The organism is Acinetobacter sp. YH12100 (assembly GCF_013419135.1).
Taxonomy (GTDB): Bacteria; Pseudomonadota; Gammaproteobacteria; order Pseudomonadales; family Moraxellaceae; genus Acinetobacter; species Acinetobacter pseudolwoffii.
Map to the genome: position 1 here is coordinate 111,832 of NZ_VPAQ01000001.1, position 115,343 is coordinate 227,174.

Annotated in this window: 104 protein-coding genes, 11 tRNA genes and 1 pseudogene (2 of these 116 only partly in view); 59 read left to right on the forward strand and 57 right to left on the reverse strand. The window is 43.2% G+C overall.

Translation table 11 applies throughout. The annotated features are described in order from the left end of the window. Both FTU40_RS00675 and crp read right to left on the reverse strand, forming a co-directional pair. Positions 1–557, reverse strand: partial view of an NADP(H)-dependent aldo-keto reductase gene (locus tag FTU40_RS00675; RefSeq protein ID WP_100355096.1) — the 5' portion only. It extends 493 nt beyond the left edge of the window; 557 of the gene's 1,050 nt are visible here — the first part of the coding sequence; the start codon lies at positions 555–557; the stop codon falls past the left edge of the window. 189 nt (positions 558–746) lie between these two features. Then, a complete protein-coding gene (gene crp, locus FTU40_RS00680; protein WP_005171629.1) occupies positions 747–1,454 on the reverse strand; it encodes a cAMP-activated global transcriptional regulator CRP in 708 nt (235 codons plus the stop codon). Positions 1,455–1,601: 147 nt separating this feature from the next. Between crp and FTU40_RS00685 the strand changes: the two genes are divergently transcribed. Next, positions 1,602–2,024, forward strand: a complete 423-nt coding sequence (locus FTU40_RS00685; RefSeq protein ID WP_005171632.1) for an OsmC family protein — start codon at positions 1,602–1,604, stop codon at positions 2,022–2,024. A gap of 88 nt (positions 2,025–2,112) precedes the next feature. On the opposite strand, the gene FTU40_RS00690 is transcribed toward FTU40_RS00685, so the two are convergent. From FTU40_RS00690 to efp, 8 genes are all read right to left on the reverse strand, one after another. Next, complete coding sequence (locus tag FTU40_RS00690) at positions 2,113–3,150, reverse strand: metallophosphoesterase (protein WP_180039396.1); 1,038 nt, start codon at positions 3,148–3,150, stop codon at positions 2,113–2,115. Between the two features lie 328 nt (positions 3,151–3,478). Continuing rightward, a tRNA-Val gene (locus FTU40_RS00695) sits at positions 3,479–3,555 on the reverse strand. A gap of 47 nt (positions 3,556–3,602) precedes the next feature. Then, entirely contained in the window at positions 3,603–5,594 is a 1,992-nt protein-coding gene (locus tag FTU40_RS00700; RefSeq protein WP_180039398.1) for a DUF3488 and transglutaminase-like domain-containing protein, read from the reverse strand. Positions 5,595–5,607: 13 nt separating this feature from the next. Then, a complete protein-coding gene (locus FTU40_RS00705) occupies positions 5,608–6,513 on the reverse strand; it encodes a DUF58 domain-containing protein (protein WP_005171639.1) in 906 nt (301 codons plus the stop codon). A gap of 12 nt (positions 6,514–6,525) precedes the next feature. Further along, complete coding sequence (locus FTU40_RS00710; RefSeq protein WP_005096506.1) at positions 6,526–7,488, reverse strand: MoxR family ATPase; 963 nt, start codon at positions 7,486–7,488, stop codon at positions 6,526–6,528. Between the two features lie 431 nt (positions 7,489–7,919). Continuing rightward, entirely contained in the window at positions 7,920–8,222 is a 303-nt protein-coding gene (locus FTU40_RS00715) for a YbdD/YjiX family protein (RefSeq protein ID WP_005096505.1), read from the reverse strand. A gap of 10 nt (positions 8,223–8,232) precedes the next feature. Then, positions 8,233–10,332: a carbon starvation CstA family protein gene (locus FTU40_RS00720; protein WP_180039400.1), complete on the reverse strand. Its 2,100-nt coding sequence runs from the start codon at positions 10,330–10,332 to the stop codon at positions 8,233–8,235. 171 nt (positions 10,333–10,503) lie between these two features. After that, entirely contained in the window at positions 10,504–11,073 is a 570-nt protein-coding gene (gene efp, locus FTU40_RS00725; RefSeq protein WP_005096501.1) for an elongation factor P, read from the reverse strand. A 382-nt stretch (positions 11,074–11,455) separates the two neighbouring features. Between efp and epmB the strand changes: the two genes are divergently transcribed. Genes epmB through FTU40_RS00740 form a run of 3 tightly spaced genes read left to right on the forward strand, consistent with a single transcriptional unit; the run spans position 11,456 to position 16,380 of the window. Next, positions 11,456–12,478 (forward strand): EF-P beta-lysylation protein EpmB, encoded by a 1,023-nt coding sequence (gene epmB / locus FTU40_RS00730; RefSeq protein ID WP_180039402.1) that lies wholly within the window; start codon positions 11,456–11,458, stop codon positions 12,476–12,478. 9 nt (positions 12,479–12,487) lie between these two features. After that, positions 12,488–14,233: a GTPase gene (locus FTU40_RS00735; protein ID WP_180039404.1), complete on the forward strand. Its 1,746-nt coding sequence runs from the start codon at positions 12,488–12,490 to the stop codon at positions 14,231–14,233. Next, the gene (locus FTU40_RS00740) at positions 14,215–16,380 is read left to right on the forward strand and encodes an EAL domain-containing protein (protein WP_180039406.1); all 2,166 of its coding nucleotides are present in this window, start codon (positions 14,215–14,217) and stop codon (positions 16,378–16,380) included. The genes FTU40_RS00735 and FTU40_RS00740 overlap by 19 nt, the downstream gene beginning before the upstream one ends. 84 nt (positions 16,381–16,464) lie before the next feature. On the opposite strand, the gene rpmE is transcribed toward FTU40_RS00740, so the two are convergent. The 4 genes from rpmE to FTU40_RS00760 all read right to left on the reverse strand — a co-directional run bounded on the left by rpmE (position 16,465) and on the right by FTU40_RS00760 (position 20,579). Continuing rightward, a complete protein-coding gene (gene rpmE / locus FTU40_RS00745) occupies positions 16,465–16,689 on the reverse strand; it encodes a 50S ribosomal protein L31 (protein ID WP_005096496.1) in 225 nt (74 codons plus the stop codon). 195 nt (positions 16,690–16,884) lie between these two features. Further along, on the reverse strand, positions 16,885–17,865 hold the full coding sequence (locus FTU40_RS00750) for a bile acid:sodium symporter family protein (protein WP_005171651.1): 981 nt from the start codon (positions 17,863–17,865) through the stop codon (positions 16,885–16,887). A 145-nt stretch (positions 17,866–18,010) separates the two neighbouring features. Further along, the gene (gene gloA / locus FTU40_RS00755) at positions 18,011–18,412 is read right to left on the reverse strand and encodes a lactoylglutathione lyase (RefSeq protein ID WP_005096493.1); all 402 of its coding nucleotides are present in this window, start codon (positions 18,410–18,412) and stop codon (positions 18,011–18,013) included. A 1-nt stretch (position 18,413) separates the two neighbouring features. Next, entirely contained in the window at positions 18,414–20,579 is a 2,166-nt protein-coding gene (locus FTU40_RS00760; protein WP_180039408.1) for an MFS transporter, read from the reverse strand. A 197-nt stretch (positions 20,580–20,776) separates the two neighbouring features. Here FTU40_RS00760 and FTU40_RS00765 point away from each other — a divergent pair, with 197 nt between their 5' ends. Further along, positions 20,777–23,404 (forward strand): ATP-binding protein, encoded by a 2,628-nt coding sequence (locus tag FTU40_RS00765; RefSeq protein WP_180039410.1) that lies wholly within the window; start codon positions 20,777–20,779, stop codon positions 23,402–23,404. A gap of 89 nt (positions 23,405–23,493) precedes the next feature. Here the strand turns inward: FTU40_RS00765 and grxD are convergent, their stop codons facing one another. Next, positions 23,494–23,835, reverse strand: a complete 342-nt coding sequence (gene grxD, locus FTU40_RS00770; protein ID WP_004279738.1) for a Grx4 family monothiol glutaredoxin — start codon at positions 23,833–23,835, stop codon at positions 23,494–23,496. A gap of 160 nt (positions 23,836–23,995) precedes the next feature. Between grxD and FTU40_RS00775 the strand changes: the two genes are divergently transcribed. Next, the gene (locus FTU40_RS00775; RefSeq protein ID WP_180039412.1) at positions 23,996–25,207 is read left to right on the forward strand and encodes an aspartate aminotransferase family protein; all 1,212 of its coding nucleotides are present in this window, start codon (positions 23,996–23,998) and stop codon (positions 25,205–25,207) included. 57 nt (positions 25,208–25,264) lie between these two features. On the opposite strand, the gene FTU40_RS00780 is transcribed toward FTU40_RS00775, so the two are convergent. The 3 genes from FTU40_RS00780 to surE form a co-directional block, all read right to left on the reverse strand. Continuing rightward, positions 25,265–26,194: a LysR family transcriptional regulator gene (locus FTU40_RS00780; protein WP_005096486.1), complete on the reverse strand. Its 930-nt coding sequence runs from the start codon at positions 26,192–26,194 to the stop codon at positions 25,265–25,267. 91 nt (positions 26,195–26,285) lie between these two features. Next, the gene (locus tag FTU40_RS00785) at positions 26,286–27,116 is read right to left on the reverse strand and encodes a peptidoglycan DD-metalloendopeptidase family protein (RefSeq protein WP_180039414.1); all 831 of its coding nucleotides are present in this window, start codon (positions 27,114–27,116) and stop codon (positions 26,286–26,288) included. Positions 27,117–27,211: 95 nt separating this feature from the next. Then, positions 27,212–28,000, reverse strand: coding sequence for a 5'/3'-nucleotidase SurE (surE, locus tag FTU40_RS00790; protein WP_180039416.1), 789 nt, complete (start codon positions 27,998–28,000; stop codon positions 27,212–27,214). A gap of 111 nt (positions 28,001–28,111) precedes the next feature. On the opposite strand from surE, the gene FTU40_RS00795 reads away from it, so the two are divergent. The 12 genes from FTU40_RS00795 (at position 28,112) to FTU40_RS00850 (ending at position 37,617) form a co-directional block, all read left to right on the forward strand. Further along, complete coding sequence (locus FTU40_RS00795) at positions 28,112–28,483, forward strand: MCR_0457 family protein (RefSeq protein WP_005096482.1); 372 nt, start codon at positions 28,112–28,114, stop codon at positions 28,481–28,483. 162 nt (positions 28,484–28,645) lie between these two features. After that, positions 28,646–29,026: an MCR_0457 family protein gene (locus FTU40_RS00800; RefSeq protein WP_005096480.1), complete on the forward strand. Its 381-nt coding sequence runs from the start codon at positions 28,646–28,648 to the stop codon at positions 29,024–29,026. 128 nt (positions 29,027–29,154) lie between these two features. Then, complete coding sequence (gene dacC / locus FTU40_RS00805; protein WP_005096478.1) at positions 29,155–30,303, forward strand: D-alanyl-D-alanine carboxypeptidase PBP5/6; 1,149 nt, start codon at positions 29,155–29,157, stop codon at positions 30,301–30,303. 111 nt (positions 30,304–30,414) lie between these two features. After that, on the forward strand, positions 30,415–30,945 hold the full coding sequence (locus tag FTU40_RS00810) for a gamma carbonic anhydrase family protein (RefSeq protein ID WP_159515933.1): 531 nt from the start codon (positions 30,415–30,417) through the stop codon (positions 30,943–30,945). A 261-nt stretch (positions 30,946–31,206) separates the two neighbouring features. Beyond that, positions 31,207–31,767, forward strand: coding sequence for a PAAR domain-containing protein (locus FTU40_RS00815; RefSeq protein ID WP_180039418.1), 561 nt, complete (start codon positions 31,207–31,209; stop codon positions 31,765–31,767). A gap of 2 nt (positions 31,768–31,769) precedes the next feature. Next, on the forward strand, positions 31,770–32,471 hold the full coding sequence (locus FTU40_RS00820) for a hypothetical protein (protein WP_180000816.1): 702 nt from the start codon (positions 31,770–31,772) through the stop codon (positions 32,469–32,471). A gap of 103 nt (positions 32,472–32,574) precedes the next feature. Then, entirely contained in the window at positions 32,575–32,916 is a 342-nt protein-coding gene (locus FTU40_RS00825) for a hypothetical protein (RefSeq protein WP_257223504.1), read from the forward strand. Between the two features lie 167 nt (positions 32,917–33,083). Next, a complete protein-coding gene (locus FTU40_RS00830; protein ID WP_100328733.1) occupies positions 33,084–33,569 on the forward strand; it encodes an NUDIX hydrolase in 486 nt (161 codons plus the stop codon). Positions 33,570–33,573: 4 nt separating this feature from the next. Continuing rightward, complete coding sequence (mnmA, locus tag FTU40_RS00835) at positions 33,574–34,713, forward strand: tRNA 2-thiouridine(34) synthase MnmA (RefSeq protein WP_100328734.1); 1,140 nt, start codon at positions 33,574–33,576, stop codon at positions 34,711–34,713. A gap of 7 nt (positions 34,714–34,720) precedes the next feature. Beyond that, on the forward strand, positions 34,721–35,452 hold the full coding sequence (hflD, locus tag FTU40_RS00840) for a high frequency lysogenization protein HflD (protein WP_100328735.1): 732 nt from the start codon (positions 34,721–34,723) through the stop codon (positions 35,450–35,452). Positions 35,453–35,506: 54 nt separating this feature from the next. After that, positions 35,507–36,895: an adenylosuccinate lyase gene (gene purB / locus FTU40_RS00845; protein ID WP_005096467.1), complete on the forward strand. Its 1,389-nt coding sequence runs from the start codon at positions 35,507–35,509 to the stop codon at positions 36,893–36,895. An 89-nt stretch (positions 36,896–36,984) separates the two neighbouring features. Further along, positions 36,985–37,617: a DUF2238 domain-containing protein gene (locus tag FTU40_RS00850; RefSeq protein ID WP_180039420.1), complete on the forward strand. Its 633-nt coding sequence runs from the start codon at positions 36,985–36,987 to the stop codon at positions 37,615–37,617. Positions 37,618–37,687: 70 nt separating this feature from the next. Here the strand turns inward: FTU40_RS00850 and FTU40_RS00855 are convergent, their stop codons facing one another. The 11 genes and pseudogenes from FTU40_RS00855 to FTU40_RS00905 all read right to left on the reverse strand — a co-directional run bounded on the left by FTU40_RS00855 (position 37,688) and on the right by FTU40_RS00905 (position 49,523). Continuing rightward, on the reverse strand, positions 37,688–37,924 hold the full coding sequence (locus FTU40_RS00855; protein ID WP_005171688.1) for a hypothetical protein: 237 nt from the start codon (positions 37,922–37,924) through the stop codon (positions 37,688–37,690). Positions 37,925–37,951: 27 nt separating this feature from the next. Then, positions 37,952–38,413 (reverse strand): hypothetical protein, encoded by a 462-nt coding sequence (locus FTU40_RS00860; protein ID WP_074382997.1) that lies wholly within the window; start codon positions 38,411–38,413, stop codon positions 37,952–37,954. A gap of 109 nt (positions 38,414–38,522) precedes the next feature. Next, on the reverse strand, positions 38,523–39,485 hold the full coding sequence (gene sohB / locus FTU40_RS00865) for a protease SohB (protein ID WP_100328738.1): 963 nt from the start codon (positions 39,483–39,485) through the stop codon (positions 38,523–38,525). A 71-nt stretch (positions 39,486–39,556) separates the two neighbouring features. After that, complete coding sequence (locus tag FTU40_RS00870) at positions 39,557–40,210, reverse strand: hypothetical protein (protein ID WP_257223505.1); 654 nt, start codon at positions 40,208–40,210, stop codon at positions 39,557–39,559. 83 nt (positions 40,211–40,293) lie between these two features. Beyond that, positions 40,294–41,234 (reverse strand): annotated as a pseudogene (locus FTU40_RS00875) (IS5 family transposase). A gap of 115 nt (positions 41,235–41,349) precedes the next feature. After that, entirely contained in the window at positions 41,350–42,264 is a 915-nt protein-coding gene (gene pstB, locus FTU40_RS00880; protein WP_218951617.1) for a phosphate ABC transporter ATP-binding protein PstB, read from the reverse strand. A 13-nt stretch (positions 42,265–42,277) separates the two neighbouring features. Then, positions 42,278–43,669 carry a phosphate ABC transporter permease PstA gene (pstA, locus tag FTU40_RS00885; protein ID WP_005096458.1) on the reverse strand — a complete coding sequence of 464 codons (1,392 nt, stop codon included), beginning with the start codon at positions 43,667–43,669 and terminating at the stop codon, positions 42,278–42,280. Next, positions 43,669–45,048 carry a phosphate ABC transporter permease subunit PstC gene (gene pstC, locus FTU40_RS00890; RefSeq protein ID WP_005096457.1) on the reverse strand — a complete coding sequence of 460 codons (1,380 nt, stop codon included), beginning with the start codon at positions 45,046–45,048 and terminating at the stop codon, positions 43,669–43,671. The genes pstA and pstC overlap by 1 nt, the downstream gene beginning before the upstream one ends. Before the next feature lie 104 nt (positions 45,049–45,152). Beyond that, on the reverse strand, positions 45,153–46,184 hold the full coding sequence (locus tag FTU40_RS00895; protein WP_005171700.1) for a substrate-binding domain-containing protein: 1,032 nt from the start codon (positions 46,182–46,184) through the stop codon (positions 45,153–45,155). A gap of 429 nt (positions 46,185–46,613) precedes the next feature. Further along, positions 46,614–48,146 carry an aspartate aminotransferase family protein gene (locus FTU40_RS00900; protein WP_005096455.1) on the reverse strand — a complete coding sequence of 511 codons (1,533 nt, stop codon included), beginning with the start codon at positions 48,144–48,146 and terminating at the stop codon, positions 46,614–46,616. 3 nt (positions 48,147–48,149) lie between these two features. Next, positions 48,150–49,523 (reverse strand): diaminobutyrate--2-oxoglutarate transaminase, encoded by a 1,374-nt coding sequence (locus FTU40_RS00905; protein ID WP_005096454.1) that lies wholly within the window; start codon positions 49,521–49,523, stop codon positions 48,150–48,152. Between the two features lie 476 nt (positions 49,524–49,999). Here FTU40_RS00905 and FTU40_RS00910 point away from each other — a divergent pair, with 476 nt between their 5' ends. Then, the gene (locus tag FTU40_RS00910; RefSeq protein WP_180039422.1) at positions 50,000–50,704 is read left to right on the forward strand and encodes an SIMPL domain-containing protein; all 705 of its coding nucleotides are present in this window, start codon (positions 50,000–50,002) and stop codon (positions 50,702–50,704) included. 164 nt (positions 50,705–50,868) lie between these two features. Continuing rightward, a complete protein-coding gene (locus FTU40_RS00915; protein WP_005096450.1) occupies positions 50,869–51,465 on the forward strand; it encodes a phosphatase PAP2 family protein in 597 nt (198 codons plus the stop codon). Between the two features lie 74 nt (positions 51,466–51,539). Here the strand turns inward: FTU40_RS00915 and proB are convergent, their stop codons facing one another. Both proB and cgtA read right to left on the reverse strand, forming a co-directional pair. Continuing rightward, positions 51,540–52,673 carry a glutamate 5-kinase gene (proB, locus tag FTU40_RS00920; RefSeq protein ID WP_005096449.1) on the reverse strand — a complete coding sequence of 378 codons (1,134 nt, stop codon included), beginning with the start codon at positions 52,671–52,673 and terminating at the stop codon, positions 51,540–51,542. 27 nt (positions 52,674–52,700) lie between these two features. Next, positions 52,701–53,918, reverse strand: a complete 1,218-nt coding sequence (cgtA, locus tag FTU40_RS00925; protein WP_005096448.1) for an Obg family GTPase CgtA — start codon at positions 53,916–53,918, stop codon at positions 52,701–52,703. 265 nt (positions 53,919–54,183) lie between these two features. On the opposite strand from cgtA, the gene FTU40_RS00930 reads away from it, so the two are divergent. Further along, a complete protein-coding gene (locus tag FTU40_RS00930) occupies positions 54,184–55,377 on the forward strand; it encodes an MFS transporter (RefSeq protein WP_074383014.1) in 1,194 nt (397 codons plus the stop codon). Positions 55,378–55,402: 25 nt separating this feature from the next. On the opposite strand, the gene FTU40_RS15175 is transcribed toward FTU40_RS00930, so the two are convergent. The 6 genes from FTU40_RS15175 to uvrB form a co-directional block, all read right to left on the reverse strand. Further along, a complete protein-coding gene (locus FTU40_RS15175) occupies positions 55,403–55,996 on the reverse strand; it encodes a hypothetical protein (protein ID WP_005096445.1) in 594 nt (197 codons plus the stop codon). 29 nt (positions 55,997–56,025) lie between these two features. Next, a complete protein-coding gene (locus tag FTU40_RS00940) occupies positions 56,026–56,400 on the reverse strand; it encodes a helix-turn-helix domain-containing protein (RefSeq protein WP_180039424.1) in 375 nt (124 codons plus the stop codon). Positions 56,401–56,587: 187 nt separating this feature from the next. After that, entirely contained in the window at positions 56,588–58,045 is a 1,458-nt protein-coding gene (locus FTU40_RS00945; protein WP_005096443.1) for a glyceraldehyde-3-phosphate dehydrogenase, read from the reverse strand. A 251-nt stretch (positions 58,046–58,296) separates the two neighbouring features. After that, on the reverse strand, positions 58,297–59,229 hold the full coding sequence (rarD, locus tag FTU40_RS00950) for an EamA family transporter RarD (RefSeq protein WP_074383018.1): 933 nt from the start codon (positions 59,227–59,229) through the stop codon (positions 58,297–58,299). A 163-nt stretch (positions 59,230–59,392) separates the two neighbouring features. Continuing rightward, positions 59,393–59,980, reverse strand: a complete 588-nt coding sequence (locus FTU40_RS00955) for a lipocalin family protein (protein ID WP_180039426.1) — start codon at positions 59,978–59,980, stop codon at positions 59,393–59,395. A gap of 146 nt (positions 59,981–60,126) precedes the next feature. After that, entirely contained in the window at positions 60,127–62,148 is a 2,022-nt protein-coding gene (uvrB, locus tag FTU40_RS00960) for an excinuclease ABC subunit UvrB (protein ID WP_005096439.1), read from the reverse strand. Between the two features lie 233 nt (positions 62,149–62,381). Between uvrB and FTU40_RS00965 the strand changes: the two genes are divergently transcribed. Next, a complete protein-coding gene (locus FTU40_RS00965; RefSeq protein WP_074383019.1) occupies positions 62,382–63,170 on the forward strand; it encodes a hypothetical protein in 789 nt (262 codons plus the stop codon). 301 nt (positions 63,171–63,471) lie between these two features. On the opposite strand, the gene FTU40_RS00970 is transcribed toward FTU40_RS00965, so the two are convergent. Continuing rightward, positions 63,472–63,651 carry a hypothetical protein gene (locus FTU40_RS00970; protein WP_004646507.1) on the reverse strand — a complete coding sequence of 60 codons (180 nt, stop codon included), beginning with the start codon at positions 63,649–63,651 and terminating at the stop codon, positions 63,472–63,474. Positions 63,652–64,102: 451 nt separating this feature from the next. Between FTU40_RS00970 and FTU40_RS00975 the strand changes: the two genes are divergently transcribed. From FTU40_RS00975 to FTU40_RS00985, 4 genes are all read left to right on the forward strand, one after another. After that, positions 64,103–65,173 carry an OmpW family protein gene (locus tag FTU40_RS00975; RefSeq protein ID WP_074383021.1) on the forward strand — a complete coding sequence of 357 codons (1,071 nt, stop codon included), beginning with the start codon at positions 64,103–64,105 and terminating at the stop codon, positions 65,171–65,173. 154 nt (positions 65,174–65,327) lie between these two features. Continuing rightward, complete coding sequence (locus FTU40_RS00980) at positions 65,328–66,542, forward strand: MFS transporter (RefSeq protein WP_180000824.1); 1,215 nt, start codon at positions 65,328–65,330, stop codon at positions 66,540–66,542. Continuing rightward, complete coding sequence (locus FTU40_RS15180) at positions 66,535–66,669, forward strand: hypothetical protein (RefSeq protein WP_005096435.1); 135 nt, start codon at positions 66,535–66,537, stop codon at positions 66,667–66,669. The genes FTU40_RS00980 and FTU40_RS15180 overlap by 8 nt, the downstream gene beginning before the upstream one ends. A 555-nt stretch (positions 66,670–67,224) precedes the next feature. Continuing rightward, on the forward strand, positions 67,225–67,554 hold the full coding sequence (locus FTU40_RS00985) for a four-helix bundle copper-binding protein (RefSeq protein ID WP_100355231.1): 330 nt from the start codon (positions 67,225–67,227) through the stop codon (positions 67,552–67,554). A 138-nt stretch (positions 67,555–67,692) separates the two neighbouring features. Here the strand turns inward: FTU40_RS00985 and sthA are convergent, their stop codons facing one another. Then, the gene (gene sthA / locus FTU40_RS00990; RefSeq protein ID WP_100355232.1) at positions 67,693–69,108 is read right to left on the reverse strand and encodes a Si-specific NAD(P)(+) transhydrogenase; all 1,416 of its coding nucleotides are present in this window, start codon (positions 69,106–69,108) and stop codon (positions 67,693–67,695) included. A gap of 213 nt (positions 69,109–69,321) precedes the next feature. On the opposite strand from sthA, the gene lipA reads away from it, so the two are divergent. From lipA to FTU40_RS01005, 3 genes are all read left to right on the forward strand, one after another. Next, positions 69,322–70,335 (forward strand): lipoyl synthase, encoded by a 1,014-nt coding sequence (gene lipA / locus FTU40_RS00995; protein WP_180039428.1) that lies wholly within the window; start codon positions 69,322–69,324, stop codon positions 70,333–70,335. 353 nt (positions 70,336–70,688) lie between these two features. Beyond that, positions 70,689–73,193, forward strand: coding sequence for an acyl-CoA dehydrogenase (locus tag FTU40_RS01000; RefSeq protein ID WP_180039430.1), 2,505 nt, complete (start codon positions 70,689–70,691; stop codon positions 73,191–73,193). Between the two features lie 169 nt (positions 73,194–73,362). After that, positions 73,363–73,752 carry a carboxymuconolactone decarboxylase family protein gene (locus tag FTU40_RS01005; RefSeq protein WP_100357211.1) on the forward strand — a complete coding sequence of 130 codons (390 nt, stop codon included), beginning with the start codon at positions 73,363–73,365 and terminating at the stop codon, positions 73,750–73,752. Positions 73,753–74,093: 341 nt separating this feature from the next. Here FTU40_RS01005 and FTU40_RS01010 read toward each other — a convergent pair whose 3' ends face one another. Then, entirely contained in the window at positions 74,094–74,351 is a 258-nt protein-coding gene (locus tag FTU40_RS01010; RefSeq protein ID WP_005096427.1) for a hypothetical protein, read from the reverse strand. Between the two features lie 137 nt (positions 74,352–74,488). Beyond that, a complete protein-coding gene (locus FTU40_RS01015; protein WP_180039432.1) occupies positions 74,489–75,670 on the reverse strand; it encodes a trypsin-like peptidase domain-containing protein in 1,182 nt (393 codons plus the stop codon). 170 nt (positions 75,671–75,840) lie between these two features. Between FTU40_RS01015 and FTU40_RS01020 the strand changes: the two genes are divergently transcribed. The 7 genes from FTU40_RS01020 to FTU40_RS01050 all read left to right on the forward strand — a co-directional run bounded on the left by FTU40_RS01020 (position 75,841) and on the right by FTU40_RS01050 (position 78,639). Beyond that, positions 75,841–76,599 (forward strand): Nif3-like dinuclear metal center hexameric protein, encoded by a 759-nt coding sequence (locus FTU40_RS01020; RefSeq protein WP_180039434.1) that lies wholly within the window; start codon positions 75,841–75,843, stop codon positions 76,597–76,599. Between the two features lie 153 nt (positions 76,600–76,752). Then, positions 76,753–77,379 (forward strand): superoxide dismutase, encoded by a 627-nt coding sequence (locus FTU40_RS01025; protein ID WP_180039436.1) that lies wholly within the window; start codon positions 76,753–76,755, stop codon positions 77,377–77,379. Between the two features lie 147 nt (positions 77,380–77,526). Next, positions 77,527–77,602, forward strand: a tRNA-Asn gene (locus tag FTU40_RS01030). A 5-nt stretch (positions 77,603–77,607) separates the two neighbouring features. Further along, positions 77,608–77,683: transfer RNA gene (locus tag FTU40_RS01035), tRNA-Asn, on the forward strand. A gap of 292 nt (positions 77,684–77,975) precedes the next feature. Beyond that, a tRNA-Asn gene (locus tag FTU40_RS01040) sits at positions 77,976–78,051 on the forward strand. Between the two features lie 6 nt (positions 78,052–78,057). After that, a tRNA-Asn gene (locus FTU40_RS01045) sits at positions 78,058–78,133 on the forward strand. A 62-nt stretch (positions 78,134–78,195) separates the two neighbouring features. Continuing rightward, a complete protein-coding gene (locus tag FTU40_RS01050) occupies positions 78,196–78,639 on the forward strand; it encodes a DUF2726 domain-containing protein (RefSeq protein WP_034608591.1) in 444 nt (147 codons plus the stop codon). Position 78,640: 1 nt separating this feature from the next. On the opposite strand, the gene FTU40_RS01055 is transcribed toward FTU40_RS01050, so the two are convergent. The 6 genes from FTU40_RS01055 to glnA form a co-directional block, all read right to left on the reverse strand. Further along, positions 78,641–78,898, reverse strand: a complete 258-nt coding sequence (locus FTU40_RS01055) for a hypothetical protein (RefSeq protein ID WP_005096421.1) — start codon at positions 78,896–78,898, stop codon at positions 78,641–78,643. A 135-nt stretch (positions 78,899–79,033) separates the two neighbouring features. Continuing rightward, positions 79,034–80,248: an alpha/beta fold hydrolase gene (locus tag FTU40_RS01060; RefSeq protein ID WP_180039438.1), complete on the reverse strand. Its 1,215-nt coding sequence runs from the start codon at positions 80,246–80,248 to the stop codon at positions 79,034–79,036. 135 nt (positions 80,249–80,383) lie between these two features. After that, positions 80,384–81,262 carry a 4-hydroxybenzoate octaprenyltransferase gene (gene ubiA / locus FTU40_RS01065; RefSeq protein WP_005096418.1) on the reverse strand — a complete coding sequence of 293 codons (879 nt, stop codon included), beginning with the start codon at positions 81,260–81,262 and terminating at the stop codon, positions 80,384–80,386. Between the two features lie 6 nt (positions 81,263–81,268). Continuing rightward, a complete protein-coding gene (locus FTU40_RS01070) occupies positions 81,269–81,736 on the reverse strand; it encodes a chorismate lyase (RefSeq protein ID WP_159515955.1) in 468 nt (155 codons plus the stop codon). Between the two features lie 35 nt (positions 81,737–81,771). Next, on the reverse strand, positions 81,772–82,050 hold the full coding sequence (locus tag FTU40_RS01075) for a hypothetical protein (protein WP_074383029.1): 279 nt from the start codon (positions 82,048–82,050) through the stop codon (positions 81,772–81,774). A 95-nt stretch (positions 82,051–82,145) separates the two neighbouring features. Next, positions 82,146–83,561, reverse strand: coding sequence for a type I glutamate--ammonia ligase (gene glnA, locus FTU40_RS01080; protein WP_180000831.1), 1,416 nt, complete (start codon positions 83,559–83,561; stop codon positions 82,146–82,148). Positions 83,562–84,370: 809 nt separating this feature from the next. On the opposite strand from glnA, the gene FTU40_RS01085 reads away from it, so the two are divergent. The 7 genes from FTU40_RS01085 (at position 84,371) to FTU40_RS01115 (ending at position 89,772) form a co-directional block, all read left to right on the forward strand. Next, a complete protein-coding gene (locus tag FTU40_RS01085) occupies positions 84,371–84,955 on the forward strand; it encodes an aminodeoxychorismate/anthranilate synthase component II (RefSeq protein ID WP_005096412.1) in 585 nt (194 codons plus the stop codon). Between the two features lie 9 nt (positions 84,956–84,964). Beyond that, positions 84,965–86,011: an anthranilate phosphoribosyltransferase gene (gene trpD / locus FTU40_RS01090; protein ID WP_180039440.1), complete on the forward strand. Its 1,047-nt coding sequence runs from the start codon at positions 84,965–84,967 to the stop codon at positions 86,009–86,011. Between the two features lie 20 nt (positions 86,012–86,031). Continuing rightward, complete coding sequence (gene trpC / locus FTU40_RS01095) at positions 86,032–86,838, forward strand: indole-3-glycerol phosphate synthase TrpC (RefSeq protein ID WP_180039442.1); 807 nt, start codon at positions 86,032–86,034, stop codon at positions 86,836–86,838. Positions 86,839–87,035: 197 nt separating this feature from the next. Continuing rightward, positions 87,036–87,719, forward strand: coding sequence for a Smr/MutS family protein (locus tag FTU40_RS01100; RefSeq protein ID WP_180039444.1), 684 nt, complete (start codon positions 87,036–87,038; stop codon positions 87,717–87,719). 93 nt (positions 87,720–87,812) lie between these two features. After that, on the forward strand, positions 87,813–88,361 hold the full coding sequence (folE, locus tag FTU40_RS01105) for a GTP cyclohydrolase I FolE (RefSeq protein ID WP_005096407.1): 549 nt from the start codon (positions 87,813–87,815) through the stop codon (positions 88,359–88,361). 283 nt (positions 88,362–88,644) lie between these two features. After that, positions 88,645–89,082 (forward strand): hypothetical protein, encoded by a 438-nt coding sequence (locus FTU40_RS01110; protein WP_005096405.1) that lies wholly within the window; start codon positions 88,645–88,647, stop codon positions 89,080–89,082. Between the two features lie 129 nt (positions 89,083–89,211). Then, on the forward strand, positions 89,212–89,772 hold the full coding sequence (locus FTU40_RS01115) for a DUF4385 domain-containing protein (RefSeq protein ID WP_005096404.1): 561 nt from the start codon (positions 89,212–89,214) through the stop codon (positions 89,770–89,772). A gap of 19 nt (positions 89,773–89,791) precedes the next feature. On the opposite strand, the gene FTU40_RS01120 is transcribed toward FTU40_RS01115, so the two are convergent. The 5 genes from FTU40_RS01120 to hemE all read right to left on the reverse strand — a co-directional run bounded on the left by FTU40_RS01120 (position 89,792) and on the right by hemE (position 95,807). Further along, a complete protein-coding gene (locus tag FTU40_RS01120) occupies positions 89,792–91,180 on the reverse strand; it encodes a diguanylate cyclase (protein ID WP_074383032.1) in 1,389 nt (462 codons plus the stop codon). Between the two features lie 163 nt (positions 91,181–91,343). Then, the gene (locus FTU40_RS01125; RefSeq protein ID WP_180039446.1) at positions 91,344–93,230 is read right to left on the reverse strand and encodes a DUF4105 domain-containing protein; all 1,887 of its coding nucleotides are present in this window, start codon (positions 93,228–93,230) and stop codon (positions 91,344–91,346) included. A 78-nt stretch (positions 93,231–93,308) separates the two neighbouring features. Next, the gene (locus FTU40_RS01130) at positions 93,309–93,779 is read right to left on the reverse strand and encodes a DUF3015 family protein (RefSeq protein ID WP_100355239.1); all 471 of its coding nucleotides are present in this window, start codon (positions 93,777–93,779) and stop codon (positions 93,309–93,311) included. A 146-nt stretch (positions 93,780–93,925) separates the two neighbouring features. Beyond that, on the reverse strand, positions 93,926–94,726 hold the full coding sequence (locus FTU40_RS01135) for a DUF817 family protein (RefSeq protein ID WP_005096399.1): 801 nt from the start codon (positions 94,724–94,726) through the stop codon (positions 93,926–93,928). A gap of 10 nt (positions 94,727–94,736) precedes the next feature. Beyond that, positions 94,737–95,807 (reverse strand): uroporphyrinogen decarboxylase, encoded by a 1,071-nt coding sequence (gene hemE / locus FTU40_RS01140; RefSeq protein WP_005096398.1) that lies wholly within the window; start codon positions 95,805–95,807, stop codon positions 94,737–94,739. A gap of 206 nt (positions 95,808–96,013) precedes the next feature. On the opposite strand from hemE, the gene FTU40_RS01145 reads away from it, so the two are divergent. The 3 genes from FTU40_RS01145 (at position 96,014) to FTU40_RS01155 (ending at position 99,410) form a co-directional block, all read left to right on the forward strand. After that, positions 96,014–97,261: a L,D-transpeptidase family protein gene (locus FTU40_RS01145; protein ID WP_180039448.1), complete on the forward strand. Its 1,248-nt coding sequence runs from the start codon at positions 96,014–96,016 to the stop codon at positions 97,259–97,261. Positions 97,262–97,438: 177 nt separating this feature from the next. After that, positions 97,439–98,137, forward strand: coding sequence for a pirin-like bicupin family protein (locus tag FTU40_RS01150; RefSeq protein ID WP_100328769.1), 699 nt, complete (start codon positions 97,439–97,441; stop codon positions 98,135–98,137). A gap of 301 nt (positions 98,138–98,438) precedes the next feature. Then, a complete protein-coding gene (locus FTU40_RS01155; protein WP_005096395.1) occupies positions 98,439–99,410 on the forward strand; it encodes a class I SAM-dependent methyltransferase in 972 nt (323 codons plus the stop codon). Between the two features lie 131 nt (positions 99,411–99,541). Here the strand turns inward: FTU40_RS01155 and FTU40_RS01160 are convergent. The 3 genes from FTU40_RS01160 to FTU40_RS01170 form a co-directional block, all read right to left on the reverse strand. Further along, a tRNA-Ser gene (locus tag FTU40_RS01160) sits at positions 99,542–99,631 on the reverse strand. An 87-nt stretch (positions 99,632–99,718) separates the two neighbouring features. Then, positions 99,719–101,755, reverse strand: coding sequence for an NADPH-dependent 2,4-dienoyl-CoA reductase (locus tag FTU40_RS01165; RefSeq protein ID WP_180039450.1), 2,037 nt, complete (start codon positions 101,753–101,755; stop codon positions 99,719–99,721). 140 nt (positions 101,756–101,895) lie between these two features. After that, positions 101,896–102,249: a hypothetical protein gene (locus tag FTU40_RS01170; RefSeq protein WP_074383039.1), complete on the reverse strand. Its 354-nt coding sequence runs from the start codon at positions 102,247–102,249 to the stop codon at positions 101,896–101,898. Between the two features lie 247 nt (positions 102,250–102,496). Here FTU40_RS01170 and argG point away from each other — a divergent pair, with 247 nt between their 5' ends. Continuing rightward, on the forward strand, positions 102,497–103,837 hold the full coding sequence (gene argG, locus FTU40_RS01175; protein ID WP_100328771.1) for an argininosuccinate synthase: 1,341 nt from the start codon (positions 102,497–102,499) through the stop codon (positions 103,835–103,837). A gap of 65 nt (positions 103,838–103,902) precedes the next feature. Here the strand turns inward: argG and FTU40_RS01180 are convergent, their stop codons facing one another. After that, positions 103,903–105,183, reverse strand: a complete 1,281-nt coding sequence (locus FTU40_RS01180) for a diguanylate cyclase (protein ID WP_180039453.1) — start codon at positions 105,181–105,183, stop codon at positions 103,903–103,905. A gap of 151 nt (positions 105,184–105,334) precedes the next feature. Here FTU40_RS01180 and pyrC point away from each other — a divergent pair, with 151 nt between their 5' ends. From pyrC to FTU40_RS01240, 12 genes are all read left to right on the forward strand, one after another. Next, positions 105,335–106,369 (forward strand): dihydroorotase, encoded by a 1,035-nt coding sequence (gene pyrC, locus FTU40_RS01185; RefSeq protein ID WP_100534379.1) that lies wholly within the window; start codon positions 105,335–105,337, stop codon positions 106,367–106,369. Next, positions 106,354–107,013 carry a ribonuclease T gene (rnt, locus tag FTU40_RS01190; RefSeq protein ID WP_034608604.1) on the forward strand — a complete coding sequence of 220 codons (660 nt, stop codon included), beginning with the start codon at positions 106,354–106,356 and terminating at the stop codon, positions 107,011–107,013. The genes pyrC and rnt overlap by 16 nt, the downstream gene beginning before the upstream one ends. A 20-nt stretch (positions 107,014–107,033) precedes the next feature. Further along, positions 107,034–107,109: transfer RNA gene (locus FTU40_RS01195), tRNA-Glu, on the forward strand. Between the two features lie 163 nt (positions 107,110–107,272). After that, positions 107,273–109,819 carry a TonB-dependent siderophore receptor gene (locus FTU40_RS01200; protein ID WP_180039455.1) on the forward strand — a complete coding sequence of 849 codons (2,547 nt, stop codon included), beginning with the start codon at positions 107,273–107,275 and terminating at the stop codon, positions 109,817–109,819. An 80-nt stretch (positions 109,820–109,899) separates the two neighbouring features. Continuing rightward, the gene (locus FTU40_RS01205) at positions 109,900–110,049 is read left to right on the forward strand and encodes a hypothetical protein (protein WP_005096385.1); all 150 of its coding nucleotides are present in this window, start codon (positions 109,900–109,902) and stop codon (positions 110,047–110,049) included. A gap of 209 nt (positions 110,050–110,258) precedes the next feature. Continuing rightward, a tRNA-Glu gene (locus tag FTU40_RS01210) sits at positions 110,259–110,334 on the forward strand. Between the two features lie 112 nt (positions 110,335–110,446). Then, positions 110,447–111,859, forward strand: a complete 1,413-nt coding sequence (locus tag FTU40_RS01215; RefSeq protein WP_100357224.1) for an amino acid permease — start codon at positions 110,447–110,449, stop codon at positions 111,857–111,859. An 81-nt stretch (positions 111,860–111,940) separates the two neighbouring features. Beyond that, the gene (locus FTU40_RS01220; protein WP_180039457.1) at positions 111,941–112,804 is read left to right on the forward strand and encodes an alpha/beta fold hydrolase; all 864 of its coding nucleotides are present in this window, start codon (positions 111,941–111,943) and stop codon (positions 112,802–112,804) included. Positions 112,805–112,977: 173 nt separating this feature from the next. Then, positions 112,978–113,053 (forward strand) — tRNA-Glu (locus tag FTU40_RS01225). 23 nt (positions 113,054–113,076) lie between these two features. Then, positions 113,077–113,152, forward strand: a tRNA-Glu gene (locus tag FTU40_RS01230). Positions 113,153–113,198: 46 nt separating this feature from the next. After that, positions 113,199–113,274: transfer RNA gene (locus tag FTU40_RS01235), tRNA-Glu, on the forward strand. A gap of 293 nt (positions 113,275–113,567) precedes the next feature. Then, positions 113,568–114,989 (forward strand): iron-containing redox enzyme family protein, encoded by a 1,422-nt coding sequence (locus FTU40_RS01240; protein ID WP_180039459.1) that lies wholly within the window; start codon positions 113,568–113,570, stop codon positions 114,987–114,989. 63 nt (positions 114,990–115,052) lie between these two features. Here the strand turns inward: FTU40_RS01240 and FTU40_RS01245 are convergent, their stop codons facing one another. After that, positions 115,053–115,343: the end of an NADH:flavin oxidoreductase/NADH oxidase family protein gene (locus tag FTU40_RS01245; RefSeq protein WP_180039461.1), read on the reverse strand. It continues 954 nt past the right edge of the window; only the last 291 of its 1,245 coding nucleotides appear in the window; its start codon lies beyond the right edge, outside the window; the stop codon is at positions 115,053–115,055.

Below are 115,343 nucleotides of genomic sequence, written 5' to 3' on the forward strand. Positions count from 1 at the left end.
GGGGTTTCATTGGACAGGCCGATATAACGAATGCGGCCTTTTTGAATCTCTTGATGTAAAGCGGTTAAGGTTTCTTCCAGATCTGTTACTGCACGATCTTCTGCCGCTTCTGCATTACCATAGCCCAGCTTGCCAAAGAAATTGGTTGGACGTTGCGGCCAGTGCAGCTGATATAAATCGATATAATCGGTTTGCAGACGTGCCAAGGACTGGTCAATCGCTGATGCAATTTCATCTGCAACGAAACGGGTTCTGCCATCCCGGATATGACTGCCGCCTTGTGAAGGACCGGCAATTTTTGAGGCCAGAAAAAGTTGGTCACGGCCACCGCGAGAGGCAATCCAGTTACCAATCATACGCTCGGTTGCACCCTGGGTTTCAGGTTTCGGCGGAACCGGATACATTTCCGCAGTATCCCAGAAATACATTCCCTGATCCAAAGCATAATCCAGTTGCTGAAAAGCCTCTTCCTGTGTGTTTTGCTCACCAAATGTCATGGTGCCCAAACAAATTTCCGGCAAAAGAATGCCTGTATCTGCCAATGGTCTGAACTGCATAAAAAATATCCTTAAAATTTATCGGTCGTTTATTGCGATCACATGCGCTATAGCCTATGGGAATGATAAGGGAACTTAAATTATCTTTTCTAAAAAGCTTGTGCCAAATTGTTATGTTCGAATGGATTTGTGCTTTTAAAGTAGAGATAAAAAAAGCAAATCAGAAGATTTGCTTTTTTTATTTTTGACTTATTCGTCTTCGAGCTCACCGGCACTGACCGTTTCTGGCTCCTCCAGAGAAACATCGAAAATCAGAATGGCTTTACCATCGGTTTCAATCATGCCCTGTTCTTCAAGTGTCTTCAGTACACGGCCGACCATTTCGCGGGAACAACCGACAATACGGCCAATTTCCTGACGGGTAATACGAATCTGACGGCCATTTGGTAAAATCATCGCCTCAGGCTGAGAAGACAAGTCGATCAGGCAACGTGCAATACGGCCTGAAACATCAATGAATGCCAGATCAGTCACTTTACGTGTGGTATTTTTCAGACGGCGTACCAGCTGAGCAAATACTGCATAGCTCAGATCAGGATATTGCTTGCTGATTTCATGAAAATTTTCATAGGTGATTTCAGCAATTTCACACACATCACGTGTACGAACTTCTGCAGTACGTTGTGGATTTACCTCAAATAAACCCATTTCCCCAAAAAAGTCACCTGGATTTAAATATGCCACGACAATCTCACGATCATCATCTTCACGAAGAATGATGGATACAGACCCCTTCAAAATCAAATACAAAGATTTAGATTCTGATCCTGCATCAATGATCGTAGTACGTTTTGGATAACGATTAATATATGCACGTTTTAACAGTGCTTTCACGGATTCTGGTAATTGCCCCGGAGAAAGCGCATCTGTGCTTAATTGTGAAAAGTTTGAAGTCATGCTTACGGTTCCGAATATGGATAATGTATAGATCGCACAAGACCTAATGTGAACTTGTCACACAGTGGGATTGAAATTCCGTATCAACCCAATTTATGTTAGTGTACAGTTACTTGACAAATTTATAGCTTTTTTTAGGTAGTTGCAATGCAAACAAGCGTTCATTGGTTAGAGAATGTTGCTTTTGAAGCAAAAACTCAAAGTGGTCACACCATCATTATGGATGGTTCAGCGGAATATGGCGGTGAAAACCGTGGTCCCCGTCCAATGGAACTGCTTTTAACCGGTCTGGGTGGCTGTGCATCTTTTGATATTGTGACCATTTTGAAGAAAGCCCGTCAGGATATTAGCGATGTACGTTGTGAGTTAAAGGCTGAACGTGCGGATACAATTCCGGCAGTTTTCACGAAAATTCACTTACATTTTGTCGTGACAGGCAAAGCCATTAAAGAGAAACAGGTGGCAAAAGCCGTAGAACTTTCTGCAGAAAAGTATTGCTCTGCCAGCAAAATGCTTTCGGATGGCGGCGTTGAAATTACCCATGATTATGAAATTATCGAAGCAGAATAAACTTGCAATCTTCTAAAAATAGCAGCCTGAATGGCTGCTTTTTTATCCCAACAAATTGCCGGGAAAAATTTCTGAAGACTCTATCTGATTAAGTCCCTTGAACCAGGTAATGGGTGCCATCTTCAAAGATCAGAATATTGTCTGGAAATCTTAAAGCGCCAAGTCGATGTCTGAACGCGACGCCCTGCTGACGATCGAGATAGCGTTTGCCCACTGAATAGTCTACACAAAATACATTTTGTTGCTGTCCATACCATTGCAATGCATCGATCGATTTAAATAGTCCGGCCTTTTCTTCAGTAGTTTTAAAGTTTCGCCAATAATGCCCAGTAATCACTGGAATTTGATCGGTATAGTTGTCCCACCATGGCAAACGATCGATCATGCGCCATCGGCCACCGGCGTAAATGGGTTGCACCGCGATCTGTTCTGCACCTGAAGTGATGACCCGAATTGGATTATGCATCTGCTCACGCAGCTCTTTTTCTGCGAGGTGTTGCAATAAAGGTAAAGTTGCAGCTGGGTCTTTGAACTGGTGTTGGTATTGTTGCTGTTCATTCTGTATTAATTCATTAATACCTAAGGCTTGCAAATCCAGCGCTGTATGCTCAACGAATTTAGCATAGGCTTCTCTGAGCGAATTGAAATGAGAATCACGTAATCGATCAATGGATTGCTGATGCCAGCAGGCATGTACCACACGCAGCTGCTCAGACTCGAGCGCCACCGGCAAGCGATTTAAAAAATCCAGAATCCACTTATGGTCTGTGGCTGAAGCCTGTATGGAATCAAAAGGTTTCAGATCATCCTGATGCGGTGAACCAAAAAACCAGCCATTGCCTTCCCGAAAAGTATCGGTCAACAGGTTCAATTCATGATTGCCAATGACACATTGTGCATAGCCTTCATCTACTAGCTGTTTGACCCGCTTGATCACCGCGACACTATCCTGCCCCCGATCACACAGATCACCAACAAAAATCAGTTTACGCTGTTCAGGATGACGACCGTGCCGGTCATAACCCAATACATGAATCAGTTGTTCCAGTGCTGCAATCTCGCCATGAATATCCCCAACGATATCCACGGGGCCAGTGAAAGCCTGTTGTATAAATGAATATTTCACTTATGCATCCTGAGTTAAAATGAAGCCAGATGAACATCCTTGGAGTATGCTTTAAATTTTTTTAGATCGGAATACAGAACACTAGATACTTTAAATAGTTCAGTTAAAATATGTCAGGTTTAAATAAAGATTTTTTATAAAATATATTTTATCTTGATTTTAAAATGACCTAAAAAATACCAGACATAATCCTTATATGCTTTAAGAGTTTAGTCCTGCTATTTTTTGTATTTTTGAGTGCAGGCTGGACTTTATGAAACAATTAAATTTATTACATTAAAATTAAGTCATAAAAAAGCCCATTCTTTGAATGGGCTTTTTTGAATCTTGGTAGGTATATCCAGACTCGAACTGGAGACCTCTACGATGTCAACGTAGCGCTCTAACCAACTGAGCTATACACCTAGAATGTATGGCATATTATAAATTTTTCTGACTGAAGACAAGTCTTTTCATTTGATTTTCAAACTGTCAGCACAAGTTTTAAGCAAATCCTTGAATTTTTTCAATTCTTGATCAGTAAGTTCTGCTCCTGAATAAAGATACTTTTCAAAAATCCGGATTGCCTCTATAAATGCAGACTGATTTTCGACCTTAACCTGTTGGGATAAACGCTGCATCCAGTGATGAAAAGTTTCAGCAGGCTGTTTTTTGAGATCGTCAGCTAAAGATTGATTCAACTGTTGGATATCACGATCAAATGGGGATTGAGCCTGTCGGGCTTTTAGATAAATTCTTAATATATAAGCTAGAATCAGTAATGCAATACTGCCGAGCAAAACCACAATACTCGAATAAACCGAACTCAGACCTAATTTTGATAGCCAGTTCTGTTGCGATTCTGCATTATAACCCACCACCTTGCTTTGCCACTGGTAGCTGGCATAATCGCTCCAGACCCGCATCTTGGTCATCCACTGATTATTCTGCGATGTCCAGGTCGAATTATTTGACCAGACTCTTTCATCTTGAGACAGCAGGTTTTGCATTCCGCCATCTATACGTTGCGGCGCAATCATGGCGGTCGGATCAAAGCGCTGCCATTTCTGATCTAACCAGACTTCTGTCCAGGCATGAGCATCCAGTTGCCGGACTTCCCAACTCTTACGATCCGGTGCCAGTTCCCCACCCTGATAACCAGTCACCACACGTGCAGGAATCCCGACATAACGCATCAGCATGACAAAACTCGATGCATAATGCTCACAAAACCCTTGCCGGGAGTTAAATAGAAATTCATCAATCCGGTTTTGTCCCAACTGGCCCGGTTTCAGGGTATAAACAAAGTTATTCTGCTGATACCAGTTGAGAACGTTCTGCACATAACGGCGTGGATCTTCAGCACTTTGCATATATAGGCGTTGTGCCAGCTGCTGCGCTTGAGGATCCAATCTGCGCTGTACCTGGGTATTGATTCGCGCAAGATATTGACCTACAGCCTGAGGATCATATTGTGTCCCAATCCACTGCAGCGGAATCGGTTCAACGCGTTGCGTGAGTCGTCGCGGTACAATACTCCAGTCCTGACGGTTATAATAACGGCGCTCTACAGGTATCGATTTTTCCAGCCCCATGATCCAGAACACCGAAGGATCCGCAGCCAGATATTGATAGTTCCATCCAACCGGCACTGGCGAGCTATCCATGGGCTGTCGCATTAAAGGTTGCTGATTGACGAAGCTGCTGGTCCAGCGTTGACCATCATATTCATCCAGTACCAAGGCGCGCCAATACAGCTCTGAACGCGGTGGGAGTTTGCTGACATCACCGATAATCCGGAAAGCCAATGCACTAGACTGCGATAATTCAGCAATATCACCAGGCGACATGCTGTCGCTAATACCGGTCACGCCTTTATTTTCTGGGATGGGAATATGCCAAAGTGGTGGCAAACGCGGGAAGAAAATAAACAGCAGCAGGAAAAATGGAATGGCGTACAGGATAAACTTCGCTACATGCTTGGCATCCTGTTGTAAGGCGGCACGCTGGGTGGTCGGCTCCTGCTCAAACTCGCTGGTCTGAATCCGGTACAGGCCAATCAGACAGCTGATTAAACACAGCACAATCACGATCGCCATGCCAAATGACTGACTGTATAAAAATGAACTGGCAGCGACAAACAGGGCAAAATTAAACAAAATAATTAAGTCACGCCTGTTTTTACTTTCCAGTGATTTGGCAAATAAAAATGTCGATAAAACTGCCACTCCAGCTTCAACACCAATAAAGCTCTGATAACTTAAATAAATACTGCCCAGTGCCAAAACTGTGAGCAAGAAGGTGCCAATTTTAGGAAATGGCTGCTGACGTTTCAGATAAATCCAGATACACAGAATACTGATGGCAAAAATAATGCTGAGTAAAACCGGAATAAATGCCATTTGGGCGATGAGAATCAGGCTCAAGGTCAGTACAATCGAAGTATGGATTTTTGCATTGATCATTGCTTTATCTGCCTTAGGCCTGTGCCAATAACTGTTTGGCTTTACGCAGTTGCGCTTCACCTGCACCCTGTGGCAATTCGGCTTGGGGCAAATGCAGTGCATAAGCACATTGTTGTTGCTCGCATTGCTCGATCAGTCCCATCATAAATTCAAGTTTTTCTTCATGTGATTGCGTCGGCATATGTTCATAATGAATCTCGATACTGTGTTCATCCTGATACTGCTCAAAAACCTTGACATATAAGCCCTGTCCTCGGGCAAACTGCTTCCAGGATACCGACTGCAAGGAATCGCCAGTCTGGTAATTTCGCAGTTCGCGAAATTCATCCATATCTGGTTCAAAGCGGTTCAGATGGTATCTATTTTCTGCGCTAAAAACTTCTGCTTTGGGCGCAACCCAGGCAGTATGCTGATGATAAAGATAAGTCCAGGCCCGAACCAATCCAAAAGGATAAACCGAATATATTTGAATGACGGGATAATCAAATTTACCGCGTTGCTCTGCATAAAATGGCAGGATAAACTGCTGCTTCTGTGCATTCAGATAAACTTTGTGTAGCTGATTTCCAGCTTTAATATACAAATAATGTGGTCGAACTTGCTGCTGCTGAAAATACATTTGCAGATTCAGACTGTGTCCGACCTGCCCCACTTCATCCGCGATTAATTCAATCTTCAAGCCATGCAGCTGCTTAAACGTCAGATAAAAACTGATACACAGCACAGCACTGATTAAAAAGCAGAAACCTAAAATCAGATTGTTGGCATAATTCACCCCTGCCACAAAGGTGATCAAGATCAACACCAGATACAGATAGCCCTGCTGATAAATAAATACCAAGACGTCTTTCTGCGAGAGCTGTTTCTGCTGTGAAAATTGAAAGCGTTTGGCCAGCCATTCTTGCCAGGTTTTATCCAAGAGAGGACTCCTTTAGCTGACCGCAACCTGTTGCATGACATTCAAAGTTTCAGCTTCACTCAAACCCAGACGATGTGAAGTCACCGCCACAAATACGGCCTGTACGTCATCCGCTGTGACAAAGGCACGTTGCTGAATCAGCGCATGCGCTTGTGCTGCACGCTTGAGTGCCAATAAACCACGGGTGGACAGGCCATGACGGTTCTTGCGGGTTTCTTCCGCCAGATCCAGCAGATATTCCTGAATCGCTTCACTCATAAAGACCTGATGCGCCAGACTTTGCAGATCCAGAATTTCATCTTCAGTAAAAATATGCGCCAGACTGGCAATCAGGGCAAAACGGGATTCCTGCTGTAATAACAGCTTCTCGGCATGACGCGATGGATAACCCAAAGACAAACGCATCAGAAAACGATCCAGCTGCGATTCCGGCAAGGCATAAGTGCCGCTTTGAAACAGTGGGTTCTGTGTGGCAATCACCCAGAATGGTTTTGGCAAGGCATAGCGTACGCCATCAATGGTGGCATAGCCCTCTTCCATGGCTTCAAGTAAGGCACTCTGGGTTTTGGGGCTACAACGGTTAATTTCATCTGCCAGTAAAATCTGGGTGAAAATCGGGCCTTGTTTAAACTCGAACTGATGTTCTTTCTGGTTAAACATATTAATACCGATGACATCGCTGGCCAGCATATCGTTGGTAAATTGAATCCGCTGGAACTTCAACCCTGCCAGATGTGCCAGACTACTCGCCAATGTGGTTTTCCCCAGACCCGGTAAATCCTCAAATAGAACATGACCACCTGCAATCAGACAGCACAGCGCCAACTTGGTCTGGGCCTGCTTGTCCAGTACGATGGCATTGACCTCTTCAAAAAAATGCTGGATCTTGGGCGCATAACTTGCAATCTTTTGTTCAAGCACAGTATTGAGATGTGCAGTATCGTTATTTTCCTTTTGTTTCATGCCCCAGATCACACTAATTTTCCTAATAAAACACGGTCTAGGATTAACATACACTGAAATTTTAATTTCCCCAAAAGATCAATTCTCTATCTGTGTAACTGAATGAGAATACCCGCGACAAAATGGCAAAAATTCAAATAAAAATAGGTGGGTTTTATCAAGTACGGAGAAAATGGCAACATAGAAAACAGGCAAAAAAACCGGTTCAAGAAGAAATCATTTTTTCTTCGAGTGCGAGTATTAATACCTCGTATACATTTTATTTATGATAGTTAAAACACCATACTTAAAAGGTATGCAGATTTATTTTTATCCTGGATTTGAATCAAGAATATTCTGAAACAACTGAGTGAATGAAATGAGAGGTCATTCGCTCGGCCATTTTTAAGACCGATATTTAGGCATAAAAAAGCGCCCCGAAAGGCGCTTGTTTTACTCAATGATTAACACGGACACTTTTTCATCCCGCCGCCTGCCGATGGATAACGCGAATCCACACAGTGACGATAAAATGTTTTCGGGTCCATCGCTTCCAGGTCTGGATGATGCTTGCGCATATGCTCCACATAGGTCTGGTAATCTGGCACCCCAACCATCAGGCGGAAACTTTGCTGCAAGCGTTGCCACAAGGTCGCAATACGTGACCAGTTTTTCGGATTCAGAATCAAATCCTTTTGTGACATCACGGTCATTTTGATGATTTTATAAATCATGGTTTTTCCGCTTTTGGCAAATTTCAGATTCATAAGACTCTCCTTAATGACCTTTCGCTGGCTGAATGTCTTCAGGATCGCGATAGATGGCTTCCGCTTCATGCACAGAAGGATTCGGATCTGCTAAAGCACGACGAATCACGCGAATCGCGGCGAACAGCATCACAAAAGCAACGATCATAAAAAAGGCACAAAGTGCGGCATTAATCTGATTCGACATGGCCACAGTCTGCATTTCTGCAATACTTTTAGCCGGCGCCAGGATTTCATTATTGGCGATGGCCGTATTGAAACGATCAGCTTGTGCCAGGAAACCAATCTTCGGATTTTCGTGGAAAATCTTCTGCCAGCCGGCAGTCATGGAAGTAATGAACAGGAAAACGGTCGGGATAATGGTGACCCAGACATATTTCTGTTTTTTCATTTTGAACAGAATGACTGTACCGAGAATGAGCGCCATCGCAGCCAGAATCTGGTTACCAATACCAAATAGCGGCCATAAGCTGTTAATGCCGCCGAGTGGATCGACCACGCCCTGATAGACGAAGAAGCCCCAACCTGCGACTGCAACCGCAGTACCCAGCAAGTTACCAAAGAAATTATGCGAGTTTTTCACCGCAGGAATCACGATGCCGACTGTATCCTGCACCATAAAGCGACAGGCACGCGTACCGGCATCTACCGCTGTCAGAATGAATAGAGCTTCAAACAGAATCGCAAAGTGATACCAGAACGCCATCATTTCACGGCTATTAAAAATTTCCGTGATGATATGCGCCATACCAATCGCAAAAGTCGGTGCACCACCTGTACGTGACAGAATCGAGTTTTCACCGACTTCTTGAGCCAATAAAGTCAAGGCTTCAGGGGTTACCACAAAACCAAGGGTACGCACTGCTTCTGCCGCACTTTCTGCGGTAGTCCCGAGTAAGGCGGCTGGCGAGTTAATCGCAAAATAAATTCCCGGATCCAGAACTGCGGCACAGATCAAAGCCATGATCGCCACAAAAGATTCCATCAACATACCGCCATAACCGATCACACGGATATCGCGTTCGTTATTGACCAGTTTCGGTGTCGTTCCCGAAGAGACCAAGGCGTGGAAACCGGAAATCGCACCACAGGCAATGGTAATAAACAGGAATGGGAACATGGAGCCTGCAAATACTGGGCCAGTACCATCAATAAACTTGGTCACCGCTGGCAGTTTCATTTCAGGCATGGCAAACAGAATACCAATCGCCAGACCGGCAATTACACCAATTTTCAAGAAAGTGGATAGATAATCACGTGGCGCAAGCAACAGCCACACCGGCAATACTGATGCAATAAATCCATAGATAATCAATGCCCAGGTCAGCTCAGTTCCCGATAGTGTGAAGAACGGCCCCCAGTACGGATGTTGCGCGATGTTTTCACCGTAGATGATCCCGAGCATCATCAATACAAAACCAATAATCGACACTTCTGCAATTTTACCCGGACGGATAAAACGCATATACACGCCCATAAAGATCGCAATCGGAATCGTGGCAGCAATACTGAACACGCCCCACGGACTATTGGTCAAGGCTTTAACCACCACCAGTGCCAACACCGCCAGGATGATGATCATCACGCCTAAAGCACCCAGCATGACGATAATACCGGCAAAGGTGCCGAGTTCCTGCTTGGCCATTTCACCGAGTGAACGACCGTCACGACGGGTCGAAATAAACAGCACCAGAAAATCCTGTACCGCACCGGCCAGTACTACACCGACCAAGAGCCAGATGGTTCCGGGCAAATAACCCATTTGTGCGGCCAGGATCGGACCGACCAGCGGGCCTGCACCGGCAATTGCAGCAAAGTGATGGCCAAACAAAACACTTTTATTGGTTGGCACATAGTCCAGACCATCGGCCAGACGATGCGCAGGGGTTAAACGGCGTTCATTCAGCTCAAATACTTTGGTGGCAATAAACAGGCTATAGAAACGGTAAGCAATGCTATAGACACAGGCAGCTGCCAGTACCAGCCAGACTGCATTGACATGCTCACCCCGACTCAGGGCCAGCATTCCAAAGGAGACTGCACCCACTATGGCTACCAAAAGCCAAATTATTTTCGAAGTCAGCGTGGACTTCTTTTGTAAAGTTTCCATTCAATCCCTCATATTGTGATGCATACAAATCAGCGCGGTTGTTGTTGTTCGAAGTACTGCTGTTTTCCCTTGCGACTTTACGCCTGTTCTTTTCACTTTCCTCTAAGACTTTGGCATAAAAAAAGGGATGATTTAAATCATCCCTCTCGATAATAGTCTATTTTCAAACCATTATGCACGTTCTAAATAATCACCAGTACGGGTGTCTACACGAACGCTTTCTTCTTGCTGTACGAATAATGGAACACGTACCACAGCACCTGTTTCAAGTTTCGCCGGCTTACCGCCACCGCCAGAAGTATCACCACGAACACCTGGATCAGTTTCAACGATTTTAAGTACTACGAAGTTCGGTGGAGTCACGTTTAAAGGCACGCCATTGAACAACATGATGGTACATTTTTCATTTGAATCGTCTTTTAACCATTTTGCAGCCTCGCTCATCGCTGTTTTATCAGCTGCGATCTGTTCAAAGGTAACAGGATCCATGAAGTTCCACATTTCGCCATCGTTGTACAAGTATTCCATTTCTACTTCAACGATATCAGCCGCTTCTAGGTTCTCGCCTGATTTGAAAGTTTTTTCCAGAACTTTACCTGATTTAAGGTTACGTAATTTTACGCGGTTAAAAGCTTGGCCTTTACCTGGTTTTACGTATTCGTTTTCCATGATTGAACATGGGTTGCCATCAAGCATAACCTTAAGGCCTGACTTGAAATCATTCGTAGAATAATAGGCCATGACTGGCGCACTCCAAACTTACTAACTTTAATCTATTGATGCTATGGGCTGTTGCAATGTCATTTAGCAAGTCTGACACGAACATTGAGTTGCCACATGCACATTCATTTGATGTTGCGTATTCTAAATGAGCAATACACTTTGCCGCAATGAAAAAATCCGCTTTCACCCGCTCAGGCTGTTTAAGTTACAATCAGACATGAAAATCCTTTGTTTATTCATGTCTTGCTCAACGTTAAAATAGCATCAGGCGAGCACGAAGATCAGCATAGCTTAATCACTCTTTATTTTACAGCGCAGTGGATTATTGCGCTTGCGCACAAACTGTTAAACTGCGCCCATCAGGCTTTGTCCTCTCACTTATTATTGTTAATCTTCCAGCATGACAAACTATTTATATCAAGAACAAAACTGGCAATCACAGCTCAGCGACCTGATCACTGATCCACGCGAACTGCTTGAAGTACTGCAACTTGCACCAGAGCAACTGCTCTCAGGTGCCATTTTAGCTTCTGAACAGTTTAAGTTGCGTGTCCCACGCGATTTTGTGGGCAAAATGCAGATCGGAAACCCTTTAGACCCCCTGCTTTTACAAGTGCTGCCCCATCATCTGGAACTGGAAGAACATCCAGAATTTGTTACCGATCCCTTGGGCGAAGAACAGGCCAATCAGCAGCCCGGCGTATTACATAAATATAAATCGCGTTTCTTGCTGACGCTGACCGGTGCCTGTGCCGTGCATTGTCGTTACTGTTTCCGCCGGCATTTTCCTTATCAGGACAACCTGCCTAAAAATGAAGACTGGATCAATATCAAGCAATATCTGCAAAGCCAGCCCGATATTAATGAAGTAATTCTGAGCGGTGGTGATCCACTGACCTTATCGAACCGGAAATTAAAAACCTGGATTGAACGACTAGAATCAGTACCACATCTCAAATTCTTAAGAATACATTCACGAGTTCCTATTGTGATCCCCAACCGAGTCGACGAAGAGCTACTTAGCATGTTAAAAAACAGTAGGCTACGTATTATTCTGGTGGTACACTCAAACCATGCATCGGAGCTGGATGACTTCACTTGCAAGCGTTTAAACCAACTGGTTCAACAACAGATTACTGTGCTGAATCAGGCAGTTTTATTAAAAGGTGTGAATGATTCTGCTCAGGTTTTGACAGATTTAAGCTATCGCTTGTTTGATGCCGGGGTGATGCCGTATTATTTACATGTACTTGATAAAGTAAAAGGTGCACATCATTTTGATTTACCACCTGATGACATTTATGAGATTTATACTGAAGTTTTAGCGAACCTTCCGGGGTATTTGGTTCCTAAACTGGTTCGAGAAATAGCGGGCGAGAACAATAAGACACCGCTTTTTGGGGTTTCAACATTTTTGAGTTAAATAATAAAGATGAGCAAGCATACGTCCGACATTTTTCAGACACCGACGGAACTCACACGGGATCAGCTGAGCTTTTGCCCGACGACTGCCAAAGCTTTGCAAGAGTGGGTTTCCGGTATTTCAATTTTGCAACTGGGAAATTCATCCAAATCCCTGTTTAATGCCTTATTAGAAATTTCTGAGCTGAAATGCACAGAAACCCTGCGCTTTGACCTGATTCAGGTCTTGCATCCGACCCTTGAAAATGTTCTGACCAGTCTGGAAAAGCATTTTGTCAATCAGGGGCTGATTACTTCGGATCGTAACGATCAAATCATTGAACTGGCCATGCTGCTGCGTAGCCATTTTGCCAAAATTTATATTGATATCGTCAAACGCTGTAATCATCAACTGACCCATCAAAAATTTTCCCTGTTTTCTCTGGGTAAAAAGAAAAGCATTCAAACCGCGCGTATGGTGTCGATTTATTATGCTTTGCAACAGCTCAGCCTGCTGTTATATCAACAGCATATGTTATACAGCACACCGGATATGGGGCAATGGTTGGCTGCACATCAACTGCTTGAATGTGCAATCGAAAATAATTTCTACCAAAGCAATATCAATCAGGTTTTAGGCACCCAGCACGAGATCCAGAATATTGCACATGCTTATGCTCAACTGATTTTACTGGATATTTTTAATACCCATCAGATTCGCCCTGCAGAAATTCAGGGGCTGTACCTATGCAGTTTTGACTGGGCCAAACTGGTGCAGATTCTACCGAAAGAAACCACACTGTCCCGCTATGTGGTGGATGCCAGCAAAGATCACCCCCCGATCTTTAATTCGCATCAGGGTGAAAATTTTCAGCCAAGCTTCTATATTTCCACCCAGAATCTGATGGAACATTTGACCCATACTCAAAGCAAAAATGCCCAGTATCTGTCGCGTAATGAAAAACTGTTCCTGACCCCTGCACTACATTTTCATATCTATAATCTGCTCTCGAATAATATCGAACGCCGTCACGAACGTTATGAATATTCAGCCCAGATCAATATCTGCTTTGGCTTGACGGTGGCACATTTTTATCTATCCAAAGGTAAAAACTTTAACGAGACCCTGGAACTTGAGGCCAATTATAACTTCCAGAGTGAAAGCAGTTTTGTCAGCTCAATGGAAAATGCCATTCCAAGTGGTTTTAGCAGCATCAAGGCCCTCGATCGCGAAACCAAACAGATTCATAGCGCTGAAGTTCTGGATATTAGTGTCAATGGTTACCGGATTAAATGGTCAGGCATTACCCCTGCCAATCTGAAAACCGGTGAATTTATTCTGGTTCAGGAAAAATCACAGCGTCAGTGGCGTGGTGGTGTGATTCGCTGGATCAAGCAATCGACCGACAAGAGTCTGGAAATTGGGCTGGAAGTTCTGGCTCAGGAATTATTCCCTTGCGCGGCTTATAGCCGTACCGAACGCCATCATGTCAATTATCAGCCTGCACTGCTGGTAAAAATGACGCAACTGGATCAGGTCACGACCAGTGTGATTGTCTCTGGTTCACAGATGTTTAGGGAAAAACAAACCATTCATTTACGCCTCGGTCAGAAAGAATTAAAAATCTATCTGACCAAAGCACAACTGATTACGCAGAGTTTTATCCGTTTTGATTATGAATTATTGAATGATCAAGAAGAAGAAATGATAGAAAACTTTATCGGTCAGCACATGAATGAAAGCAGAAATCATGATTTATGGGAAGCATTGAAGTGAGAAATCCATTATTGTCTAAAAAGTTAAAACGTACCGAAACACGTTTACTGATTATTGATGATAATCAAATTAGATATAACCAAATCCGTGATCTTCTGACCAGCAATGACTATCAGGTTGATGCTGTCCTGCTTGATGATTTGCAATCTTTTGAAAAACAGTTAAATTTTAACTGGGATCTGATTATCTTTGGCCGTGCTTATGATCTGAAATATGAACAGGCCTTAAGTCTGGTGCGTCTTTCCCAGCAGTCTCATCTGCCGATGATTTTGCTTAAACCGGATGACTATCAGGCTGAACACTATGCCCAGTATATTCATAAAGGAATTTATGACATTCTCAATTTTGACTACCTGGAACGCTTTTATGTGGGACTGGTTCGGGCATTGTCATTTAGCCGTGTATCGCAGACCCAGCAACATTTGCTCAATGAACTGGAAGCAGCACAAAGTCAGACACAATCCTTAGTCGAAGATAGTAATCGTGCCATCGCAACCATTCAAGAAGGGATTCATATTCAGGCCAATGCAGACTATCTGAAACTGTTTGGCTTACAAAGTGAAGACGAGATTATTGGCCTGCCGCTGCTAGATCTATTACAACCTTCTGATCTAAACGACTTTAAAACACGTTTCAAAAAGATTTCTCAAGGCCAGGTCGATTTAGGCCGGGTTGAAATCCACTCTCTTAATCCGCGTGTCGCCGCATCTAACCCATTAAAACTGGAATTCTTGCCATCCAGCGCTGAAGAAGATGCACTACAAATTACTATTGATACTCAGGCTCAAGCAGGCAATACCGAGAAGCCGGCCGGAAAACCGAGTACTTTCCAGCTCCTTAAACGTGAAATAACCAAACAGTCCGCACCTGTAAATGCCATAGTAACTTTCTCTTTAAGTTCCTATGAACCAGAAGTTCTACAGTCTGAGTGGACGACGTTTAGTGGATATTTCAAAGCTGTTAAAGAATTCCTCAAAGAACAAACCCATGTTCCATTATTCAAGCTGGAATATGACGTCCTTGTCGGTCTGTTCCAGGCAGATTCCAAAGCAATTCTTGAATCCAAACTGATCGGATTAAATGCACTCAGCAAGCCACAATTAGTGACAGTGGGACAAAATTCGTTCCCGCTCAATTTACGCATGGGTTATGTGGTTCTGGAACAGGGTTTAAATGATGAAGCGCACTGCAATGAACTGATTGCACGAGCCTTCTCTACGTCTTTACCTCAAGCAGAAGTAGCACCTGAATTTGTACTGGATATTCCTGCTTCACTGAGCAACCAGCCATCTCTAGAAATGCCGCAGATCGATTTTAGTGTGGCTGAAACACCAATCGAAAGCCCAACAGTTGCGGCGATCAGTCCAGCAGTCAGCTCTATTCCTGCGGCGACACCTCATATCCTGAAAGCTTTGAGTGAATGTCTGGATCGTGGTGAAATCCATTTAAAATATCAGCAGTTGTATGATAAAGAAGATACCCGCCTTTATACTTATGAAGTGACCAGCGGCTTCATTTATGAGAATAAATGGCAGGATATTTCTACACTCCTTGAACTGCATGAAGATGATGAGCTGTCGATTAAACTGGATCGCTGGATTCTGGTTGAAGCCAGTAAACAGTTGCACAACTTTATTACCCAGTATCCGGATGCGACCTTAATCGTGAATTTGAACCGTGCGGTACTCTTTAAAGACCGTAGCTTCCCGGAATTTATTTCCAAGCTGATTACGATTATTCGCAGCAAAGTCCGACATCCGCTGATCCTGCAATTCTCTGAAGAAGATATTCTGCTGAATCAACAGGATGCGCAGAAATATCTACGTGTTCTGCATGAACATGGCGCGCTGATTGCGCTGCGTGATTTTGGTCAATCGATGTATGGTCCGAATTTGCTGCGTGAGCTGGAAATAGATGGTGTCAGCTTGCATTCCAGCTTGACCCAGATGCTGAATAACGAGACTGGAGTCGAGCAGCTGCAGGAAAAAATCACCAGCTATAATGATATCAAACCGCTGAATATTCTGGTCCGCGAATTAAATGATATGACCCTGTTCGCCAATGCCTGGAATGTTGATGCCCGCTTTATTCAAGGGGATTATTTCCAGAAAAAACTCGATCACCTGATTGATGTACAAGAGCATTAAATAGTTATATGCCTGCCATGCGGTTATTTTCCAAATGGCAGGCACAAAAAAACGGGCTTGAGGCCCGTTTTTTCATTTTGGGTATTAACGTTTAACAGAACGTGACATACCAGCAAAACGTTGTTTGAACTTGTCGATACGACCGCCAGTGTCAACGTTCTTTTGCTTACCAGTGTAGAATGGGTGGCAAGCTGAACATACGTCTAGGTAAAGTGTTTCTTTACCAGCAGCTGAACGAGTTTCGATTACGTTACCACATGAACAAGTCGCAACTAAAGTTTCATATTTTGGGTGAATATCGGCGCGCATGGTCGATTACTCCATTAGATTCAAGAAGGTTTAGCTGTCATCGCTATTGATCACTCTCAAATGAGGAAGCAGGAACAAAGTTCATGCAGATCAACACCACAACAGACCATTCTTTTGGCCCACCGAGACGGATACCGTCAGAGCTAAGCACAACAAGTGGGCATTATTATACGTGAAAAAAATTCAATATGCGAATTATTCTTCTGCTTCTGACTCAGCCTCTTTGGCCCACACATTGGCAATAATCCCGCAAACCATCAATTGAATCTGATGAAAAATCATGATCGGCAAAACAATCATGCCCAGTGGCTGGCCAATAAATAGAATTTGTGCCATCGGCACGCCACTGGCCAGGGTTTTTTTAGAACCGCAGAAAAATACCGTCTTCTGGTCAGCGCGACTAAAACCCAGCCAGCGTGGGATATACAGCGACAACAGCATCACCAGGGTCAAAAGCACCGAACAGGCTAGCAATAACAGCAATAATGTACTGAGACTGACTTCATTCCAAAGTCCCGCTACTACGGCGCTACTAAAAGCACCATAGACCACCAGTAAAATTGAGCCTTGATCGAAGACCTTGACGATTTTTGGCATTTTCATCATTTTTGGATAAATCCAGGGACGTAAAATTTGCCCCAAGATAAAAGGTACCAATAACAACAGCGTAATCTGGATAATCGAAGCGGTTGGGTCAAACCCGTGCTCAGATTGACCTAAAATGAAAAATGCGACCAATACCGGGGTGATAAACATGCCGATAATATTGGAAAAAGATGCACTACAGACAGCACCGGCCACATTCCCATGTGCGACGGAAGTAAAAGCAATCGAAGACTGAACGGTAGATGGCAGGAAGCACATAAATAGGAAGCCCCAGTACAGCTCCTGCCCGAGCATTGGCAATAAAATCGGCTTGGCCAGCAAACCTAGAATAGGAAACAAGGCAAAAGTCAGTGCAAAGACCAAAGTATGTAATTTCCAGTGCATGATCCCCTCCACCACCGCTTCGCGGGACAGCTTGGCACCGTGCAGGAAAAATAGAATGGCAATCGCGCCTGTCGTGATCCAGCCAAAAACTTCAGCGGCCTGTCCGGAGACAGGCACTACACTGGCCAACAGCACCATGACAAATAGCAATATCGTAAAGCGGTCCAATGCCAACAATTTAAGCATCTGCTGTTCTTCCCTTAAAGTTTTATTGTTCGATAAAAAAATGCCCGGCTATCTTAACAGATGCCGGGTCCATGCTATGCACTCAGGTTGATGTAATATTTTCATCTATACGTGAATACATTTCATCTATCACGCTACATCCCACTTAGTTATTACGTGCATCCTGATCTTGCTGGATCAGCTCGATTTTATAGCCATCTGGATCTTCTACAAATGCAATGACAGTCACACCGCCTTTCATTGGACCAGCTTCACGCACGACATTACCACCACGTGCCTTGATCTCTTCACATGCCTTATAAGCATCATCGACTGCAATCGCGATATGACCATAGGCATTGCCCAGCTCATAGCTGTCTGTATCCCAGTTATGCGTCAATTCAAGTACGGTGTGATTTTCTTCATCGCCATAACCGACAAAAGCCAGGGTAAAACGGCCCTCTTCGTAATCACGTTTACGAAGCAAAGTCATGCCAAGTACTTCAGTATAGAACTTGAGCGATTGTTCTAAATTGCCTACACGTAACATGGTATGCAGCATGCGCATATTAATCATCCTTCTGTACAGATTGTTGTTGGTGTTCACCGAGCAGTTTTGCGACCCAAACCACCAGAATCAGGATCGGAATCCCAATTAACGTGGTCATGAGGAAGAATTTCGGATAACCAATATTGGTCACTATAGTACCCGAATATCCGCCTAAAATCTTGGGAGTCAGGGTCATGAGTGAGCTAAAAATCGCATATTGAACCGCGGTAAATGACACACTGGTCAGGCTCGACAAGAATGCAATAAACGCAGCACCCGCAAGTCCGGCAGCCAGATTATCGACAATAATGGCAAAATAAAGCCACTTGTCGCTATAAGGTTTGATGACCTTACCACTGACTTCAATCATGTCTGAACTACTGCCATCTATCACCGCCAAAGGCTGAATATCAACATCCAGATTCTGGCCAGGGATGAGCTGATCATTGACCTGATAAACATGTGTGGTTTGCTGAAGCGCCTGGCCATCTTGCATCAAGACTGCACTGACAATATGTGCGGGTGAGTGAATCAGTTGCTGCGCAGGAATCGCGGCAGTAAATACGCCTTCACTTTCTAATTTTGCCTCAAGATTCTGATCATTGATTTGTAAAACAATCTTTTGATTCGGTTGCAGCGCTGCACCGACATATTGACCACGTACCACAATGGTCTTGTCCTGTTCAGCGACATTGAGGGTATTGTCACTGGTGATCGGCAGAATCTGTAACTGGGTGCTGCCCTGTTGTGCAGTCAAATACGGCATGCTGACCTGTACAGGCTGAGTAGCATGATCTGAATTTAGATAGCTGGCTGTCACTTGCAGTTGCTTACTCTGCGCTAAAACATCACTGGGTACATTCAGCTTCCAGTAACCGACTTCATCGGTATCGGCCTGATAAACCTGATTAGCGACCCTAACTTCGACAGCTGCCAGTTTTTCACCAGATTTGACCAGTCCAATAAAAATCAGGTTGGTGGAACAGGCCAGCACGGCACCGACAAACATCAGTTTCATGATGTTCATTTTCTGGGCCAGTAAACCACCGAGAAAACCACCAATTAAAGAGAAAATCACCCCATAGACTTTGACCGCTTCGGCAATCTGCTCTTTACTGAAATTCAGGTCCTGATAGAAGACGTTGGAAATGACCCCGGCAATGATATCGGAAACCCGATAAAAACCGATCAATAACAACAGCACCAATGCCAGTTTTAAGCCATAGCGCCTAAAGAAGTCTGCAACCGGATTAACCCAGGTTTCATAGGCCATCTGCTTGTTGACTGCACCCATTTTCACCAAGCTTGCACCAATGGCAAAGGCAATCGCACCAGAACCAATAAAGCGTAAGGCTTCAAAGCAGAACAAGGCAAAAGTATCTTGAATGGTGAACTGTTCGGTAATACTGACGACCAGATTGCCGGAATAGATATAGCTCAGTACAAAGCTGATCACTGCGACAAAAAACACTGCGACTAAACGGAAATAATCACTGCGCAGATAATGTTTAGGCACACGGTCAACCTGCGGTTCCCGAATGCAGAGCGTGGTGACAATTCCGACCAGCATTACCGCGGCCATGGCCAGATAGGTCCATTTCCAGGCATCGTAAATATAATTGCCTTTGGCTGTGCCCAAATAAGCGGCCAGAAACAAGGCGCCAGCACCCGCCACGATCATCCCGATCCGGTAACCGGCATTATAGGTCGCGGCCAAGACGGTCTGCATCTGGGTTTCCGCCAGTTCAATCCGGTAGGCATCAATCACAATATCCTGCGTTGCAGCAGAAAAGCCTAACAGGACTGCACCCAGCGCCATTTGCTGTAAATGAGTTACGCCCAAAGCCGGATCAGAAAAAGCCATAATGGAAATGGCGCAGACAATCAGAATCTGTGCAATCAGCAACCAGGCTCGACGGCGTCCCAGAGCCTTGGTCAGAAAAGGCACTGGCAGTTCATCAATGAGCGGCGCCCAGACGAATTTAAACGAGTAGCCCAATGCTGCCCAGCTAAAAAAAGTGACTGCACTTTTGCTGATTCCGGCCTCACCTAACCATAAAGACAGACTGGAAAAAATCAGAAGAATCGGGACACCGGCCGAAAATCCCAAGAACAGCATGATCAAGGCACGTCGATCTAAAAATGCTGTAAATGCGGATTTCCAACCCGTCGTTTGTGTTGTCATTGCTTTATTATTTTCCGCGGAAAAACCAATTGCTGCTATTCAATCCTGTAATAGCGCATCTTTCAACAAGATTTATATATTTATCACATTTCCGGTTTTTTATTTTCTGGCAAAAGCCACATGTTCGCTTGAATTTTCCAAGCAAATCTGTATACCTTAACGCTTATCAACGTAATATTTCGTTTTGGATTTCAACAGTGACCCAGAGACTCGATCAAATTAATTCTTCTATCGCCAGCAACAATACGACAACACCAGAAAATATCCGCTCAGATTTACTTATCTCGGCATTTGAACAAAGCGAAATTCACAACACCCTTGAGCATACCCGCTTAAAATCCACCCAACTGACGCACATTCCAAACCTAGAAAAAATTCCGGCGTCGACCAAACGGATCAAGCCCCTGAATAATTTCTTGGGGCAAGACCGCGCACGGGCTTCCGTAGAGGCCGGGATTGCCTTACCTTATTCAGGCTATAATATTTTTGCCGTGGGTACGGCTGGCCTGGGCAAGCGCACCATGGTGAAGCGCCTGCTGCAACAGCATGCCAAAACCATGGAAACACCCAATGATTGGGTTTATGTCAACAACTTTCAAAACCAGCGCCAACCAATAGCTTTGGAGCTGCCTGCCGGTCAGGGTCCAAAATTTCAGGCCATGTTAAACCAAAGCTGGCAAACCATTCTGAAACAGCTTGAACGCCGTTTTACCGCGGAAACCTATCACAACCGCATTGAAATGATTCGCCAGGAAACTGGCGATGAACAGCAACAGGCGCTGATCGAACTCACCAAAGAAGGTGCAGAACTCGATCTGAAACTGATCTCGCGACACGATGAACACTGCTTTGTTCCCGTACATCTGATTGATGACAAATTACAGGAAATGACTCAGGAAGATCTGAATGCGCTGAGCAATCAGGATCGGGCCGAATTGGCAACCAATATGCGCTATATGGACAAAAAACTGGAGCGTCTGGGTTTGCATCTGGGTGATCTGGAAGATGATGCACGCGACCGTGTTCAGATTCTGAATCGTGATATTGCCAAACAGGTGGTGGTGCCACGTGTAGAACAGATTCTCTCCAAGTTCAAACATGTGCAAGGCTTGGAACATTATCTAAAATATTATGCCGAAGATATTATCAATAATGTCGAAATCGTGCTGGAACAGGAAGAGGATGATTTCACCCCGGCACTATTCAGCCGCGTACCGGCACGTTATCAGGCCAACGTGATTATTACCCACAAGCCGAATAGCGGTGCGCCAGTCATCTTTGAAGATTTTCCAACACATTACAATTTACTCGGCCATGTGGAACAGCTAACCCAAAATGGCACGATCACCACGGACTTCACCCTGATTCGTCCGGGAACGTTGCATAAAGCCAATGGCGGCTTTCTGATGCTGGAAGCGGAACAATTACTGGAACAGCCTTATGCATGGCAAGGTTTGAAGCGTGCGCTTAAATCCGGGCATTTAAAACTGTCTTCACTTGAGCATATGATCACGCTAACCGGCAGTATTTCAATTGAACCGGCATCGATTCCATTGAACATTAAAGTGATCTTGCTGGCCGAGCCTGAAATTTATTATGAAATTCTAGAGCTTGAACCGGAGCTGGGCAGCATCTTTAAAATCCGTGCTGATTTTACCGATACATTACAACGTAATGACGACAACGAGCAGGCCTATATGCAGCTGATTGCCGACTATGTGCAATCGGATAAATTATTGCCTTTTGACCGTTCTGCTTTGGCTGCACTGCTCACAGATTCCAGCCGTCAGGCCGAAGACCAAAGTTCATTATCATTACATGCCCTGACGCTGGGTGACCTGATTCGTGAAGCGCATCATCATGCCTTTCAGGCCGGTGACAAGATGGTCTCGGAAAAGCATATCAATACTGCACTCGATCATCGTAAATATCGCTTAGGCTATTTACGTGAGTTGTACTGGCAGGATCTGACCCGTGGTACACAGCTGATCGAAACCCGTGGCCATCGTCTGGGACAGATTAATGCTTTGTCGGTAATTCATTATGCCGATGTCGAATTTGGCCTTCCTTCACGCCTGACTGCTTCGGTGTATCAAGGGGGTGGTGACATTCTCGACATTGAGCGCAGTGTGGAACTCGGTGGCTCCTTGCATGCCAAAGGCGTGTTATTGATGTCGTCTTTCCTGAAAGCACATTTTGGTCGTGAACAGACCCTGCACTTCTCTGCTGCGCTGGCCTTTGAACAAAGCTATGGTCAGGTCGATGGTGACAGTGCCACAGTCGCAGAACTGTCTGCCCTGCTCTCTGCGATTAGCCAGTTACCGATTGATCAATCCTGGGCCATTACCGGCTCTATGAACCAGTTGGGACAAGTACAGCCAGTGGGCGGTGTCAATGCCAAAATTGAAGGTTTCTTTGATGCCTGCAAGCTGCAAGGTCTGACCGGCAAACAAGGCGTGATTATTCCACGTCAGAATATGCAGCATCTGATGCTGCGTAAAGATGTCACCATTGCTGTCGAAGAAGGTCAGTTCCATATTCATGCGATTGATACCATTGATCAGGCGCTGGAAATCCTGATGGCGCGTCCGGTCGGCACCTTGGATAAAAAAGGTCGCTATAGCAAAAATTCAATCTATGCCGCAGTGATGGCACAGCTGGATTACTGGCAAGCGATTGAAGATGGTGGTGAGCTGGTCGAATTACCGAAGAAAAAGAAAAAAAAGAAGAAGAAAAAAGACAAGAAGCAAATTGTTGAGCCACACACTGAACTTGAAGCAGGTCATGCAATAGCCCAAAAGCCAAATGCAGCAACAGAAGATTAATCCGGTCGTTGCTCTATCTTTAAAATAGCAATAAAAAAGCGCTTCTCAATGAAGCGCTTTTTTAACATCTGGCCTAATTTAAACCTTAATTAAGCATCAGCTGCCGGGCTGTACTGTTCAACCAAAGGCTTTAATTCACCTTTTTGGAACATGTCGAGCATGATATCGCTCCCACCGATCAATTCACCATTGATCCAAAGCTGTGGAAATGTCGGCCAGTTGGCGATTTGTGGTAACATCGCACGAATGTCCTGATTTTCCAGAATGTTTACATAAGCAAACGGACGACCAATCTGACTGAGTGCTTCTACTGCACGTGCAGAAAAACCACATTGTGGAAATTGCGGTGTGCCTTTCATATAAAGAAGTACTGCATGTTTAGCAATTTGGTCACGAATTAACGCTTCGGTATCGCGTGCTTGTTCAGTCATTGATAAATCCTCAACTCATCTGTCTGGCATTATACCCAAATCCAGACAAAACAGTATGTCTAAAGCAATAATTCCAATTTTATTTACAATTACCCTTTAAATCTGAGCGGGTTTTTGCTTATATAAGTTTTTCTTTCCACCTAACAGTTAAGAGTTAGTCATGAATAATATTACCCTCGCACCGGTACAAACTGATCAACCTTCTCACTTGATGCCTGTATTTGGCCGTCAACCGATCAGCTTTGTCCGAGGACGAGGTGCATATCTTTATACCGAAGATGGTACAGAGTATTTAGATGCATTAACCGGAATTGCAGTATGTGGTCTGGGTCATGCGCATCCAGTCATTGCCGAAGCAATTGCTGATCAGGCTGCGACCTTGATTCATACCAGCAACCTGTTTGAAGTGCCTTGGCAAACTGCGGCAGCACAAAAACTGGCCGAAGTCGCGGGTATGGAAGAAGTATTCTTCTCCAACAGTGGCGCAGAATCAAATGAAGGTGCAATCAAAATTGCACGTAAATTCGGTCATATGCAAGGCATTGCTTCACCCAAAATTATTGTGGCGGATCATTCTTTCCATGGCCGTACCATGGCCACCCTCTCTGCAACAGGCAATAAAAAAGTTCAGGAAGGCTTTGGTCCGCTGGTCGAAGGTTTTATTCGTGTACCTTTTGGTGATCTCGAAGCGATTGAAGAGGCAGCGCTTCATCATCCGGATATCGTAGCCATTTTAGTTGAGCCCATTCAGGGTGAAGGTGGTGTAAATACCGCACCTCAAGGTTTCAGCTATCTCGAAGAGATTCGTCAAATCTGTAACCAGCACAACTGGTTGATGATGCTAGACGAAGTGCAAACCGGGAATGGCCGTACGGGCAAATATTTTGCTTATCAGCACACCAGCATTATTCCTGATGTACTGACCACAGCCAAAGGCTTGGGTAATGGTTTCCCGATTGGCGCCGTCATGACTCAAGGTCGTGGTGTAGGTGTACTAACTGCCGGTAATCATGGTTCGACTTATAGTGGTACAGCTTTGGGTTCACGTGTGGTCTACACCATTCTCGATATTATGCAAAAAGAAAATATCGTCGCCAATGCTGCGGAAAAAGGCGCTTATATCGTGGATCAGTTACGCAACAAACTGGTCGATCAAAATGTGAGCGTGCGTGGTTTCGGTCTGATGATCGGAATTGAATTACCGAAAGAATGTACTGAGCTGGTCGCAATTGCACGTGATGAATACAAAACCATCATCAATGTGACTGCCGGTAATGTGGTTCGCCTGTTGCCTACCCTGAACATTACTCAGGAACAGGCTGATCAGCTGATTGAGCGTTTAGTGAAAATGATCAACGCTTTTTTGGCCTAAACCCTGCGCTTAAAAACAAAAAAGCCGCTTGAAAGCGGCTTTTTTATATTCTGTATCTTATGATGCGGCTTGTAAAATACGCCCACCAGAAATCTGGTCAAAATATTGTTTCAATGTATCTAGGCAACGAAGAATTTTTGTCGGTTGTTGCTCACGTTTCGGCATGACTGCATATAGTGTAATCGGTGGAAGTCGCCATTCAGGCAAAACTTCAACCAAAGTGCCATTCAGTAAGTCTTTTTTCGCATCGAGATATAAAATCTTGGCAATCCCATTGCCCTGCAAGCACATCGATTTTGCCACCAGACCATTATTGGTACTGAAACGGGATTTCAATTCAAAATCGGCTTTTTCTGCAGTATTGACATTTTGAAACTGGAAATACTGATGATTTTTGATATGGGTCAAAGGCAGCACATCATGATTTTTAAGATCATCAGGACGTGAAATAATGGTGCTCTGATTAATATAACTCGGTGTCGCCACCAGAATTTGCTCAATCTGCATCAATGGCACCACCTGAAGATTGTGCTCATCATTTTTCTGTTCAAATCTTAAGGCGATATCGATACGCCCATCGAACAAATCAACCTCATGATTATTGGTTTCCAGATGTACTGCCAGGCCACGATGTGCGGACATCCAGTGAGAAAGTGCAGGAATCACATGATTCGCGCACAATTCTGGCAAAGCGACAATGCGCAGTTCACCCACAAGATCATCGCGTAATTCATTGATTCGGACTTTACCGCGCTCTGCAGCAGATAGCATTTCCTGGCAACTGTAGAAAAAAGCTTGTCCCGCTTCCGTCAAACTTAACTTTCTCGTTGAACGATTTAAAAGTACCACTTCCATATCATGTTCTAATGAGCGAATTTGTTGACTCACGGCGCTGGTCGTAATCCCTAATTCACGGGCAGCACCGCTAAACGAGTTTTTTTCTACAACACAAGCAAAAACACCCATTGCTCGAAGTTGATCTAACATAAATTTCCCTCTAAACTTATGAGATGCCTCATCATTTGATAAAAGCAACTTATTGTATTATACGGCGAAATTCACGTTTTGCATTATTTATTTAATTGTTTGGTAAAACTGTAGTTGGATTAATCGGTTTGCCGTCTAAGCGCACCTGAAATTCAAGCATGGTTCGCGTTGTACCAGTTGACCCCATTTCTGCAATTTTTTGCCCCGCTTTTACATTCTGTCCGCTTTTTACATCCAGTTTGCTGTTATGGGCATAAGCCGTAATATAGCCATTAATATGCTTCACCAACACCAGATTGCCATATTCTTTCAGGCCATCTGCGGCATAAACCACCTGCCCGTCTGCTGCTGCAAACACTGGATCACCGACATTGCCGCTATAGCGTGTGCCCTTGATATTAGATGCCAGATTATACTGCTGCAAAACTGGGCCATTAGACGGTTTTACCCAACCTAAACCCGCGGCAGTAGAGACGGGTGTCATTGGCGCCGGCGTGCTCACACGCGGTGTAGTCTGCACGGTGGTCGCTGGTGTAACTGGGGCCGATGTTGGTACTGCAATCGTTTGACGCTGGATAGGGGCTGCCTGAGTCACTGCCTGCGTGCTGGTACTGCGACGTACGGTATTATTTTTCAGGCGGATCGACTGTCCCACATAAATCCGGTAAGGTGCAGCAATATCATTCATCTCGGCAACACTGATATAGTTCAGTCCATAACGTGCTGCGATCCCACTCAATGTATCTCCTGAACGTACCGTATAGAAATCAGGAGCTGTCGCATAACGCGTCGCATTATTTACTTGAGGTTTGGTTGCACAACCGGTGATTACTCCTGTAGAAATAACAACGGTTGATAAAACTAGGGTTTTAATCAGGGCTGCAGGCGAAGCAACAACACATTTCGGTAACACCAAGAACATTATCTTCCTCTCTAAGATCTATACGGTTGCAAAATCCCGTTAAGATTAGCAAAGTTTTACTGCAATATACTTGCAATCGCGAGTTTTTCACAAAGTTATAACACTGAGAACGCATTTTCTGCCAATTGTGTTTGAAGATTCCGCAAAACCTCATAGTTGGTGGCATCCATCTGAATCGGAGTAATGCTGACATAGCCATTGGCCACAGCAAAGAAGTCCGAGTCAATCTCGCTCAACCCTTGCTGGGGTTCTACTACTGCTTCTCCAGACAGTCCAATCCAGTACACCTGACGACCACGTGGGTCAACATGACTGGTGATGGGCTTCGACTGACGGCGGCGGCCTTGATAAGTCACTTTTTCACCCTGTAATTCAGCCATATCCGGAATATTGATATTAAAAATATGACGCTCAGGAAGAACCGGCAAACCGCGTGCAATAAAATCATGTACCCAGTTGGCAGCCAGCTGATAATCCTGAGGGTGTTGATAGCTGCGTACATTCGGCCCACTCAATGACACCGCAATAGCAGGATGTTTACTTAAGCGACCTTCAAAGGCTGCCCCGACTGTACCGGAATACAAGACATCATCCCCCAGATTGGCACCACTATTAATACCGCTGACCACCAGATCAAATTCAAAGTCAAACAGGCCGTTCATAGCCAGATAAACACAATCTGCCGGAGTACCATTGACAGCCCAGACATCGGGAGAAGTCTGAATCGGGCGTAAAGGTCGGTCCAGAGTCAAAGCACTGGAGTAACCACTGCGCTCACTTTCTGGCGCTACAATAACAATCCTCCCCAAAGGTTTTAGAGCCTGTGCCAATGCTTGAATACCCGGTGCAAACACACCATCATCATTTGAAACTAAAATATTCACTGAAAAATCTCGTCGCGCTAAAAAATGACTGGTTAGGACATTTAATTGTATTAGTGCTGGAATTATATATATTTACTGCTCGATATCCATCTTTAAAATATGTGGCTCAAGATGATTAAAAAATTCTCTTTATTTAGTGCTTTCGCTTTAAGCCTGGCAGTATCTGTTTCTCCTTCAGTTATGGCGAGCGAGCTGACTGTTGACGAAAACAATACTATTGTGAAAGAAGACATCGCATCGGCACAAGTCATGGCTGAGGTTTGCCCGGCTATGATTGGCCAAAATGCAAAATTAGACAGCATTATTCAGACTCTCATCCAGTCTTATCTTGCAGACTACTCAGATAAAGGCATGAGCTATCAAAAACTACAGGCAGATAGCGAATATAAATCTTTACTGGAAGAAGCCCGTCAGGGTGCCAAACAAACCAGTACTGACGAACAAAAAACCGTATGCGAAGAGATTCTGGATTACCAGGGCTAAGCTAGATAAATCTTCAAATAAGACGGTGTAAACATCGTCTTATTTTCTCTTACAGATTTCTTCATAATTCTACAGCTTCGCTACATTTTCCCACTTTTCAATTTCAAAAATAAGTTTAAGCTAGGCAAATTATTGTTCTAAATCTATTTTTTGAGTTTTTTAATGAAATATCCATTACTTCAAGCCATGACACTTTGTGCAGCTTCTGCCGCGACTCTTTTAGGCACCTCTGCATTTGCAGCCAATGAAAATATCAATGTCACACCAACCCAGCAAGTGACCAAGCAGGAACTGGCTGCGATTTATGTTCTTTCAGAAATCTGCCCGAGCATGGTTAAAGACAAGTCACAGTTCAATCAGGGCTATACCAAGCTGGTGACTGAATATATGCCAGGTCAGCGCAATCCGGTTGCAAGCTTAAACCAGATGGTTCAACAGAACGATTTCCGCAGTATTCTGGCTGAAGCACAATCTGATGCCAAGAAAGCTGGCAAGAAAAAAAATCAGGTGATTTGTAATGAATTAACCACCTATAACAATTAACCTGCTTTTCTGCCGATTACTTACAATACTTTTGAAATAAGACCGGGTTTCCCATAGAAGTCCGCCTAGCTTTATCCTAAAATGCTAGGCTCTTCGTGCTTACATCAAGATATAGGAACCCACTAGAAATGACCCAAAAAACTGCCCTTGCTGCATTATTATTAGTTCCTAGTTTTAGCTTTGCAGCAACTGTCCTATCTGCACCACCAGAATTGAATAATAAATCCTACGTGCTAATGGACTATGAGACAGGGCAACTTCTCGCTTCAAAAAATGAAAATGAAAAATTAGCCCCTGCTTCAATGACCAAGATGATGACCAGCTACATCATCGAACAAAAACTATTGAGCGGTGAACTCACTGAAGATGAACAGGTTCGCATGAATGAGTCAGCATGGTGTCGCGGTAGTAGCGCGGAATCATGTATGTATGTGCCTTTAAACGGTACGGCCACTGCACTTGAAATGCTGCGCGGAATTATTATTCAATCGGGTAATGATGCATCTAAGGCCATGGCTGAACATATTGCAGGGAACGAGGGTACCTTTGCACATATGATGAATCAGGAAGCCAAACGTATTGGCATGACCAATACCAGCTTTATCAATTCAACCGGTATGCCTGCTGAAGGTCATTATTCGACTGCCAAAGATATGGCAACGCTGGCACAGCACATCATTAAAGACAGTTCCAAGTATTATCCGATTTATGCTGAAAAAGAATTTACCTTTAATGGCATCAAGCAAGGTAACCGTAATGCCCTGCTGTATACCGACCCAAGTGTAGATGGCTTAAAAACAGGTCATACCAATGAAGCAGGGTATTGCTTGACCACGTCGTCTAAACGTGGCCCTACTCGCTTGATTTCAGTTATTTTTGGTGCACCTACCATGCAGGAACGTGCAACGCAGACACGTGAATTGCTGGCTTGGGGTTATGCGAACTTCGAAACCAAAAATGTTCAACCAGCTAAACAGGTACTTGCTAAAGCCAAAGTCTGGTTTGGTAAGGAAGATGAAGTTCAAATCGGACTTGCTGAAAACTTTAATGTGACCATGCCTAAAGGTCAGGCCAATGCGATTAAAACCCAGCTGGTGGTTCAACCGAAACTGACTGCACCATTACAACCGGGGCAAGTTGTCGGTAAATATGTTGCAACTCTGGATGGTAAAGTCATTTCAGAAAAACCTCTTGTGGCTTTGAATGCAGTGGAAGAAGCGGGTTTCTTCGCGCGTATGCTCGACCATATCAAACAGTTCTTTAGCAACTTGTTCTAAGTCTAAACAGACCATTTCAGTCTTGGACTAAGACCAAAGCACTCATTCAGATGGGTGCTTTTTATTTTATACTATGCACATGATCCTTCATCATTTATCGGACAGATCGTTATGAGCCAAAATATTCGTTCTTATTTAGATACGACCCCACAGATTGATGCTTCCTGTTATGTCGATCCGATGGGAATTGTGGTCGGCGATGTGATCTTGGCTGAAAATGTTTCGGTATGGCCTTTTGCTGTAATTCGGGGTGATGTGAATCATATTCGGATTGGTAAAAACTCAAATGTACAAGATCACTCGATGTTGCATGTCAGCCATAAGAAAGCCGATAAGCCTGAAGGTTCGCCTTTAATTATTGGTGAAGATGTCACCATTGGTCATCATGTCAAACTACATGGTTGTACCATTGGCAATCGTGTTTTGGTCGGTATTGGTACGATTATTCTGGATGATGTGATTGTTGAAGATGATGTCATGATTGGTGCAGGTTCGCTTGTTCCACCGAATAAGGTTTTGGAAAGCGGTTATTTGTATGTGGGCAGCCCTGTGAAAAAAGTGCGTCCGCTGACAGATAAAGAAAAAGCATTTTTACCGTATTCAGCGCAGAATTATGTGAAGGTGTCGGGGAATTACAAGTAAAAAAATTATTTAAAGCAGATCCTCTAAAGCAAAATTTTCAGCATGATGATTCCAAGTTCATCATGCTTCTGATATGCTTAAAACATAATAAATTATCATTATAGCAATTTTAATAAAAATATATACTTACAACAAAAACCCAATATAAAAGTATGAATAATTCTTCTATAAAAGCGAGTTAATTTCTCATATTTTGAATATATCGTTGTTATTAAAAGTATCTTTATTCATGTTAACAATATACCAATAAGAATTTAAATTATGACACGTCCTTTCGGCATTCAAGGTTCCACGACTTCACACGGTGGAATAGTTATGGCAAGCCAGTCCAAGATTACCCAAATGGGGATCTCCTTCTTAAGAGTTGGTGATGGTTTTGCTTGTCCCAAATGTAATATGTGGTCAACACTAATTAAAAGCCATGATCATGTCATTATGGATGGGAAAGCAGTGGCTTATGTAGGTGATCACTTTAGCTGTGGGGCAATCTTAATGCCAAAGCAAGTTCATGTGGTTGGAGCTCCTCAGCATACTATACATGCCTTTCTGCAACAAAAAAGAAACCTATATTCAAGTACCCAAAATTTCGTAGAGAATCCTATTCCTGTAGAAGAACATGGACTAAAGTTCCAGCTCATAAATAAAAAATTCAATATACCTGTAAATGGATATTTTTATCTATTAACAACAAATGATGGGAAAGAAAAGAGCGGCTTTACAGATCATGATGGTTTTACTAAAATCTTGCATACAGGAATTAAATCCGAACAAGTCGATCTACATGTTTTTGACTTTTCCCAACCCATGAATAAATGGGAATAATGATGGAAACCACAAAATTAGCCTCTGCCTATAGTCGCATCATTTCTGGAAATTCTAATATTTGGGAAGCCTTTCCAGAGGAAAAAAAAGTCTGTGAATTTTCAGAACCATTATGCAACAGTGTTATTAAAGTACGAAATTACTATATTGCTCGTCCTTACAACTTTTTGATGAGCTTAGATCAATGGTCGAGTATCACAAATAAGATAGAGTTACTTACAGCTATCAGGTTTGGGATGGAATGGGATACTAATAATTTGCCTGAAGGGTATTTATCAGATCCTGCATTTCATACTCAAATGTATATAAAGTTTCATAACTATCTAATGAAAAATGTGATGCGCGAAGCTCCTAAAATTGTAGCTGAATTTCAAAAAGCTGTGTTTAAGGCTCGGTTTCTTACGACTTTTACCATTGATGAAGTAAAAGATATTCCTTATTTAAACACCCAAGATCAATTAAAGTCTGCTCTAATTAAAGCTAAGAAACTACAAAATCAGATTGATAAAATTAATATTGTTGATGCTACAAGAGATATGTTTTTAATCCAAAATAACAAAGGGCCGATTACAATTAATAAAAATATGTTTATTGATGTTTTTAAACAGGATTTTAATCCAAATATGATTCAAATATTAAAATCTCAAGGCCTATACTTAGGTGATCCAGTCAATGTCATGTATAAAAAAATTAATAACCCTTAGTTCATTATGTTTCATATTTTTGGCAAGTTGTTCACTCGCCTCTCAAACCGACATAAATAGTGAAGCACTAAAAAATGCCAATCGAGGAATAGTAGGTACATTGTTGTCCGATGCCAAAGTGTACCAAATTGCCTCCTCATCTGAATTATCTCCATTAACGCAACAGTTACTATTTTCGACACTGGAAAAAATCGCTGTGATTCGAGGCTATGAGCAAACGATTGGTAAGTCTTATCGTTTTGATGAAGACTTAAACATTGCTCAAATCAATCAAATCTGTTGGATGGGTGTTTTTCTGCAAAAATATAAGCAATATTTACCCACTAAAATTGACAAAAATGAGAGCTACATCTGGGTTGATGCTTATGTTAAGCATTGGCAACACGACTTGAATGAATCTTATCGTGATACATTGATTGAAAATGACTGCAGAAAATCAGATTAATTAAATGTATGACTCATAATCTGATTGAGCGGGATACTGATTATATTTGGTTTATTTCCCATTTCTCACATGTAAAGGAGATAACACCTTAAAGAAAAAACTGATCATCATAGCCACACACCCCAAAATTTTATACAATAGTGCATCTTTATCCATGGTGCTGTTCTATGACCGCTTGGACTGCTCACGTCACTGTCGCAACCGTCATCGAAAAAGACGGAAAATTCCTGTTTGTCGAAGAACATACAGAAGCTGTGACACACCCAGTATTTAATCAGCCAGCAGGTCATGTGGAATGCGGTGAAACCATTATCGAAGCCGCAATTCGTGAAACCATGGAAGAGACCGGACATACGGTTGAAGTGACCCATCTTTTAGGGATGTATACCTATACCCCGCCCATGTTTCCGGATCGTACTTATTTTCGTTTCTGCTTTTTAGCCAAATCCACTGACTACGACCCAAATGCCGCTTTAGATACGGATATTGTCGGCGCAGTCTGGATGACATTGGACGAACTGAAAGAATCGGCGCGTGCCCGTAGTCCCCTGGTGATTAAAGCCGTGCAAGATGCCCTGTCAGGTCAAAAATACCCTTTATCGCTCATTTACGAGCACCAAAACTCTCCCTTAATTTCAAATTTGGATGCCTAATCCTATGCAACAACGTGTCATCGTCGGTATGTCGGGTGGTGTAGATTCATCTGTTTCTGCTGCGCTTTTAATTCAACAGGGTTATCAGGTTGAAGGTCTTTTCATGAAGAACTGGGAAGAAGATGACGGCACAGAATATTGCACGGCGATGGATGACCTTGCCGATGCTCAGGCCGTCTGCGACAAAATCGGGATTAAACTGCATACCGCAAACTTTGCCATGGAATATTGGGATCGTGTATTCGAGCATTTTTTAGCAGAATATGCGGCTGGCCGTACCCCAAACCCAGACATTTTATGTAATAAAGAAATTAAATTCCGTGCCTTTCTAGATCATGCGGTGAACTTGGGTGCAGACTTTATTGCCACAGGTCATTACTGTCGTCGCGGTGCAACCATGACCAATTCGCGCGGTGAAGAATACGCACCACTCTTACGTGGTGTTGATCAGAATAAGGATCAAACCTATTTCCTGCATGCCGTACATGGTCGTGAAATTAACAAGACATTATTCCCTGTCGGTGAAATTGAAAAGCCGCAAGTCCGTAAAATCGCTGAAGAATTAGATCTTGCTACGGCAAAGAAAAAAGACTCGACCGGGATCTGCTTTATTGGCGAACGCCGATTTAATGACTTCTTGAAGCAATATTTACCGGCACAACCCGGAAAAATCGTGCTGGAAGACGGTAAAGAGGTTGGTGATCATCACGGCTTAATGTACTATACGCTCGGTCAACGCGGCGGCATCGGTATTGGCGGAATGAAAGGCGTCGCGGAAGGTGCCTGGTTCGTATTACATAAAGATATCGAAGGCAATCGTCTGGTGGTGGGTCAAGGCCATGAGCACCCACTGATGCAAAGCACCATGCTTTGGAGTGAAGCGATTGACTGGGTGGCCGGCGAGCAGGATATTCCTGAAACAGGTTTCCGTTGCTCGGCCAAAACCCGTTACCGTCAGACTGATCAAGCCTGTACGGTGTACCAAGATTCAGAATCACCCAATGGTGTACGTGTGGAGTTTGATGAACCACAACGTGCAGTGACCCCAGGTCAAAGTGTGGTGTTTTATTCAGGTGAAGTTTGTTTAGGCGGTGGTGTGATTCATCATACCAATGCACCTAAACCTGATTTTATAAAAGGATGAATTCGGCATGACGGAGTTACCATTTCAACCAGCCACAACGTTGAATACTCGTCAAAATCGCGCTTTGGCGTTAGCGGGTGTGTTTCAGGCCACCCAGCTGACCCATATGACCGCATTGAGTGGTCAGCAAAGTATTGGTGAAAACGGTAACTTTTATTTTGAACAGTTGATTAAAGCCAGTCTCAATATTCGTCCCGGCAATAACGAAAATGCCCAGACCCTAGACTTTTTTAATCAACTGGCCGATATTTCCTTAGGCTTAAAAACATTAGAAAGCAGCATTATTCAACCCTTCAATACTTCGCCAAAATCCAGAATTCCAAAACTTTCCAGCACCAAACTTCCAATGAGCTATGCCATGGCACTTCTTCAATTAGAAAAGAAGGTCTATAGCAATCCCCAATTTGTTGAAATTATTGAACAGTCCCAACAGAAAATTCTCAGACAGCTTTCCTTTTTCGATAACAATTACCTGCACCCCAGCATCATTGCCAATCTGGCTCAAACCTATGTCGATACTGCGGGATCAATCAATCCGCGCATCATGGTTCGTGGCAATGCCGAAGCCTTTAAAGATGCCGGACACACCAACCGCATCCGTGCTTCCCTCTTTACCGGTTTACAAATGGCGCACCTGTGGCGTCAGCTCGGTGGCAGCTCCTGGGGCATGGTATTTGGCAAACGCAAGTTGCTAAAAGATATTCAGAATCTGGCGCGTTTACAGTTTCAGGTGGTTTAACTGATACTGCACGTGTTTCGTTTTACGTTTAATTCCAAAATCTAAGGAATCGATATGAACGCTTTAACTGCACTTTCTCCACTAGATGGACGTTACGCGAGCAAATGTGATGCTCTACGTCCCTTTCTTTCTGAGTTTGGTTTAATCCATGCTCGTGTGACTGTTGAAGTGCGTTGGTTACAGGCGCTTGCGAACCATCCGGAAATTACTGAAGTTCCGGCGTTTTCAGGCGAAACTAATGCAGCGCTTGATGCGATTGTAAGCAATTTCTCTGAAGATGATGCCAATCGTATCAAAGAAATTGAACGCACCACCAACCACGACGTTAAAGCGGTTGAATATTTCCTGAAAGAAAAAATTGCCAATATCGACGAATTGAAAAATGCCGGTGAATTCATTCACTTTGCATGTACGTCTGAAGATATTAACAACCTGTCACATGCTTTAATGCTGAAAAGCGGTCGTGATGTACTGGTTGCATCTATGCAGCAAATCATTGATTCAATTGTTGCACTTTCTGAAAAGCATGCTGACCAGCCAATGTTGTCTCGTACGCATGGTCAAACTGCAAGCCCAACGACGTTGGGTAAAGAAATGGCGAACGTGGCTTACCGCCTTGCACGTCAAATCAAACAGTTCAAAAATGTTGAACTTCTAGGCAAAATCAATGGTGCAGTAGGTAACTACAATGCGCACTATTCTGCTTATCCAGACATCAACTGGCCTGCGCATTCACAAGCATTTGTGGAATCTTTGGGTCTAGATTTCAACCCGTACACCACACAAATCGAGCCACATGATTATATGGCTGAACTGTTTGATGCCCTGCGTCGTTTCAACACTATTCTGATCGATTTCAACCGTGATGTTTGGGGTTATATCTCGCTTGGTTTCTTCAAGCAAAAGCTAAAAGATGGCGAAGTCGGTTCTTCAACCATGCCACATAAAGTAAACCCGATTGACTTCGAAAACTCTGAAGGTAACTTGGGTCTTGCCAATGCTGTACTTGCACACCTTGGGGAAAAACTGCCAATTTCTCGCTGGCAGCGTGACCTGACTGACTCTACTGTGCTGCGTAACATGGGTGTTGGTTTTGCACAAAGCTTAATTGCTTTCGAAGCATGTGCTAAAGGTATCGGCAAACTTGAACTCAATGCTGCACGTATCAATGAAGACCTGGACAATGCGCAAGAAGTATTGGCTGAACCAATTCAAACAGTAATGCGTCGTTACAACGTTGAAAAACCATACGAAAAATTAAAAGCCCTGACTCGTGGTCAGGCCATGACTCGCGACATGATGGTTGATTTCGTAAACGGTAACGAGTTAGAAGCGGTTCCAGCTGCTGATCGTGCGCGTCTAGCTGAAATGACACCTGCTTCTTATACAGGTAATGCTGCTGAACAGGCCAAACAAGTGGCTGAGCTGATTGCTAAAATCTAATTTAAAATAAGACCAAAAGGCGAAGCTCAGGCTTCGCCTTTTTATTTATAATGTATTTTATTCTAAAAACGATATTTCATCATAACGACATGATTGAGCAGCGACTTTCCGCCAAGCATTATGTGAGCCTGGGCATTTTAATTCTTGCTATTATATTGGCCAGTATTCATCCTTTAGAACTGGAAGCTTATCTCTTGCATCAGGCCGGTACAGCTTTCATGCTTATCATGCTGCTGGTCTGTCTATATAAAATTGGGCTGCATTTTTTAAGTTTTAATTTATATATCCTTTTCCTGATTGTTCATGTGATTGCTGCACACTATCTGTATTCCTATGTGCCTTATAACCAGTGGATTGAGCAGATTTTTGGCTTTCATCTGAATGAAGCAATGCATTGGTCACGCAATATGTTTGACCGTTTTGTTCATCTGGCCTACGGATTACTCCTTTACCCCATTTTCTATCGCCTGTTTCAGGTCTGGTTGCCGCAGCAAAAACCTGTGGTCATTTTCCTGCTGGTGATTCAGTTTGTGGTGGCCAGTAGCATGATCTATGAATGGCTGGAATGGTTGATCGCGATTGGCTTATCTCCCGAAGAAGCGGAGAACTATAATGGACAGCAAGGTGATAGCTGGGATGCGCATAAAGACATCTTGCTTGCCACATTAGGCGCGATATTTACGGGTAGTCTCATGCTCTTACAAAAAAGCCCACCGAAGTGAGCTTTTAAAATCAAAATCTTATTGAATTAAGGTTTGTGATCAACTATTTCATTACATTCATATTTTTCACTTATGAAAGTGGGCAATATTGCATCCAGTCATCTTTCATTTTTTGCAATTCATTACCCGTCAACATTTCGCTGTAATAAATAAAATAGCTTGCATCAGGATATTGAATTTCATGTTTATACATCATCCCACGTAGAGAAATAGAAAATTCTTCTGGGAAATCATCCAAGTTCAATTCTTCAAACTCGTAATTAAAATAACAGTTTTGTGTTGCAAGATATGCTTCAGCTATAGCCATGTTTCTGCTCTAACAATAAAATATGCTTTATTTTATCCGATTAGCTGTAGGGATGTTTTGCATTTCAGTCGGTTCAATCCATTGAACAAACTTAGATTCTGACAAATGTGGATATTTGAACTTATCTAAATATTCAAAGCAGACCTTTTGAGCTTTCGGCATTTTCTCTAGATGCTGATCGAAGAGTAAATGGCGACTATATTGAGCACCATCAAAGCGAATAATCACACCTTCAAACTCCTTACCACCTCGAGTTTTATGCACCTGATAAGACTGCACCACACCACATGCCTTCGATGGAATAACAGGCGGATCATCTGGCTTTAACACAGCATATAGAATAAAGAGACATGTCCCTGGGATAAAACCCAGCCAAAATAAAAGTTTTTTTTGATCTTCATTTTGTAACTTGGCTTCAGCGTACAATGCACATGCTATCGGACAGATCGCGATAGTCAGAAAACCTAAAACAAGAATAAGGGGGAGCATGCCAGTAAAAGCCGCATTGAATTAGATCTTTTATAGTATACTAACAATAACTTAAGGCATAAAAAAGCTCACCGCAGTGAGCTTTAATATATATTCAATTTTAACTGAATTAGAGTTTAGGATCGCGCATTTGTACCAGATTTGCATTGGCTTTGCTTAAGCCTTCCATGACCTTATTCATTACGGTTGGAATCAATGAATCCGCAATTTGCGCTGCCTGTAAACCCAGCTTTTCACCCAAGGTTGGTTTCTTGCGGGTCTGGATCGAATAAACATCATGTTGCGTCAGCAAGTGCAGTAAATATTCATCTGAAGTTTGCAGTTTATCTACCAAGTTTAAATCCAGTGCATCACGACCATACCAATGCTCACCGGTTGCCACTTTTTCCACATTCAGCTGCGGACGGTATTTTTCTACAAAATGTTTGAACAAGGCATGCGTTTGCTGTAACTCTTCTTCAAACTTGGCCTTCCCTTCTTCGGTGTTTTCACCAAACATGGTCACGGTACGTTTGTACTGACCTGCGGTATAGAGTTCAAAGTCGATTTTATTGTCTTTCAGCAGACGGTTAAAGTTAGGCACTTGAGCCACCACCCCAATCGAACCGACAATCGCAAATGGTGCAGACACAACTTCATTTGCGATACACGCCATCATATAACCGCCACTGGCCGCTACTTTATCGACACAGATGGTCAAGTGAAAACCGGCATCACGTAAACGTACCAGTTGAGCAGCGGCCAGACCATAGCCATGCACCATACCACCCGGGCTTTCTAAACGCACCACAACACGGTCACGACCCGCTTTAGCCGTGGATAAAATCAGGGTAATTTCTTCACGTAAACTTTCGACCGCAGAAGCGGCCATATCGCCTTTAAAGTCCAAGACATAGATTTTTTGATTGGTTTTCTTGCGTGCACGTGCTTCTTTTGACAGCTGTTGTGACAACTGCAAAAGCTCCAGTTTAGAGCCAGTCGTTTGCGCTATTTTTTTTCGTTGTTCATTGATACGCGCATTTAAATGACTGACACGGATTTCAGCGGGCAGTTTCGGACTATGAAATAACATAAAAAATCTATTCTCTATTTAATTCGGCTTATATCCTTAGATTAGGTCAATTCTGATTTTTTCAACAGCATTTATTGATCTTGTTGCCAAGCATGTCCACGACGGATCAATAATTTATATTGATTCATAATTTCATGGATCGCGAACAAACGAAAATACAAAATAAATAAAAGTGTATAGATTACAGCTATAATCGAAGCATTCATTGGCCACCAGGTTAATATAATAAAACCTCGATGACTTGTCCCCGAAGGGGTCATCAATGAATATACCGCAATAAAAAAAATGATCGTAATAAGCACAAAGAAGTATTCACCAAAACGCGTATGCATTAATGGTTTCTTGCCCTTCTCTTGTGCTTTTAGATAACGATGAAATTTAAATTGAGCATGTGCTGTAATATAAACACGCCATTTTTGTTTAACTTCAATATTATATTTTTGATGCTTTAACATATAAAAAATCACCAAGCCCAAGAAAGTATTCACGATCACAAACACGTCATAGAGCCAACGATGATAGTTGGTCATTCCCTGACTTTGTGAAGTAATGAACAAGCCTTCATAAGGGACAATCAAGGCTAATATGATACTAAACAGCACCATCACTAAACCAAAATATTGATGAGTATATACTGTGCCGAATAGGCTTCGAAACATATCTTTCATCGCGATTTGCGTCAGTTTAGCTTTTTCTTTAAATTCAGGTGTCTGTTGCATTATCATTATAAATCTTAAAAAACTTATAGAACATAACGGCTTTGTTGCATAAACATTCAAAAGCTGAGTTTTCCCCAATCCATTCAAATTTAAGTGACAACTTGGGTGTGAGGTCTACCTAATTCCGTAAATCTATTCAGAACTGCCACACGCGCATGAACTTCATTGACCTGACTTTGAAAATGTCTTGCCGTCAGCTTATCTCCTAATAATTTGATGCAATGCATCTTGGTTTCCACCAAACTGCGACGGTGATAGCCCGACCATTTTTTCCATAGGGTTCTGCCTAAATGCTTAACCGTTTGAAGTAACTCATTTCGTTCTATTGAACTGATTTTAGAATCTTTCCAGGGCTTGGCATTCTTCCTGGGTGGAATTACTGCATGTGCTTGACGATCTGAAATCACTTGTCTGCAGCACTTCGTGTCGTACGCCCCATCGGTATAGACAGAATCTATTCGCTCATTTGGTGGGATTTGATCCAGTAAATCACCTAGTACTTGTGAATCACTGACATTATTTGTCGTAAGCTGAACGGCACGTATTTGCAGTGTTTCAGCATCTATACCAATATGCAGTTTACGCCATTGCCGACGGTATTCAGGCTGATGTTTCTTACGCTTCCATTCACCTTCACCTAAAAATTTTAAACCCGTAGAGTCGACGAGTAGGTGTAACCCATCACGACTTTTCTGATAGCTTATCGCAATATCAATATGCTTTTGTCGTCTACAGAGGGTGGAGTACGAATATCACTGATATTCGGGGCTGCTCAGCCACAGAGTTTAATCAGGCTTTGAGCAAAGCCAGTGACCATACGTAAAGAAAGACGGAATAGAGATTTGATCATTAAACAGCATTGAATCGCTGTATCGGAATAAGTTTGATTTCGTCCGTGCTTGCCTTGTGGTTGTGCATACCATTGGGTCTTAGGATCAAACCAGATTGAAGTATTTCCTCGCTTGATTAAAGCTTGGTTATACGAGGACCAATTGGTTGTACGGTAAGTTTTAGGTTCAGGCTTCTTCATCTGGAAATTATATTGCTAAAGAAGCCCTCAAGAATAGCTTTGTGCAACAAAGCCGAACATAACAAAAAACAGAACCCTAAGATTCTGTTTTAAAAGATTTATTTTTAAAATCGCATTAACCAAAACGCCCTGTAATATAAGCTTCAGTCAATTGATGGTCTGGTTGGGTAAAGACTTTCTCGGTCGCATTCACCTCAATTAAATCACCCAGATGGAAATACGCAGTACGGTCAGATACACGCGCTGCCTGTTGCATGGAGTGGGTTACAATCGCAATGGTATATTGAGTTGAAAGCTCAGAAATCAGCTCTTCTACTTTTGCTGTTGCAATTGGATCCAGTGCAGAACATGGTTCATCCATCAGAATCACTTCAGGCGAAACTGCGATGGTACGCGCGATACATAAACGTTGCTGCTGACCACCTGACAAACCTGTTCCCGGCTGATTCAAACGGTCTTTTACTTCTTCCCACAAACCGGCTTTACGCAAACTGCCTTCGACAATTTCTTCAAGATCGTATTTATCACGTGCAAGACCATGTAATTTCGGGCCGTAAGAAACGTTGTCAAAAATAGACTTTGGAAACGGGTTGGGCTTCTGGAATACCATACCGACTTGAGCACGTAGCAAGACCACATCCAGGTTTGGATCATAAATGTCCTGATTGTCCAGCATGACTTTACCGGTCACACGACAACTGTCAATGGTGTCATTCATGCGGTTTAGGGTACGCAGAAAGGTTGACTTACCACAGCCTGATGGCCCAATAAAAGCAATCACTTCATTTTCATAAATGTTCAGGTCAATGCCTTTAATCGCTTCCGCTTCACCATAGTACACATGCACATCAGATGTACTCAGTTTCACATTTGTCGACTTTTCATCTTTTTTGCTGCTACTTTTCGTATCGAATTGGGAGACAAACGATGTTGCTGGCTTTTGTGTAGCCTCATCATTAGTGAATTGTGTCTGTTGTGGATTCACGGATTGATCCTTTTTTAAGGAGTTTTGAATAACAGTTGTGTTCATGATTCTGCCCCTATTACCAACGGACTTCAAACTTTTTACGTAACCAGATGGCCAGACTGTTCAAGCTGATCATCATGGCCAGAAGTACAATAATTGCTGCTGCGGTACGCCCTTCAAAGAAGTTACGTAACTCATTGCCCTGCCATAAGAAAATCTGCACAGGTAACGCTGTAGACTGATCAAATGGTGTGGCTGGAACGCTGGCAACAAAAGCACTCATCCCGATTAATAACAATGGTGCGGTTTCACCTAATGCCTGCGCGACCCCGATAATGGCACCAGTTAAAATACCCGGCAAAGCCAATGGCAAGACATGATGGAAAACCGTTTGCAGTCGTGAAGCACCCAAGCCCAACGCTGCCTGACGAATCGAAGGTGGAACCGCTTTAAGCGATGCACGTGTGGTGATGATGACAGTTGGCAAAGTCATCAGACTCAGCACCAGACCACCGACCAGAGGGGCCGATAGCGGTAAATGCATCCAGCCAATAAAGATCGCGGCACCCAGCAAACCAAACACAATCGATGGCACTGCTGCCAGGTTGTTGATGTTGACTTCGACAATATCGGTAATCCAGTTTTTCGGCGCAAACTCTTCCAGATAGATCGCAGATGCCACCCCAATTGGAATCGAGATAAAGATCACGATCATCATCATGAACAGTGAGCCCATGAAAGCGCCTGCCAGACCTGATGTTGCCGGTGAACTACGCGAGTCAGGGCTGGTAAAAATATTCGTATTGAAACTGTTTTCGATTACACCTGAGGCTTTCATCTCGTCCGCCACCTGGCGTACTTCAGGACTGAGTTGTTGCTGTTCTGCTGGTAACGAACGATCAATATTACCCGCCAGCCAGACATCGACATTGGCATCTGCCAGAATTTTAACCTCTGTGCTTTGACCGACCAGACTTGGATCATTCATGACCATGTCACGTAAGCGATAAGCCTCAGAACTGGTATATAAATAACCCAGTTCATCACGCTGACTTTCCAGCTTGCTGTCTCTGGCGATCATGCCGTTGATGATCAGTGCATCCCAGTCCACCATGCCGACATCCATTTGCCAGGCAATCATACGCTCTTCAAACTGCGCCGGAGACTCTCCCGCAGCTGGCTTGGGTTTTGGACCAATCTCTACAATGGCCGGATCGAAATGAATCGGCAAACTCATGCTGCTTTGCCAGAAGGCAGGCAAACCTTTGGATAAAATACTGCCGAAGAGCAATACCACAAAGAACAGACCGGCCAATACCGCAGAGAAACCAAATAGACGGAATGTTTTTTCTTTACGATGACGTCGCCCCAAAGAGCTTTGAATGGTCTTCTTACGCTTTTCACGCAGCTCGGCAGCGACGGATGGATCAACACGCTGATCCACAGGCGTTGTATTTGAAGTACTCATTAGTCGTATTGCTCACGATATTTACGCACGATGATCAGTGCAACAATGTTCAAACCTAGGGTAATCACAAATAAGGTCAGTCCCAGGGCAAAGGCCACCAGTGCTTGCGGACTGGCAAAGTCGGTATCACCTGTTAATTGATTGACGATGGTAATGGTGACCGTAGATACGGCTTCAAGTGGATTGGCATGCAGCTGCGGACTGTTCCCCGCTGCAAGTACCACGATCATGGTTTCACCAATCGCACGGGATGCTGCCAACAGGAAAGCACCAATAATACCCGGCAAAGCTGCAGGTAAAACCACCTGACGGATCGTTTCAGATTTGGTTGCACCTAGCCCCAGAGAACCATCACGTAAGGCACGTGGCACCTGGGTAATAATGTCATCGGATAGAGAAGATACGAATGGAATAATCATGATGCCCATCACCAGACCCGCGGTCAGCGCACTGGTGGCATTAATTTCGAGTCCGACCATGGCACCCATGGCTTTAAGAAATGGACCGATGATCATCAAGGCAAAGACACCATAAACAATCGTAGGAATACCCGCCAACACTTCAATGGTCGGTTTTGCCCAAGAACGGAAGCGCGGTGATGCATATTCTGCCAGATAGATCGCAATCATCAGGCCGACCGGTACCGCGACCAAAAGTGCGATCGCACTGACCATGAGCGTACCCCACAGCAGTGGCAATAAACCGTAACTGCCCTCGGCACTGCCAGAAGTACTAAAACCCGGGTTCCATTCGGTACCAAAGAAGAAATCCAGTGGACTGACGAAGCTGAAGAAGCGCATCGCTTCACCAAACATCGACATGACAATCCCGAGCGTGGTCAGAATTGCCACACCCGAACACAATGCCAAGCCGATATTAATCATTTTCTCGACTTGGTTACGTGCGCGGAATTCCTGGCTAATACGTTTTTTGGCCCAGACCAGACCTGCCAGTGCAGCCGAAATCACCACTGCCAATTTGGCAAAAGTCCCAATGGTCGAAAATTTAGCTAACTGTTCTGCTGCGGCCAGTTCATAGGCTGCAGGTGTATCACTGACACCGAAACCTGAGGCAAGTGCCTGAACGCGATCAACAACAACGCCCAGACTTGCCGGATCCAGATTGGCCGAAATATCCTGCGGCAAATGGTTGAGTACCACTTGCTCCAGAAAACTTGGCTCAACCATATTCCAAACAATCAAAATTAAAAACGCAGGGATACCACACCACAGTGCAACCAGTGCACCATAATATCCGGGACGCGAGTGTAAGTTTGCAGAATTGCTTCCCTTACCTGCTAAGTTACGGCTTTTACTTAATCCGATTTGATAGGCTATGGCCATAATCGCCAATAACACACCTATAAGTAGCAGATTCATGTATTCTCCACTGTTTTCTCAATTTTCATGGTTTGAAAAAACTTGTTTATCGCAAAAAGCCGATGGTAGGTTGACCCTACCACCAGCGATTTCAAAATCATCGATTATTTTACAATGACCGCTTTACCAGCCTTGAAATTTGCAAGGACTGCTGCGCGTTCTTTATCAGACATTGAAATCAGACCTGCTTTTTCCAGCTTAGAGCCCTTACCTGATACCTTCTTGTTCAGGAAGTATTCAGTGAACTGTGGTAAGCCTTTGATCGATTTCAAGTGTTCGCCTTTCACGTAGAAGAACAATGGACGTGATACCGGATAAGCACCATTCAAAATCGTTTTTTCAGAAGGTGCTACATTGTTCACAGTTGCAACACGTAAGCGGTCACGGTTCTGGTCATAGAAGCCTAGGCCAAACACCCCGACTGCACTTGGAGAAGTTTTCAAACGCGCCAGTGTTTCGGTATAGTCGCCTGCAATTTCAACTACACGGCCATCTTTACGGAATGTGGTACAGGCTTTTTTCTTGGCATCTTTGTCTAGAGACTTAATTGCAGCATACGATTCACAACCTGCATCCACCATTTTCTCCTGGAACACTTCGCGCGTACCATGATTCGAAGCAGGAATCACCAGCGTGATCGGCTCATTCGGAAGTGCTTTGTCAATTTGGTTCCAGCGTGTATACGGATTGGCGACCATTTTGCCATTTGATGGAAGTTGTGCAGCAAGTGCAGCGAAGACATGCTGTGGACGCAACTTATAAGCCGCTTTATTGGCATTTGAAGCAAATACGATACCGTCATAACCGATTTTGATTTCTAATACTTGGTTAACGCCGTTCTTTTTACATTCAGCCAGCTCGGTAGATTTGATTTGACGCGAAGAGTTCGCGATATCAATGGTGTTATCACCCACGCCATTACAGAACTGCTTTAAACCACCTGACGAACCGCCAGAACCGACCACTGGTGTTTTGAATTGTGGGAAGGTATTACCGAATTCTTCCGCCACGATACTGGCATATGGAAGTACAGTTGAAGAACCTGCAATTTGAATCGTGTCACGAGCTGCATGTGCAGTCGTTACAGCAGCTGCCCCTGTTAATGCCAATGCTAAAGCTATATTTGTAAAGCGCATTCTAGTATCTCTCTCATTTATACAATTTGGAGTACGCCACTTTTTATTCAGTTTTGTACTTATTTCGATACATGCATTTTGATTTTAGAATATGACAAATAAGTTACAGCTTTATTACGATTTAATGATTTTTAATTTGTATACTTTCTATCCATAAAATACTTATAAATTTCAACTATTAAATTCTTTTTATCATTCAACTGAAGAAAAAATCTGATCATTAACATGTAACAATTTTTATAAAACCCAATTGAAGAAAAATCTTGCTCCCTAGCCTTACATAATTAGATGACGATTTTATAACAGCTTAAAATAAGTACAGATATTCGGTATTTTTCTGATGAATCTACCTATAGAATTGATCACTCTATGACTCAAAAATAAAAAAAAGGAGATCATTTCGATCTCCTTTTTTCACACCACCATCACTTATGCAATGGGTGGCGTATAAGTACCATCAGCAATTGAATCTTTGATACGATCCGCTTCTGCAAGCACCAGTGCCAGCAAGTTCTTCACGTTATCCAGCGTTGCAACCGGGCTTAAAGTCGTCATTTTCAAGGATTGAACCTGAGCGACTTTCGTCACACCAATATTCGCTTCACCACGTGCAAACAGCTCATCTGCCACGTTCTGGTTCAGTGTATCTAAAAGTTCAACCGGATAGCCCGCTGGAACCACACGGAACAGTACCGAGGCAAATTGCGGCTCAAGCAGAAGCTCCAGACCATCAGTCACTTTAATATAATCTGCCACATCACGCGTCAAACCAACACCGTGATCGATCATTGAACCATAAAGCTCTTCGCCTAATGCTTCAACCGTCATCCACAATTTCAACGCATCAAAACGACGCGTGGTTTGTAGTGACTTCGATACCAGGTTCGGCACACCATGTTCTTCATCATAGGCAGAGTTCAAGTACTCCGCTTCATAATGCATGAAACGATAGTTTGCTTCGTCTTTCAGCAAGAACGCGCCACACGAAATGGTCTGGAAATAATGCTTATGGAAATCGAGCGTAATCGAATCAGACAGCTCGATACCATCTAACATATCGCGATGATCGTTAGACAGAATTAAAGCACCACCCCAAGCTGCATCGATGTGCATCCACGCGCCATATTGGTTGGTGATTTCACGGACTTTCTTCAGTGGATCGATTGCACCTGCATCGGTAGTACCCGCAGTTGCCACCACACATGCCACGATTTTGCCTTCGTTTTGAAGGTGTGCCATGGTTTTTTCCAGTGCGTCCATGTCCATGCGCGCATTTTCATCGACAGGAACAGTCACCACTGACTGGAAACCCATGCCCATCATCGCCATGTTCTTTTGCACAGAGAAATGTGCATTTTCAGAACAGATGACTTTGACATTACGCATCGCATCCGCAGGAATACCATCACGTTGAACCGACCACGGCTTACCGTTTTCGTCTTTCCAGTTTTTCGCGATGCAAGCATCACGTGCCAGCAGTACGCCCATCAGGTTAGACTGTGTACCACCAGAGGTGAATACGCCTGCCTGACCTGCGCCATAGCCTACTTTTTGACGTAACCAATCGATTAACTGAACTTCCATCAATGAACCGGCCGGGCTTTGATCCCATGAGTCCATTGACTGGTTGGTTGCGTTAATCAGTACTTCCGCAATCTGGCTGGTCACCATGGTTGGACAATGCAAATGCGCAAGCGAATGCGGATGATGAACTTTTAAACTTTTATTCAGAAAAAGTTCAACCATACGCTCTAAAGATTTCTCTACACCCAACCCCTGTTTAGAAGGATTAAACGCAATCGCGCTGCGCAGCTCGTTAATGCTGCCACCCGTGTACATTTTGTCATTTTGCAACCATGCTGCAACCGCTTTGGTCGCTTGATCCATGGCTGACTGGTAGTCAGCGATGGATGCAGCATCATTACAAAGTAAAGCTTTACGATGTTCTGCAAAATCTACCATGAATTATGCGCCTCGAACTGCAACAAGAGCTTCAGCAACTGCTTTCTTAAAGCGAGCAATCACTTCAACACATTCGTCATGCGTGATGATCAATGGGCAAAGTAAACGAATTACCGTACCGTTACGACCACCTTTCTCAAGCAATAATTTATTGTTGAAACATGCCGTCTGGATCGCTGCTGCCAATTGACCATCAGCAGGTAAAGAACCCATGTGATCTGCCTTTTGGCGCTCGTCCACAATTTCAACACCAATCATCAAACCGCGACCGCGCACGTTACCAATACATGGGAATTCGGCAGCTAATTTTTTAATCTCAGCTTGCAGGAAATCACCGCGTTCTTGGGCATTTTGCGCTAGGTTTTGTTCTTTAATGGTATTGATCGTTGCAAGACCTGTACCCATTGCCAACTGGTTACCACGGAACGTACCGGTATGACCTGCTGGCTGCCAAGCATCAAACTTACGTTTAATACCGAGTACTGCGAGCGGCAAGCTACCACCAACAGCTTTAGACATCACCACCACATCAGGTTCGATGCCCGCATGTTCAAAGGCAAACATTTTACCTGAACGTGCAAAGCCCGCTTGAACTTCATCAAGAATCAACACGATGTTGTGCTTTTCAGTCACTTCACGGATTTTCTTCAACCATTTCACAGGTGCAGTTACCACACCGCCTTCCCCTTGAATTGCTTCAAGAATCACAGCTGCCGGTTTAGTCACGCCGCTTTCTACATCTTCAATGAAGTTTTCAAAGAAATACGTTAAAGCGTCAACACCCGCTTCACCACCAAGACCCAATGGGCAACGGTATTCATGCGGATACGGCATGAATTGAACGCCTGGCATCAAACCGTTAACTGCGTTTTTCGCAGACAGGTTACCGGTCATGGCCAATGCACCATGCGTCATACCGTGATAGCCACCAGAGAAGCTGATCACCGAGCTACGACCGGTAAAGGTTTTCGCAAGTTTGATGGCTGCTTCTGTTGCATCTGCACCGGATGGGCCACAGAACTGCAAGCAGTATTCTTCTTGACCACCTGGAAGATAAGAAAGAAGTGCTTCAGTAAAAGCATCTTTTAAAGGCGTAGTTAAATCCAGTGTATGCAATGGCAAGCCGCTTGCAATTGTATCCTGGATACTTTGAATGACTGCAGGATGATTATGGCCCAATGCCAACGTCCCTGCCCCAGCTAAACAATCAAGGTACTCAGTACCTTCAACATCGGTAACCCAGCAACCTTGTGCTTTTGCTATCGCTAACGGTAATTTACGTGGATAACTACGCACATTCGATTCCATCTGACTTTGGCGAGTCAAGTAGTATTCGTTTGTGGAATTGGTGGCAGGGTTTACAGAAGTAACGCTCATATCGAATTACCATCTCTGATATGGGTGAAAGAAATAAGTCTGGTGACGTTTGGTCCTTTGACTCGGCGCTTTATAAAGAGGTTCTAGCTAGCAGTTTGTATTTAAATAACTAGGAGGCGGATGATACCGAATTTTTCAGGAAAATAAACAACTTTCAGTCGCATTTTGTCCTAATCTTTATCGAAAAAAAACATCACACCAACCTATAGCCTGAATGATCATCTTACAGTGTGACAGCAGAAAGAAAAGCGGGTTCTTTTATGCTTTTTTGTAGCACAGCTAACATTCAGGCAAAAAAGCTTAAAATCCACCATTAAGCACTTAATTATTAACGATAAACATAAATCAAGTAAGAGTGTAAAATGAAAGAAAATTTAACACTCTTACCACAAATATTTCGTAAAAAGATCACAATTGAGATTTAATATTTTAACAACGGCTTAGATGGCCAATTTTAAGAAAAACAGGACAATTTCATGCGTCTCTTAGCACTTACCAGTTTTATCCTTGCATCTACCTTGGCCACAGGCGCATTTGCAGCTCCGGCCGAATCGCTGAATTACAATGTTGTGAATCTTTCAGCAGAGGCCAGTCGTGAAATCTCGAATGATGAAATGCATGCCGTGCTTTATATTGAAAAATCCAACAAACAGCCAGCTGAATTGGCTACACAAATTAACCAGCTAATGAATCAGGCCATTGCCACAGCGCGCAAATATCCAACTGTGAAAATCGAGACGGGCGCACAAAGCACTTACCCTATTTATGACAATGATAACCGCAAATTGAAAGAATGGCGTGGACGTGCCCAGATTCGTCTGGAATCGAAAAATTTTAAAGCAGCGTCTCAACTGATTGCTGAATTACAACAGCACTTCCAGACCCAGTCGATTAACTTCAAAGTTTCAGACGAAAAGCGCAAAAAAGTCGAAAATGAGCTGATGATTGAAGCCTCTAAAAACTTCCAGCAACGCGCACAGGCACTGACTCAAGCCTGGAACAAACCGAGTTATCAACTGGTAAACTTAAATCTGAATACCAATAACTATTCACCACAACCTGTACCGCGTATGGCCATGATGAAAGCTGCATCGGCGGATATGGCTGTTCCAGAGCAGGAAGTTGCTGCGGGTGAATCGCAAATGACGGTGAGTGCCAATGGTGCGATTCAGTTTAAATAAGATTTCATCATATTATTCGGATTTTTAAGAACCACCCTTTTGGGTGGTTTTCTATCATTTGAATATTCTTTAATAATCAAGGCTACAAATTCATACAAACTCAGGTAGGAATTGAGGTTTGACCGGTTTAGAGTAACGGACATTTGTACCAATCCTCTCTGCTCATGTCTCTTGACCAACTGAATCTTTACCTGTTTCATATCCTAAATGTACCTGAACACGCCTCGATCTGGATGATCCAATATGCCTCCCTGATTGCGCATGATCTGGTTTATCTCTTTCTGCTGATTTTTGCTATTGCCTGGTTCCGTGGCAGTTATGAAGTAAAAACTGGCATTATCAAGGCATTTATTTTTACAGCAATTACCTTGTCGATCAGCGAGGTATTGTCCGCGATCCTGAATACCCCACGTCCGTTTGTAATAGATATTGGTCGCACCCTGATCGAACATGCACCTACAGGTTCTTTTCCCAGCAATCATATGAGTATTTTTAGTGGGATTGCCCTATCTTGTTATTTTTCATCACAACGTGATTTGGGAAGAATTCTAATCTGGACAGCTTGGCTAGTAGCTTGGTCACGTGTTTATGTCGGTGTGCATTTTCCGATGGATATGCTGGGTGCATTCCTGATTGCAATAACAGTAAATTTAGCTGGATTACCATTGTGGTGGAAATATCAGGATAAACTCATGCAGTTTATTTTAACTATTCATCAGTCACTGTTTGCGCCATTAATCCGGATGGGCTGGATTAAATAAATCGCATTAAGATGTCATAAAAAATCCCGCTCGAAAGCGGGATTTTTTATGATTGAAATTTAAATCTGAATGACTTAGTAAATCGCCATATGATTGCGGTGAATCATCTCGAGTGAACGTGCTTCACCTAGAACCTGATGCACTTTATCAGAAGCCAGACCACGTACAATATCTGCCGAACGCGAACTAAAGTTAACACGACCGACTGCAATTCGGTGACCTTGTGTATCCACACATTCCACCACATCACCGCGCTCAAAATGTCCTTCAACCGCTTTGACGCCGACAGGCAACAAGCTACGATGATTGTCTTTAATGGCCTTTACCGCACCATCATCAATTACCAAACGACCTGCCGTTTGCAGGTGTGCTGCCAACCATTGCTGATGCGCGGTCATCCGATCTTTGTCAGTCACAAACAAGGTTCCTAACAATTCACCAGACATCAGACGAGATAGCACAGCATCACTATCACCGCTTGCAATTAAGGTCGGACAACCGGACTTTGCCGCCAGTCGTGCAGCACGAACTTTGGTCAGCATGCCGCCGCGACCAAATTTACCACCACCACCGGCCATCTCAAACAGGCTCTCATCCATCGCACGTACCGTATGGAACAGTTTGGCATCTGGATTCGAGCGTGGATCTGAGTCAAACATACCTTCCTGATCGGTTAAGATAATCAGAAGATCGGCATGCACCTGACCTGCCACCATGGCAGCCAGCGTGTCGTTATCACCAAAGCGGATTTCATCGGTAGAAACGGTATCATTTTCATTAATCACCGGAATCACGCGCCAGTCAATCAGGTTCTGCAAAGCATCACATGAATTGAGATAGCGGCGGCGATCTGCCAGATCATCATGGGTCAATAATACCTGCGCCGTTCGAATCTGGTGTTTCTCCAGTACGCTTGACCAGGTATGAATCAGGCCCATCTGACCAATGGCAGCACAAGCCTGAAGACTGGGTAGATCGGTGGGTCGATTCTCAAGTTTCATTCGCACCATACCTTCAGCCACAGCACCGGAAGACACCAGAATAATCTCGTGTCCTGCATTGTGTAGATCTGCGATTTGTCCCGCCCAGTGCGAGATGGCATCTAAATCTAAACCTTGTCCGTTTGCTGTGAGTAAAGATGATCCGATTTTAACAACGATTCGTTTACAACCCTTGAGCTGACGCTGCCCATCTACCACTTCTATCATCTTGTCCTCAGACTCTTCTCTCAGAGATTAGCGTACGTAGTACACTTCCACATCACTATCATCATCGCCATCTTCATCATCTTCATCGTCGCCCAGAATACCGGCAAGACGTTGCTGACGACGCATCTCACGATACGCTTCTTTTGCAGCGATGGTTTGTTCACGTGTTTCAGCTTCAAGCTGATCACGGAATGCTTTCATTTCTGCTGCATATTCTTGATCTTCAGCTTCGCGTTCACGCTGCTCTTCGATCTGATCCATCAGGTAGTAAACCACGTCTTTGGTACCTTCAGCGGTTAAGCCAGAAGTTTCAAAAACCGGGCCTTCCCACTGCAATTCTTCAAGAATATGAGTACACCATTCTTCACGTGTTTCTTCAGCCAATTGGTCGACTTTATTCAGCACCAATACGATCGGCAGTTTTGAAAGTGTTGGGGAGAAATTTTCTAACTCTTTCATAATTGCTTTAGCATTATGTGCCGGATCTGAGCCATCAATCGGTTGTACATCAACGATGTGTAACAAGATACGGGTACGTGCCAGATGCTTCAGGAAGCGAATCCCCAGACCTGCACCTTCAGATGCACCTTCAATCAGACCCGGAATATCGGCCATCACGAATGAACGGTGACTATCGGCATCGACCACACCCAGGTTTGGCACCATGGTGGTAAATGGATAATCTGCCACTTTTGGTTTTGCCGCCGATACTGCACGAATGAAGGTTGATTTACCCGCATTTGGCATACCCAGCAAGCCCACATCTGCCAGAACTTTAAGCTCCAGACGGATTTCACGGAATTCGCCTTTTTGACCATGCGTACACTTACGTGGTGAACGGTTGGTCGATGATTTAAAGTGCGTATTTCCTAAACCACCGTCACCGCCTGCTGCCACTTTCACGCGTTGACCATCTTCGATCAAATCGCCAATAATGTCGCCAGACTCAACATCTACAATTGTTGTTCCGACTGGAACTTTTAATACGGTGTCTTCACCGCCACGACCAGCACAGTTCGCCCCACGGCCATTTTTTGCTCGTTCTGCACGGAATTTACGTGTATAACGATAATCAACTAGCGTACTGGTGTTGTCGTCAGCCTGTATATAAATACTGCCACCACGACCACCATCACCACCATCTGGACCACCAAATGGCACGAATTTTTCACGGCGAAAACTGGCTACGCCATTGCCACCGTCGCCAGCCTCTACGGTAATGACTGCTTCATCAACAAAGCGCATATTGCCAATCCTCTAAAAACTTTAAAACCCCATATTCTGCCATATTTTAAAGAATTTCTCGACTATATTTATATGCTATTCCATGAAGATCGCTTATTTAATCCTGTCATGTTATTGAACAGCCATTAATTTTTGATAAGTTTCAAAACTAAGCTCTATGCTTTTGTTTTAATATACTTTTTAATGATCACTTGATTGTTTTTAATTATTTCTGCTTTGTCGTGCAACTGCCTATAGTGCAGGCAATGTTAAAAGAGTCGGGCCTATGAGCAATTCAGAAAGGAAATCTGTCAGTCCATTGTCATCACAATTTGTATTATTGATGGCAATGGCATGTGGCTTATGTGCAGGCTCTGCCTATTTTAACCAGCCTCTGATCTATTCAATCGAGAAAAGTCTGGGCATTAGTACCAGTCAGGCCGGTTTTGCCGTGGTGATTGCACAGATTGGTTATGTCCTCGGCTTAATGCTTTTGGTTCCTTTGGGAGACTTTCTGAATAAACGCAAACTGATCGTTAACCTGATGGTCTTTGCAGCCATTTCGCAGATATTGCTTTCATTCAGTACGACTTTATCAATGTTATATCTGTTTACCTTGTGTGCCACCTTTGGCGCAATCTCGGCGCAGATCTTAATTCCTTTTGCATCGACCATTAGCCCACCTGAATCCAGCGCTGCTACAGTGGGTAAGCTGATGAGTGGGTTGGTGATGGGAATTATTCTGTCACGTACCTTTGCCGGCTTTGTTTCCACTTACTGGTCTTGGGAAGGTGTGTATTTATCCAGCGGTGTGATCACCTTGCTCTTTGCAGCACTCATGTGGAAAAAACTACCCGATACTCAAGCTCAGGCAGGCTTAACTATTGGTGACATTTACCGCTCTTTGTTTAGCCTTGCAGGTCAGAATCCACATTTAATCCGGCGTGCCTGTGCGGGTGCCTTGGGTTTTGGAATTTTATCGATGATCTTTACCTCGATGACTTTTGTATTAGGCAATGCACCTTATTATTTCACCGATTTCGAAATTGGGTTATTTGGCTTACTGGGCGTGATCGGGATTTATTCATCAAGCTGGTCAGGCAAAACCGTAGGACAAGGTAGAGAAAATCTGGTCGCCAAGCTATGCATTGTCCTGATGTTCGGCTCTACACTGCCCTTATATTTTGCCCAGCACAATATTGTAATCTATGCGATTGGTGTGCTGATGGCCTACTTTGGTCTGACAGCCTTCCATGTTTTGAATCAGAATCTGGTTTATCGGATTGATCTTAAATCGCGTTCACGTATTAATGCAGTCTATATGACGATTTACTTTAGTGGTGCCGCTTTAGGTTCGCTTGGTGCAGTCTATGCCTGGGAGCAGTTTGAATGGATCGGTTGCGTGATCCTTGGCTTTATTTTCTCGATTGGAATTTTACTGATTGATCGCTTGGATTTTAAGAAAATGCAAAATGCTTGATTCACAAAGGAATAAATCGATCAGTTTATTCCTTTTGGTAAAGTACATACTTCATTAACTCTGTTCTAAGATTAGAATTTTGTTCTCGATGAATACTACCTAATTGAGGTGTAATATTCGCGATATGTTCCAAATTTTCACTACCAACCAGTGCGTTATATCTTACATAGTTAAGCAAACATTGATTTTGAAATCTCCTAATTTGGTCTTTTAATTCTCCATCAGATATTGCTTTACCTAAAAATTTAAAAGCATCTTCTTGCTCATTAAATATAGATATAAATTTTTTATTCAATATTTTTATACTTTCATTTCGATCAGGTTTATAAATTAAATAATTACATATTTGATTACTAAGATGCTCAAGCTCAACAAGTTGAATAACTAGTCCTTTACAATAATTAGCAATTACTTCTACCCCTTTCTGCTCTCGCCAACTGGTATAGGTCATTAATATTGCAAGCGGTGCAAAGATCGTTGCTGACCAAAGCAAGAGATTGGTCGCTAAAGCAATATCAACATCTAAAAGTTTGAAGATTGCATAAATCGCAATGCATAAAACTAAAATGATTGCATACACTGCCAGTAAAGTAGCCAACAGATTTTCTGACTTTTTCATCTCTTGCTACCCCAAAAGCAATTTAGCTTCTATTTGGCAACACGTTGTTTATTTTCCAAAATTTCCGGTAAACCACGTTCAATCCAGTGAATCATTTGCATCACTTTATCCGCAGCTTGTGAACCGGTAATGGTCAACTGATATTCCACTTTGGGCGGCACAACCGGATAAACCGTTCTGAGCACAAAACCATCTTGTTCCAGCACTTTTAAAGTCTGGGAGAGCATCTTTTCACTCACTCCTTCAATCCGTTGTTTCAGTTCACTAAAACGATGCACACCTTCACTCAGGCAACGCAACACCAAGACCGACCATTTATTGGAAAGATGCTCCAATATTTCACGTGATGGACATTCAGTTGATAAAACCTGCCCTAGTAACGGACTAATTGCATAATTTGTCATAAATCTATCTCGGGATTTTATTACTTACTGATTTTAATATACTTACTCTTTGTAAGCTAACAGATTAATATTTCGTCAGCAAGCTGATTTACATTTCGTGATTGAATCGAATCCACCCGACTTCAATAAAAAATAAGTATAAAAAAAGAGCCTCCATAGAGACTCTTTTTTAAACTACATCAACAAATTATGCATTTGTTTCTGCAGGAACTTTAGGATAGCTTACGCCGCCCATTTGTTCAGCAATACGTAATACCTGGCAGCTATAACCCACTTCGTTATCGTACCAAACATAAGCAGTTAAACGGTTGCCTGAAGTGATTGTTGCTTGCGCGTCAAATACACCTGCAGTGCGTGAACCAATAAAGTCAGAAGAGACCACTTCAGTCGAGTTGGTATAACCGATTTGACCTTGAAGGATCGAACCGATTGAAATCTGACGAATATATTCGTTTACTTCATCACGATCAACGTCTTGACCTAAAGTCAGGTTAAGAATTGCAAGTGATACATTTGGCGTAGGAACACGTACAGAATTACCGGTCAATTTACCTTGAAGTGCTGGCAGCGCTTTAGCAACTGCTTTCGCTGCGCCAGTTTCAGTAATAACCATGTTCAATGTTGCAGCACGGCCACGACGGTCCGCTTTATGGTAGTTATCGATCAAGTTCTGGTCGTTTGTGAACGAGTGAACTGTTTCAACATGACCATTTAACACGGTGTATTTATCATGCAATACTTTCAGTGTTGGAGTAATTGCGTTAGTCGTACAGCTTGCAGCAGAGATGATGCTATCTTCAGCAAGGATGTCCGCCTGGTTCACACCGTAAACCACATTCTTCATGTCACCTTTACCAGGTGCAGTCAAAATAACACGAGCAGCGCCCGGGCATTTCAGGTGTTGAGCAAGACCTTCAGCATCACGCCATTTACCAGTGTTGTCGATTACAAGTGCATTGTTAATACCATATGCTGTGTAATCCACTTCAGAAGGATTAGACGCATAGATCACTTTAATGAAGTTACCGTTTGCAATAATTGCTTCGTTTTCTTCATCTACAGAAATCGTGCCTGCAAATGGGCCATGAATCGAGTCACGACGCAGTAGAGATGCACGTTTTTCCAAATCACCATCAGATGATTTACGAACCACGATTGCTTTCAGGCTAAGACCGCGACCCAGACCTGATTGACCAATCATCAAACGTGCCAGGATACGACCGATACGACCGAAACCATAAAGAACTACGTCTTTATGTTCTACAGCAGCAGCATTACCTTCTAGAGATTTAACAGCGTCTGCAACAAATGCATCGATGTCGCCGCCTTTTTCTTTAAATTCAACAGCAAGTTTACCTAGATCAACTTCAGCAGAACCGATGTTCTCAACTTTCGCCAATGCTTCAAGAATTGGGAATGTATTTACAACCGAAAGTTCAACATCGAGTACGCGAGTACGGCGGTGTGCTTTCAAGATCTGAATCACAGAACGGTTAATTAAAGAGCGACCATAAACTGTAGCTACAATATTTTTTTCACGATATAACTGACCAACAAGGGCAATCATGCGTTCCGCAAGTTCTTCACGGTTTTTCCAGCGACCTTGGTGCTCTGCATGTAGGGCAACGATAGTGTCTTTGCTCACAGATACGTCCTCTAATTAATTGTAAATCTAGGCATAAATTTCAAAACCCCATAATTGTAATGGAATTGGAGGCAACTTTGAATCAAAAGCTCACCGAGACGAGTGGTTTTTAACGTATATTCACTATAAATCTGGGAAATAGTTGCAATTAGCTAAATGATTTTGCATTCAAAAATTTTAAAAGCATGCGTTTTCCCGTACGGAGCAGAAATTTGTTAAATGTTGTTTATTCATTCGATCTCTTTTTAATTTTAAGAGTCTAGTCGATCCTGATAGTTTGCCAGATTTTTTTTAAGCGCTAATTGCTGTTTACGCTGCTTAAATAGATGCAGAATTCCTTCAATCACCAGCACCAATACGGCAAGCCAAATTGGAATATAAGTCAGCCACTCGCCAGCTTCCACACGCTCCCCCAAAGCCATCGAGGCAAAGGCCAACAGCACAGGTTCCAGATAACTCAACAATCCAAAGATCACAAAGGGTAAATATCGGCTGGCGAGAATATAGCTACCGAGTCCCAGTGCGCTCAAAAAACCCAGTACCAATACTGCCCAGATCAAATGAGAATGATTTAACATGAGCTGCATCGAGTCGCTATAAATAAAACCCAGATAAAATGCAGCGGGCAAAATCAGAAATAGATCCCACCAGAAGCCCCCCAAATGATCCGTAGCAAATTTACGCCGCATGAAAAAATACAAAGGATAGGCCAAAGCCACATAGACCGTTTCCCATGCGATTGAACCAATTCGCCAGATCTCATGCCCTACACCCAATACCGCCAAAGCGACAGCGACCATCTGGAATGATGACAATTTTTCTTTATAGAGCATACAGCCGACCAGCACCATCACCAGAGGCAATAAAAAATAACCGAGTGAGACTTCTAGGCCACGGCCATTGATAGGGCCCCACAAGAACAGCCATAACTGTGTGGTACATAACAAAGAGCTGATCAGCAGCCAGATCAACAAGGCAGGTTGCTGCAAAACCCGCTTAAAGATACTGCTGATATGTTGCAGATCACCCGACCACCACATAAAGGCAGTTAAAAACGGAATCGTGGCCAGCATACGCCAGGCAAAGGTCTGTTCACTATCTAAAGGCTGTAAGAAAGGCGTAAATACATAGAGCACCCCGAAAACCACCGAGGCCAATACAGATAACGCAATGCCTTTATACATAGTCAAACTCTACTTTCATTCGCCGGCATTATAACGATTAGTACACTAGAAAGCTTGATGCTTCATCTATTTAAAGTGAAATCACTACCCTACTTTGAAATATATTTTTGCTCATAAAAATAAAAAACCATGCCTAAGCATGGTTTCGATTAAGAAGATATTTCTATCTTTGCGTTTGTTTGGTATGAATCACATCACTCAGGTCATAACCCACAGACTGTGCATATTGCAAATATTCGTTTACAACATTTTTATCTAATTGCGGATTACGTGATAGTATCCACATATACTTGCGTTTCGGCTCACCCACCAGAACGGTCTGATAATTATCATCCAGCTTTAATACCCAGTAATCACCACGGCCAATCGGAATCCAGCGGATTGCTTCAGGCAGGAAGCTGACTTTTAATTTGGTATTTTGCGGTGGATCTTGCACAAATGCCTCACCCAAGGATTGGGTGGGCTGACCATCTTTTTTCATACAGCGGTTATCGACCACAATATTGCCATTTTCATTTAAGGTATAGGTTGCAGTGACATCACGATCACATTTATTTTGAAAAGACAAAGGCTTGCGCGCCACTTCATACCAAGTCCCCAAATAACGGTCCAGTTCTACTTTTTCAACAGTGGCTAATGGCTCATTTTGCGCATAGGCCATCGTCGCCGCGCCCAAACCAAGAAGAACCGCACTACCCACAGCAATTTTTGCCAGCTTCAATCCATTACCTGAAGAATTTTGAGTTGTCATAAAAATACCTATTATATGTTCACAAAATATTTATTTAAAAATTTTCTGTTCTTACAATAGCCTTATCCAAGCACTTGATTTGTTACATTATGTTTGGTTTATGATTGACTTTAGGTCATCGAAATAAAACTTCATGTAAAAAAAAATCAATCAAACATCTGGGCTTTTAAGCGCAAAATTTCATCACGCAGACGTGCAGCCTGCTCAAACTGTAACTCTTTAGAGGCTTTCAGCATTTCCTTTTCAAGCTTGTTAATATGCTTCGCAAACATTTTCGGGTCTGCCATGATATGTCGTTCATCTGCACTGATCGCGCGCGCCTGATCAGAAGCTTTCAATTCAATTGAATCATCATCCAATATTTCACCGGTATCAATTTCCTTGATTACCTGACGGACTGCGCTACGCGGAGTAATACCATGCTCTTCATTAAACTGAATCTGCTTGGCACGACGTCGATCTGTCTCATCAATGGCTTTTTGCATTGAGTCAGTTATTCGATCTGCATACAAAATCGCCCTCCCTTTCAGGTTACGCGCAGCACGCCCGATAGTCTGAATGAGAGAACGCTCAGAACGCAGGAAACCTTCTTTATCGGCATCCAGAATCGCAACCAGTGACACTTCCGGCATATCCAGACCTTCACGCAGCAGGTTAATCCCGACCAGCACATCGTGTACGCCAGTACGCAGCTCATGAATAATCTTGACGCGCTCAACGGTGTCGATATCCGAGTGTAAATAAGCGACCTTAATCCCGTACTCTTTTAAATAAGAGGTCAGGTCTTCTGCCATGCGCTTGGTCAAGGTGGTGACCAGTACCCGCTCATTGATATCCTTGCGCAGATTAATTTCTGAAAGTACATCATCGACTTGCGTCAGTACCGGACGAATTTCAATTTCAGGATCGATCAGACCGGTCGGACGTACCACCTGCTCGACAATCTGCTGCGATTTTTCCAGTTCATAACGTGCTGGCGTTGCGCTGACATAAACGGTGGTCGGGACAATGCGTTCCCATTCTTCAAATTTCATCGGGCGGTTATCTAGCGCGCTTGGCAAACGGAAGCCGTAATTCACCAGATTTTCTTTGCGCGAACGGTCGCCTTTATACATGGCACCAATTTGTGGCACAGTCACATGCGATTCATCAATAATCAGCAAGGCATCATCGGGAATATAATCGAACAAGGTTGGCGGCGCCTCGCCTGAAGGACGTCCAGACAAATGACGCGAGTAGTTTTCGATGCCATTGGTATAGCCCAACTGCTGCATCATTTCCAGATCATAACGGGTACGCTGTTCAATCCGCTGCGCTTCCAGCAATTTGTCATTTTCACGAAAGAACACCAGTCGTTCTTTGAGTTCTTCCCGAATGGTTTCAATCGCGCGGGATAAATTGTCTTTTGGCGTGACATAGTGACTTTTGGGATAAATCGTCACCCGCGGGACTTTGCGCACCATTTTTCCGGTCAGTGGATCAAACCAGCGGATGGAGTCGACTTCATCATCAAACAGTTCAATCCGGATCGCATCCTGATCCGATTCTGCCGGAAAAATATCGATAATTTCCCCACGAATACGATAAGTACCGCGCAGGAATTCCAGTTCATTACGCGAATACTGCATTTCGACCAGACGGCGGATAATGTCATCACGACCAATGCGGTCGCCTTCCACCACATGCAGCAACATGCTCATGTAGGCATTCGGATCACCCAAACCATAAATTGCAGAAACTGATGCGACAATAATTGCATCACGACGTTCTAATAATGATCGGGTCGCGGAAAGACGCATCTGGTCAATATGGTCATTAATTGCGGCATCTTTCTCGATAAAAGTATCTGAAGATGGCACATAAGCTTCCGGCTGATAATAATCATAATAACTGACAAAATACTCGACGGCGTTATTCGGGAAAAATGCTTTAAATTCGCCATAAAGCTGTGCAGCCAGCGTTTTGTTATGTGCCATGACAATGGTCGGACGCTGGGTCTGTGCAATTACATTGGCCATGGTATAAGTCTTACCCGACCCGGTAACGCCCAGTAAAAGCTGATCATGAAAGCCCTGTTCAATACCCTTGACCAGCTTTTCAATGGCCTGTGGCTGATCACCTGCGGGTTGATAACTGGTTACTAATTCAAAGGGTTGCTTATCAGTCACAGCTACATGTCTCAACTCGAATGCGGATCAGGAATTTTAGCAGATTTCAGACTTGCCGGAGCAGATTCCATAGCCAAAATACCGAAATCCAACAGATGATGACAGTCGAGAAATATGTTGAGAATTCTCATATTTAGTCAGTCTTTCAACATTCAGGCCATCCCTGCTTTTTACTTGACCCCAACCCCGATCAAAGGCAACATGAAGATCAGGATGGCCTCGAATAGACAATTATGACTTACCACTATCACGATGAAAATATTGTTAAATCCCTTCCGGAAAATACCGTGTTTGTTTTTGGCAGCAATCTGGCGGGTCAGCATAGCGCAGGCGCAGCAAGAACAGCGCTTGAGCATTTTGGTGCAGTCATGGGCGTCGGTCGTGGCTGGTCGGGTCAAAGCTATGCCATTCCAACCATGAACGAGCATTTGCAGCAAATGCCGCTGTCACAAATCCAGCACTATATCGATGACTTCAAGATTTACACCAAAAACCATTCTAAAAATAAATATTTTATTACGTCTTTAGGATGCGGGATCGCAGGTTATAAAGTCGAAGAAATTGCACCGATGTTTAAAGGCATTTCACGCAATGTCATTTTCCCGCAATCTTTCCGCCCTTTTGTGGAAAAGCCTCTACCCAAATTAAGCGCAAACTTCCTACATACGATTTTTCGCGATTCAGTCATTTTAAATCCTGCGACTGATGAGCTGATTGAAGAATTGCCATTGACCGAAAATGAAAAAAGTCTGGCGAGGATTATTTTAAATACCCAGATCTATCCGACCGACAGCAATGGGCGGGAACGGGTCTTCGAAATTGAAGATATCCTGCATAATCTAAATACCAAACTGGTCGATTTTCAGAGTCATTCCGAAGGTGCCATGCTGTTTGGGGGTGTGATTTTAGCGCTACTTGAGCTGTATAATATTAATGAAAAAGACTTTATTGATGTCTGGCAAGAACAGCGAGAAATTGCCCCACCAAAACCGGAAAATAAAGCACGTAAAAGCATTCGCTAATAACTTATCTCTCTAAAAGCCAATTTCTGAATTGGCTTTTTTATGGGTATAAGATGTGCAAGGTCAATAGATCAACTAATTATTTTATTCTGCTTAGCGATGAGCTTTTTGAGATGCTGCATGTATTCGATCAAGATCATGCAAATGAGAAATGAGAAATGAGAAATGAGAAATGAGAAAAATCTGGCCAGGGTTTTATCTGCTCGAGAAATAAGGAAATAGATGAAATATTAATTGCTGAATATCTAAAAATTTACACAAAAAAAGCCATGACTCATCATAGCTTTTTGAGTTCGACCAATTAACGTTTACCCATTGAACGACGCGTACCGCGTGGTGGCATCCAGGTACGGTCAGCATAACGCTGTGGTCTTGGTCTTAAATCTTCCAGAACTTCTTCTGCAGCATTTTGCTCTGCCTGTTTGATCGGGAAAGGTAAATTAACCAGGGGCTTTTTTTTGGGAGGAGTTTGGGTGCTCATGTGATTCACTCAATAATATATGCAGCTATTGTACAAAAAAACTCAGTCAACTGGGTAGCAGGATCTTGGATAAATTCATATGCTCTTGTTTTGGAAATATAAAAAAATCATCCCATAATGGTAAATACCTAAAGCAACATAGCCTAAAATTCACCTAAACTCTCATTTATATCTTCAATGATAAAAATTCATAGGATTGAAATTTTAACTCCCTCAAGAGCAAATCTTCTTCATTTTTATAATTAAGTTAATAGGGTAAAAGTAGTGATTTTTACACCCTATCCATTCCTTAAAACTCAAGAGATATATACAAAAAATATACAGCAGTTACCAATATTAACCATCGCTTAACTTTTGACCTGTTGTTCTATAACTGAATTTTTTAATGAAATTCACATAATAAATTTACTAGAAAAACGAATAAACACAGTGGACATGGAGTTCCAAATCAATGAAAACAATGCTGGCATGTATGGCAGGCCTAGCCACTTTACCTATGGTTGCACATGCAGATTCACCTTATTTTAGTCTGCAGGATGGAGATGGCTTTAAGCGCTTTTCTGTATCAGTCGGTGCCTTGCATGTCATGCCGCAAGGTAAAGCACAGCCTGTTCGTGTCAATACTGCGATTAATGAAGGCTATCAATCTAAAGTTGGAGATATTCAGGCGCAAACCGTCATAGACAACCTTGACCCCGACCGCAAACCAAACCGTGTGGTTGAAGGATTAGTCAGACTAATTGGTGCATTTGGGGGTAAAGTATCTAGTGGCCTTTCTGGAGATTCCTACGTATATGGTCTTTCAGAATGGGATAATCCAGGAACAGGTCTGGAAGCCGATGATGTCACTACCTTAGGCATTATGTCCAACTACTATTTTACCGATAATATTTCGTTTGAAATGAAAGCCGGCATTCCTCCCAAGGTCGATATCAAGGGCAAAGGCACAATCTATGCGCCATTTGCCGCTGTGGCAACGCCATTAGGCGGGATTGCAGGTAATTTGAATCTTGCTAATGACATTAGAATTACAGATCTAGCCCAGTCTAGCAAAGCAGCAGAAGCACGTGCCTGGACCCCTGCTTTTGAATTCCAGTATCATTTTGGTAAAACCGGGGTCAATAAATTCAGACCTTATGTAGGGGTAGGCTTAATGTACGCTTATTTCAATGAGCTTGAAATGGATAAAGGCATTGAATCTGATCTCGTTGCTGCAGGTCATATGATCCAGAATATTATTAATCAGAATGCTGGTGCTTCCTTGGAAATGAAGGACAGTACTGGCAGAATGAAAGTGGATCTTGAGGCTACCGATGCCTTTGCTCCCGTAGCGACTGTGGGCTTCACTTATGATTTCAATGAGAAATGGTTTGCAGTTGGTTCAGTATCTTATGCCCATTTGAAAAATGAATCTAAAATTACAGTAATTAATGAAAATACCGGACAAACCCTGATTAGCTCAAAAGCTGATGTGGAAATCAATCCTATTCTGGCCTATGCAGGATTCGGGATGCGTTTCTAATTTCAAGATCAGGTTTTAGGAAAACGGCTTCGGCCGTTTTTTTAAGCTTAAAATATTGATAAAAAAAATTTATCTTTTGATTAATTTTTATTTTATCGCCTCCATAGCTTGAATCGAATACCATAAGCGCTTATTTCATCTGCATGCTCACCCTATGTCCGATACTCCATTTTCCAAAGCGCTTATTTTTATGCTGATTGGCTCCGCTATCATTCTGGCATTGTCATTGGGCGTACGTCATGCATTTGGTCTTTATCTGGTGCCGATGAGTGATGAATTTGGTTGGGGACATAATGTTTTTAGCTTGGCGATTGCCATGCAAAACCTGATCTGGGGAGCAGTACAACCCATTACTGGAGCCTTCGCAGATAAATATGGCAGCAAGATTGTCGTTGCCGTAGGTGGGGCACTCTATGCCGTGGGCTTGCTACTCATGGCGATCAGTTCTACTGGACTGCTGTTAAATCTGAGTGTGGGCCTGATTTTAGGTCTGGCCCTGTCTGCAACATCTTTCCCGGTTTTACTGTCTGCTGTAGGACGTGCTGCACCACCAGAAAAACGCAGTCTGGCGATGGGTATTGCCAGTGCTGCCGGATCTTTTGGCCAGTTTATCATGCTGCCTTCGACCCTGTTGCTGTTACAGAATGTTGGTTGGTCAGGAGCATTGGTGGTCAGTGCGATTTTGATTGCCCTGATTGTACCACTGGCCTGGATGCTGAAAGCACCAATGTATATTCATCCAAATGCAGCATCTACACCCAATAAAGTGTCCCTCAGTTTTAAACAGATTCTGCTGGTAGTGAAAAATCATAAACCCTTCTGGTTTCTGTCTATGGGCTTTTTTGTCTGCGGTTTCCAGGTGGTATTTATTGGCATTCACCTGCCGGGTTATCTGATTGATCACGGTTTTAATGCCACCACAGGGACTATTTTTCTGGCATTGGTGGGTCTATTTAATGTGGTCGGCACCTATACTGCGGGCTGGCTCGGGGGTAAATATTCCAAGCCGCATTTGTTGATGGGTCTCTATGGCTTACGCGGGATCGCAATTATTGCCTTTCTCATGCTGCCACTGAGCACATGGACAGTCTATGCCTTTGGTGTCATTATGGGATTACTCTGGCTATCGACCGTTCCGCTCACCAACGGCATTGTGGCGAATATGTTCGGGGTGAAATACCTGACCATGCTCAGCGGTATCGTGTTTTTTACCCATCAGGTCGGCTCGTTTTTCGGTGGTTATCTTGGCGGAGTCAATCATGACTTGAGTGGTAATTATAATGCTGTCTGGATGCTGTCGATTGCCTTAAGCATTTTTGGCGTATTGGTACATTTCTGGGTCAATGAGGAGCAAATTGTGCATGACTGATTCTATGCTCATACTCAAAATCTCGATTGCTGTGGCGCTCTTGCTTTTATTCGCTCTGTCGGTGGCATTATGGATCCAGACACCGCAGCTGTTTGAATACTTTAATCAGGCCTTTTGTGCGCATTAAACTGCTGAAATTTACTCAGCTAAATAAACACAATTCACAGCACAATAACTTAAATGATTCATAATCAATAGAATAATAAAAATACAAGGTTATTCATAAACTGATCATTACTTTTTTAATTTTATTTCAATCTGGAAATTTTCTTAGATGCTCATGAACAAGAAAATTCCGAGACTTTACACTCCCGTTGTCTTTTTCCAGCCGATCAGTACCATTTGCTTAAACGGATCAGTCTTGCCAGTAGTCGCCCGTTTTAATGAGAAACATCATAATAAAAAAGGGATAATCCAGCCTTCCAGAAGAATTAGATCAGCGAGGTATACACTTTCAGCATTGAGGAACTAACCACCTCAACGGTGTTTTATTTTTGGAATATTGCCAGTTCTGCTCGAGTGAATTTTATTTTCAAGCTTAATCAATATAAGATTCTTTCGTATATCCTTTACATAACCAAGTTATTCTTTACTTTTTCTCACCTAATTAACCTAGTGTGTTTTCCTTTTTCTGCTTAGCGTATTCAGTCATAAATATGTTTATCGCCTTAAGGAGAAAAAGATGAATACCAGTCATTTGTCAGATTGTGTTCAAACCTGTATGAGCTGCTCCCTCACCTGTATTGCTTGTGCAGCTGCCTGCTTAAAAGAAGAACATGTAGAAATGATGCGTGAATGCATCCAGCGTTGTCTGGATTGTGCCGATATTTGTCAGCTCTGCGCGCGTATGGAGCAGAAGCAATCGCCTTTTATGCAGGAAATCTGCGAGCTGTGTGCCAAGGCTTGTGATTATTGCGCAGAGGAATGCAGTCAGCACCAACATGAACATTGTCAGCAATGTGCAGAAGCCTGTCGCCGTTGTGCAGAAGAATGCCGAAAAATGGCTGCTTAAAAACCAAGTTAATCAACTTTATCTTCATCCGAATTGAATTGGTCAATGCTTTATCTTCTAGCTGATTTAAAGCATTTAAAACAAAAAACCCGCAAGCCTTCACTTACGGGTTTTTTAAATCCAAGGCAAACATCTCGCTTAGAATAAACGATTCATACCATTGAGTGTCGCTACACGGTAGGCTTCCGCCATGGTCGGATAGTTAAACGTGGTTTCCACAAAATACTTGATCGTATTGTTTGGACTGTTCATCACCGCCTGACCAATGTGGATAATTTCAGATGCATTATTACCGAAGCAATGTACACCCAAAACTTCCAGCGTTTCACGATGGAACAAAATCTTTAATTCGCCCATAGTGTCACCGGTAATTTGCGCACGCGCCAAATGACGGAACGAGGCCTGACCGACTTCATACGGAATTTTTTCTTCAGTCAACTGCTGCTCAGTTTTACCAATCGAAGAAATCTCGGGAATGGTATAAATTCCGGTTGGAATATCAGTAACGGGGGCAACGTCTGGCTCACCGCTCATATTGGCACCCGCGCAACGACCTTGGTCATAAGCAGCAGATGCAAGCGACGGCCAACCGATTACATCACCGGCAGCATAGATATTTTCAACTTCAGTCTGGTATTGATCATTTACCGTCAACTGACCACGGCTGTTTGGTTTCAGGCCAACATTTTCCAGCCCTAAACCATCGGTATTACCTGAACGGCCGTTACACCACAAAATTGCATCGGCTTTAATTTTTTTGCCGCTTTGCGTGTGCATCACCACATGATCATCAAATGTTTCTAAAAAGTCGATCTGTTCATTGTGACGAATCAGCACACCTTGTTCACGCAAATGATAAGACAGCGCATCGGAAATTTCATCATCCAGATAGCTTAACAGTTTGTGCTGGGTATTGATCAAATCAACTTTATGCCCAAGACCAATGAAAATCGATGCATATTCACAGCCAATTACACCTGCGCCATAAATGATGATTTTCTGGATAGAAAAGTCCAGATCCAGAATTTTATCTGAATCAAATACCCGTGGATGATTAAAATCAAGAATTTCTGGGCGATACGGACGTGAACCGCTGGCAATGACCAGTTGCTTAAACACCAAGGTTTCTTTAATGCCGTCTGGACTAAATACAAAAATAGTATTTTGATCCTGAACATAGGCTCGACCATGATAGATATCGATCTTGTTACGGTCATAGAACCGTGAATGTGTATCTACTTGTTGTTGAATCACTTTATGCGCATGACGCAATACTTGCTTCATGGTGAACTGTTTCCAGTCCCCAACTTTCTGAAACAGTGGATCACGTTGATAACGGATAATACTGGATACCGTTTGACGCAATGCTTTACTTGGAATGGTACCTACATGGGTACAGTTACCACCTAGCTGTTCACGCATCTCAACGATTGCAACACGCTTACCAGATTTGGCAAGTTTCATTGCCGCGCCTTCGCCCGCAGGGCCCGAACCTAGAACTACCGCATCATATTTAACGAAAGTCCCACTAACGACCTCTTTTTTACGTGGCATTCAACGCTCCTCAAAATTAAAAAATTCACTTTAATCTACCTGCTTATTATGACGTAAATCCTGTTGATTTTGTGTATTTAACTCACATATATTGGTTGATGAGAACATTTTTTAAATGAATACCCCTTTTTGCCCTATTTATAGCTAAGTTCGTTATAATAAACGCGCTATCTTTGATCATCTCCCCCTTCAAAAACAGTGGAAAAGTTGAATATGTCTGAAAACCGTAAACCTGAACAGGGTGTCAAACTTCGTGGCGCAGAGAAAGTCGCTCGTATTCCTGTAAAAGTGATCCCTACGGTTGAAACACCACGTAAGCCGGACTGGATTCGCGTAAAGATGGCAGCGCCGGAAGAAGTACAACGGATTAAAACAACGCTTCGCGAGCAAAAACTACATACTGTCTGTGAAGAAGCAGCCTGTCCAAACCTGCCTGAATGTTTTGGTGGCGGTACCGCAACCTTTATGATTATGGGTGATATCTGTACCCGTCGCTGTCCATTTTGCGATGTAGCACATGGTCGGCCAAATGCCCTGGATGCAGATGAACCGCGCCACATGGCCGAAACCATTACTAATCTTGGGTTGAAATATGCCGTGATTACCTCTGTAGACCGTGATGACTTACTCGATGGTGGTGCGCAGCATTTTGTCGATTGTATTAAAGAAGCACGTGCTTTAAGTCCAAAAACTTTGCTTGAAATTCTGGTACCGGACTTCCGTGGCCGTATGGATATTGCACTGCGCATCATGACCGAATGTCCACCCGATGTGTTTAATCATAATATTGAAACAGTACCGCGTTTATATAAGGCGATGCGTCCAGGTTCTGATTATCAGCACTCTTTAAACCTGTTAAAAATGTTTAAAGAATATTGCCCGGATATTCCAACCAAATGTGGCCTGATGGTCGGTATTGGTGAGACTGAAGAAGAAGTGCTTGCCTTACTTGACGATTTGCATGCACACGGCGTGGACTATGTGACGATTGGTCAGTATCTACAGCCTTCTAAAGAACATGCAGCGATTGATCGCTTTGTGACCCCTGAAGAATTCGAACGTTATACCGAACATGGCCAAAAACTGGGCTTCCGCAATATCTGGGCAGCACCCATGGTTCGTTCAAGCTACTTTGCCGATCGTCAATACTACGGCGAACCGGTTCCAGCAGTGCGTCGTAAAACTGACCCTGCCAAGAAAATTGCTGTTCAGGCCATTGAAGCTTAGTCCTGTTTAAATAAATAAAATAAAAGCCCTCTCAAGTAGAGGGCTTTTTAACATCCATAATTAAAATTCTACTCAGCATTAAACCCCATTTTTTATTTTAGATAAGATTAAGTCATTACTTATCTTCACATTTCTTTGCGCGTTCTCACTTGAAGACTGAGCATTTTTCAAACAATCTCAGAAATAGATGAAAGATTTAAAAATATCGTTGCAAGACTTGAAAACGATCATTCTCACACGTGCAATGCTGAACCTGTCCGATCCTCAAGCGACAAAAAAATGAATGAACTGTGACAAAAATTCTATGAGATCCCGGCACAGGCAGCCTTGTATAAATCTGGAGAAATATAACAATGTCATTTATTTTCGCTGTGCTACTGCTATTACTGAGTTTATGGGCAGTTTTCTATTTTCAGCTCTCGCGTAGTGCAGGTGCAATCGTGCTGATGGTCGTGTTAGTGGTCTGTGCCTTTCTTAGTCCGTGGTCACTGATTCTTGGTATCCCGCTCATCCTGATCAGCCTCGTGGTGATAATCGACCCTTTGCGCATGTCGTTTATTTCCAGACCGGCCTATAAAGCACTGGCCAATGCCATGCCGAGCATCAGTCCGACAGAGCGTGAAGCACTCGACTCTGGAACCAGCTGGTGGGAAAAAGAACTGTTTATGGGTGCACCGAACTGGGAAACCTTTAATAGCTATCCTTATCCAAAACTCTCGCTAGAAGAACAGGCCTTTCTGGACAATGAAGTTGAAACCTTGTGCAGCATGCTGGATGAATGGGAAATTCACGAGCAGAAAGCGCTGCCTGATCATGTCTGGCAATATATTAAGGAGCATGGTTTTTTGGGCCTGATTATTCCCAAAGAATATGGTGGTCGCGCATTTAGTTCTTTTGCTCAAAGCCGGGTGATGAGCAAGATTTCCTCTCGCTCCCTCACCACGGCCGTGAGTTGCATGGTACCGAACTCTCTCGGCCCGGGTGAACTATTGCTGCATTATGGTACTGAGGAACAGAAAAACCGTTACCTGCCGGGCCTGGCGCGAGGTGAAGAAATTCCCTGTTTCGGCCTGACCAGTCCTGAAGCCGGCTCTGATGCAGGCGCTATTCCCGATACTGGCGTGGTCTGCTATGGCCAGTTTGAAGGTCAGGAAGTCCTAGGCTTGCGAATGAATTTTTCCAAACGCTGGATTACGCTGGCACCCATTGCAACAGTGGTAGGTCTGGCCTTTAAAATGTATGACCCGGATCATCTTTTGGGCGAGCAGACAGAATATGGTATTACCTGTGCCCTGCTACCTGCCAGTCACGAAGGGGTGCAAGTAGGTCCTCGTCATAATCCCGGCCCACCATTCATGAATGGTACAGTTGAAGGTAAAGATGTATTTATTCCTCTGGACTGGATTATTGGTGGTGTAAAAAATGCCGGTAAGGGCTGGCGCATGCTGATGGAATGTCTGGCTGTGGGTCGTGGCATTTCCCTACCGGCACTGTCTACTTCTGCGGCAGAAATGACTTATTTAAATGTCGGGGCTTTTTCCCGAATCCGTCAACAATTTAAAATTTCAGTCGGCAAGTTTGAAGGTGTTCAGGAAGCCAATAGTGAAATTGCCAGTGATACCTATATGCTGGAAGCTTTCCGTTATCTGGTGACTTGTGGCCTTAATCAGGGCGGCAAGCCTGCTGTAATGACAGCGATTGCCAAATACTATGCCACGGAGGGAATGCGTAAGGTGGTAAATCACGGGATGGATGTGGTCGGTGGCCGCGCCATTCAGATGGGGCCACGTAATTTTCTGGCACCTTATTATCAGGCAATTCCTGTCTCCATTACCGTTGAAGGTGCAAATATTCTCAGTCGTTCCCTGATGATTTTCGGTCAGGGTTCAATGCGTTGCCATCCTTATCTCTATGAAGAATTACAACTCTTACAGGCTGAAGACCCGGCAGCAGCACTCAACCCTTTTGATCATTTGCTGTTTAAACATCTGGGTTATACCTTTAACCGTACCGCCCGTTCCTTTGCCTACGCATTTACGGGTGGTTCAAGTACAGCACCTCAAAGTGCAGTTGAGTTTACCCGACCTTATTACAAGGTCATTAACCGGCTGAGCGCCAACTTTGCCTTAACCGCAGACATGTGTCTGGGTTTGCTGGCAGGCGATATCAAACGCAAAGAAATGCTGTCCGGACGTCTCGCCGATATTCATGCTCACCTGTTTATTGCCTCCTCTATTCTGAAGTATTTTGAGCATAGCAAAAAGACTGAAGCTGAACGTTTGCATGCACAGCTTGCAATAGAAAAGTCACTCTATACAGCGCAGGAAGCATTTTATGATCTGTTTGCTAACTTCCCGGCCGGTGCAGCAGCAGGCATGGTCAAGCTGTTATGTTTCCCATTTGGCCGTCCCGTACACAAACCCTCAGACCAGCTTAAACAGCAGGTTGCAAATAGCATGATGGAAGATAACGCATTCCGTCAGGTATTGAAAAAGCATGTCTATTACAATACCCATGAAACTGATGTCACTGGACGCATGGAATCGACTTTCGCTTTGCTACTGGATATTGAACAGCTTTGGGATCGCTTTAAAAAAGCTGAAAACAAAGGTCAGTTTAAAGGTCTAAGCTTTGCCGAGCATGTGACAGATGCACAGCAACATGGCTTTATTAATGATGAAGAAGCAGAAAAGCTGCTTCACTATAATGCACGTCGTTATGACAGCATGCTCACAGATGTCTTTGATCTGCATTTACAGGAAGTATTGGAACTGGAGAACCCCCATATCCGTAAAGCAGATGCGACAGGAACCGATACTTCTGTTCAAACCGATCCTTTACACTCAACTTCGCCTTAAATCAAACTTTGACCAAAGGTGTCATAAATTCCAAAGTAGGATCGTAGTTGAATATTTCACTTTAGAACCTTTCCAAGTGGCTTTTTAGCCACTTTTTTACGACTATGGCACGATGGTATTTCGCATAAAAAGCACTAAGCTAGAGCTATAAGAAAATTGAGGGTAAACCATGTCACAACAAGATTATGAAAATGGCCTGAAAGTCCGTACTGACGTCATGGGTGAAAGCTTTGTCAAACGTGCACAGGAAAATACCGTGCCTTTTACCCAGCCTCTACAAGACTGGATTAATGAACATGCCTGGGGTTCAACCTGGCAACGTGAAGGTGTATTGCCACGTAAATATCGTTCTTTAATTACCATTGCTTTCCTTACGGCTCAAAAAAGCCCCACTGAATTAAAAGGCCATGTTCGGGGCGCTCTTAACAACGGCGCGACGGTTGAGGAAATTCAGGAAGTGTTACTCCATAGCCTGCCATATTGCGGTGCACCAGCAACTCAGGAAGCATTTCGTGCAGCACTTGAAGTGATCCAGGAATATCAGGTGAATCAGGAATAATTTGGTTGCAGATGAAATTGAGCCGTTTTAGAAATAAGCTCAAAATTTAATTTTGCAGATGATTCATAAGTTACTTAGGCTAAATAAGGCTCAGCTGATTTTAGTTGCTTACCCTGATCTCAGCCTATCCGTCAAATGAATATGTACCGAGAAGTTGTAGATTCTCGGTACATTACACTAATGATTCTAAAATAAAACTGATAGATTTTTTAGAGTTGAGCACCTACTTATAAAAACTCGCGTCTTTGATCACATACAACCCGATCACTCATAAGATCAAGATCAGACAGATCCAGTAAAATAGTGGCTCAAAATAAGCCTTAGTTCAATGAAGATTCACACTAGAGCCAGTACACATTAAAGCTATAATAAAACTCCAGCACTTCAAAACGTACGTTATAGCCCAGTTCAGTCAACTCGGCTGATAAAGCCCGAATATCTTCCAAAGGCAAATGTTTGGGAAATACAGTAATGACTGCGGTATTGCCCTGTTTCGCATTTTCTTCAATTAGCTTGGCTAGACGCGGCTTATAGACCTCAATATTTAAATTAGCCACATCTGATAAAACCTTGGCCTGATCCGCCGTCATAAAAGTCATTTTTTATTTTCTCTTTTGATGTAATTTCATCAAGTTAAATGATTTAAACCAAAAGCCGTATTTCATTTTTGTATCAGGTAACTAAAAAATAACAGGCAAAAAAAATCCCTCTGCAGAGGGATTTTTTAAATAGAAACTTACTGACCGGGCAGTGGAATATATTGGGAAGAACTGTTTTGTGCTTTACGCTCAGTCACTACTACATCCAGCATCATGGTTTTTCCGGCACGCTCTACTTCAATCTGAATGGTACTATTCGGCTTTTGCAGGGCAACAAAATTAATCAAATGCGAAGCCGAACTGATCTCTTCCCCATTCACTTTCATAATTTTGTCGCCACGCTGGATGCCCGCTTTCGCTGCCGGTCCATCTGCCAGCACTTCTGCGACGGTCACCCCTTTCTCTTTAGGTTGCAGTACATCATCACGTTCTGTCGGTAATAAACTGATTCCTAACCAGCCACGAACGACACGGCCATCTTTCAGAATAGCATTCATCACCTGCTGACAGATTTTGGCTGGAATGGCGAAACCAATCCCCAGTGAACCACCAGTTTGCGAGAAAATTGCCGTATTCACCCCAATCAAGTTGCCGGCGACATCGATCAAGGCTCCGCCTGAATTTCCCGGGTTAATTGCAGCATCAGTTTGCACAAAGTCTTCATAGGTATTAATGCCCAGATCTGAACGCCCTGTTGCTGAAATAATCCCTTGCGTTACGGTTTGACCCACACCAAATGGGTTACCAATGGCCAAAACGACGTCACCGACTTCATTGCCACTCAATTTAAAAGGCAACACGGGTAATTGATCCAGTTCAATTTTAATCACTGCCAGATCGGTATCTGGATCCATTCCCACAACTTTTGCTTCAGCACGTCGTCCATCCTGCAATGCCACCACAATCTGGTCTGCCTGTGCAATCACATGATTATTGGTCAGGATATAACCATCAGGACGTACAATCACCCCGGAACCTAAACTGTTCTCATTCGGACTTTGTCCATACTGGTCAGGCAACTGATCGCCAAAAAACTCACGAAAGACCGGATCGGTCAACAAAGGATGAGCCTGCTGTTTGACTTTTTGAGTGGTAAAGATATTGACTACAGCCGGCGCTGCTACTCTCACCGCAGCACTATAGGAGACCACGCCTCCTGAGCGCGACGTATCAATCAACGGCTCTACTTTTTCAGCAGGCATCTTGACACCATCTGGTGCAACCGGTGCTTTTGGTTTTTGTAGTTGTTGCCACCCCAAAAAACCGATAATGACCAAAATCAGTAACACCCAGGGTAACCATGTAAAGGTGCGGCGCACGTTGTTATCCTCTAAAATATTTTAATTCGTTGATGACTAAGTAATTTGTGTTCTATTGTAATGCGAAATACATAACTAAACACAAAAAATTCCACAGAGTTTTGTGCAGCTTTAGTTACAATTAAATATAAAGATAAATATTGGCAAATTTTTAAACGAACAGGAATTTTATGGCGAATTTAAACGATATTATTCAGTGGTGTGAACAGACTTTGGCAGCACGTGAATTTAAGGACTATGCACCGAATGGCTTGCAGATTGAAGGTAAATCCGAGGTCAATAAAATTCTGTGTGCCGTGAGTGCTTCGCAAAGTGCGATCGAAGCGGCAATTGAGCAAGGCGCAGATTTACTGCTGGTTCATCATGGCTATTTCTGGAAAGGTGAAGCCTACCCGATCACTGGTATGCGCGGTAAACGAATTAAAGCCTTAATTCAAAATGATATCTCTCTGGTTGGCTATCATCTGCCTTTAGACAGTCATCCAACTTTAGGCAATAATGCGGCGATTGCAGATTTATTAGAACTGGAAAATATCGAACAGTTGGATCCGAGTGAACGCCATCCGATTGGCAATATTGGCTATTTAAAACAACCGATGAGCCCTGAATATTTTAAAAACCATGTTTCAGAAAAACTTGGCTTTGATGCAATTCATCTTCCTGCGGACAAAACTCAAATCCATAAAGTCGGTTTCTGTACCGGTGGTGCGCAGGATTATATTCATAAAGCAGCGCTACAAGAGTGTGATGCTTACATTTCTGGTGAAGTGAGCGAACGCACCTTCTATGAAGCTCAGGAACTGAATGTACATTATTATGCCTGTGGCCATCATGCCACTGAAAAATATGGTGTACAGCGCCTGGCCAAAGCGATTTCAGAACAGTTTAATATTGAGTATGCTTATTACGAATTAGACAATCCGATTTAATTCTCGCTGACAGCATTTTCCACGAGCTTTATTTATATATTTTCAGGATTTATTGTGTATTGTTATTTATACGCAATGCCCATTTTGTCCGATTATCTATTACAATAAAGCCACTTATTGTTAAAACCCAGCTAAATGCAAGGAATTGAGAACATGACAACCATTACTTTACCAGCATTACCTTATGGCTACGAAGATCTTGCTCCACACATCAGCAAAGAAACTTTAGAATACCATCACGACAAACACCACAATACTTATGTGGTTAACCTGAACAACCTGATCGCTGGTACTGAGCTTGAAGGCAAAACTCTAGAAGAAATCATTACAGCAACTGCTGGTGATGCGTCTAAAGCAGGTGTTTTCAATAACGCTGCCCAAGTTTGGAACCACACGTTCTACTGGAACTGTATGGCTAAAAACGGTGGCGGTAAAGCAACGGGTACTTTGGCTGCAAAAATTGATGAAGCTTTCGGTTCTTACGAAAAATTTTCTGAAGAATTTGCTGCTGCTGCAACCACTCAGTTCGGTTCAGGTTGGGCTTGGTTAGTGGCTGACCAAGTAAACGGTCAACTGTCAATCATGAAAACTTCAAATGCCGATACGCCAATGGCGCACGGTAAAGTTGCAGTATTGACGATTGACGTTTGGGAACATGCTTATTACATCGATTTCCGTAATGCACGTCCTAAATACATCTCTACTTTCCTGGAAAGCCTAGTAAACTGGGATTATGCAAATGCCAAATATGCAGGTGAGCCTGCAGGTGTTGAGAAATAATTCTTTATTTCTTTGCTAAAAAATCACCCATTTCGGGTGATTTTTTTATTTTTAAGCCCCAAATGAATATTTATAAAGCAAACAATTCATTTCTTTACATTAATTGATTGACGACCTTGGGTTTCCTGCCTAAAATGCCGATCAGATTCTCCAATAGCTCAGTCGGTAGAGCGACGGACTGTTAATCCGCAGGTCCCTGGTTCGAGCCCAGGTTGGAGAGCCATCTATTCTTCCATAGCTCAGTCGGTAGAGCGACGGACTGTTAATCCGCAGGTCCCTGGTTCGAACCCAGGTGGAAGAGCCAAAATTCTAAAAAACCCACTCATTGCGAAGTGGGTTTTTTTATATCTGCTTTTTTAAATTGAGATCGGTAGTGATATCTGTATATACAATTAGCTACCTTATATTCTCTGAGCCAGATCACTTATAAAAATTAAGGCTGATAACAATCTGACTGCTCAGACTGTTTACATAAACATAACAGTTTGAACTCCAAGCCTTTTCGACTATTTTTAAAACACTTGATTCAATTTCTTCGGCTTTTTTCTAAAAGTGCCTTGACCCCTTTTCAAATCTCTCTATAATCGCTGTCAGATTCTCCAATAGCTCAGTCGGTAGAGCGACGGACTGTTAATCCGCAGGTCCCTGGTTCGAGCCCAGGTTGGAGAGCCAATCTATTCTCCCATAGCTCAGTCGGTAGAGCGACGGACTGTTAATCCGCAGGTCCCTGGTTCGAGCCCAGGTGGGAGAGCCAAGATTCTGAAAAAACCCACTCATTGCGAAGTGGGTTTTTTTATTCGTCCCTATTTGTGATCTGTGTTTAATTTGAGTCAGTTTATATTTTTTGTGATTGGCTGCCTGGCAACTTTTGCGTTAGTTTGCCTGCTCTTCCCGCATCTGTTCACCCGTCAAAAAAAATTCTATCCGAAGCGTGTGATTACTGCTTTTGAAAGCAGGATGTTTATACGCCTAAAAGAAGCCTTTCCTCATCATCATATTCTGGCTCAGGTTGCCTTTAGCGCCTTGATTACGCATGACCAGATGAACATGCGTAATCAGTTCAATCGTAAAGTTACAGATTTTGTGGTGCTTGATCGTGACTATAATGTACTGACCATTATTGAACTGGATGATCCCAGCCACATTGGCAAAGAGCAGGAAGATGCTGAACGGGATGCTATGCTGATTGCAGCAGGCTATACCGTGATTCGATACACTCAGATTCCAAGCATCAGACAACTGCAAAGAGATTTGAGATAATTTAAGGTAAGGTTACTGCGCTTTCGGATGCAGCTTGGGTTGAATTTGTATCTTGCTCTGCTTTGAGCTTTTCCGCAGCTTCTCGCGCTTCGATGCGCGCAATCATTTCTGCCTGCTGCTGTTTATATTTTTCCTGATTTTTAGCATCACTATTTACCGCAAGAAAAGCCATACTCACCAAAAATATCGGTATACATAATACCAGCGCACCTAAAATTACCAGCTTTTTAACACTGCGGGGCTGCGGCTGCTCAGACATAACAAACCTACTTTAATTTCTTCACTTAATTGCACTGCTCAATATAACAAAATAAAGTCATAGCTCAAGTCTTTGAAAAGTTTTACTGTAAAAAAGGAGCCGAAGCTCCTTTGTAGATCTTAATAACTCTATTCTTTACTTAGCTGGCATATGCTCTTCAATAAATGCAACCAGTTCAGCATTCTTTTCTACAATTGCTTGAGTATGTCCTGCGCCCTCAACCCCTAGGAAAGTCACGTCTGTACCCAAAGCTGCCAAATTCTTTTGCAAAACATCTGTAACATCATAAGGTACTGCCATATCTTCCTTACCCTGAATAATCATGACTGGTACACTGATTTTTTTAGTCGCGGGTTGGTTCTCCACCAAAAATTCTTTCACAGATCTGTTTTGATCAAAAGCATCTATCAACCCCGGATATTCAGCTACTGTTCTTCCAGGATTCTGCCGCAACCATTGATCGATATCTGCACTAAACTCTGTCATTAAATCGCCTAGACACAAGCCATTTTCACCAGTGGTTCCTTCTGCACGCTCAGCAACCAGTTTTGCACTGGATTCAAAAATATTCTGATATACAAAATTTGGCTCATAAGCTTTAATTCCAACTGCCACATATGCTGCATAAGCAAGTAATTCTGAATACACAGCTTTGGCAGTTCCTGCCGGAACAACACCAGCACCCTCGCCCAAAACTAATCGATTTAAAGCTTGTGGGGCAACTGTACCAATAATATAACCTAGGCTGGAGGCTGGTGCCGCAGCAACCGCTGCCTTATAGTTTGGATCATTTCCTGCAAATTCTGCCGTTGCAAGCGAAGCATGCCCCCCTTGTGATTGACCCACAGAAACCCAAGCTCCATTAAATCTATTCCCTTGCTGTTGCTTAAATCCTTTCACTGCATAAATTGCAGATTGTGCCGCACTCTCTAAATGTAAATAAGGATGAATGCCCTGTGTACCCAATCCTTCATAATCAGGAGCAACAATCACATAGCCTTTGGCAAGCAGACTCTCAGCCATGGCTTTAAAGCGTGGGTTAAAAGTATTTCGACTTGGCGCACAACTATCACCGCTCCCTACTGTACCGTGCTCCCAGACAACAACACGCCAACCATCTCGTGGTTGTTGTGTTCGCGGATAAATTACCAAGGCAGTAGCTTCTGCAGTCCTATTCTGTACATTTGGCATGTTATAGTGCATAACCCGAATACTTGATGCTTGAGACATAACATCTTGGGTATACGTTTGTTCACCGAGAAAAACCTGAGGCTGCGGGACAAAGAAATCATTATCATCATCGTTACACGCAGATAAAAATAGTACCGAGGAACACAGCACACCTAACATCAATTTCTTATAACTGTTCTACATATTTCTATCCTTTTATTGTTATTCCCTATCTCTTAATCGAGATCACTCAAAATTAATCATAAAAAAAGCATCCTTTATAGGATGCTTTTGTTGTTATCCGACATACGGTAATTATCTTAGAGCAAACAATATTCCCACAAAAATAATGAGGCCAATCCAACGGTTATGACGGAATGCCCAAAAACATAGCTGTGGATTTTTATCGCGAGTTTTAAACCATTGGTAAATAAAATCAGCAGCAACCAGCAAAAGTGCTAACAAGCCAAATGGAATCAATAAATTTTCCAGCCAAAGTGCAGCACCTATCAATAAAATACTGCTCGCCTGCAAGGTGCTAATGATTGGAATATCATAGCGACCAAACAGAATTGCGGTTGATTTTACTCCAATCTTTAAATCATATTCACGGTCTGCAATCGCATATTGAGTATCGTAGGCCACAGTCCAGGCCAGATTGCCAAAATACAATAACCAGCAGGTCAGATCAGGTGTTTGCCCAACAGCGGTATAGGCCATGGGTATGGCCCAGGAAAATGCTGCACCCAAAAATACTTGAGGCAAATGGGTATAACGTTTCATAAAAGGATAAATAAACGCTAACAGCAAAGCCCCAAATGACCAGTAAAAAGTTTCGATCGGCAAGAAAAATAGCAGACAGGCGCTGGCAGCCACCAAAACCAGAAATACCATCACCGCTTCTTTGGCGCTGATGACTCCGGTCGCTAGTGGTCGGTTTTTAGTACGCTCCACATGCGCATCGACTTTACGGTCAGCAAAATCATTGATGGCACAACCCGCCGCCCGCATAAAAATCACACCCAAAATCATGGGAATTAAAATTTCAATGCGTGGCATCCCCTGAGCCGCGATCCATAACGCCCACAAGGTTGGCCAAAAGACCAGTTCAGTACCAATCGGTTTATCAAAACGACAAAGATAATAATAGGCGCCAAGACGCTCACGCCAGGTTATTGCTTGTGCAGTTGCCATATAAAGTCAAGCCCTTGAATTTTGTATAAAGTGTTCAAATGCCGGTAAAAATGTTTCTTGTACGATAAATTTACAGCCGTGCCAAGTATAGCAGCTCTGACGCGTCCAACCCTCTTCTAAAAGAATGACCCGACGCTGGCAGAGTGGATTCGTCCGTTGAAACAGGAACCAGCCAATTGGCTTAGTCCCAATATGCTGAAAGATTCGGGCTTTTTTTTGCAGGCTTAAAATTGGAAAAATACTCTTTGCTTTCACCCAGGGCGACTGTTCTGAACCATAGAGATAGCTTTCCCGCACCCAGGAAGTATGCTGATGTGACATGTGCATCCATTTGGCATTGGCGAAGCTTAAACGCTGAAAATGCTCTTGAATAGGCTCAACATGAAATTGTCCCTGCGCCAAGCCGGTCAATTGCTGTGTCAGAGAACCTGATGCATACAGCCATGGTTTTAGCTCAGCAGACATAGTGGGCATCAAGGCATGCTGATTTTTAGAAAAATACGTCATGTTTAACAGTTATCTGCTTTAGCAATCACTTCAAATTTGCCTTGGGGTGTTTTAATTAAAATTAAGCCTTCAGCGCTTAAATAAAACTCTTTTGGATAGTCAAATGTAAGTGCCAGTTCAGGATTTTTCAGTTCAACAAACTGTGCTTGTTTATAACCTTCAATGGTACGCCCTACTTCCAAATACGTAACTTCAGAAAAATTTAACTTAAAACCTTGCGCATGGTCTTTAGGATCATTCCAAGGAAAAAATCCGGTATGTTTTTTACGTGGTTTAGTCATAACAATCTAATTCAACATTCTTTGCTTTATATTAACCCAGTATAGAAAAAACCCGCGACATGCGCGGGTTTTTTACAGTGAAATTCTTGAAAGAATTACAGGCTGTAGTACATCTCGAATTCAACTGGGTGAGTGGTCGTGTTTAAACGACGCACTTCTTCAGTTTTAAGTTCGATATAGGCATCAAGCATGTCTTTCGTGAACACGCCACCTTTCAGCAGGTAATCATGATCTGCTTCAAGTGCTTCAAGCGCCATATCCAGGCTATGCGCCACTGTCGGGATTTTCGCTTCTTCTTCAGGAGGAAGATCGTACAGGTTTTTGTCAGCCGCTTCACCTGGGTGAATCTTGTTTTGAATACCGTCGATACCCGCCATCAACAATGCCGCGAAACCGAGGTACGGGTTCATCATTGGATCTGGGAAGCGAGCTTCAATACGCTTGCCTTTCGGGCTTGACACGTAAGGAATACGGATAGATGCAGAACGGTTACGCGCTGAGTAAGCCAGCATAATCGGTGCTTCAAAATGCGGAACCAGACGCTTGTACGAGTTTGTAGAAGGGTTGGTTAATGCATTCAATGAACGCGCATGTTTGATAATACCGCCAATGAAGTACAATGCCATTTCTGAAAGGCCTGCATATTCATCACCAGCAAACAGGTTCTTGCCATCTTTAGAGATCGACATGTGAACGTGCATACCAGAACCGTTATCACCAACCATTGGTTTAGGCATAAAGGTTGCTGTTTTCGCATATTGATGCGCAACGTTCCAAACCGCATATTTAAACTGTTGAACTTCGTCCGCTTTACGAACCATGGTGTTGAAGCTTACACCAATTTCTAACTGGCAAGATGCAACTTCATGATGATGTACTTCTACACGACCTGGGCCCATGATGTCTTCAATTTTGGCACACATATCTGCACGCATATCATGTGAAGAATCAACTGGAGGAACCGGGAAGTAACCGCCTTTTACGCGTGGACGGTGACCAGAGTTACCACCTTCGTAGTCATTGTTGGTTGACCAGGCAGCTTCTTCAGCGATCAATGTATGGCGCGCGCCAGACATATCGATTTCCCATTTTACTTCGTCAAATACGAAGAATTCTGGTTCTGGGCCAAAGAATGCTGTATCACCAATACCTGTTGATTTTAGGTATTCTTCAGCACGGCAAGCAATCGAACGTGGGTCACGGTCATAACCCTGACCTGTAGAAGGCTCAATCACATCACAAGTCACAACAACTGTAGGCTCGGCAAAGAACGGGTCGATGAAACCGGTTTCTGCATCTGGGCGTAAAATCATGTCAGATGCTTCGATGCCCTTCCAACCAGCAATTGAAGAACCGTCGAACATTTTACCGTCTTCAAAAGTATCTTCGTCGATTGTATCTGCTGGGTAAGTCACATGTTGTTCTTTACCTTTAGTATCCGTAAAACGGAAATCGACCCATTTCGCGCCACTTTCTTGGATGAGTTGAAGGACTTTGTTCGCCATGCTCATTTTGCTCCGATGAATTTTTGTTGCACTCGTTACGTGCGTGTTAGTAGTTGGTAGTCATTAAGCAATTACCGTACCAACTATTCAAAGTATAGATAAAATCTTGAAATCTATATAAGAAATCATGAAGTGACAAAAATACTTTGCGACTATTATACTAGTTGAGAAACTAAATGCACTATATTCAGGCATTCTTCATTTATTTTATTTCTGCTTTATTTTTTAGCGCACCTAAATAGTGCAATCACCTATAGAAGTGTATTAAAAACATAGTTTTTTATATAAAATTTGCTACTTTTTCGTGTATTTGTTTAAAAAACACCCATATGTTGCTAAAAAATTGACTGTTTTCTTATGGTCTGAGACAAACAGAGATCTGCAACATGCAGTTGCTCAGTGAATATTTTGAGGCATTTTCTTTAAATATACTTTCTACACCATAGTCTATATAAATTTCTATTATTCAAGTGATGCTTTTTTCAACAAACTTTAGATCAATATTGCTGATTATTTTTAACTTATCAATTTTTCCCTAAAAAATACACAGCCTAAAGTTTCTTTAAGTAAGTCTATTACTTTAAATCATGATTAAAATTTTATTTCAGTTGATACAGATGCTTTTAAAGCAAATAAATTGAGCAAAATTGTTGCGCCGAATACGGCTATTTTTTGCTATGATGAATAGTGCTTTATTTTCACACAATGAAATCAATGATTTAGTCGTGTCACACCCGTGCTTGCAATAAGCGCAAATAAAGTACGATCTGGACAACTTTAGCACAGTTAAGTGCATTAATTTCAATAGGTTACTCATGCTTTTAATGGTCGACAACTATGACTCCTTTACTTACAACATCGTTCAATATTTTGGCGAACTGAATCAAGAAGTAAAAGTAGTCCGTAATGATGCCGTGACATTGGAAGATATAGAGCGATGGCAACCCAAGTATTTAGTGATTGGCCCCGGCCCATGCTCGCCGAGTGAAGCAGGCATTTCGATTCCTGCGATTCAGCATTTTGCTGGAAAAATTCCGTTATTGGGCGTTTGTCTCGGCCATCAGAGTATTGGTCAGGCATTTGGCGGTGACATCATACGTGCCAAACGTGTCATGCACGGCCGTCTGTCGGATATGTACCACAGCGATACCGGGATTTTCAGCAATCTTCCGTCGCCATTTCCTGCAACGCGCTATCATTCCCTGGTGATTGATCAAGCCACCTTGCCTGAATGTCTGGAAGTGACCTGCTGGACCAATGAAGCCGATGGCTCTATGGAAGAAATTATGGGGGTAAAACATAAGACATTGCCGGTCGAAGGCGTGCAGTTCCATCCTGAATCGATCCTGAGCCAGCATGGCCATCAAATCTTTAAAAACTTTCTCGAAATTTATGCCTAAGAACATCTTATGAATATTCAACAAGCTTTAAACAATATTACCAAAAACATTCACCTGACTCAGGATCAAATGCAAGACGTGATGCGTGCCATCATGTCAGGTGAAACCACTGATGCCCAGATTGGTGCCCTGCTGATGGGTTTACGCCTTAAAGGTGAAAGCATTGATGAAATTACCGCAGCCGCACGGGTCATGCGTGAACTGGCTACCAAAATTGATGTCAGTGATATTCCCTATCTGGTCGATATCGTCGGTACAGGCGGTGATGGCCAGAACCTGTTTAATGTCTCTACTGCTTCCACATTTGTAATTGCAGCAGCGGGCGCAACCATTGCCAAACATGGTAACCGCGGCGTTTCGACCAAATCAGGGTCGTCAGATTTACTGGAACAGGCCGGGATTAATCTGGACCTGAATATGCAGCAGACCGAGCGCTGTATCCGTGATGTCGGTGTCGGTTTCCTGTTTGCACCCAATCATCATCAAGCCATGAAATATGCAATCGGCCCACGCAAAGAATTAGGGATTCGCAGCATTTTCAACTTACTTGGCCCGCTTACGAATCCGGCCGGAGTAAATCGTTTAGTGATTGGTGTATTTTCCAATGAACTCTGCCGTCCAATTGCTGAAGTCATGAAACAGCTCGGTGCTGAACATGTGATGGTGGTACATTCACGTGATGGTCTGGATGAAATCAGTATTGCCTCTTCAACTCATGTCGCTGAACTGAAAAATGGCGAAGTCACGGAATGGGAAATTATTCCTGAATCGGTCGATATTGAATCGCAAACCCTGACCGGACTGATTGTGGAAGATTCTGCGCAAAGTCTGGCTTTAATCAAAGATGCACTGGGCAAGAAAAAATCAGACATCGGTGATAAAGCCGCCAATATGATCGCGCTGAATGCCGGCGCGGGTATTTATGTCTCCGGTTTAACCAGCAGCTATAAGCAAGGTGTTGCGCTGGCACATGACATTATTTACGGCGGTCAGGCACTTGAAAAAATGAGTGTGCTGTCTGAATTTACCAAAACCATTAAACAATACGAAGCTTAATTCGGTCAGGAATTTTGATCATGGTGGATATCGCAAATACAATTTTAGGCAAGATTGTTGACCGTAAAACGGAAGAATTTGCTCTACGTTTAAAGCAGAAAAGCTATAAAGATCTGGAAGAGCTGGCTCAAGGTGCATCAGCTGTGCGTGGTTTTGCCCAGTCTTTAATGTCAAAACGTCCGGGTGTAATTGCTGAAATCAAGAAAGCCTCACCATCTAAGGGGATTATTCGTGAGAATTTTAATCCTGCAGAAATTGCAGCACAGTATCAGGATGCAGGCGCAGCCTGTCTATCGGTGCTGACCGATGTAGACTTTTTTCAGGGTGCAGATGAAAATATTCAGATTGCCCGTTCGCATTGTGACCTGCCGGCGCTGCGTAAAGATTTCCTGATCGATCCTTATGGAGTCATTGAAGCACGTGCCTTAGATGCAGATTGTATTTTACTGATTGTGGCATGTCTGTCAGATCAGCAACTGGAAGAAATGTCGAAGACTGCTTTTGAGCATAATTTAGATGTTTTAGTTGAAGTACATGATGAAGCTGAACTGGAACGTGCGCTGAAACTTTCAGATCGCTGCTTGCTGGGTGTGAATAACCGTAATTTAAAAACCTTCGATGTCGATTTAGATACCTCGATTCGTTTAAAGAACTTACTCGATCCCTCTCGCCTGTTAGTCACTGAAAGTGGTATTGCTACTCCTGCCGATGTGGCGATGATGCAACAGCATGATATTCACGCTTTCTTGGTCGGTGAAAGCTTTATGAAACAGTCTCGTCCGGATCATGCTTTCCGTGATTTGTTTGGTGAGCCTGAAGCGGTTTAAAATGTAAATACTCACCTAAGCATTAAAAAAGCCTAATCATGAGATTGGGCTTTTTTATTTTCAATATTGAAAAGTAGATCATAGAATCTCGAGCGTATTTAAAATCCTCAGCAATGTCATGAACGCAATTCAGTTCTCCTTTGTCTATTTTCAGACTATAATTCTTGTAAATTCCGCATCTCCCTTGTTTTTACATTATGAGTAAACACGATTCTTCATTATCTAAAGATCAGTACAACCTGCTGAAATCTTTTAAGAAGCAAATTACACAGCCACAAACGCCTGCGGTCGTTGCTGCACCTGTTGAAAAGACTGTCGAGCAAGAGGCTTTAGAAGAACTGGAATTATTCCGCAAGCAAATGCAGGGCGTGCAAAAAATTGAATCAGGCAATACGGTTCAACTGGACAAACCACGCAAGAAAAAACCGGATGCACAAGTTCTGGCAAAGCGTGCAGCGGCGACTGGCCCGATGGAAACAGATGCCATGGCATTATCGGACACGCAGGCCATGCTCAATCCTGTCGGGAGTCAGGCCAACTTGAGCTATCGCATTGCCACCTTGCAGCATAAAGTGTTTGAAGACTTAAAAGCCGGCAATTTACGCTGGTTTGAAGCTGTGGATCTGCATGGCTGTACCGTGGAAGAAGCGCGTCAGGCGGTGCTACAAATTATCCAGATCGCCAAAGATGAAAACCAGAACGTGATTAAGATCGTACACGGTAAAGGCCCGGAAGCGATTTTAAAAACCTATGTGAATGGTTGGCTGCGTCAGCATCGCGATGTTTTGGCTTTTGTCAGTGCGCCTGAAAAACAAGGCGGTACTGGTGCAGTTCTGGTTCTGCTAAAACGTGCAGAAAAGAATCCAAAGTTTAAACAGTAACCGGTTTTCGCCTCAAAACAAGGCATTGTAAAAGTTTTCTGCTACAATGCCGTCCTTGTTCATTCTCAGTTTAAGTGAATACGTCATATGACTATGCAGCAATCCTACGCAAACATTCTTACTGCCGTTGGCGAAGATCTCAATCGCCCTGGTCTCAAAGATACGCCTGTGCGTGCTGCCAAAGCATTTTCATATTTAACCTCGGGTTATAGTCAGACACTTGAAGAAGTCACCAACAAAGCGGTCTTTCCTTCCGACAACCGTGAAATGGTGCTGGTCAAAAACATCGAATTCTATTCCTTATGTGAACATCATTTATTACCATTTTATGGCCGTGTCCATATCGCCTATTTACCAGAAGGTCATGTCTTGGGCCTGTCCAAATTTGCCCGTATTACTGAAATGTTTGCGCGTCGTTTGCAAATCCAGGAAAACTTGACCCAGCAAATTGCAGAAGCAGTGGCGGAAATCACCAAAGCACGTGGTGTCGCCGTGATGATTGATTCTGCACATATGTGCATGATGATGCGTGGTGTGGGCAAACAGGAATCGACCACACGTACAGTCTCTTTTATTGGTGATTTTAAAACTGATAAAGAAACCCGCCGTGAGTTTTTAAGTGCAGTGCCAGAAAGCTACTAAGCCTTAAAAGCCAATTATTTAAAGCCTCGATCATTCGGGGTTTTTTTAATTTCTTATAAACTGCTCTGGTCAGAGAATATCGATATCACAGCTGCTGTTGACCAAATTTGCATTCGTTATACTTGCAGCTAAACAATTGCTGCTTATCTTTGCAACAAGCCTACATTTAGATACATGATAAAGTTTTAATCCAGTTAGTCCTCGCTTAAAGTAAATTGACGTTGATATACAGCAAACAGCTTTATATCTTTCTGCTTGATTTTTAATGACAAGGAAAATGACCATGGCGAATAGCAAAAACAATCAGGACAAAGACAGCAAGAAATCTGCAAAAACTGCTAAAAAGACGCAAGATGAAAAACTGAAGAAGTCGAACAAAAGCAGTGACAAGGACAGCGATCGCAAAGTCAGCAAAAAAGCTGAAAGTGCTAAATCTAAAGCAGCATCTTCTAAAAAAGAGAATGCCAGTAAAGATGAAAAAGTAAAGGCGAAGAAAAGTGCGAGTTCTAAAGGCAGCGATAAAGCCAAAGACCTGAAAACATCTTCAGCGAAAAAACCGGCTAAAGCGAAAAGCAGCAATAAGAGCAAAGATGAAGACAGCAAGACGAAAAAATCTTCTTCAAAAAAATCAGCACCGGCCAAAAAGCAGTCAAGCACTTCGTCCAAGAGCAAGTCTGATAAAGCCAAAACCTCGAAGACCAGTTCGAAAAAGTCAAAGTAAAATCCAAGCCCCATGACTGGGGCTTTTCTTGATCCTGATCTCGGGTGAGTAGATCAGTAGAATTATTTTATATTTTTTAGTGTGTTCTTTATTGAGTGATACCGACCCTTCTAAATATAAGGCAAAGATATGAGTCCAGCAGCCAAAAATCCGCCGCCAAAACGTCAGTCACGGGTGGTGTCGAATAGTTTTGATTATTCTCTGGACTTCGAAAAGATTAATTTTCGCAAACGGCCCGAGTTGTACCGAATTGGCCGAGGAGAACAAGGCGTATTATTGGTGGAGCCTTATAAATCTGAAATTCTGCCGCACTGGCGCTTTGCGGATGAAGAAAAAGCCCAAGCCAGCAGTGACAAAATTTATCAGCTATTCCTAGCTTATTTAAAACAAGATGATTTTATCGGTGCGGACATGGCACGCAAGTTTTTACAGATGGGTTATACCCGTGCCCGCCGTTACGCCAACCATAAAGGTGGTAAAAAATATGATGGGCCGGTTCCGGAAGATAAGAAAGGCTTAAGCGGCGCACATGGCCGTTCAGAATTGCCACGCAGCCACGAAGATCCGGTCAAAGCAGCGGCCGCCAACATTTTTAAACAAAAATGGAATGATGCGAAAAACCATCCAGACTATATTCAGCAAAAGCGAAAATTTCAGGAATTTATCCAGCAACACATGGCAGATGAATAGAACTTTTAAGCTAGCTGGATCATTGCTGCCCTACCGGATTTGAGGGCGACTGTGCCATATAGACCCGGTTACGACCGGTATTTTTCGCCATATACAGTGCGGCATCCGCAGCATCCAAAAATCGCTGATAATCCGGATGCCCGTCATAGAGCGTACATCCAATACTGATCGTGATTTTAAACTGTTGTCCTTGCGCGGTTTTAATCATGCCATTTTCAACATATTTACGAATACTTTCGGCAATACTTAAGGCACGTTGTTTATCTGTATCGACCAGCAACAATAAGAATTCTTCCCCACCGACCCGGAAGGCATAATCACTGCCCTGACTGTATTTTTGCAGCGCTTCGGCAATAAATTTAAGTGCCAGATCACCTGCGGCATGTCCAAATTTATCATTGATACTTTTAAAGAAATCGGCATCCATCGCAAGTAAAGACAAAGGTGTATGATTTTTACGGGAAAAAGTGATTTCACGGGAAATCACCGTATTTAAATAACGGCGATTTAACAACTGGGTCAATGAATCATTGCCTGATTCAATATATTCCGCAACCTGAAATAACTGATCGACCAGCAGTTGAATTTCACGGTTTAAGTCACGGATTTGTTGAATCAGCCCCAAGACATTATTTTTATCCGTACAATCCATGATGGTCTGATTAATTGCATCAATCTGATAAATCCGCTCAATGATTAAATCGACCTGGTCCGAACCGGTAAAAGCATAAGAGGCTTTATGGATAAACCATAAACCGAACTCGGATTTGGACAACATCGGATGCTTTAAATTGTCAGGGCTCGAAAAGACCTTGAACATCAGTTCATTTTCCCAGTCCAGCAATGAGCTGCGCTGTTTGTCTTTTTGTACCGCTACATCCTGCATGGCTGAAAAAACACGGTAACTGTGTTTGATTTCCTGATTCACGGCTGTTTTGGCTTCATAAGAACGGCACATGATTTCTGTGGCAAATCCCATGATTTGCACAATATAACTGCAGGCGGTCAGCATGCTGTTTTGAGAAGATGCTTGCAACAGTTCAAAAACCTTGCGTTCAATTTCACGGACACCGCGCATGATTAACCAGGAAGGGATACCGACTCGGGCATGTACATGTCCAACCATCGCCTGCTTTTGTACGGCTTGCGCATAACTCTTGTTGATCGGTACGCTAAAACTTTCTGACAGCCATTGAATCAAAGTATTACGCAAACGCTGCTGAACCATCTGGTCGGTCAGGAACTGGGCCGATTCTTTTTCTAAGAGCATATTCTTATAGAATTCTTCGACCAGAATAACAGAATGTTCCTGAACAAAATGAAATGCATGCAATAGATCATCTGCTGAATAATTCTGACAGATCTGCCTCCATTGTTCGGCCAGCATTGCCATGCATTCATTATTCATACGCCCCATTCCCCAAAACACTGCAATTTGCACTAACATTATGTGACAAATATAACAAAATTCGGGTGCATTAACTAAAATATCGACAAGATTATTCCAATTATACTGATCGATGATTCACAGGAAAAGTTTCGTAAACTAGCCCTTAAAATATATAAGCCGTTTAAAAATAACGGATCAGGCCCAAACTCCATTGATCCCAGTCTTTCGCCTGTTGTTGCTGATATTCCCAAGACAATCGAACCGCATTCTGTGCAGTAAAGGCATATTGCAATTGGGTATTTAGCTTCAGATGCCAGCGATGCGAATCTTCCCAATAAGGCAGTTCCACTTGCACCAGACTGTTGATCTGATCAGTCCAGATATTCTGGCAGCCCAAAGTTGGCCCTGCTCCTACGCGCCAACCCTGATCGAGCGCCTTGCCCGCCTGAACGTGAGTTTGCATTTGTGCATAGCACAAATGTTCGCGGCTCGCATTTGCCCAGCTATAGCCCGCTTGGGTCTTAAAACCGGCGACGCCATGCTGTTGCTCTTCGCTAAACTGGCCATGACGGTCTAAGGCTTCCTGTGTCCAGCCCAGATTAAAACCCCAAGATAAGGGCGTATTAAATGGATTAATCGGGTTATAGGAATTGACGGCCAGTAAATCCAGATGTTCCAGTTTGAGTTCACTATTACGATATTGTAATGCCCCATCCAGAAACAGCAGTTGTGTGCCGGTACGCAAACCACCCTGTGGATCGATTAAATCATGATAGGCATGCCGATGCCCAAGCTGAACAAAGGATTCACCCTGAACCTGTCCGGCCTCAAAACTGATATTTCGTGCATGATGACTTTGTACTGGATCTGTTTTCGGACGCTCAGGTGCTTGACGCTGTTTCTCGATAGCCAGCTGACTTCTTAAGCCCAATAACTTGCGAAAACGTGGCTGGGCAAAGGACTCATCTACTTTCTGTCTGAGAAAATCCAGATATAGATGATCATAGGCCATTTCCAGCACTTTGGCCTGATCCTCTGCCGGATAAGTTTGCAACATTGAAGGCATGGTACCTGTTTCTGCATAAGCCAGCTGATGAGCCTTTTTTGCCAAAGCTTTGCCATGCTGTCTAGATTGAGCCAGCAACTGTGTTTCCAGGGCAGGACGATAAACTTTCTGTTTGATCAAGCCCTGCTGTTCTACCACTTTCAAGGTTTCGATCGGAATGGCAGTCGAATTAAACTGTTTTTGTAAATTTAACTCAGGACGCACCAGATCAAATAACCCCAGCAAGCGATAAGCACAATTATCATTGATAAAATAATAAGGGAAACTCACCTTTTGCATTTCCCAAAGATGCTGCACCAGAAACCGGGTCTCTTGTGGAGTTAAATTTAATTCATATTCCCATAAATCCCGGCTTTCAAAGTCGCCATATTCTTTGACCTTGCGATAATACGGCATCAAGGAATATTCACCCGGATATTGTCCGGTCAGCCCTTTCCAGGCAAATGACCAATTGTCATTGCTATCGACGGTTGCGGCATAGTTGACGGCATAGGAAATCAGGTTGAGCTGCTGTTGATCTTTGGGATCTAGACGCAACAAGGTATGCCCGAACATCGAACTGGGATTACCCATAAAATCTGTGGCATAAATCAGCGTGGCCTGATAGGGCTTGACCTCAGCAATCCATTGATCAAAATCCGGACAACTCACTTCAGGCAATTGCTGTTCGGAAATATCCAGCTGCTGCATTAACCAGCTGCTTCGGGCCGGAAACTTACAACGGATGGACTGATTCGGTTCTGCACTGCCAAATAAGGCCTGAATATTATGCTGTATTTCTTTTTTGAGATCAGTCTTTCCCTGCTCTGCCAGAAAATAGCCTGAATAATCGACCTCGCTGTGGCCTTTAGAATTGGCATACATCAGACGCTGCCAGGTGGTGCTCTGATCCAGACGTTTGCTTTTGGCCTGATCGAGATAATGCTGGATATCCGGATTAATTTCGTTTGCAAAACTTAAGGGACTGAAGGCCAGACCCAACATGAAGAACGCATATTTCATTCAGTTAACTTATTCTCGTCAATTTCTTTGAGTCATAAGAAAAACCCTGCCAGAGCAGCAGGGTTTTCAAAGTGCGGATCAGATATAAGATTTCAATACTTCATCTTTGGCCATCACTGTTTGTAATGAACTCAGAACTTGAAGGGTATTCTGGTTTTGTTCGGAATAGATTTCAGCAAAATTCTGCTTGGAAATGTTAAAAAAATGGCCTTTGTCTTCAGATTTGATATTCAGAAGTTCGGCCAGAACATTCAGGCTTTCACCTTCACCCACTGCCATATCACGCGCCAGTGCTTCAGCATTTTCATTGGTAAAAGTCACCACTTGAGCGGTGACTGTTCCACCCTGGCTACAACCCAAAGTACCAAACGTGATCCCGAGCCATTGATTCGTGAAAAGAACGTTGGTGGTACCTGCTAAAAGTTTAGGAATAATACCAGTCTGACCGGCCCACACCTGACTTCCGATACCACAGCCGACATCTCGGTCAGCCATTGCCATACTTGAACCAGTCGCTAATACTGCCGCCAGCATAATTTTTTTCAACATACTTATTCTCCAGTTATTCTCATGCAATCTTTGTTATTACTCTCATTATGTAATTTGACTTACACACTCAGCAGAGTAGCGATAAGTCAGGTTTGGCGCAATCGAAAAAATGCATGCTTTACATAAACATAACCTGAATAATTCCATTACTCTTTCAGCGTCCAGTCGCCATGTAAATTGCGCTGCCCTAAAATCTTCAGTACCAAGACCAGACTCAGCAATAACAACAAATACCAGGACCCGAGTTTGCCCCAGCCCACCATATGCCATTGTTCAATCTGACTTGGATAGAGCCAGATCTGATAAAAGGTACTGATGTTCTCGGCAATCCAGATGATAAAGGCCAGCAGCAGCAAGATCGGTAACATTGGCAACTGAAAAGCGTGCTGATTCAACTGAAAACGAATTTTAGTTTTCCAGAACATCAGCACGCTCCAGACAAATAAAAGCATGCGATAGTCAGGAATAAAAAACTTGCTCATAAAGTTGATATAAGACAACACCGCCAGCAGCAACATATGGCGAAAGCCTGGCAACTTTTCAAATGAGACCTGATATAAACGCAAGGAACGCGCAAAAAAACTGCCGACCGCAGAATACATAAAACCGGCAAATAAAGGCACGGTCATAATTTTAAAGATTGCCGGTTGTGGATAATACCAGGAGGCAATCGCAGGATGGGTCAGAAAGATTTCCATCACCATGGCCATGAGATGAAACAGCGCAATCACTTTGGCTTCGGCCCAGGATTCCAGTTTGGTATAAAGCAGCAGCACCTGAATGAGCAGGGCAAAAAATAACAGATAGTCATAACGGTAAAAACCGTAAAACAGATCACTGCCCATGGCAGCAGTGAGTGCAAACGCCAGCAGGAGTAGAATCCCAAATAAGGCAGCCGAAGCTGCCTTATAGGTAAATTCAAACCCTGATTTGAATAGATCGATCAAGGTTTAAATCCTAAAGATATTTAGCACTATACTCATGTACGGTATCAATAAAGGCTTTTGGATTGGCTGGATCGACCCACTGGGTAATGCCGTGGCCGAGGTTTGCTACATAACCGGTTTTTTCACCATTGGCATAAGCATCATCCAGCATGGCTTTGGTCGCCTTAATAATAGTTTCCGATGAACCATATAAGGTCGCAGGGTCGAGGTTACCCTGAAGCGCAGCACGACCCGCAACGGTTTGACGTGCTACATCCAGTGGTGTGGTCCAGTCCAGACCAAAGGCATCTGCGCCTGTAGCGATCATCGGTTCCAACCACTGACCGCCACCTTTGGTAAACAGAATTACTGGAATCTTGCGGCCATCTTTTTCACGGTGCAAGCCAGTAACAATCTTCTTCATATAGTTGAGCGAGAATTCAATATATTCACGATGTGCCAGTGCGCCGCCCCAACTATCAAAAATCTGTACCGCTTGTGCACCTGCATCAATCTGCGCATTCAGATAATCAATCACGGCATCGGCTAGACGTTCCAGCAAAGCATGCAGCACTTCAGGCTGTGCATACATCATATTTTTGGTGAAGCGGAAATCTTTGCTTGAACCGCCTTCTACCATATAAGTCGCCAAGGTCCACGGACTGCCAGAGAAACCGATCAGAGGAACCTGGCCACCCAAGGCTGAACGAATGGTCGACACTGCATTCATCACATAATCCAGATCCGATTTTGCATTAAAGGCTGGCAGATTTGCGACATCCTGCTCGGTACGGACAGTTTTATGAAATTTAGGCCCTTCACCCACTTCAAAATACAATCCTAAACCTAAAGCATCAGGCACTGTCAAAATGTCAGAGAACAAAATCGCGGCGTCCAGATCATAACGGCGTAAAGGCTGTAAGGTCACTTCACAGGCCAGTTCAGTATTTTTGCAAAGAGAAAGGAAATCTCCTGCCTGAGCACGCGTTGCGCGATATTCTGGTAAATAACGGCCCGCCTGACGCATCATCCATACCGGAGTGGCATCTACAGGTTCACGCAACAAGGCGCGCAGAAAACGATCATTTTTTAAGGTCGTCATTTACTTTCCTATCTATCTTTGATATTCGCCATATCATAACAAAAAGGTTGTATTTTTAATAACTTCTGCTGACTTTAAAAACCGATCAGCTTAAGCGACCAAATGTGATGTTTTACACAAAACAACTACTGCATCTCCACATTTTTTCTGTAATACTTATAGTGTTTTTTCACATTTTTAAAGAAATAATTTTAAGGTTGATTTACATGTTCGTTCGCACAATGCTCGCTGTGAGTTTAGGTTGCATTTTCGCAGGTACTGTTTTTGCTGCGTCTACTGCTGAACAACCATTGAACCCGCAAGTTGTTACCGATGTTTCAGTCCAGGATCCTATTGATCCACTCGCGACTGAAGCTTCAGCCGCCCAAGCACCGGCTGAAGCTTCAGTCGCCCAAGCACCGGCTGAAGCCAAAATTACGGCGCAAGAACAACAAGACTTAAATCAGGCCTCTGAAGCACTGAATGAGCTACAAGATACCGAAGATCAATCTGCCGACATTGGTGCAGCGCCAAATACCAAGGCCCCGACGAACTCTGCTGCGACCAAAGCTTCGTGGACTTTAGACGGCTTAAACAATGCCCAGTGGTATGAAAACATTGGTGCAGGTCAATTTCCGGTCTACGCACGTGCACATGTCATGCTCAACAATGCCCACGCTTCACCGGGTGCGATTGATGGTACCAGCGGCAAGAACACACTGAAAGCAATTGCCTCTTTCCAGCAAATGAATGGCATCAAGCCAAATGGCGTACTGACGCAGGAAACCTGGGACAAACTGGTGGCACGTCAGGGTTCCAAGCCGACCTTTGTAGAGTACACCATTACTGAAAAAGATCTGGCAGGACCATTTGCCAAATCGATTCCTTCAGATTATGCGCTACAGGCTAAAATGAAAGGTTTGTACTACACTAGCGCATCTGAAATGCTCAGTGAAAAGTTCCATATGGATGAAAACTTCCTGAAGAAGTTGAATCCAGGTGCTAATTTTAACAAAGTCGGCCAAAAGATTCTGGTGACCAATGTTCGTAATGAGCTACCAGAAGGGATTCACTTGATTGTTGCACATAAAGGTGCCAAACAACTGTACTTATTTAACAGTAAAAATCAAATGATCGGCTCATTCCCTGCAAGTATCGGCAATACCAGTACGCCTTCACCAACGGGTACTTATAAAATCACCGGCGTTGCACCAAATCCTTGGTATAGCTACTCGCCAAGTAACTTTGTTCAAGGTAAAAACACCAAACCACTGTCTCTACCACCAGGTCCAAACGGCCCGGTCGGTAATGTCTGGATTGGCCTCAACAAAAAATCATTTGGTATTCACGGTACACCGAATCCGTCCATGATTTCTAAATCCTATTCACACGGTTGTATCCGTCTGACCAACTGGGATGCCAATGATCTTGGCCGTAAAGTCAAATCTGGCGTAACTGTTCGTTTCCTGGAATAATGATCCATAAAATGCTTTGAATAAAATGGCCCGCTTTTCAGTGGGCTTTTTTATGACTTGATTTTAAGCTGACATATCGTTGCAAAAATGCAATGATATGTCGCCCATTTGAGATTTTTTTGAGCTTAAAACAACAGTATGATGATCTCAAGTTGAAAATAAGATCGAGATGAAATCATGAAAGCTTTTCTACATCCTAGCGAAAATCGTGGTCATGTAAAAATGGGCTGGCTGGAGTCTAAGCACAGCTTCTCATTTGGTAACTGGTATGATCCCAAGTATATGGGGATCAGTGCCTTACGTGTTATTAATGACGATTTAATCGCTGGGCATCAGGGTTTTGGAACCCATCCCCATGACAATATGGAAATCCTGACCTGCGTACTGAAAGGAACCATTACTCATCAGGACAGCATGGGCAATCATGGCGGCATTGCTGCCGGTGAATGGCAGCTCATGAGTGCCGGAACAGGTATTCGTCATAGTGAAATGAATCAGGGTGATGAACAGGTACATTTACTGCAAATCTGGATTATTCCCAATGAACAGGATGCCAAACCGAATTATCAGCAAATTCGCCTGGATCCGCATGAGCAGCCCAACCAGTGGCATTTGATTTGTGGACCGAATGGCAATGCGCCGATGCATATTCGTCAGAATGCTGAAGTCAAAACTGCGGTAATTCAGCAAGGTCAAAGTTTGCAAGTGCAGGCCACCCAGCAGATCAATTATATTCATGTAGTTTCTGGCACTGTGCAGATTGCAGAACATAGAGTTGAGGCGGGTGGTGCAATTGCTTTTCTGGATGACTCAGCGATTCAAGCCATCGATGATGCGCAAGTGATCTGGTTTGATTTACCAGAAGTGCCTCACTAAGTTTTAAGGCTCTCACCCATCATGGCTATTAATCACTTTGATGAATAGCCATTTTTTATGAATCGAGAATAAAAGCAGACAGAAGCTTTATCAGAAGATAATTTTTTAAAAACAGCTATAAAAATCACACCAATTCACATCAGTTTTTTACTTAAAATTCTGGCATTTCAGGCGAAGATGAAGCTGATTCATTTCTATTGAATGAACGCATCGCGAATGGCTGATCTGGTCATGGTCTTATATGGGATTCAACGTCTATCCAGCTTTGTATTGATTTTAAATAAACCAAAGAGCAACGCTTATGAACCAGATTTTAGAAATTCAGAATCACCAGCAACATGCTCTGCATTTTTTACTAGCGTTTTTAAAACAACAAAACTATCAGTTCACAGCCATTACCCCGTTGTCGCATCAACGGATTTTAGATCGTAAAAGAAACGAGAAAAATCAGGAAATAACCCTGCAGGATATATTTGGCTGGAATCTGGAATTTAGCAAAACCGATCTTGATCCGGTTCTTTTTTCCTTGCTGGCAAAACAGCAACTTCTACAGGTTCAGGATGAGCAATACACCAGTCTGGTCAGAGTCGCTTCACTGGAAGGTGAACTCTTTATTCACTCTTCCTTTCCGACCACACAACAGGATGCTGTTTTTTTTGGTCCCGATACTTATCGCTTTGTCTATCATCTCAAGCAATATCTAGCCACCGAACCTCGCCCTTTCAAACGGGCTGCTGAAATATGCTGTGGCACCTCTGCTGCTGCCATCAGTATCGCCAAATACTTTCCGGATCATGAGGAAATCTTTGTAGCAGATCTAAACCCCAAAGCCTTGCTCTATAGTCAGCTCAACATTGATTTTTCGGGTTTTGCTTCAATCTCTCCTGTACAGAGCAATTTATTTTCCAATCTTGAAGGTCAGTTTGACCTGATTTTTGCCAATCCACCTTATTTAATTGATCCTGAGCAACGGCAATATCGACACGGAGGTAATGAGCTCGATGGCAATGAATTATCTTTTAAAATTATAAAACAAGGCCTGCAAAGGCTAAATTCAGGCGGCCGTTTATTTTTATATACCGGCGCTACCATCACACGAAATGGCAATCGATTTTTACAGTATCTGCAAGACCTGATGCAGCAGCATCAAAATATTCACTGGTCTTATGAGGAAATTGATCCGGATATTTTTGGTGAAGAATTAGAGCAACCTGCTTATCAGCATGTGGAAAGAATTGCTCTGGCTCTGATTAAGATTGAAGTATGCGATTGAAGAATATCTGTTTATAAATTATCGACTTTTTAAATATCGAACCTCTTTAAGATCCGTTTATTTTAAATCATTCTGTAAAATTCATCAGCAATAAAAAAAACCCCAATCTTTCGATTGGGGTTTTTAAAATTTGGCGGAAGCGGTGAGATTCGAACTCACGGAGGACTCACACCCTCGTCGGTTTTCAAGACCGGTGCATTAAACCGCTCTGCCACGCTTCCATGGGCGCAATAATACGGCGCTTTTATGTAACTGACAAGTGAAAGTTACAGTGAATCTGATTAACTGCATATAGTTTCATCAAATCCCTACAATTTGGCGGCCAATTCGGCTCCTTCACGAATGGCACGCTTGGCATCCAGCTCGGCAGCCAGTTTAGCCCCACCAATAATATGATATTGTGCCAAGGTATTTTCCCCGGCAAGTGGCATCAAATCTTTTACCGACTCCTGTCCTGCACACACCACAATACTATCCACACGCAATAATTGAGCGTGGCCATCCACCTCAATCCATAAGCCTTCATCGGTAACAGATTTATATTGCACACCGCGCAACATGCGCACCGCGTGTTTTTTTAATTGGGCACGATGTACCCAGCCTGAAGTCTTGCCTAGGCCTGTGCCAAGCGGTGTCTTTTTACGTTGTAATAAATAAATTTCACGAATAGGTGCTTCAATTTCTGCACCTTGCATGCCGCCTTCACTGACATAATTTGGATTCGGGTCTACACCCCATTCACGTTTCCATTCATTCACTGGTTGCGGCTGTACCTGATGCGGCGGCTTTAACAAAAACTCGGACACATCAAAACCAATACCGCCTGCACCAATGACTGCAACACGATCTCCGACTGGCGCACCGCGTAGTACTTCTGCATAAGACAAGACTTGCGGTGCCTGACTGCCTTCGATCTTAAGCGCTCGCGGCACGACACCAGTCGCGACAATGACTTCATCAAAACCTTCACGTTCCAGCTGTTCACGGTTCACTTGGGTATTTAATCGCACATCAACGCCGGTTTTTTCCAATTGGACTTTAAAATAACGAATCGTTTCGTGAAACTCTTCTTTCCCCGGAATGACTTTAGCCAGATTAAACTGTCCACCCACTGCATGACTGGCCTCAAACAGCGTCACATCATGCCCGCGACTGGCTGCGACTGTGGCCGCAGACAGCCCTGCAACACCACCACCGACCACTGCAATACTTTTGGCTTTTTTGGTTTTGACATAGACCAGTTCGGTTTCATAGCCGGCACGTGGATTGACCAGACAGGTTGCGCGCTGGTTTTTAAAGGTATGATCCAGACAGGCCTGATTACAGGCAATACAGGTATTGATTTCATCAACACGATTGGTCGCGGTTTTATTGACCCAGAAGGCATCTGCCAAGAATGGACGTGCCATCTGCACCATGTCTGCCTGGCCGGAAGCCAGAATTTCTTCAGCAGTATCTGGCATATTGATCCGGTTCGATGCAATGACCGGCACCGCCACGTGCTTTTTCACTTCAGCGGTATAATCGACAAAAGCTGCACGCGGTACAGAAGTCACAATGGTGGGAATACGTGCTTCATGCCAGCCAATACCGGTATTGAGTAAAGTAATCCCCGCCTTTTCCAAAGCTTTAGCCACGGTAATCACATCTTGCATGGTATTGCCATCATGTACCAGATCCAGAAGCGACAAACGGAAACAGATAATAAATTTTTCGCCAATTTCCTCACGAATCGCTTTGACAATTTCTACGGCAAAACGCATCCGGTTTTCGATCGGGCCACCCCAACGGTCAGCACGCTGATTGACATGCCGGCTTAAAAACTGATTCAGCAAATAGCCTTCAGAACCCATGATTTCTACGCCATCATAGCCGGCTTTTTTGGCAATACTGGCCGTTCTGACATAATCCTGAATGGTATTCAGAATCTGTTTATCTGACATTTCACGTGGTTTAAAGGGAGAAATCGGCGACTTGATCGGGCTGGCCGAGACCACAAAAGGCTGATAGCCATAACGTCCGGCATGCAGAATCTGCAACAGAATTTTGGCACCATGCTTATGCACTGCATGCGTCACCAAACGATGCGGCGCAATGTCCCCCAAAGTATTCATGGTACCGCCCGCCGGTAACAACCAGCCTTGACGGTTGGGCGATATTCCACCCGTAATCAGCAGACCTGCGCCACCCTTTGCACGCTCACCAAAATACGCAGCCAGTTTGGGATAATTATAAAAACGATCTTCTAGGCCAGTATGCATCGACCCCATCACCACCCGGTTCTTAATGGTGGTAAAACCCAAATGCAGTGGCTTTAAAATGTTGGCATAGCGCGTCGTAGTCATAACAAATCCCTGATTATATTTGGCTGAGCAAGTCATTCCCTTACTTTAACTGATTTTCAGTGGCTTTTTATGACCCGGAGTTCAGCATTTTCAGGCACAAATATCAATCTTTAGAAGAGGATCACTTTCTATTTGGCGGATTAATCCTGCCATTGTCGCGCGCTAGATTTCCATAATGCAATCACGCCCAATACTGTACCAATCGGAAAACTCAGGAGCATCAGGATGGCCATAATTCTGGATAAAGTCCGTCCTGAACCATTGCCCTGTTTGACTTTGATGCTGGCCTGTATATTAAAAAATACCAGGCCGCCTAAAAGCAGCAGCACCATACCTAAACTCAGCGTAGAAATACTGGCTTGCTGATATTCCAGATATAAAAATACCAGTGTACTAAAACCAATCAGACCGGCATAAATCCCATGCAACAGTGCCAGCGTTTCATTCTTGGTTTTAGGATTTAAATTAGGTAAAGGTGGGATGCGAGTCGCCATGCTTTTATTCCTGTTTTATCTGATTTTTAACTTTATTCGGCTGAATATAGCGAATTTTTACTTTTTTAGCAGGATTCTGCTCAAAATCGTGCGATTTATGATTATTTAAGCCTATTGAATATAGATTTTAAAACGAGTTTTTCTTTTCTAAAGCAAACCTAAATAAATTAATGATACAATTGAGACAATATGTATTTTTTCAGGCCACCAATTCTGGCGTGCCTATTTCATATCATTAGGATGAACAATGTCTGATAATGCAACTATCTTGCAGAATGTCCCAGTAGGTAAAAAAGTTGGTATTGCCTTCTCTGGTGGTCTAGATACTTCTGCTGCTCTTTTGTGGATGAAACAAAAAGGCGCTGAACCTTATGCTTACACAGCGAACTTGGGTCAGCCAGACGAAGACGATTACGATGCGATTCCAAAAAAAGCTGAAGCTTATGGCGCAGTAAAAGCACGCTTAATCGACTGCCGTTTACAGCTTGCATTAGAAGGCATTGCTGCAATTCAATGTGGCGCGTTCCACATTTCAACTGGCGGTGTTCCTTACTTTAATACGACTCCTCTTGGTCGTGCTGTTACAGGTACCATGCTTGTCACTGCCATGAAAGAAGATGACGTCAATATTTGGGGTGACGGTTCTACTTACAAAGGTAACGACATTGAACGTTTTTACCGTTATGGTTTGTTGACCAACCCTGCGCTTAAAATTTACAAGCCTTGGCTAGACCAAACCTTTATCGATGAGCTTGGCGGCCGTGCAGAAATGTCGCAGTTCCTGATCGACAACGGTTTTGACTATAAAATGTCAAAAGAAAAAGCCTACTCAACAGATTCAAACATGTTGGGTGCGACCCATGAAGCCAAAGATCTTGAATACCTGAATGCGGGCATCAAAATCGTGGATCCAATCATGGGCGTTGCCTTCTGGAAAGATGACGTAGAAGTTAAAGCTGAAGAAGTATCGATTACTTTTGAAGAAGGTTTCCCTGTTGCGATCAACGGTCAACGTATCGAAGATCCAGTTGAATTCATTCTTGAAGCAAACCGTATCGGTGGCCGTCATGGTCTAGGTATGTCGGATCAAATCGAAAACCGTATTATCGAAGCAAAATCTCGCGGTATTTATGAAGCTCCGGGTATGGCGCTGCTTCATATTGCTTATGAGCGTCTTGTGACCGGTATTCATAACGAAGATACCATCGAACAATACCGCATCAACGGTTTACGTTTAGGCCGTTTGTTGTACCAAGGCCGCTGGTTCGATTCTCAAGCGCTGATGTTGCGTGAAACTTCACAGCGTTGGGTGGCTAAAGCCGTGACCGGTACTGTGACTTTAGAACTGCGTCGTGGTAATGATTACACCATCATGAACACTGAATCTCCTAATCTCACTTATGAAGCTGAGCGTTTGACTATGGAGAAAGGTGATTCTATGTTCTCTCCAATGGATCGTATTGGTCAGTTGACCATGCGTAATCTGGACATTACCGATACCCGCGCAAAACTTGGCATCTATACAGAAACTGGTTTGCTTGCAGTGGGTACAGCCTCTGCAGTGCCACAACTGAAAGACAAAAACTAAGTTTTGTTTTTGTTAAAAAACCGCTCTTGATGAGCGGTTTTTTTATGGATAGTTGTTCTTGATGTTTAAAGCATCGAGCCATTGGCGGTATATGAATTGACGGAACGAAGTGATTGATAATAAATCTTATTGCGCCCAAGCTGCTTGGCACGATACAACGCCTGATCTGCAATTCCCAATAATATATCTTTATCAGTATCTGTTTCACCACGATAGACGGTAATGCCTAAACTGATGGTAATATGTCTCGCAACCAAAGATTTTTCATGGGGAATTTCCAGACGGTCAATCGCCTTGAAAATATTTGAAGCTACGGCATAAGCACCATGTGCATCTGTTTCTGGCAATAACACAACAAACTCTTCCCCGCCATAACGCGCCACAAAGTCCATATGACGGATCGCATTCTTGATGGTTCTGGCAATGGTTGAAATAACATCATCGCCTTTCTGATGCCCATAAAAATCATTATAGTTTTTAAAAAAGTCCACATCGATAAACAGAATCGCCAAGGCAGTGTCTTCACGACGGGCCCGTTCAAAATACACTTCAAGCGTTTCATCGAAGGTTCTCCGATTGGAAATCTTGGTCAGTTCATCATACTGGCTTAAATGTAATAATTCGGTGGTATGAATACGCTGGATCTGTTCACTGATTCTGGCCCGGATACTGTATAAAAAAATCACACGCTCACGCGCGAAAATCATATGACTAATTACATAACCCAGTAAGCAACTCCCAATCAGAATTCGCCCAAAAACCAGCGGATTAAAGTCTATGGCCATGATTGATAATACAATAATGGTCGTTGCTGCAGCGACCAGTCCGGTGACCAGCATCTGTACAGGCTTAATACCGGTCAGGATATAACCCAGAATATAAATAATGGTGACGATTGCCATCGACTGATGTTGTAACGCTGGGGTTTTAACCAACATCGTGATACAGGAAATCGACACCAGCATCCAGAATACCAGCAGCATTGAAGCTTGCGGAAAAAAGCGCTTGATCTTGGGTAAACAGGAAAACATATAAAAGAGAATTAATGACATACCGCCATTCAGTAGCCCGAACATAGACAGCACAAAATCATGCACGAAATATTCTTTACTGATAATCCAGTAATCTGTGGGGATCATCACCACCAGAAAAATAAAATAAGCCAATACCCCACCCCAAACATATTTTTCGACATGTTTGCGGGCACGTTCCAGATTTTTTGCCCAGAATTCCTGTTCCAGATGTTGAGGGAAAACCGGGCCTACACGCTGACTTTGGCGTGTAATTAATTCTTCTATGTTTTCCTTGTCATCTTGTAATTTCGCTAAACTGTACTTGTATTCCATTGCAAGTATTTATGTAATTTTTTTAGTAATTTTAAAATAACATACTTTTTCAAATTAATTTATAGATATCCCTTATTTTGTAGCCCTTTCTCATTACCATTTTTGCTATAGATGGATTATCATTTGTTTTATTTGTTCGACTGAATTTGCCTTGAATACGATTACGATTCTCCAGCCAGATGATTGGCACGTTCACCTGCGTGATGGTTTAGCACTTCAACGTACTGTTCCCGATTTAGCCAGACAGTTTTCTCGCGCAATCTGTATGCCGAATCTGGTACCACCCGTTAAAACCGTTGAAGAGGCCAATGCCTATCGTGAACGCATCATGGCGCACGTACCTGAAGGGATAAATTTCGACCCGCGTATGGTGCTGTATTTCACAGACAACACCCCGGCAAGTGAAGTTAAAAAGATCAAAGAATCTGCGCATGTCAATGCCATCAAGCTCTATCCTGCGGGTGCAACCACCAATTCTGATAGTGGTGTCAGCGACATGAGTAAAGTGTATGGCGTAATTGAGCAGCTTGAAGAACATCAGGTGCCTTTATTGCTGCACGGTGAAGTGACGCATAACCATATCGATATTTTTGACCGTGAAAAGCGCTTTCTGGATGAAGTCCTCGCACCCTTGCTCAGACAGTTCCCTAAGCTGAAACTGGTGTTAGAGCACATTACTACCAGCGAAGCAGCAAACTTTGTGCTTGAGCAAGACCGTAATGTCGCTGCAACCATTACGCCGCAACATTTATTGTTCAACCGTAATGACATGCTGGTGGGTGGCATCAAGCCGCATTTCTACTGCTTGCCAATTTTAAAACGTCAAACCCATCAGCAAACCTTGCTGGAAGTGGCGACTAGTGGCAATCCTAAATTTTTCCTAGGCACAGACAGCGCACCACATTCAAAAAATGCAAAAGAAAATGCGTGTGGCTGTGCAGGATGTTATAGTGCGCCGACTGCCATTGAGCTGTATGCTCAGGCATTTGATCAAGTGGGTAAAATTGAACGTCTGGAAGGTTTTGCCAGCCACTTTGGTGCAGACTTCTATGGCCTGCCACGTAATACCAGTACCATTACACTGGTTAAAGAAGATCAAGTAATCCCTGAAAGTTTAGACTATTTGGATGGTGAACAGATTATTCCGCTCTATGCGGGTAAAACCATTCAATGGAGAAAAGTGTGACAAATGAAACCCTCCCAATCATTGGTCAACGTTTTCGTGGATTCTTACCTGTAGTTGTCGATGTCGAGACGGCAGGTTTTAATGCACAGACTGATGCATTGCTGGAAATTGCGGCCATTCCGATTGTTTATAATGAGGATGGCCAATTTGTGCCGGGCCAAGCTTACCATGCACATATCAATCCTTTTGAAGGGGCCAACCTCGATCGCAGGTCACTGGAATTCATCGGCATTGATCCATCGAATCCGATGCGGATTGCCATGGCTGAAGATGAAAAAACCGCATTAAAGCGTATTTTCAAATCGGTCAATGACGTGCGCCGTCAGCAAAACTGTACCCATGCGGTTTTGGTGGGTCACAATGCACATTTCGATTTAGGTTTTGTTCAGGCAGCAATTGCCCGTACCGGCACCAAAAACCAGAACCCGTTCCATAGTTTTTCTGTGTTTGACACGGTGACCTTGAGTGCGGTGATGTTTGGTCAAACCGTACTGGCGAAATCCTGTATTCAGGCCGGGATCGATTTTGATGGCAAAGAAGCTCACTCTGCGTTATATGACACACAGAAGACGGCTGAACTGTTTTGCTATATTTTAAACAAACTCGCGCCTCACCTGCTTGACACTCTGGTGGCGGATCAATAAGATACCGCCATCTTCTAAACGTCCCTATCGTCTAGAGGCCTAGGACATCGCCCTTTCACGGCGGTAACCGGGGTTCGAATCCCCGTAGGGACGCCATATATTTTCCTCCCTTTTCATATTTTTATTTTTCAGCGACTTAAGCTGCTTAAATCTTACACATTTAAAGCCCAATTAATGCAAATAATTCTCATTACTATTGATTGTAGCAATCAAGTTAATGATAATCGCTTTCATTATCTTTCAAAGATTTAACCTTCTCATGCGTTTTGCCTACTCTTCACTTTCACTTGCTATATTGGCAGCTTTATCAACCTCTAGTTTCGCAGAAGAATCCAGTTATCAAGAATCTGTCCCCAATAAGGCAACGCTTAAGTTCAACACGATTATTGTCGAAGCTCAGCAAGGAAATGAAGTTGGGAAAACGGTTTATAGCAAAGAAGATTTAGCAAAAACGCCGAATAGCTCAAAGAATATAACTGATTTTTTAAAGGTGAATCCGAATGTGCAGTTTAGCAATGAACATATGGCAGCCAACTCACAAGCTGATTTAAAACCGGCTGAAATTTCGATTCATGGTGCACAATCATTTAATAATAAATTTGTGATTAATGGCGTCAGCAACAGCAATAACCTCGACCCTGCTGGTTCAGGAACAACCAACTACGGTGCAGTGTCTGGCGGTTCACAAGGTGTGGCAATCAACACCGATTTATTGTGTAATTTAGAAGTATTAGACAGCAACATTAGTGCAAAACACGGTGGCTTCACCGGTGGTGTGGTTCAGGCAGAAACCTGTGCGCCTAAATCTGAAATTGGCAAAGTCCATGGTAGCATCACTTATGACTATACAGAAAGTGACTGGAACCGCTACCACTTAAAAACTGATGCAGACAAAGGACTCTTTGAAGGTGCATCAACCCAGTCAAACCAAAAAGAGTATGTTCGCCAAGGTGTTAGTGCCAATATTTTTGCTAAACTTTCAAAGGTTTATGGCTTAGATCTCTATGCTTCACAACGTAAATCAACAATTCCTGTTGAAAGTGGCTTACCTGCACCAAAACAAATTGATCAAGAAAAACATAATACCAATGTCGGTGGAACCTTGTATGTCGATCCAAATGCAGACACCAGTATGAAATTCGGTTTCGCTTTAGGTGATTTGGAAGACAATACTTACGCAGACAAACGTCGTAACTCTCACAGCAGCACCAATAATCAATCAGCTTTGATTTTCGCAGAGATGCAACAAAAACAAGATTGGGGACAATTAATACACCAGCTCAATTACCAGCAAATTGACAATGCACGTGAATCATCATCTGATCGCGGTGTGAACTGGATGTATGCAGCAGGGAGCAAAGACTGGGCAAATACTGAAAAAGTATGGGAAGGTGCAACCTCTGCAGATATTGATTTAAAACAATCTTCTGTGAGTTATGGGTTAGATGCGCTATTTAATAACTTTAAATTTGCAGACACCGACCATCAAATCAGCGCCGGTTTTGCCTATCATTATGATGATGTGCAATGGGAACGTACCAAAGATTTTTCAACTTTCTATGGCGTAACATCAGGGAAAACCCAAAACTTGTTTGATCTTAAAGGTCAACAATGTCAAATCAATGATCCCCTCTGCGATGAAAATACCACAGCTGTATTCCTGAACAATAAAGTCCCTACGGTCTTTGATGGTCAATACTTTAAAAAGGGCAATATATACAAAGCAGGCAGCTTTGCTGGTCAATATCATCAAGCAGCCTTGTATCTAGAAGATAATATTCGCTGGAACAACCTCAATGCCCGTTTAGGTGTGCGTGCTGATTATGATGAATCAAATAATAATCTTAACTTTGCACCACGTAGCAGCATTAGTTATCAGCCTTTTTCCAATAAATTATTAACCCTGACTTCAGGTTGGAACCGCTACTATAATGCCCCAACGTATATGACGGACTTGCGTCAACATCTGACCTCATTAGATTTTGACATCAGCCGTGCTGATCAAAATTCTGAATGGGTTGAAGAAGTAAAAGTTTCAGCCAATGATACACGCCGCAAGGATCTTAAAACCCCATTTGCAGATGAATTTGTCCTTGGGTTTAATAGCCAATTTAAAAACACCAATCTCAGCTTAAAATGGGTGAATCGTCAGTATGATGATGAAATCACCCGTAATAGAACTGATATTCCAAACGACTATTTTACTTATTCTTATGAGTTTGATAACAGCGGTTATGGCGAAAATGATACCGTAACGCTAGAACTTAATACGATTGAGCCACTTAAATTTAAAGGCACTCAACATGATTTAGGCTTAGCAGTCAATTACTCGGATGTGTACCGTAGCGCACCAGATTATACGGAAAACTTTACCGAAGAAGATCTTCAGAAGCTGATTTCCTTTGATGGCAAAATTATGCCTTATGGTGACCGCCCTGCATCAAACTATAACCAACCGATTACTGCACGTGTCATGTGGAATATTGGCTTTGATTCTCTTCCTTTAAAAACTTCCAACTTCTTTAGCTATAAAGACACCTATGAGCAAGTGCTAGAAGCGAGCTCTGCTGACAAAGTGGTGCATGATGGCGTTAAAATCGATACTTATACGCTACAAGATGTAAAACCTCGTTTTACATGGGATGTGCGCACCACCTATGATTGGAAAGTTTCAAAAGATTATTCAGCGATTTTTGGCTTAACGGTAAATAATATTACTAACCGCAATAATTTATATGTGAATGGAAGCAAACTGTACTCTGAAATCGGCCGCCAGTTTATCGCCGATGTCACTTTCAAATTCTAAGTTTTATAAAGAGCACTCCGGTGCTCTTTTTAATTTGCTTAGGCTATAATTAATGCAATTTCGTACTTTGTCTATGTGCCATGTTAAAAAAGATCTTACTGGTTTTACTGATTTTAGCTCCTTCACTGCTTTATCTTTATATCGTGAACCGTGAAGAGAAAGTAGAAACACCTGCCGAGCAGACTGCTCCTGTGCATAACCCGACAGAATACCAAACACCCGATCATTAAAATCTGGCTGTTTTAAACTCCTGCCAGCCGCGGGAGTTTCATTTTCCGCCTAAATGACGAGCAAATAAGCCCAATCATTCGACTTATTTAAGCCCTCAATAAAATTAATGCATTACTCCTGTTTAATGTTTGAACTTTTAGCGCTTTTTTATATAAAAGCCTTTTGACAAAAACCAATTGAGTCCTTAATATACGCATCACCTCGCAACGTCCCTATCGTCTAGAGGCCTAGGACATCGCCCTTTCACGGCGGTAACCGGGGTTCGAATCCCCGTAGGGACGCCATCTATTGATCGCATACGATCAAGCCTTATTCAAAATTATTATTAATACATTGCAGATTTGTAGTTTTTCACTACAATAACTCGCTTCATTCTTCTGATTTTTTTCAACTCCTATGCACTCATCTCCGAATGATGCTACGCATCAGGGCAATTCTGCGCCTTTAAAACGCGCTATGAGTACTCGACATCTGGTCATGATTTCGCTTGGTGGCGCAATCGGAACAGGCCTATTTTTAGGGTCGGGTGAAGTCATTGCACAAACGGGGCCTGTAGGTGCCATTATTGCTTATCTCCTGGGCGGCATCATCGCTTACATGGTTATGCTCTGTCTGGGCGAACTTGCCGTTCATATGCCAGAATCCGGTTCATTTGGTGCTTATGCCAAACGTTATATTGGACCGGGTACAGGCTATACCATCACCTGGTTATACTGGCTGACCTGGTCTGTCACTCTGGGAACCGAATTTACTGCAGCCGCCTTGCTGATGCAGGAATGGTTCCCGGATATTTCCATGTGGTTATGGACCATTATTTTTGGTGTCTTTGTATTTAGCTTAAATATGATTTCGACCAAATGGTTTGCCGAATCCGAATTCTGGTTGGCACTGGTGAAAGTAGTCACTGTTGTTGCTTTTATTGTTTTGGGCTTACTGGCCATCTTTGGTGTTTTGGGCTATCAGGGCTACGAAGCTGCACCTCTATTCACCAATCTGACTGCCCAGGGCTGGTTCCCTGAAGGTCTATTCCCGATTTTTGCGACCATGCTGATCGTGAACTTTGCCTTTTCGGGTACAGAGCTGATTGGTGTTGCGGCGGGTGAAACTGAAGATCCTGCGAAAAATGTCCCTAAAGCCATTAATACTGCGATTTTCCGCTTATTAATTTTCTTTGTGGGGACGATTATCGTGGTGACGGCCTTACTCCCGCATCAGGAAGCTGGCTTGGCAGCTGAAGGTGTCAGTAGCAGTCCATTCGTAACGGTATTCCAGCACATCGGTATTCCTTATGCTGAAGACATCATCCGCTTTGTGATTATCACTGCGTTACTTTCTGCTGCCAACTCGGGCTTATTTGCCGCTTCTCGTATGATGTGGTCATTGTCCTACAGCAAACAGTTACCTGCCGTATTCTCAAGACTCAATGCTCGCGGTGTACCGTATATTGCAGTCATGGTGACCATGCTCGGTGCATTGCCAGGCCTGCTGTCTGAACAATTTGCGCCAGAAACCATCTTTACCAACCTACTGGGCATTGCGGCGTTTACCATGGTGGTGGTCTGGATGAGTATTTGTTTAAGTCAGTTCAACTTCCGCCGGCAGTGGTATAAACAGGGTCGCACGGTCAAAGAACTGGGCTTTGCAGCACCATTGTTTCCGATTGTGCCGATTTTAGGCTTCGTGTTCTGTTTTATTACCTGTGTCAGTATGGTCTTTGATCCATCAATGCGCATCAGCTTCTTTGGCTGTCTGCTGTTTATTGCAGCCTGCTATGCCAGTTATTATGCGTTCTACCATAACAAGTCTTAAGCATCAGCTTTAAAAGAGCGACTTCGGTCGCTCTTTTTTGTCTATACTGATTGTATATTGGGCAGCTTCAATGGTGCGTCGATGAAAATTGTGTTTATTCACGGCATGAACAAGCAACAGTATACGGCGCCTTCATTACGCCAACATTGGCTGCATCTTCTCAAAAGAGGCCTCAGAAATAACCCGCAACAGCAAGCCCGTTTTAGCTATTTAAAACGGCATATCCGTATCCCTTTTTATGGTGATTTACTCTCTCGACATCATTTGCATAATCTACTCAATGCCAGCACCTTAATGCCGCAGCAATGGCCGCATTTCCCTTTTCTACATCCGGCACAGCGGCAAGCCGTACCACCAACCAATCAGTGCAAATATCAAGTTTGTGATGTGCCCCAGTTAAATCCAGATAAGACATTCAACTTTGATCAAAAGCTGAATTTTATTACAGCATTAAGCAAAGATATTGCCTTGCGGGATTTTGCGGTACTCATTAATTATTTCCCCAGTTTACACGCCAGTTTTTTGCATAAGTTCCTGCTGGAAACCTATCTTTATTTGGCCAATCCGACTTTTATGCAGGAAGTTCATCGGCGCATTCATCATCAACTGCATAGCAGCAAACCACAGATTCTGGTGGCACATTCGCTGGGTAGCGTGATCGCCTATAACTATTTGCTTCAACATCCAGAACTGAATATCCAGCGTTTTATTACCCTCGGATCACCGCTGGAATTTCGTGTCATTCAGGCGCATCTTCCGCAACCGATGATAAGACCTGCTGCAATTTCAGGCGATTGGATAAATTTCTATTCACATGATGATTTTCTCACCGCATTTCCACTCTCAGCAGCTTCATTTAATTTTCAGCCTGCCATTATCAATCAGGAAATTCGTACCTTTGTACAACGTCCACATTATATTGCGGGCTATTTACAGCATCCCTAAGTGTTAGCTGCCATGCTGGAATTGCTTAAAAATTCAGCTTAATTTAAATCATTTTCCATTATTTCAACAATATTGTTTTAAATTTACGCACTCAATCCAGAAAATAAAAATTTTTATAGAAATGCGTTTGACACCCCCCTATTTTCACCCTATTATACGCCCACCTCTGAAACGTCCCTATCGTCTAGAGGCCTAGGACATCGCCCTTTCACGGCGGTAACCGGGGTTCGAATCCCCGTAGGGACGCCATTTTCAGAAGTACATTTTATTAAGTCCCTATCGTCTAGAGGCCTAGGACATCGCCCTTTCACGGCGGTAACCGGGGTTCGAATCCCCGTAGGGACGCCATTACTTCAAGCTAAAAGTAAAGGTTTTAAAATTTATCTTCTGTACTGTCCCTATCGTCTAGAGGCCTAGGACATCGCCCTTTCACGGCGGTAACCGGGGTTCGAATCCCCGTAGGGACGCCATATTCGAGATGGCAACATCTCAACAAAGAAGCCCGAGCATTGCGATTCGGGCTTTTTTGCATTCTGAATATTTAAATATAATTTTTTACCACTCATTAAAATATGCTATTAGTTGCATAGGCTGCCATGTAATTCATATTTTACAATTTGCATTCTTTTAACATTTCTATTCATATAAATATCCGTTCATTTTCATTTAAAGCAATACACCAATAAATTAGAACAAAAATTCAACATCTAGACGTCAAGTCGCACGTTAAGGTAACTGAAGAGATATCTGCAAGGATCAGATTATGTTCGTCAGCACAGAGTTAAGTTTGCCTTTATCGCCAAATAATAATCATAATTATCAATTTAAAAGCTTTAAGGATTGGGTCGACTTTTTTCAAGATACTGAAATCTCGACGAATACCAAAACCGAACAGGCTGAATCTTATTTGAGTGATCTGATTAAAAACCTGAATATAGATCCACTCGGATGGCTGGATCAGCCGGGACAAGTTGAACAGCATCTTTTAGAACAACATCATCAAATTTGTGCCAAGTTTCAGGCTTATCTGGGACGGCGTAAACAACATCAGGCCCGGGAGTATTTCCCAACGGTTTCACATGCTTTCGAATTTCTGTCCAAGGTTGCACCGGTTAAACTGGTCGATGGTTCTTGGTTATATTCCACCGTACATAACTGCAATCAACCCGAGCTGAAAGATTTGATCTATATCTATCTGGAAGAACTGGGTCTGGGACATCCACGTGCCAATCATGTCACCATGTATCAGCACCTGTTAAGTCACTATGAGCTGAACAGTTATGCCGAACAACTGGATGCCAGTTATTATGAGCAGGCCGCGGTACAGTTAGCACTGGCTTATGCGCCGGCCAAATACTTGCCTCTGGTGATTGGTTTTAATCTCGGCTATGAACAGTTGCCGCTGCATCTACTCATTACCAATTACGAATTGGCTGAACTCGGGATTGATCCCCATTATTTCAATGTGCATATTACGATTGATAATGCCCACAATGGCCATGCACAAAAATCCCTGCAAGCCTTTATCCAGCATTATGAGAATGCGGAAGATCCGGAGACTTATCTTGATTTGATCAAGCAAGGCTATCTGCTCAATGACATCGGTAAAAGTTCTTCCCAGATTGTGAAAGAGCTGGATATTGAGCGCATGGCCTTAAAAGTATTCCAGAACAAGGCACTGATTGGCCAATATATTCATAATCAGAAATGTCAGTTTAGTGGCAAGACTATCAATGACTGGTTATCAGATCCGGTACAAATTTTCAAGTTCCTGAACGTGCTGATTGAGAAAGGCTGGATTATTAAAGATGCTCCTGTTGAACAGAGCCGTTTCTGGAAAATGATTGATCATCCTGAAGGTAAAATGTTTGGTGTGTTTAATGCGACTGAAAAACAGATCATTAAAGACTGGATTCAGGGGGCAACTTTAGCGACTCGGCTGTCTTCACGCAGCGCAGCGCCGTCTCAGGCGAAAGTTGAACCTGCCTTAAGCCGTATGGATCAACAACGTTTAAATCAGTTAAAAAATCGCTTTATGCGCTGTGAAGGTGCGGAACAGAAAATTGACTTGCTGATTCCCTATACTTCACCGCATATGCATCATACTGAAGTGGGTTTATGGGCCACTCGTCAACTGGGACAGTTATTATTTCCTTTCCAGACCCAGGCGATGCATTATTCTTAACTATGTGATGAATAAAAAACCGGGCATTCTAATTGCCCGGTTTTTTATACTTAGATGATAAATTTAAGCCGATTTACGCGAATTCAACTGCCCTTTAATTACGGCTTTAACATTGCCTTTAAGGTAGTTCAAAAAGACTTTTAACGGTGACAGTTTTGGATTCGGCTGTTTACCTTTGGCAATTTCCTTAAACTGCGCGGCATACCAGATAATTTCCATAATCGCCATTTTGTCAACCAGCGGAATACCGGTTTTAATTTTCTCAACCGCATAACGTACATCTTGCCCTGCAATCAAACGATCACCCAGATCCGGCTCTACCGCAAAAGGTCGGGCGATGCCAACAAAATCACA

Excerpts from the sequence above, each read along its gene's own strand:
- FTU40_RS00820 (WP_180000816.1), top strand. The coding sequence starts at position 31,770 with ATGGAAACCACAAAATTAGCCTCTGCCTATAGTCGCATCATTTCTGGA.
- FTU40_RS01000 (WP_180039430.1), top strand. The coding sequence starts at position 70,689 with ATGTCATTTATTTTCGCTGTGCTACTGCTATTACTGAGTTTATGGGCA.
- FTU40_RS01055 (WP_005096421.1), bottom strand. The coding sequence starts at position 78,898 with ATGTCTGAGCAGCCGCAGCCCCGCAGTGTTAAAAAGCTGGTAATTTTA.
- FTU40_RS00715 (WP_005096505.1), bottom strand. The coding sequence starts at position 8,222 with ATGAATCTGAAATTTGCCAAAAGCGGAAAAACCATGATTTATAAAATC.
- FTU40_RS00895 (WP_005171700.1), bottom strand. The coding sequence starts at position 46,184 with ATGCGCTTTACAAATATAGCTTTAGCATTGGCATTAACAGGGGCAGCT.
- lipA (WP_180039428.1), top strand. The coding sequence starts at position 69,322 with ATGTCTGAAAACCGTAAACCTGAACAGGGTGTCAAACTTCGTGGCGCA.
- FTU40_RS00900 (WP_005096455.1), bottom strand. The coding sequence starts at position 48,146 with ATGGTAGATTTTGCAGAACATCGTAAAGCTTTACTTTGTAATGATGCT.
- glnA (WP_180000831.1), bottom strand. The coding sequence starts at position 83,561 with ATGAGCATGGCGAACAAAGTCCTTCAACTCATCCAAGAAAGTGGCGCG.
- FTU40_RS00910 (WP_180039422.1), top strand. The coding sequence starts at position 50,000 with ATGCGTCTCTTAGCACTTACCAGTTTTATCCTTGCATCTACCTTGGCC.
- FTU40_RS00795 (WP_005096482.1), top strand. The coding sequence starts at position 28,112 with ATGATTAAAAAATTCTCTTTATTTAGTGCTTTCGCTTTAAGCCTGGCA.
- FTU40_RS01070 (WP_159515955.1), bottom strand. The coding sequence starts at position 81,736 with ATGCCCACTATGTCTGCTGAGCTAAAACCATGGCTGTATGCATCAGGT.
- proB (WP_005096449.1), bottom strand. The coding sequence starts at position 52,673 with ATGATAGAAGTGGTAGATGGGCAGCGTCAGCTCAAGGGTTGTAAACGA.
- rarD (WP_074383018.1), bottom strand. The coding sequence starts at position 59,229 with ATGTATAAAGGCATTGCGTTATCTGTATTGGCCTCGGTGGTTTTCGGG.
- hflD (WP_100328735.1), top strand. The coding sequence starts at position 34,721 with ATGACGGAGTTACCATTTCAACCAGCCACAACGTTGAATACTCGTCAA.
- FTU40_RS01165 (WP_180039450.1), bottom strand. The coding sequence starts at position 101,755 with ATGACTACGACGCGCTATGCCAACATTTTAAAGCCACTGCATTTGGGT.
- FTU40_RS15175 (WP_005096445.1), bottom strand. The coding sequence starts at position 55,996 with ATGAAAAAGTCAGAAAATCTGTTGGCTACTTTACTGGCAGTGTATGCA.
- FTU40_RS01155 (WP_005096395.1), top strand. The coding sequence starts at position 98,439 with ATGAACCAGATTTTAGAAATTCAGAATCACCAGCAACATGCTCTGCAT.
- rpmE (WP_005096496.1), bottom strand. The coding sequence starts at position 16,689 with ATGCGCGCCGATATTCACCCAAAATATGAAACTTTAGTTGCGACTTGT.
- pstA (WP_005096458.1), bottom strand. The coding sequence starts at position 43,669 with ATGAGTACTTCAAATACAACGCCTGTGGATCAGCGTGTTGATCCATCC.
- FTU40_RS00750 (WP_005171651.1), bottom strand. The coding sequence starts at position 17,865 with ATGCTTAAATTGTTGGCATTGGACCGCTTTACGATATTGCTATTTGTC.
- FTU40_RS01215 (WP_100357224.1), top strand. The coding sequence starts at position 110,447 with ATGCACTCATCTCCGAATGATGCTACGCATCAGGGCAATTCTGCGCCT.
- FTU40_RS01060 (WP_180039438.1), bottom strand. The coding sequence starts at position 80,248 with ATGTTAGGTGTGCTGTGTTCCTCGGTACTATTTTTATCTGCGTGTAAC.
- FTU40_RS00740 (WP_180039406.1), top strand. The coding sequence starts at position 14,215 with ATGGGAAGCATTGAAGTGAGAAATCCATTATTGTCTAAAAAGTTAAAA.
- FTU40_RS01120 (WP_074383032.1), bottom strand. The coding sequence starts at position 91,180 with ATGAATAATGAATGCATGGCAATGCTGGCCGAACAATGGAGGCAGATC.
- FTU40_RS00685 (WP_005171632.1), top strand. The coding sequence starts at position 1,602 with ATGCAAACAAGCGTTCATTGGTTAGAGAATGTTGCTTTTGAAGCAAAA.
- FTU40_RS00830 (WP_100328733.1), top strand. The coding sequence starts at position 33,084 with ATGACCGCTTGGACTGCTCACGTCACTGTCGCAACCGTCATCGAAAAA.
- sohB (WP_100328738.1), bottom strand. The coding sequence starts at position 39,485 with ATGTTATTTCATAGTCCGAAACTGCCCGCTGAAATCCGTGTCAGTCAT.
- FTU40_RS01170 (WP_074383039.1), bottom strand. The coding sequence starts at position 102,249 with ATGGCGACTCGCATCCCACCTTTACCTAATTTAAATCCTAAAACCAAG.
- FTU40_RS00810 (WP_159515933.1), top strand. The coding sequence starts at position 30,415 with ATGAGCCAAAATATTCGTTCTTATTTAGATACGACCCCACAGATTGAT.
- FTU40_RS00975 (WP_074383021.1), top strand. The coding sequence starts at position 64,103 with ATGAAAACAATGCTGGCATGTATGGCAGGCCTAGCCACTTTACCTATG.
- FTU40_RS00930 (WP_074383014.1), top strand. The coding sequence starts at position 54,184 with ATGAGCAATTCAGAAAGGAAATCTGTCAGTCCATTGTCATCACAATTT.
- FTU40_RS00870 (WP_257223505.1), bottom strand. The coding sequence starts at position 40,210 with ATGATAATGCAACAGACACCTGAATTTAAAGAAAAAGCTAAACTGACG.
- purB (WP_005096467.1), top strand. The coding sequence starts at position 35,507 with ATGAACGCTTTAACTGCACTTTCTCCACTAGATGGACGTTACGCGAGC.
- FTU40_RS00800 (WP_005096480.1), top strand. The coding sequence starts at position 28,646 with ATGAAATATCCATTACTTCAAGCCATGACACTTTGTGCAGCTTCTGCC.
- pstC (WP_005096457.1), bottom strand. The coding sequence starts at position 45,048 with ATGAATCTGCTACTTATAGGTGTGTTATTGGCGATTATGGCCATAGCC.
- FTU40_RS00905 (WP_005096454.1), bottom strand. The coding sequence starts at position 49,523 with ATGAGCGTTACTTCTGTAAACCCTGCCACCAATTCCACAAACGAATAC.
- FTU40_RS00850 (WP_180039420.1), top strand. The coding sequence starts at position 36,985 with ATGATTGAGCAGCGACTTTCCGCCAAGCATTATGTGAGCCTGGGCATT.
- FTU40_RS01075 (WP_074383029.1), bottom strand. The coding sequence starts at position 82,050 with ATGACTAAACCACGTAAAAAACATACCGGATTTTTTCCTTGGAATGAT.
- FTU40_RS01110 (WP_005096405.1), top strand. The coding sequence starts at position 88,645 with ATGGCGAATAGCAAAAACAATCAGGACAAAGACAGCAAGAAATCTGCA.
- FTU40_RS00855 (WP_005171688.1), bottom strand. The coding sequence starts at position 37,924 with ATGGCTATAGCTGAAGCATATCTTGCAACACAAAACTGTTATTTTAAT.
- sthA (WP_100355232.1), bottom strand. The coding sequence starts at position 69,108 with ATGCCACGTAAAAAAGAGGTCGTTAGTGGGACTTTCGTTAAATATGAT.
- hemE (WP_005096398.1), bottom strand. The coding sequence starts at position 95,807 with ATGACGACCTTAAAAAATGATCGTTTTCTGCGCGCCTTGTTGCGTGAA.
- FTU40_RS00985 (WP_100355231.1), top strand. The coding sequence starts at position 67,225 with ATGAATACCAGTCATTTGTCAGATTGTGTTCAAACCTGTATGAGCTGC.
- FTU40_RS00940 (WP_180039424.1), bottom strand. The coding sequence starts at position 56,400 with ATGACAAATTATGCAATTAGTCCGTTACTAGGGCAGGTTTTATCAACT.
- FTU40_RS01115 (WP_005096404.1), top strand. The coding sequence starts at position 89,212 with ATGAGTCCAGCAGCCAAAAATCCGCCGCCAAAACGTCAGTCACGGGTG.
- FTU40_RS00970 (WP_004646507.1), bottom strand. The coding sequence starts at position 63,651 with ATGAGCACCCAAACTCCTCCCAAAAAAAAGCCCCTGGTTAATTTACCT.
- FTU40_RS00785 (WP_180039414.1), bottom strand. The coding sequence starts at position 27,116 with ATGTTCTTGGTGTTACCGAAATGTGTTGTTGCTTCGCCTGCAGCCCTG.
- FTU40_RS01085 (WP_005096412.1), top strand. The coding sequence starts at position 84,371 with ATGCTTTTAATGGTCGACAACTATGACTCCTTTACTTACAACATCGTT.
- FTU40_RS00760 (WP_180039408.1), bottom strand. The coding sequence starts at position 20,579 with ATGACAACACAAACGACGGGTTGGAAATCCGCATTTACAGCATTTTTA.
- FTU40_RS00700 (WP_180039398.1), bottom strand. The coding sequence starts at position 5,594 with ATGATCAATGCAAAAATCCATACTTCGATTGTACTGACCTTGAGCCTG.
- argG (WP_100328771.1), top strand. The coding sequence starts at position 102,497 with ATGTCTGATAATGCAACTATCTTGCAGAATGTCCCAGTAGGTAAAAAA.
- FTU40_RS01100 (WP_180039444.1), top strand. The coding sequence starts at position 87,036 with ATGAGTAAACACGATTCTTCATTATCTAAAGATCAGTACAACCTGCTG.
- efp (WP_005096501.1), bottom strand. The coding sequence starts at position 11,073 with ATGGCCTATTATTCTACGAATGATTTCAAGTCAGGCCTTAAGGTTATG.
- FTU40_RS01005 (WP_100357211.1), top strand. The coding sequence starts at position 73,363 with ATGTCACAACAAGATTATGAAAATGGCCTGAAAGTCCGTACTGACGTC.
- trpD (WP_180039440.1), top strand. The coding sequence starts at position 84,965 with ATGAATATTCAACAAGCTTTAAACAATATTACCAAAAACATTCACCTG.
- dacC (WP_005096478.1), top strand. The coding sequence starts at position 29,155 with ATGACCCAAAAAACTGCCCTTGCTGCATTATTATTAGTTCCTAGTTTT.
- FTU40_RS01145 (WP_180039448.1), top strand. The coding sequence starts at position 96,014 with ATGTTCGTTCGCACAATGCTCGCTGTGAGTTTAGGTTGCATTTTCGCA.
- FTU40_RS00775 (WP_180039412.1), top strand. The coding sequence starts at position 23,996 with ATGAATAATATTACCCTCGCACCGGTACAAACTGATCAACCTTCTCAC.
- FTU40_RS01130 (WP_100355239.1), bottom strand. The coding sequence starts at position 93,779 with ATGTTGAAAAAAATTATGCTGGCGGCAGTATTAGCGACTGGTTCAAGT.
- FTU40_RS00915 (WP_005096450.1), top strand. The coding sequence starts at position 50,869 with ATGTCTCTTGACCAACTGAATCTTTACCTGTTTCATATCCTAAATGTA.
- grxD (WP_004279738.1), bottom strand. The coding sequence starts at position 23,835 with ATGACTGAACAAGCACGCGATACCGAAGCGTTAATTCGTGACCAAATT.
- mnmA (WP_100328734.1), top strand. The coding sequence starts at position 33,574 with ATGCAACAACGTGTCATCGTCGGTATGTCGGGTGGTGTAGATTCATCT.
- folE (WP_005096407.1), top strand. The coding sequence starts at position 87,813 with ATGCAGCAATCCTACGCAAACATTCTTACTGCCGTTGGCGAAGATCTC.
- rnt (WP_034608604.1), top strand. The coding sequence starts at position 106,354 with ATGGAGAAAAGTGTGACAAATGAAACCCTCCCAATCATTGGTCAACGT.
- gloA (WP_005096493.1), bottom strand. The coding sequence starts at position 18,412 with ATGCGCATGCTGCATACCATGTTACGTGTAGGCAATTTAGAACAATCG.
- crp (WP_005171629.1), bottom strand. The coding sequence starts at position 1,454 with ATGACTTCAAACTTTTCACAATTAAGCACAGATGCGCTTTCTCCGGGG.
- FTU40_RS00860 (WP_074382997.1), bottom strand. The coding sequence starts at position 38,413 with ATGCTCCCCCTTATTCTTGTTTTAGGTTTTCTGACTATCGCGATCTGT.
- FTU40_RS00815 (WP_180039418.1), top strand. The coding sequence starts at position 31,207 with ATGACACGTCCTTTCGGCATTCAAGGTTCCACGACTTCACACGGTGGA.
- pstB (WP_218951617.1), bottom strand. The coding sequence starts at position 42,264 with ATGAACACAACTGTTATTCAAAACTCCTTAAAAAAGGATCAATCCGTG.
- trpC (WP_180039442.1), top strand. The coding sequence starts at position 86,032 with ATGGTGGATATCGCAAATACAATTTTAGGCAAGATTGTTGACCGTAAA.
- FTU40_RS01200 (WP_180039455.1), top strand. The coding sequence starts at position 107,273 with ATGCGTTTTGCCTACTCTTCACTTTCACTTGCTATATTGGCAGCTTTA.
- FTU40_RS01180 (WP_180039453.1), bottom strand. The coding sequence starts at position 105,183 with ATGGAATACAAGTACAGTTTAGCGAAATTACAAGATGACAAGGAAAAC.
- FTU40_RS01240 (WP_180039459.1), top strand. The coding sequence starts at position 113,568 with ATGTTCGTCAGCACAGAGTTAAGTTTGCCTTTATCGCCAAATAATAAT.
- FTU40_RS01150 (WP_100328769.1), top strand. The coding sequence starts at position 97,439 with ATGAAAGCTTTTCTACATCCTAGCGAAAATCGTGGTCATGTAAAAATG.
- FTU40_RS00965 (WP_074383019.1), top strand. The coding sequence starts at position 62,382 with ATGACTTACCACTATCACGATGAAAATATTGTTAAATCCCTTCCGGAA.
- FTU40_RS01010 (WP_005096427.1), bottom strand. The coding sequence starts at position 74,351 with ATGACTTTTATGACGGCGGATCAGGCCAAGGTTTTATCAGATGTGGCT.
- ubiA (WP_005096418.1), bottom strand. The coding sequence starts at position 81,262 with ATGGCAACTGCACAAGCAATAACCTGGCGTGAGCGTCTTGGCGCCTAT.
- FTU40_RS01205 (WP_005096385.1), top strand. The coding sequence starts at position 109,900 with ATGTTAAAAAAGATCTTACTGGTTTTACTGATTTTAGCTCCTTCACTG.
- FTU40_RS00720 (WP_180039400.1), bottom strand. The coding sequence starts at position 10,332 with ATGGAAACTTTACAAAAGAAGTCCACGCTGACTTCGAAAATAATTTGG.
- FTU40_RS00780 (WP_005096486.1), bottom strand. The coding sequence starts at position 26,194 with ATGTTAGATCAACTTCGAGCAATGGGTGTTTTTGCTTGTGTTGTAGAA.
- cgtA (WP_005096448.1), bottom strand. The coding sequence starts at position 53,918 with ATGCGCTTTGTTGATGAAGCAGTCATTACCGTAGAGGCTGGCGACGGT.
- FTU40_RS00980 (WP_180000824.1), top strand. The coding sequence starts at position 65,328 with ATGTCCGATACTCCATTTTCCAAAGCGCTTATTTTTATGCTGATTGGC.
- epmB (WP_180039402.1), top strand. The coding sequence starts at position 11,456 with ATGACAAACTATTTATATCAAGAACAAAACTGGCAATCACAGCTCAGC.
- FTU40_RS15180 (WP_005096435.1), top strand. The coding sequence starts at position 66,535 with ATGACTGATTCTATGCTCATACTCAAAATCTCGATTGCTGTGGCGCTC.
- FTU40_RS00955 (WP_180039426.1), bottom strand. The coding sequence starts at position 59,980 with ATGACAACTCAAAATTCTTCAGGTAATGGATTGAAGCTGGCAAAAATT.
- FTU40_RS01125 (WP_180039446.1), bottom strand. The coding sequence starts at position 93,230 with ATGAAATATGCGTTCTTCATGTTGGGTCTGGCCTTCAGTCCCTTAAGT.
- FTU40_RS00735 (WP_180039404.1), top strand. The coding sequence starts at position 12,488 with ATGAGCAAGCATACGTCCGACATTTTTCAGACACCGACGGAACTCACA.
- FTU40_RS01220 (WP_180039457.1), top strand. The coding sequence starts at position 111,941 with ATGAAAATTGTGTTTATTCACGGCATGAACAAGCAACAGTATACGGCG.
- FTU40_RS01020 (WP_180039434.1), top strand. The coding sequence starts at position 75,841 with ATGGCGAATTTAAACGATATTATTCAGTGGTGTGAACAGACTTTGGCA.
- FTU40_RS01025 (WP_180039436.1), top strand. The coding sequence starts at position 76,753 with ATGACAACCATTACTTTACCAGCATTACCTTATGGCTACGAAGATCTT.